Below are 115,343 nucleotides of genomic sequence, written 5' to 3'. Positions count from 1 at the left end.
CATTTCGATATTCGCAAGTCCGTAGTTCATCTTGTGAATTAATTTGCCATCTTTTATAACCGCTAGGGCTAATCCTGGAATATTATATTGTTGCTGAACCTCTTTTATGTACTTATCAATTTCGTTGTTCTTTAAATTTTGAGCAGATATATTAGTTAATGGAAACAGATGTATGAATGTGGCTAAGAAAAATAGATACTTCATCGATGTGATATTTTATTTTGATTTAACGATTTTAGTTGAAATTTTATCGACAATGCACCAGTTGCAATTTAGCTTCATGATGCAAAATAGTTTTTGAAGTTGTGAGAAGAAGGAAGATGAAAATGTTTTGTATTATAACTTTCGGCGCTTTTGTCATTTTTAAGATTATTGATAATAAGCGCAAATATCCCGAATGCAGATTGTTTCGAGGTTTTAATTTATAAGATAGAAGTTCAATTCTATAATATTGAACCTATTTTAAGGAGGATTTTTGATATTCTGCAGGAGTTAGTCCTGTAATTTTTTTAAACGCAGTAAAGAAGGAGGATTTTGAATTAAAACCACAATCATAGCCTAAACTTTCTATTGTATAGTTTTTCTCCGTTTCTAATAATTGTTTTGCTTTTTCAATTCGATATTCTTTAATGAGATTTGAGAAAGATTTTCCTAAAATTTCATTTACATACTGAGATAATAAATGCTTTGTTATTTTTAGTTCATTTGCTGCTTCTTCAAGCGTGAAATTTGAATTGAGAAACGCTTCCTTTTCAATTAAAATTGATAATTTTTGGCCTATTTCATCCAGCATCTTTTTGTCAATTTCCTTGTTTTGATATTTCTTCTTTTCATGAAAAAAAGTAGAGTCACTACTTTTTCTGAAAATTAAAAGCAAAACAATCAGATAAAGAATAAATGTAAATGACAACGCTCCAATTATATAAGATGTATATAATGCAAAATTGTAGGCTAACCAGATAAATGCAACACCTAAATAAATGCTTAAAAACCAAAAATCTAATTTCTGTAAACTCTCTTTCTTTTTGAGCTTGAGAATAACTGGCCAGAGGTATTTTAATGATAAAGCAATATAGATGAACCACTGAAAGTATATTGCATTTACAATCCATCTACTCCAAACTTCGTGATGTTCAACGTAAGGATAAAAAAATCCAATAATGGTTATAGCAGTCAAATAAGGGATTACATGTATTTTCCAATTTGGTTTTTCGTTTTCCATCACTGATTTGAGATATAAAAAAAGAAAAGGACCAATTAGAACACAGGCAGAAAGTCCAATCTGAATAAAGATATTGGATAAGTGCGGATTAAAATAGAAAAAAACCGATTTGACAATTCTAATACTTAAAACTAAAAGTAATAGGGATAAAAAATAGTTTGTAAATTTTTTATTTTTAGCATTTATGGCAAAATACAAGGAAAGCAAGAAACCATTAAAAGCCCCTAAAGCACTAAAAAAGAAAAGCAGTTGGTTAGATTGTATCATTTTTTATATTACTTGTCGCATAGAATCACTATGAATCAATTGTTAGGAGAAAATCCTCAGTTTATATTCGATAAATTTTGAAACCTTTTTTTAGGTTTACATTGTTTTACTGTGATAGTAACTAAACACAAAACTTAACAAAACTTCATATATGAATTGTTTTGGTATACATTTTCAAAAGTAACCAAAAAAGATTGCAAATCATTAACAACATATTGCTTACTAGTCTATGATTTGGAAAAGAATTCTCGATAGCTGTAATATGTAGACAATGATAGCGCAGATTTGCAATCTGAGTTTGCAATGAGAATTTAAAAAAAAAGCTTCAGATTTCTCTGAAGCTTTTTTACATGTAGCGGGAACAGGCCCCGAACCCGATCGGAATCTGTAGAGAAATTGTTGTCGAACCATAAAAAATATCGTCTAAAATCCGTTACAAGTGATTTGGGCATTAGGTTTAATTTAAATATAGTTTTGTACTTGAGAGAATTTTGTGAATCTGAAAAATAACGTTAATTTAGTCCCAACCCGTTTGTAGCATCAGAAAGTTAGCTGCAAGCCATAAAATTATATCCAAAAAGATGGCCTGGCAAGATTTAAAATTCTATAAACCTATCGACAAAACAGAGTTGAGCAATGCTAAAAAGTCAATTGAAAACATAATTGCTGAAAAATTGGCTCCTTTTGGATTTAAAAAGCTAGGACGAAAATTGATTCGAAAATCAAATGATATTATACATATTATTCATTTAGATTCCCGTGGTTCGTGGAGTGGTTCTTCAAATTCAATGCAAACAGAATTTGCTATTGTTTCGATTTATGATACTGATATTCTGGTGGAAAATTTTGAGCCAATTTCTAGTTCCTACATTCAACACTTGAAACCTGAATTAAAGAATTTTTATCAAATTACACAGGAATTTAATCTTTTCTCGGAATATTTAGGTCAAAAAATAGTAGAGATTATATTGCCATATTTTGATAGATATATGAGTTCTAAAGATGTTCTTGAAAAAAATATACAAATTGGTAAAACCAAGAATCTGAATCAACTTTGCATTTTATCGAATACTAAAAACCTCACTGAAGAAATTGAACAAGATTTGAATACTCGAAAAAGCATGGTATTAAAAAAATTGAAAATTACAGAACACTAGGCCAGTAATCAATTACCGTTAACCGCCCTATCGCCCTGGTATGTAGACAACAATAGCCCCGATCTCCGAAGAGTTCCTTATGAAAAGCTGCGCAAATGTCTCCGACTTTGCGCATTTTTTTTATGTGTTAGAAATTGTAAACGTTTTAAAAGTCTCCCGACTTTTGTCTGTTTCGTTTTAGAATAATTTTTAAGTAGGTAAAATAATTAAATTTATAAAAAACGAAATTATTAGCAATATAGAATAGAGATATTAAGATAAGGCCTAGTTTAAAGTCAGAGACTTTATAGATGTTTTCGTTTTTTTAATTGGATTTAAAAAATGGCGCAAAGTCAGAGACATTTGCGCAGCTGCACTAAAATCTAAATGACTAAAAAACAAAAAAGCTCCAGATTTCTCTGAAGCTTTTGTCTTAGTAGCGGGAACAGGACTCGAACCTGTGACCTTCGGGTTATGAGCCCGACGAGCTGCCTACTGCTCTATCCCGCGATGTTTCGGGTGCAAAGATACACAGTAAATACAGTTTTCCAAAGAAATTAGTGAAATATTTTTTATAAAACTGCTTTTCATCAGTAACTCTTTAAAATAAAGCTAACTACGTTTTATATTTCTAAAATTAGAACTTATAATTCAATAGTTCTAAGTATGGATTACCTTTCAAACCTAATAATTGAGCAAAAGCGGGCTCTGTTTTAAGACCATCTTTTTTTAATTTTATAATTTCCCTGCGGAAGTCATCTCCATTTTCTTCCAAAATCTGATGTTCGATTATCATATGTTTATAGCCATTCTGCTCTTTTGTTGGTACATTTTGTCCGAAGATTTCAATTTCGAAAGCAGAAGTCAAAAAACTTGCAATAACAGTTTCTTGCTGATTTATAATATTTTCCCAAATTTTGAAATCTTTTTTATTTCCAAAAGATTTTTGAATTTCAGAAATAAATTGAGTTTTATCGCTCCAAAAACAAATAATATCAAGATCACTATTCACAATATCAATATTAATCGGAATTGTACCAACAAGTAAAGGATCAAACTCCGAAAGAAGCTCCATAATTTTGTTTTCTTTTAGATCTTTATAAGCGAGAATTTGCTTAGGATTTCCGGATTTTAAATACATTATGTTGCTAAAATCTGTCATTACTCTTCATTGTAATTTGTTTCTTCTTTTATTTCTTGTTCTAAACGTTTATTAATATCGATTTTAGCGTTTGTAAAAACAAAAATTGTTGTTCTATATTCCCGGGCATATTTGTTTGTTATCTGTCCACCAATAAAAGCCGATTGAAAAAACGGACTTGTTTCAGCAAATTCATTGCTTTCCTCTTCATATTCTTTAATTCTTATTAGATTCTTGTAATGAATATTGAGGTTGAACCAATTCACATAATCGGCATTAAAAGAAACTGCTTTTATTCCTTTTCTTGTATAATAATTTATAGCTCCCGCCTGACCATAATTATCACAAAGTACCAAAGTATTTTCTGATTTAGGAAACAATGTATAAAGCGAATCTGTTTTTCTTGCAAGTTCCTGCCATCCAAGCATATCCGCAAAATCCTGAGGCAGTGCATGATCTTTCCCATCTTCCCAACGTAACATTCCGAATTTTTTATATTTTTCCGGATGTTTATAAATATATTCAGGACTCTTATTTGGAAAAGCCAAATTATACATCGGTATAAAAAACAATAATGGAATTAGAATAAAAATCGGTTTCAAATAACGTCTTGCGCCTGTTTCTAAAATTTTATCTAAAAAAGTAGCGCCGAAAGCAATATAAATTGGGTACAAACCAATCGCATAATACGCTTTGGCCTTAAAATAAATAAATACTAAAAGTGTAAAAACAAAAGATGCAAAAAAAAATTTGTATTTAGCAAAAGGTTTATAAAAAAGTAAAGCATAAAAAGACGCCAGAATAACAAAAAAAGCACCAATAAAAAATAGCAATTGCTCCTTTAAAAAACCAATACGATCAACATTGACCAATTGTGTTTCAGCCAATTCTTTCATGTGATGCACAATCGGAAAATTATTATTGTACTGCCAAAGTATATTTGGTAAAATCAATAACAACCCAAAAATTAAGGCTAAATACAGCTTTTTCTCTGCAAATAATCTTCTCTGTTGAGACAATACAAGTGCTGGTAAAAGACCTATCAACAAAAAAAGAATATTGTATTTGTTTAAAAATCCAAATGCAAACACAGCCGCCCCTATGTAGAGCCACTTCGGTTTTTCGGTAGTTATATATTGAACTACAACATAATAAAATGCTGTCCAACATAAAACATCTAACGAGTTTGGCTGGTACAACATATTGATTCTTAAAAGTGATGAGAAGATAATACAGATTGCTCCTAAAATCAAAGCATACAAATTTCCTTTTAGAACTTCGATAGTCTTCCATACAATAATCAAAGTTATTGCACCAAAAAGAGCTGGGAAAAATTTCACCCAGAAAACGGAATTCCCTAACAAATAAATAAGGTACGAAAACCATGATGTTACGGGCGGAACTGATAAATATCCCCAAGCCAAATGATGTGCCTGATCGAGATGCAAATACTCGTCACGCTGCAAATCATACTCCGAATCTATCAGAACACATTGCAAAATAAATTTTAGGAAAACGAACGCTATTAAAATAAATGTTTTTTTGTTCATGAAGATTTTGGGTTACTTAAGTTTCTTTTTGCCTGTTAATGTTTCTTGAATTAAATTGTGATTTTGTAGCTAAGATAGAATTTATTTTAATTTCTTAATCGCAGTACTAGTTTCAAAAAAAAAACATAAACAACACGTTATTAATTACTTACACAAAATCCATATTTATTGAATCAATATTTTTTTTACCTTTAATACATTGCAACAACTTAAAAAAAAAAGACTATGAAAAAAAGACTATTGATTGTAATGGTTTTATTAGGAACCATTTCTCTTGCAAGTGCACAAGGTGTAGGAGATATTACAAAAGCAGCCAGTAAGGCATCCAAGGTTGCTGTACCCTCGTTTGATGTTGCCAGTATTTCTAATCAGGTTATGGGATTACTGAATCCTAAGCTGAAATTAACCGATGCACAAAAACCTATAGTAAATTCATTGGTTAATGAAACTCTAAACAAAAAGAAAAATATTTTGCCAACAATGGCAACTGATAAATCTGGTTACACTTCAAAAATGACAGGCAATAGAGAATCTTTTATTGCTAAAATGAAAAAGAATATAAGTCCCACACAATTTACAGCGCTAACTGCTTTATTGCCAAAATCAGCGTCTGTCGCATCACCATTGGCACAAATGCTTTATTAAAATGCTAATAATAAAAAAAGCAAAATAGAATCTATTTTGCTTTTTTTATTATAAACTAATATAGTTTGAAAATCAAAGTGTTTTTATAGGCTTTCTTCTAAATATGCGGCATCAAACTCCATTGTATCCTCTACTTCGGTTGCTACTGGTCTAGAAGCTTTAAGCGCATTAAATCTTTCAAGCATCCCTGTTTCTCCTTCTTCTCCACTAAAATATGGAAAAACATCCATAATTGGTGATTCTGAAATAGCAGGAATTGAATATTCCCCCATTGTATTTTTCATAACATGAATCGTATTATCAAAAGCTTCTCTTACATCATTTGCCTGAACAAGCATATACATATTTGATTTTCTTTCTTTTCCACTTTCTTCATCATAAGCAATCAAAGATACCTTCGATTTAAACCAACGATCAGCATTCTCAAATGGATGAATCTCAGCATAATTAGCTACTTTTATATTGGTTATTTTGAATTCTTCACTAATATAAGCCGCCATTTCCTCATTGATTCTCTTTTCTGCTTCCGTATAAGATATTGCATCTACCAAATAAGGTTCTGTTAGAACTTTCTGTCCTCCAGTTTCGTCCGTTTTTCTATATTTTACTTTGCATTCGTACCAAATTGCGCTCATATTTTTTAATTTTTAAGGATGCCAAAGATAGATTTTACAATGAAAAAATGTCTTAAAATATGAAATAGATATTCACAATTTATAAAGCAAATTTGTAATGTTTTAGCATTGAAATACTTATAATTATTATTATAAAAACTAATTCTAAAGAAATTTACCTTGCCCTCTAATAACATACAAACTCAAAACTAGAGATTCAATTATCATTATTTCTTTATCTCAGTTATCAACCTACTATTTTAATTATTGATAATTTTAAATGATAATTTTAAATGATAATTATGAGTTATCATTAGTTATTTATGAAGCAAAAATGCAGATTAAAAATTTAGAATATTGTCTCGTCAAATTTTCGACTTTTAAGTAAAAAAAAACCTCGTTTAAAATACTTAAACAAGGTTTTAATTTTTGAAATACGAAGTGTATTATTTTTTTGATTCTTCGATAGAAACTTTTCTGAATTCTTTTAAAAGTTTTTCAATTTCTAAAGTAGCTTTTCTAGCTCTTGGTCCAGCAGCTTTGATTCCTTTTTCAGTTAAAGACTCAGCTTCTGCTCTAAATGTGTCAATTTCGGCGTTGATTTTTACTAATAGATCTTTCATGCTTATACTTGTTAAATTAAGTGGCAAAAATAAATGTTTGCCAGAAAGATAACGCACATTTAGTGTTAAAATTGTAACAGTTTAAGGCTACTCAGTTAATATAAAAACATCATTCAACATTGACTATTCATAATCAATGGATTACAAAATCAATATTACCTCTTTTTTTAAATTTACTTTTAATTTAATTTATAAATATGTGTCACAAAATACCTTATTTATAAGGTATTTCACAATATTACCTTATGATAAAGATAAAATCAACGATGCAATCAAAGGTATTTAGCGCTATTTATCTATAATTTTCAATGCAGTTTAACTTTTACTTTTTAATAATTTTCACTTCGATTTTATTTTCATGAGAATCAAAAACTCCAAATGCTTTAAAAGTTCAATTTCTAATCAATTAAAATTTGTCTAAAAACGGAATATCTAAAAACTGAAGCAAGTAATAGTAATCAAAAAAACAACTTAAAAAATTTATTGTATAAGTTAACAAAATGGTGCTTTAAAAAAACTCAGGAGTGCTCGTAAGGCGTTTGGAAGACAGTATAATTCGTTACAAAAAACCATAAAAAAAAGGATATAGATTTCTCAATATCCTTGTTATGTTTTTTTTAAAATCTAATACTATTATAGCGTTACATTAAAAAAAATAATGCCTTATAAAAATTATGAGACTGCATTTGAAGAATCGGTGCAGTAAAACCCACTTTTTCAATATTCTGCAATTTACATTCTGATTTTCCTGAAAGATGCATTTTTAATTCTTTAACAATCTCAACTCTCGTTTTTGAATCATCCAGTAAGATTAAACTATTAACTTCTTCTAAAAAAGACAAACCTCCATAAAGTTGTTTATTAAATAAGCAAACTAAAACATTATTTCCTTTCTTATCTAATTTTAAATATTCAATCATTTCAAATTTATCATAAACAACAAATATTGAACGATCGAAATATTTTGATTTATTTTCATCTGAAAGTATAAAAGAGCTTTCTGAAAAATCAAATTCATCTTTGAATCTTCTTTTAAACATTTTTAGAAAAATCCCTTTATTATCACTGTACCTATTGGCCCTGTTGGTCCTTGATCTCCCTGTGGTCCCGGAACTCCTTGTGGCCCTCTTATCTTTGTTATTTGTTCTGGAGTAAGATTATCAATATTAAAATCTTCGCTTTTGGCAATCCTTACCCATTTCCCATCCCAATAGTAAAACCCTGGGGTAACATCATTACTATTCGCTGTATTATATACCAATAAACTTGCTGCAGGAGCAGTAATAGGAGTCTGCTCGGTTGTTTTTACTAATGCAATTCTTGGTATTAGAAGACCTCTTCTATTCGAAGTGATATCCAATTGAGCAGAATTATCAGGATTTACAGTTCCAATTCCCGTTTGCGCATAAGTGAAGGCACTCAGCCCCACTGCAGCAAACGTCAATACCATTTTCTTTTTAAATTTCATTGTTATTGAATTTTATTAATACTCTCTAGTGTAACTTTATATCATCAAACACTTTTAATTTGAGACGCAAAGGTCTTTTTATTATATCTTCTCATTTACCTTTAAAAGTTTTTAAACTTATAAATTAAGACATACCCAAAACACTTAAGGTTTGCTTCTTACTTATAATTCTTTAGGAAAGAGAAATGATCATTCTTGATAAAAAAAGGGAGAAACATGCGCCTCTCCCTTTTTTATTGTTAAGAATATTCTAGAATTTAGATAATGTCTGCCATTTTAATGGAGAAACAGATTCTAAAATAATCTGATATGAATTTGACTGACCAATAGTCATTCTATTATCTGCTTCATCAATTGTTCCTGAAGTAACAACTGCTTTTACAAAAGCATCATCATTATTATCTATTCTCTTAATAGTAAACACTTTTCCAACAAATGACTCATCAGTAACCGTAGGCAATGTAAATGTTAAATTACCAGTAACAGTACTTGCATCAATAATTATCACATTATCAGTATTAACATCTAATGTATCATTTGAAGAAATTTTCTTAAGACTTAACTTATTACTTACTGGATTCTGCCATTCTACTTTACCAGCAGCATCAGTTGTTGTTAAAACCTGACCTTTAAGACCTCCGTTTATTTTAAGAGCAGCATCTGCATACAGTACGTCCGTACCTGCAGCTGCACCACCAATTGTAATAAGACCATCTTCAGAAGTTAAACTTCCTTTACCATTTGCATCATTATTAATCTTAACCCAGTTTGGAGATTTTTGTTCCCATTCAGTAGAACGTTCTGCAGCTGTTGTTTTTGTTCCAACATATGCGTATATATCACCGTTTGGATCTTTTATAATTGCATCAAGTGTAGTAATTGCACCTGGTGCCCCCGGTGCGCCTGTAGCTCCTGCAATTCCATTTGTACCGTTAAGGCCATTGATCTTCACCCAGTTTGGAGATTTTTGTTCCCATTCAGTAGAACGTTCTGCAGCTGTTGTTTTTGTTCCAACATATGCATATATATCACCGTTTGGATCTTTTATAATTGCATCAAGTGTAGTAATTGCACCTGGTGCACCTGGTGCGCCTGTAGCACCTGCAATTCCATTTGTACCGTTAAGGCCATTGATCTTAACCCAGTTTGGAGATTTTTGTTCCCATTCAGTAGAACGTTCTGCAGCTGTTGTTTTTGTTCCAACATATGCGTATATATCACCGTTTGGATCTTTTATAATTGCATCAAGTGTAGTAATTGCACCTGGTGTACCTGGTGCGCCTGTAGCACCTGCAATTCCATTTGTGCCGTCAACACCATTGATCTTGACCCAGTTTGGAGATTTTTGTTCCCATTCAGTAGAACGTTCTGCAGCTGTTGTTTTTGTTCCAACGTATGCATATATATCACCGTTTGGATCTTTTATAATTGCATCAAGTGTAGTAATTGCACCTGGTGTACCTGGTGCGCCTGTAGCACCTGCAATTCCATTTGTGCCGTTAAGGCCATTGATCTTCACCCAGTTTGGAGATTTTTGTTCCCATTCAGTAGAACGTTCTGCAGCTGTTGTTTTTGTTCCAACGTATGCGTATATATCACCATTTGGATCTTTTATAATTGCATCAAGTGTAGTAATTGCACCTGGTGTACCTGGTACGCCTGTAGCGCCTGCAATTCCATTTGTGCCGTCAACCCCATTGATCTTGACCCAGTTTGGAGATTTTTGTTCCCATTCAGTAGAACGTTCTGCAGTTGTTGTTTTTGTTCCAACGTATGCGTATATATCACCGTTCGGATCTTTTATAATTGCATCCAGTGTAGTAATTGCACCTGGTGCCCCCGGTTCGCCTGTAGCTCCTGCAATTCCATTTGTACCGTTAAGGCCATTGATCTTCACCCAGTTTGGAGATTTTTGTTCCCATTCAGTAGAACGTTCTGCAGCTGTTGTTTTTGTTCCAACGTATGCGTATATATCACCGTTTGGATCTTTTATAATTGCATCAAGTGTAGTAATTGCACCTGGTGTACCTGGTGCGCCTGTAGCACCTGCAATTCCATTGCCCCCAACATTCGCAATAGCCACTGACAGATCATTTGCATTTATAATTCTATTCCATTTTCTATCTACTGCTGTCCAATAGTAGTAACCTTCAGTTACATCAGATACATTTGCTGTATTATAAACTAATAAACTATTTGCGTCAGCATCTAAATTTTTAACTGTTGTTGCATCACTAGTACCAGTCAAAGCTACACTAGGTATTAAAATACCTTTATTATGTTTTCCCTCAAAAACTTGTAACTTTGATGCTTCGTGCGGATTTAATGTTCCTACACCGACTTGCGAATAAGCCGAATAACATCCTAAAACGAAAACCAAAGGGAGTAATCTATTTTTCATAAAATCTTAATTATTATATATTTATTTATTCTTAAGTATTTACAATTCAACATCTAAATTTGAAAGTGCAAAGTTCTTCCGGAAATCAATCTATTATTGTCCGTAAAAGTTTTTAAACTTATAGATTAAGGTATATATGAAAATGGGTGTTAATTTTTAAGGGAGAATCGTTACGTATTGAAGTTAACAATCTGAAAAAAAGGTTTAAAGCATCTAATTTTAAAAATATGGATACAAAAAAAGAGAAAGCAATATGCTTTCTCTTTTTTAATTATTCTACTATGTAGTACAGAGTAAAATAGCGATATTATATTTAAGTAGTATTACAAAAAAACTTTTTTTACTTAATTCCTTTTTTGAGCTTTTCTAAAGATTTATTTTCTAATATTTTAATTTGGTTCACTACAATTTGCGCAATTGTTTTAGCCCCCAATAGTGAAAGATGTGTATCATCAGCTTTGTCACTACTATAATAAGGATTCTCTCCTGTTTTAAAATGCAAATGAAGTTCTTTTGATTTGTCTGGACCATATGATTGTTCTAATAGTTCAGTATAATATTCTAAATCAATAAAAGGTACTTTAAATTCCTGCGCTACCAATCTTGTTTCTAAAGGATAATCTCCATGGGTCGGAACCAGAACGCCTTTGTCATTAAAATTGCGTCTTGCAATTGAGGTCAATAAGATTGGAGTCGCTCCCTTCGTTCGGGTTTCTTTTACAAAACGAATTAAATTATACCTATATACAGTATGCGGGTTCGTGTAACGAGTTGAATCTTCGATTTTTTCGTCATTATGTCCAAATTCGATAAATACGTAATCCCCTTTTTTTAATTTATTATAAACAGAATCCCATCGTTTTTCATTAATAAAACTTTTTGTACTTCGTCCATTTACCGCCTTATTTACCACAATAATGTTATCAGTAAAAAAAGGCTGCAATACCTGAGCCCAGCCATGTTCCGGATTATGCTCTGGATCCTTTTTATTAGCCATTGTGGAATCTCCAATACAATACACTGTAGTTTTTTGTGCAAAACACAAAGTGGTCATGAGCAATGCCAAGAAGATGTATTTTTTCATTTCGATTATTATTTTTAGCAGTATAGTTATTCCTTTTGGAAATAGTTTTCTGGATTCTCTTTGTGTAGACGCACTGCCGTGCGTCTCTACAGTCACAACGGGTAAAACTTTGCGCCTTTGAATATCAAAAGCCTAATGTTTAGAAACAGCCGAAGGCACCGTCGCTCTCTTGCCAATAAAAACATCTGTCATCAAAACATTTTCGGCATTTTCATTTGAAATCGCGTTTTTTGCTTCCTTAATCTCAATGGTGTTCAAACTGATATTTCGGATTTTTTTATCAGGAAATCCCTGGATTACAATTCCTGATGCTGTCGCTTTATTACAGGAAATATTAGAAAAATGAATATTTGAAATTTCTGATTGAAAGCCTTTTCCTTCTCCATGGTAATTAGCAGTTATATAAAGACAATCTTCTACTTCATCTAATTGAATGTTTCGAATAAAAACATTCTTAATATAACCTCCTCTATCAGCATTGGTTTTCAAATAAATTCCTCTTTTTAAATATCCGATAGTTTTACAATTTTCTACAAAGACATTTTGAACTCCAGCAGACATTTCACTTCCAATAACTACCCCGTGAAGCCCTTTAAAGTTACAGTTTCTTATAACTATATTTTCGCTTGGCGTTGCATTATTGGTTCTTCCTTCATGATCTCTTCCCGCTTTAATAGCTACATTATCATCACCATTATTAAAATTCACATTTTCAATTAAAACGTTTTTCGAATACTCCGGATCAATGCCGTCATTATTATGATTTAAGGATTTATAACTTATCCCTCTTATTGTAATACTTTCCGACTTTAATAAATGAAGACACCAAAACGGCGAATTTTCAATCCTGATATTTTCAACTAAAATATTCTTGCAATTAAAAAACTGAATCATTTGTGGACGCAAGAAATAGCTATCTCCAAATTTTCTATCTTTTAAAGGAATATTATTATGATTCATTTCACGGCTTAGATCTTTCCCTTTACCTTCTTTTTCTTTAAAACTTTTCCAGATTTTCCCTCCTTCTCCATCAATAATTCCTTCTCCCGTTATAGCAATATTTGAACATTCGTACGCATAAATTAGCGGACTGTAATTGTACAACATAGTGCCTTCCCAACTTGTTAAAACCATTGGCAAATAGTCTTCCGGTTTATCACTGAATTTTATTTTTGCCCCTTTTTCTAACTTAAGATTTACATTACTTACAAAATGAATTGGACCGTTTAGTTTATAAATACCTTTTGGTACGATAAGGGTTCCGCCGTTATTCTTTTTACATAAAGCCATCGCTTTATCAAAAGCAGGCTTGCTGTCTGAAATTGAATCTCCTTTTGCGCCAAGTTTTGCAACGTTTACCTGATAAGCAGGAATAACAGGCAACTGAATTCTCTTAACAATTGAATCTACTTTTGCAGATGGAAATTCACCATTTTGAGCAAAAGAAAACGTAGAAATCAATAAAAATAAAAAGTATCTCAAATTCATCATAATTACATTTTTAATCAGATTTTATTTTAAATACCAATCTAATAAATCGTCTTTCAAAATATTTTCCAATGTATATTTTTCAACTTGTTTCTTATTTAACTGATGCGACCATGAAACTCTTTTCGTAGGTTGAAATCCTTCACCAGTACAATTATATTCAGCATAAAAAGCTTTTTTTTCAGCTTCAGGTTTCGACCAATTTTCCCAACCTTCTGGTCTGATTTGTTTTCCTAATTCGCAATTTAAGAAAACCGTTTTAGCATAAATACGCCAAGGTCTTCCTAAAAAAACCGCATCTGCAGAAGCTTCTGCTGTCAATTTGCAGTTTTTAAATACAAAACCAAAAGGAGTTTCCTCAGGTGTTGAAGCCGCCGTGATGTAAGAGTTTTTTATACTATGAATTTCACAGTTCTCAAAAAAGGTAGTTGCACTTCCAAAAATAAAATCGGTTGTACCTTCAATATAACAATTTACAAAATATTGTTTGGCCTCTTTTCCGGAGAGATACAACGTATCTTGATTTCCTAATAAATTGCAATTTGAAACTTTAGCACGATTCGCCACAACTGAGAGCGCAATACCTTGTCCATTATCTCCTGATGTATTTGTGATCGTAAGATTTGATGCAGAAAAATCATCTCCTTCTACTAAAACTGTTGAAGTATAAAAAGTACTATTTCTACCTAAATTGATTTTCGAAAAGTTATCATCGAAAGTAATGATGGTTTTTTCTTTGCTTTCCCCTTTTAAAACAATCTTTGTATTCCATTCAGGTATTCTTACTTTTTCATTATAAATACCATTTTTAATTAAAATAGTAACTTTTTCGTATGGAAAAGCTGGTGAAGCATATATGGCATCTTGAATTTTAGTAAAATCTCCAGAACCGTCCTGCGCTACGGTAATTAATATATTTGGCCCGCCCTTATAATTATTTTGTGATTTTGCTACAAAACTAAAAGCAACAATAAAAAACAGTATTATTTTTTTTAATTGAACCATTTTATTTTTACAATAATTGTTTGTAATTCTTTTTCCTTTTCAAAATTATAAAATACTCTTTTTAGCTAAAAAAATCAGTTAAACTTCAGTGTCCTGTAAGAAAAAACATTTTAATATGATTTTTAACTTCAAACTTTAATGTAAGTATATTCAGGTATTAATTTTTAAAAACAATCTCTTAAAACCAAACTATAGAGGTTCTTTTTAAAAAAAAGAGAATGTTTTTTTTAAAAAGCTACTTTTTATTTTGTAATTCTAAACCAATCGACAGCAACATTGCCAGAATCATTTGTAATTTTTTCGCTTAAAGCGAAAAGGCCAACTTTGGCTCCAATCCATTTTCCTTCTTTTGCTGTAAAATCATTTCCAATTGTCTGATAATTTTTATCATCTAAACTATAAGAAAAAATACAAACGCCTCCTTTTTTAACTTTAACTCTTAAATAAATTGTATTATTAGAAATCAAAATCGGATTAGTTTCATTCTCTTCCTCTTTTTTATCGAAAGTTCCCGTTTTCTGATTTAAGTATAATTTGCCATTATCATTTTTAAGATTGAGATAACTGTAATCTAAACCCATGATGATTAAACCGGTTGTTTCGCCATTTAATCGGGTGTTGAAAGTCATTTTTGCAGTTGCAGTAAATTCTTCTGCCGGGAACTTTTGAAGCATTAGATTTGGAACTTCAAAGATTTTCTCGCTGTCTTTAATTGTCGGGAGACAATACAAATTAAAATACCCTAAACTTGTTGGAAACCCCCAATTATGCTGAGCGTTTGCCTGCCATTGCCATTGTAATCCAAGCTTTGGCAAATTAAACTCATCTGATTCTGCCGGCGTTTCGATTGGATATTTCTTGCCAACATTCGGTTTCTTGAAAGTAGTTACCGGTTCGCCTATTCCATTTTTATCGAAATCCTGTCCCATAACGGGCCAGTCATTTTCCCATTTCATGGGTTGTAAATGCACAATTCGACCATAAGCGCCTTTGTCCTGAAAATGTATAAACCAATCTTCACCCGTTTGCGTTTGCACCCAAGCGCCCTGATGAGGACCGTTTATCGCTGTTTTTCCTTGCTCCAATACTTTCCTCTTTTCGTAAGGACCAAAAACATTTTTTGATCTCAAAACCGTTTGCCAGCCTGTAGAAACTCCACCTGCAGGAGCAAAAATATAGTAATAATTATTTCTCTTATAAAACTTTGGACCTTCAATAGTTCCTTCTCCATCATGACCATCAATAACCATTACTTCATCATTGTTTGTAGCAGTACCTTCGGGATTCATGCTGCAAACGACTAATACACTTTTTATTTTGGCACGGCTTCCTGCAAAAGCGTGAACCAAATAAACCTTTCCATCATCATCCCATAACGGACTAGGGTCGATGAACCCACTGCCTGCTTTAACCAAAATTGGTTCGGACCAAGGACCTTCGGCTTTTTGGGCTTTTATCATGTAAATACCAAAATCCGGATCTGGATAGTAAATATAAAATTCGTTCTTGTGAAAAGTTATGCTCGGTGCCCAAACTCCATTTCCGTGTTGTACTTTATCAAATGTTTCTGTTGGAATTTGTTTGCTTAGTGCATGGCCTATTATTTTCCAGTTTACCAAATCTTTTGAATGCAAAATCGGTAATCCTGGAATGCAATTAAAAGAAGATGCCGTCATATAAAAATCATCTCCTGCCCTTACAACATCCGGATCTGAATAATCAGCATGAATGATTGGATTTGTATAAGTTCCGTCTCTGTTGTCCGGTACCCAAACTTGCGAAAAGTTATGCTGTACAGAAAACATCGACAATGCAAGAAAGAAGAATTTTATTTTTTTCATTTTAAAAAAAGTTAACTTTTCAAATTAAACCCGACAGGTTTTTAAAATCTGTCGGGTTTGCTAGCATTATAATTTATAATTGTCAATTATTTTTTATCTGTTTAATTCTAAAGCTGCCAAAATAAATGGCCCTGTTGCTTTTGGATCATTGTCTTTTCTTCTCTCATTTACATAGTATTCGTAAGAACCATCTCTGTATGGAGTTCCTCCTAATCCTGCAACCTGACAAGCCTGAATTAAAGTAATACCGCCATCAGCATCAACTTTTAATAATTTTGTCGTTAATCCGTCAAATGCTTTATTAGCCAGTTTTTTGTATTTTGCTGGCAAATAACCTTTGTTTGCTCCTTTTGCAAAAGCATAGGCAAACATTGATGATCCTGAAGCTTCTAAATAATTTCCTTCTTTTCCGCCTTTGTCAGTAACCTGATACCATAAACCTGATTTATCCTGAAACTTTTCTAAGCTAGCCGAAACATTATTCAGATATTTTACTAATTCTTTTTGTTTTGGATGATTTTTAGGAAAATAATCCAAGGCATCAACAAGTGCCATTGCATACCAACCCAACGCTCTTGACCAAAAATTTGGAGAATTTCCAGTTTCTTTATTTGCCCACGGCATCTTTTTACTTTCATCCCATCCATGATATAACAAACCCGTTTTTGGATCTGTGGCGTGTAACTGAATCTCTTCAAACTGTTTTGCTACATCGTCCAAAGCTTTTCCGTTTTCGAAAGTAACAGTATATTGCGCGTAAAATGGCTCGCCCATATATAAGCCGTCCAGCCACATTTGATTTGGGTAAATATTTTTATGCCAGAATCCGCCGCTTTGAGTTCTTGGTTGTTCTGCCAATTGTTTGCGCAAAAGCTGCATTGCTTTTAGATATTTTTCTTCTTTTGTAGTATCATAAATATTAAAAAGCAAACGTCCGGCAACAATCATATCAATGTTATACTTGTCCAGTTCGTATGTTTTTATCGTGCCATCATTCTGAACTAAGGCATCAACATATCCTTTTACATATGTTTGATATCTTGGATCTGGATTTTGCTTATATAATTCCTCAAAACCATGCAAAACCAAACCATGAACATAATCCCATTTTGGAGTTTTAGAATCATCAATCATATAGGCTTCCGGATGGCGTTTCATCAGTGTCAAAGCCATTTTATCAGACCATTTTAAATCTTTTGAAATGACTATCTCTTTCGCAGATGTTTCTTGTGAAATTGCCCTCGAGTTTGCAAAAAACATAAAAGCCATCAATGCCAATGTAAAAGATGAAAGTTTTCTATTGTTTTTCATTTTAAAATCTTTTTAAATTTTACCTTTTTTATTTAAAATTTCAAGTTTTTCATTGAGATACTTTACAAAATCTGCCTGAGATTTAATTCCGTTTACCTCTTGTTCCCAAGCTCCTAAAAGATAAAATGACGTTGCTTTTGTAGCTGGTTTAAACACCAATAAATAATCTAAATCTGTATCTGCAATATTTTCAACTGTATTAACTTCATAAAATAGTGCCATTCCTAATTTATCAGGAACCAACGACTGCTCACCATAAGTGGCCAGATAAGCCCATTTTTTATTTTTACTTTCTTTTTTAAGCAACTCCGTATTCTTTTGCTTTACAATTCCTGTACAGACTCCTTTAATTTCTTTTGAAGCCTGAAACGTATGTTTTGTGTAAAGGTCATTTGGTTTAATTGTTAAAACCGAAGTAAAATCAATTTTATCCGAAGCTGTTTTCCAGCCGTAATAATTTACTTTTACAGTCGATTCTTTTTCATTATTGGCAACAGTTGCAATTGTCGAATCTACTTCTCTAAAATGTAGTTTTTCATTATTCAGAAAACGATCAATAGAACCTATTCCGATTCCTTTTCCTGCCTTTAAAATATCAGCTCCCCAATCGCTCATTTCATGATACGAATCGAAATTATCCTGTCCAACTTTTGGCAATATAATCTCAGGTGTTTTCTTTCCGAAAATATCAATTGCATTTCTCCAATCTAAATACAAACGGTATCCAATTCGGTTATTTTCCCAACCTGGTCCTTCATAACGAATATCAAAAGAATGATCCGTATGTTCCGGAGCCAATTTTAATCGGTCTACATTTTTAAAAACTGTTCCGCCAATATATTTTCGTCCTTCCCATTTTCCATCTGTTTTTACGGATATTTCGGCATAGGTTTTTGCTGTTTTTAAATCTACTTTTTGAGCATTTGCAGTTGCCAAAGTCATTAAAAAGAAGGCGGTTATTTTTGTTATTGCTTTCATTCGTATGCTTATTATTTAAAAATTTTATCTAGAAATTGTACTATATAAACTGTCATTTCATCAAACCATGGTTGAAAAAACCAAAATGAATGAGGTGAATCCTTGATTATTTTTACTTCATTATAAATATTGTTTTCATTCAAAATCGAGATCATATCATCTCTTCCTGCATGAAACCTTTCAAAACTGCTGTTTATAAAAAGTATCGGCGGTGTATTTTTATCTGTATGATTTAATGCCGAAGCATTATTCCAATTCTCCGGATTTTCTTCATAACTCCCTTTTAGCCAAAATGAAGCCGCTTCACCTTCTGCCGACTCTACATGTTTAAAAGCCAGAATTCCATCGACATCAATAATTGTATTTACTTTTGAAGATGATTTGCTTTTAAAAACAGCATCTTCAAAAGCCGGATTTTCATTTGTTGTACCAATTAAAGCTGCCATCTGACCTCCAGAGGAGCATCCTAAAATGGCAATTTTATTTGGATCTACATGAAATTTTCCAGCATTGTCTTTTATAAATTTAATCGAATTCTTTACATCGTAAATTCCTTCGGGATATTTTGCTTCTAACGCTAATCGATATTCGATTGTAAAACATGAATACCCTTTTGAGGCAATTTCCTGTGCCAAAATCCGCATTTGATTTTTGTTTCCGGATTTCCATCCGCCACCATGAATCAATATAACTGCAGAGTTTGTTTTATTCTTTTTATAAACATAAGCATCTAAATGTAATGCTCTCTCTTTCTTTAGATCGTATTCAATGTCATTGAGTTGATCAATATTCTGATATTTTTTCTCTTTTACAATTGTAATAAAAGGATATTTTTTTAAAAGTTTATTATAAGTACTTTTTATGGTGTAAGATGTATCAACCTTAAAATTGCTTTGAGCATTTATCGCATTTGAAAACAGAAACAAAAACAACATTATCTTCTTCATAACTCGCTTTGCGTTTTTAGTTAAGAAAGGAGTTTGACAGGCATCAAACTCCTTTTTAACTAGTTCAAAAAACAATTGCTCAAAAACTATAAAAATTACTAATAACCAGGATTTTGAGGAAAATCTTTATTTTGATTTAAATCTAAAGCGCTTTGTGGTATTGGTCTTAAAATTTTAAGAGCACCTCCAACTCCAACGAAATTAGCTGCTTTAATTCTGTAATTATGAGCAGAAGCTCTAGCAACTAAAGTTCCTGTACGTTTCAAATCAAACCAACGTTTGTATTCACCAACTAATTCTCTTGCTCTTTCATCTAAAATGTATTCAATATTAAATTCTGCCGCAGTAGCATTTGCCACACCTGCTCTTCTTCTTACTTCATTTAAACGGTCTAATCCTGTTGCTGGATTACCTGCTTTCAAATACGCTTCAGCAGCTACTAAATAAGTTTCTCCAAGTCTTGCAACAATAATATCACGAGTACTTACAGGGCCTGTACTAGAAGGAGTCGTTAATTCCGGATCATCAAATTTCTTAACCGGAATAGTTTGATAATCGATGTTTTTTATCAAAGTATACGCAGCTTCATATTCTCCCCAAGGATGATATACAAATCCGGTTGCTAATTTTGCAGTAGCAAGATAATTTTCCTTATCAGCCGCTGTAAACCATTTTGGCTCGTAAAAATGCTTTACTTTCAAGTTTGTTTTATCGGCAACTCTAAAAAAGTCATAGTAGTTTTCATAAACTTCATTCATAAATGTAGCCGACCATCTTTTATCACCTTTTTCATATAATCCCAAAGCATATCCCGTTGGAAGTAAGTTATAACTTCTTAAAGGTGCTCCACCTTTAGTTTCACTTCCCCCCAAATAAGAACTAAAATAATAGAACTGATTATTTCCTAATTTTTGTGGGTCTGTACTTGTCGAATTTTTATCATACTGAACAGAAAAAATAGTTTCAGCATTTAAATCGTTTCCTGGTTTAAACAATTGATCGTAAGCTAAATTTAAAGCTTGTCCGCCAATTGCTGCATCTGCATAAGAAGCCGCTTTTGTAAAATCGGTCGCTGTTCCAAAAGTTTCGTAACCTCTAGTTAAATATACTTTAGCCAATAAATCATTTACAGCTCTTTTATTCACTCTTCCTGATGTGCCATAAGCCGAAGTCCCAACACTTGCAAGAGAAGCCTCCAAATCAGAAATAATCTGCGTATAAACTTCCTCTGCAGTATTTCTTTCAAACCATAAAACCGGAGACGTGATATTATCTAATACAATAGGAACCCCTCCATACGTCTGAACCAATAAGAAGTAAGCCTGAGCTCTTATAAATTTAGCTTCACCTACCAACACCGGTACATTTGCATTTTGCTCTGTTATTGTTGAGTAATAAACAGTTTTGTTTACTGCCTGAATAGCCTGATAGCAAGAATTATATAATTGTTCTACTCCCGTTGAGGAAGGTATTAACAATGTATATTGACTCAAACCTGCCGGTTCCGGAGTTCTTCCTTCTGCATACATATCTGTTCCTGCTTCAAACAACCATGGATCTCCTCCATAAATTCCTTTAAGCCATGCGTAATTTGTATTTACCAAAAGCTGAAATCCGGATGTCGTTTTGTATGTTGCATCAGCCGGAACATTTGATAAACTTTCTTCTTCAATAAAATCACTACATGAACTAAATGTTGTAATGATTATTCCTAAAATCAATATTATTTTTTTCATTGTTTCTTTATTAAAATTTAACACTTAATCCCAATTGTGTAGTAACAGATGCCGGACGGTTTACTCCAAAAGCCGCACCTGCCCATTCTGGATCATATCCATCAAATTTTGTAAATACAAATGGGTCTAGAACGTTTACATAAATTCTAAAATTGCTGATTTTTAATTTTTTAAGCAGCTCTGGCGTTAATGTATATCCTAAAGATATATTTTTGATTTTAGTGAAAGAAACATCTCTGTAATAAGCAAAACCAGATGTCCAATACGCTCCTGCACCTGTAGCTACAGGTCCTGGTCTTGGGTTTGTACTATTTGCATTTGCTTCAATACCTGTTCCGTTTGTTGGAATGAAATAATCCATTGCCAATTTCTGACGCCCTCTATCACTCACATCAGTGAAGTTTTGATGAAAAGAACTTAAAACTGTTTGTCCCTGACTTGTAAGTACTGAAAAGTTGAAATCAAACTGTCCAACATTTAATCTTGAATATAAACTTCCCTGCCATTCCGGATTTGGATTACCAATTACAGTTCTGTCATCCTGATTAAATTTCCCGTCTCCATTCAAATCTTTTGGTCTTGCCTGACCTGGTTTCTGATCGTAAGTTGCTGCCAATGCTGCTTCACTTTCTAACCAAACACCGTCATACACATAATTGTAAAAATTAAAGTTACTAGGGCTTAGCGGAGAACCAAGAATTAATTTGTTACCAATATCACTTACTTTATCCTGATTGTAAATAGATTCTAATTTATTTACGTTTTTAGTGAAAGTAAAAGTAGTTTCCCAAGTAACGAACTGTGTCTTAATGTTTTTAGTTGTCAATAAAGCTTCTATACCTTTGTTACTAACCGATCCTACGTTTGAGAAAGTATTTTTCCAACCTGTTTCTGGTGGTAATTCTTGTTTATAAATCAAATCATCAGATAATCTGTCATATACATCAACACTACCTGTAATTCTGTTTTTTAAGAAACCAAAATCAAGACCTAAGTTAAACTCTCTTGTTTTTTCCCAGCTAATTCTTTGGTTGGCTAAATTTTGAGACTGCCATCCCGGAACCACAACCGGACCATTTGCATAAAAAGTCTGCTGATTTAAAAGTGCCTGAGAAGTATAAGGCTGTACATTGTCATTTCCGGTATAACCGATACTTGCTCTTAATTTTAAATCTGAAACGGTATTGTTATTTGCTAAAAATGATTCTTTGCTGATTTTCCATCCTAAAGCTAATGATGGAAAACTTTCCCATTTTGCTCCTTCTGCTAAAACAGATGAACCATCCCATCTTGTAGACGCCGTTACTAAATATTTATCTTTAAATGTATAGTTTAAACGTACTGCATATGAACTTAAAGTATTTTTTGCATAAGCAGATTTCACCACATAACTGGACTGAACTCCTGATCCGATATTGTTGATATCTGTATCAAAAGGTTGTGTGTTTGAATACAAATAAGAACTTTTATCTACGTTTGAATACAAACTTTGTAATAACAATGCGCTAAAATCGTGCACCTCATTAAAAGTATGTTTCAAATCAATTTGATTGTCCCAAGTGTAATTAAAATTATTCAGGTTTTCTATAGAAGATGAATTCTTGTTATTCAAGGTAACACCTGCATTAGATTGTGCACCATATGCTTTACCATTTTCAATATCTGAAATTCCGGCTGCAAAAGTGGTTTTGAAGGAAAGCCATTTTATAGGTTGGTATTGAAAATAAACATTTCCAACAGTTTGCCAAGTATTTTCAGTTTGTGAAGAATTAGCAATTTCTACTAAAGGATTAACCGTACTCGTTTTATTAATTGCCCATGAACCGTCAGGATAAGTTAGTTTACCAGGTAAGAAAAACAACTCACCTACTTTTTCATTTCCATCAGCATCTACAGCCCAAGGAGACATTAAAGGGCTTAATCTAAAAGCGTCCTGCATAGCTAAATCACTACCTAATTCTGATTCAATTCTAGCAATTGTAATGTTTGCTCCTGTTGAAAATTTATCATTTATTTTATGATTCAACCCTAATTTAAAAGAATACTTATCTGTTGAGTCGTTTTCAATAAGACCTTTATCGCTTTGAATACCAAAACCTAAATTATAACTCAAGCCCGAATCTGAACGGCCTGAAACATTTAAGTAATTGTTTTGCGTCATTCCTGTTTTAAGTACTGCATCATACCAGTCAAAATCATAACCGTTATTTGCTCTCGAAACCAATAACGGACTTTGATTTCCTGCCAACGCCGCCAATTGCGCTGGTGTTTGCGTTAATGGAGTAGCGTTCATGTAAGCTACCTGATGAAATTTCCACCATTCTTCACCGCTCATCATTTTTGGTAATCTAGCAGCGGTTTTTGTTCCGTAAGAAGTATCAAAAGTTACGCTAATTCCTGATTTAGCGCTTAATCCACTTTTTGTTGTAACGATGATTACACCACTTGCACCTCTAGAACCATAAATTGCTGCCGAAGAAGCGTCTTTCAAAACGTCCATTCTTGCAATATCCTGCGGATTTAAAAAGTCGATTCCGTCAGTAGGAACTCCATCCACAATATACAACGGTGTTGATCCTGCAATTAATGAGTTGTTACCTCTGATTACTACATTATAACCATCACCTGAACGTCCTGTACTTGAGGTGATTTGAACTCCGGGAGTACTACCCTGAATCGCTTCTAAAGGGCTTATTGTATTTCTTTCCGTTATCGTAGCAGCATTAATTGTACTTACCGCACCGGTCAAATCTGTTTTCTTTACAGATCCATATCCAACCACCACAACTTCTGTAAGCGCATTTGATTGCTCTGAAAGACTAACGTTTACTTTAGATTTCCCTGCAATGCTTACTTCCTGAGTCTGAAATCCTAAATAGGTAATAACTAAAGTGGCTTTAGCATTGGTAACATTCATTTTAAAACTCCCTTCAAAATCTGTAGAAGTACCATTTTTCGTTCCTTTTTCCTGAATATTTACTCCAGGCAATGACAGTCCTGCAGCATCAGTAATTTTCCCTTCAATAACAGTAGACTGGGCACTAATAGTATTTACCCAAAGGAAATTCAGGAAAAACAAAAACACAAGATTGTATTTTATCTTTTTCTTTGATATTTTTTTAATGTTCATAATTTGGTATTGGTTTGGTTAATTGATAATTAATTAGTTTTAGTTTTTAATCGATTCTATTTTCTTTCCATTGATATAAGTATTTATAAAATTGACATTTTTTACGTTTTTAAGAGAGTAGACCGAATCTACTTTTGTTATTTCCACATCTTTAAATGTTATGTTCTCGATTGGAGATTCTTTGTACCCATCGGCCAGAATTCCAAATTTTCCACCATTTTTCACCTTAATATTTTCAAGATGAATATTTCGGATTGAAGGCATAAAATTGCCAGTTTGACTGCCGTACAAATCATAAAACATTGTCACTCTTAAAACACATTCCTTAACGGTTCCAACCTGAAGATTTCGAACGAATATATCTTCTGTAGTTCCGCCTCTTTTTGAGTTTGTTTTAATTCTGATCGCACGATCAAGTTCAGGACTGTCCATTACGCAATTTTCAACAAAAACATTATTTACTCCCGCACTAATTTCACTTCCCATCACCACTCCGCCATGACCGTCAACCATTTTACAATTTTGGACAATAATATTCTTACTCGGAATACCAACGCGGCGTCCATCGGCATCTCTACCCGATTTAATAGCGATACAATCATCGCCCGTATCGAAAGTGCAGTTTCGAATTATTACATTTTGAGAATATTCAGGATCACAACCATCATTATTAGGACCGTGGCTTTTTACAGTTACACCGTCAATGATGACATTGGTAGATTTTATTGGATGCAAAATCCAAAACGGCGCATTTATAATTTTTATATCTTTTACTAAAACAGTATTACATTCAAAAAATTCAATAAAATTTGGGCGCAAATAATGTCCTTCTCCAAAAACTCTCTCCTCAACCGGAACATCTTTTTCAGCCATTTCGACTAGATTATCACGATTAAGTTTATCATGTTGCGAAGGCTGACCTTTTTCCCAACCATACCCTTTATGCCCGCACCATGGCCACCAATTTGAATTATTGGCCTGACCATTTAAAATTCCTTTTCCAGTTATAGCAACATTAGTTTTTCCTTTTACATAAATCAACGGAGAGTGATTCATTAATTCTGTTCCTTCAAAAGAAGTATGAACTAAAAAATATTCTTTAGAATCAGTGCTGAAAAGAATTTCGGCCTGATCTTCTAAATGCAAATTAACATTACTCTCTAAATGAATTGGACCTGTCAGATATTTTCCATTTGGTACTAAAACTTTTCCACCTCCTTCTTCAGCACATTTCTTGATTGCTTTTACGAAAGCTGCTGTATTCGATGTTTTTCCATCAGCAACAGCTCCAAAATCTTTTACATTATATACAGCATCTTTAAAATGAGTTTCAGGAATACTTTTTATTATTAAATCCATTTTCTGCCAAGGATTAGCCTCCGAAGTAGCAGAAACTTGTTTTGCACATGATAAAAACATGAAGCAAAATAGAATTAAAAATGAAATTGCTTTTAGCGTTAAGTACTTACGTGTAATCATTTAAAGGCATTTTTTAAATTCAAATAGATAAAATGTCAAACACTTTGTAATCGATTACACGAAAGTATAAAATTTGTTTTTACTAACCAAATTAATTAAGAAAATAATTATGCATTTAATTTTTATTCACAATTATTTTTATAGTTAATGTAAAAAAACGCATAATTTTTTAATATTGTAGAACCGAAAACGCTGTAGTTACTAATTATGGTAATCGATAACAAAAAATATTGAATTCAGTAAAAAAAATGTATTTTTGTCTATAATTAATCTGAAAACCTTTTCGAATGAGCGAAAAAATAACCATTTATGATATTGCTAAAAAACTGAATATCACTGCTGCCACTGTTTCCAGAGCGTTAAATAACAATCCGAAAATAAAAGAGAGTACCCGCGACCTGGTTATTAAGACTGCTGCATCGATGAATTATAAGCAAAATAAATTAGCGCTGGCATTAAAAAGCGGACGAAGCAACAATATTGGTGTTATTGTACCGCGCATTGACAGTAATTTTTTCGCTTCTGTTATTAGAGGTATTGAAGAAGAATTACAACCACACGGTTATCAGGTTATCATTTGCCAAACACACGAAAGTGCTAAACGAGAAAATGAAAATCTATACACATTAATAGACGCTCAGGTTGACGGAATCATAATGTCGGTTACTGATGTTACTACCGAAAATGATGCTGCTTTTCAATATGTACTTGAAAAAAATGTACCGTTAATATTTTTTGACCGAAGCAAACATATCGATGGTGTAAGCTCTGTTACGATTAATGACTTCAAAGGTGGTTATATTGCTACCCAACATTTAATTAATGAAGGATGCAAAGCAATTGCACATTTTTCTGGTGACCAGTCTTTTGATATTTTCAAAAACAGGTTCTTAGGATACAAACAAGCTTTACTCGATCACGGAATAACTTTCAAAGAAGAATATGTTATCAATACCAAAAGTAACGTAGATGCCGGTAAAGAAGCTGTTAGTAAATTACTGGAACTGGAAACTCCGCCGGATGCGATTTTTTCTTCAAGTGATTTTGCCGCTCTGGGCGCCATTCAGGAACTAAAAGAGAGAAATATTAATATCCCAAAAGATTTTTGCGTAGCTGGTTTCAGTAATGAACCTTTCACAAAATTCATGGAGTTATCTATTACTTCCGTAGATCAGTCTTCTCTTGAAATGGGCAAAATGTCTGCAAAGGTTTTCTTAGAACAAGTAGACAAAACTGACACCATTAAAATCGAAAAAAAGGTAGTTCTTGCTCCAGAATTGCACGTCCGAAAATCATCTTCGAGAACAAACATTTAAACTTTTTTTTCACCATATAAGTTATGTAAGCAAATTAAAGTTTGTTTAAAAAAATCAGCAAAAAAGGCAACTCATAAAGAGCTGCCTTTTTTATTGTAAAGTATATCTAAAATGAACTTATATAACTTATATGGTAAAAAAAAGACGCACAGTTGTGCGTCTCTACATATAAAACTTTGTCACTTTTTATCTCTGTAACTTTGAGCCTAAAAAACTATAAAGAAACTCCTCTTTTCCAAGGAATAAATACATCTTGTTTCAACTGGTCTGCTTTTGTTTCCACGTTTCCGCTCGCCAATTCTATAATGTAATCTACTATTTCTGCTCCAACCTCGGTAATGGTTTTTTCACCAGTAATCACCGTTCCGGCATTTACATCGATAATATCAGACATTCTATTAATTAATGCCGTGTTCGAAGAAATTTTTACAACGGGTGCAATCGGATTTCCCATCGGATTTCCTAAACCTGTGGTAAATAAAACAACTGTTGCGCCCGATCCAACCAATCCTGTGGTACATTCTGCGTCATTTCCTGGCGTATTTAAAAGATTTAATCCTGGTTTTGAAATATATTCTCCGTAATCTAAAACATCTACAACAGGTGAAGTTCCACCTTTTTTAGCTGCGCCAGCAGATTTCATTGCATCTGTAATTAATCCGTCTTTGATGTTTCCCGGAGATGGATTCATATCAAACCCTGAACCTGCATCTACAACTGATTTTTCAAAAGCTTTCATTAAAGTTAAAAACTTATCTGCTTTTTCTTCGTCCACACATCTATTCATCAATTCTTGCTCAACGCCACATAATTCTGGAAACTCTGCCAAAATTGTTTTCCCTCCCAAAGCTGCAAAAATATCCGAAACAACTCCTAATGCCGGATTAGCGGAAATTCCTGAAAATCCGTCAGACCCTCCACATTCTAAACCAATACTCAGCTTTGAAAGAGGAGCAGGTTTGCGTTCAATTTTGTTGGCTCTTTTAATGGCTTCATAAGAATCTTTAATCACCATTTGAAACATTTGATCAGTAGTTCCAATTTGTTGTTGCTCATAGATCAAAATTTCTTTATCACTATTCGGACTCATTTCTTTCAATGCCTTTTTAAAAATATCAACTTGCAAATTTTGGCAGCCTAAACTTAAAACAGTTGCACCTGCAACATTTGGGTTGTTCACATATCCTGCAAGCAGTTTTGCCAACAATTCTGAATCTTGTCGAATCCCTCCACAACCACCTTGATGATTGATAAATTTTACTTCGACATTATCTAAAAGATTTTTATTTAAATTTTTATCCGAAACTTCTTCTACACTTTTTTCTTCAATTAAAGAACGCAACAAATTTTTATACGAAACTTCTTTTTTGGGCATTAATTCGTTTTCAAAAATATCTTTCAGTTTTTCGATATTTTTGTTTTCGCAAAAAACCAATGGAAAAAACAACCAAACGTTTTTGGTTCCAACTTGTCCATCAGTACGGTAGTATCCGTTGAAAGTTTTGTCTTTCCAACGATCTACATTTGGTGGAGTCCAACCTAAATTTCCGGTTTTACCAAAAACTTTTTCACTTTGATGTTTTACATTTTCGGTGGTAATTACTTCTCCTTTTTTTATAGGTTTAGCAGCTTTTCCAACCAAAACACCATACATTATAATATCATTACCAATTGAAAAATCTTTCTCTGCGATTTTATGTTTTGCTTTAACATCAGTTGTTGGTGAGACAGTGGTTCCTTCAAACATAATTTGTTCGTTTTGTATCAAATCGGTTAAAGCGACAATTACGTTATCTGCTGGATTGACTTTTATTAGTTTTTTTTGCGTTGCCATAACTATTGTATGTAATTCTTAATTTAATTGTTTTTGAAAATTGATGAAGCCTTGCTCCACGCCATTTGCATCAATTTCTTCTAAAGCTTTTGCAATTGATTCTGTAAGAGAAGGAATTTCAGTCAAATCTTCATCCCAGAAACTTTTATTCTGCAAAGTCAATCTCGCTATTTCAGTATAATCATCTGATGTCCAAAGCTCTTTAAAAAAAGAAACAATCTCTTCACTGTCATTAACTGGCAAACTTTCACCTTTCCAAGTACCTTTATAAAAGCGAATTAAAGCTGCGAAAGCAAAAGTTAAATGAGCCGGCAATTTATGATGAACATCAACATAACCAGTCAAACTCGGTAACACACGAACTTTGAATTTAGAAATTGAGTTCAATGCAATTGAAGACAATAAATGCTTGATAAACGGGTTTCTGAAACGGTCTAATATTTCTTCAGAAAAACTAGCCAGTTCTGCTTTATCCATATTTAAAGTTTCATTGATTTCGTCAAAAACTGCTTTATTTACAAATTCTCCCGTAAATGTATTATCAACTGTTTCTTTTACCGTTTCGTTTCCATAAAGCAATGAAAATGGAACCATTGCGGTGTGTGCACCATTCAGAATTCTAACTTTACGCGTACGGTACGGTTGCATATCAGCAACAATTTTCACATCTAAATCAGTCTTTTCAAACGGAAGTTTCGCTTTTAATTTATCATCACCTTCAATTACCCATAAAAAGAAACTTTCAGCACTTACAATCAAGTCGTCTTTGTAAGGAAGCTGACTATTGTATTCTTCGATTTGGTCTTTTGGATAACCCGGAACAATTCTGTCTACCAAAGTATTATGAAAAGAGCAATCCTCTGTTAACCATGATTTAAATGCTGCTTCCAAATTCCAATCATCACAATATTTCAAAACAATTTCCTTTAAAGCATCTGAGTTATAATTAATTAATTCACAAGGAATAATTGTCAAAGCTTTTGATTTATCGCCATTAAAATACTTAAATCTCTCATGCAAAAGCACAGTTAATTTTGCGGGAAACGAAACTGGAGGTTGCATTGAAGGTTTATCGGACTCGATGTATTCAATTCCGGCTTCTGTTGTATTAGAAATAATAAATTCTAATTCTTCTTCTTTGGCTAAAGCCAAAAATTCCTGAAAAGAAGCGTACGGATCTACCGCTTTTACGATATTGGTAATCAACTCTTTTTCCTGAATTTCCGCACCTTTTTTAACGCCTTTCATAAATAAAGTATACAAACCATCCTGATCATTGATCATGTTCACCAATCCTCTGTCAATAGGTTGCACAACAGCAATTCCAGCGTTGAAATCCGCTTTTTTATTTAATTCCTGAAATGCATATTCTACAAAAGCTCTCAAAAAATTTCCTTCTCCGAACTGCACTATTTTTATCGGAAGCCTTTGCGAAAACTCCGTATTTGATCTGTTTATTTTTTCCATTAGAAATTCTTTAAAGTGTTATAAATAACCCCATTTAAATACCTTATTCAATTTTTCCCGGCTTTATATTGCAAAAGAAACATTACACTTAAAAGCGTAAAACAAAACCTGCTGTGAGGAGTGACAAGATTTATTTTGCAAGCGTAATGTTCAATTACAACATCTAAAAACTCTAAAAAAACCGCATGCCAAATAAGGAATTGGTATGGTTATTCCCTATTTATTTTTTATATTTTTAATGATCTCCAAAACCTGGCTTACCTTAGTTTGTAAACCATCAAAATCTTGTTTATCTAGTATATCTTTTGAAATTAATTGTGATCCTAAACCAACACAAGTTGCTCCGGCATTTAACCAGGAACTAAGGCTTTCAACCGTTGGGTAAACACCGCCTGTAGGCATAATATTCGTCCACGGACATGGTCCTTTTATCGCTTTGATGAATTCTGGACCGTAAATATCAGCTGGAAATAATTTTACAATTTCACAACCCAATTCTTCTGCTCTTGCAATTTCAGTAAGCGTTCCGCAACCTGGTGACCACAATACTTTACGACGATTACAAGCAATTGCAATATCTTCTCTAAAAACCGGAGTTACAATAAAATTTGCACCTAAACTCATATAAAGTGAAGCCGAAGCTGCATCAGTTATTGAACCAACTCCTAACATCATTCCAGGCAATTCAGCCAAAGCATATTTGTTTAGTTCACCAAAAACTTCATGCGCAAAATCACCTCTGCTTGTAAACTCCATTAAACGCGAACCTCCATCATAACAAGCCTTTAAGACCTTTTTGCTTAATTCTATATCAGAATGAAAAAACAACGGAACCATACCGTTTTCTTTCATCATCTGAACCACTTCAATTCTTGAATATTTTGCCATTCTTATTTTTATCTTGATACTAATGCCGAACCATCGCCATCAATCCTATTTTCAACTTCTTTTAATGTTGCCAAGTTATAATCGCCTGCAATTGTATGTTTTAAGCAACAAGCTGCAACGGCAAAATCCAAAGTTCTTTGATTGTTATTTTGATATTGCAACAAGCCATAAATTAATCCGCCCATAAAAGCATCTCCGCTTCCTACACGGTCAACTACAGGCGTTACTTCCTTAACATCAGCACTGTAAATTACTTTTCCATCATATAAAATTCCTCCAATTCTTTGATGAGAAGCACTAACAGAATAACGCAGTGTCGTTGCAACCACTTTAAGGTTTGGAATCAATTCAAACAATTTATCATATTGGGCCGGAAGTGTTTTTTCGTCCTGATAATTAGGATTTACTTTTGGAATTCCCAACATAAAATACGCTGTATCAATATCTCCTAAAATAACATTGCTGTATTTCAACATCTCTGGCATTACCTCGCTTGGTGTTTTGCCATATTGCCACAATTTTGATCTGTAATTTAAATCGCAGGAAATTGTTATTCCTTTTTTGTGAGCAACTTTAATCGCTTCTAAACAAGCTTCGGCAGCACTTTCAGAAATCGCTGACGTTATTCCGCTCCAATGAAACCATTCCGCACCTTCTAGGACTATATCCCAATCAATATTTCCTTTTTGAATAGTTGCCATCGAACTTTGTGCACGGTCATAAACTACATTGCTTCCACGCATTCCTGCACCTGTTTCAAGAAAATAAATCCCTAAACGTTCTCCTCCAAAAATGATATTTTTAGAGTCCACGTTCATTTTTCGGATTTCTTGTAATGCAGAAAAACCAATCTCATTTTCCGGTAATCTTGTAACAAACTCTGCATTAATACCATAATTTGCTAAAGAAACAGATACATTAAATTCTCCGCCTCCATAAGTAGCACTAAATGCTGTCGATTGCGAAAAACGTAAATGTCTTTCCGTCGATAAACGCAACATAATTTCTCCAAATGCAACTACTCTACTCATACTATCTTTTTTAAATTTTACCATTAAGGCATTAAGAAAATTAAGCTTTACTTTATGTTCTCTTAGCGATTAAAGGTTAAGTTTATTAAGCGCACTCGCTTAATCATCTTTATTATTTAAGTAACTATTTATTAAACCAAAAACTTAATTTTCTTAATGCCTTAATGGTTAAAAAAATTAAAATTTGAAATATTCTTTAGCGTTGTTATATGAAATATCAGAAACTAATTTTCCAATCCATTCCATATCATTAGGAAGTTCTCCTCGTTTGATTTCATCTCCAAGAAGATTACATAAAATACGTCTGAAATATTCGTGTCTTGGGAATGATAAAAAACTTCTGGAATCTGTTAGCATTCCAACAAAACAGCTAATCAATCCCATGTTTGAAAGCGCATTTAACTGTTTAGTCATTCCGTCTTTCTGATCTAAAAACCACCATCCTGAACCAAATTGTACTTTTCCACGAACACTTCCGTCATTGAAGTTCCCAATCATAGTTGCCATTACTTCATTATCAGCAGGGTTTAGATTGTAGATAATCGTTTTTGTCAATTTATCTTTACTGTCTAAAGCATTTAAAAAGCTTGATAATTTTTGCGCCTGCGGATAATCCCCAATAGAATCCCAACCAGTATCTGGACCTAAAATCCTATGCATACGCGTATTATTGTTTCTTAAAGCACCTAAGTGAAACTGCTGCACCCATCCAAATTCATGATACATTTCAGACAAAAACAATAAAATAGCACTTTGGAATTTCAGTACTTCTTCTGAAGTTAATATTCTGTTTTCTCTTTTCTTTTTGAAAATAGTACTGATTTCATTTTCAGTGAAATTTTCAAAATAAATTTGATCAAGTCCGTGATCACTTAATTTGCAACCATTTGCATTAAAGAATTCAATTCTTTTTCTCAGTGCTGTGCGTAAATCAGTATAAGTTTCAATTGCAATACCAGACACTTCACCTAAAGTGTCAACATATGCATTATATCCTTCATTCGAAATTAAAATCGCTTTATCAGGTCTAAAAGCTGTACTCATTTTTGTTCCAATTGGATTCTGAGTCAGCTTTTTATGAAACTCTAAACTGTCAATTGGATCTTCAGTTGTACAAACCAATTCAGCATTTACTTTTTTAAGAAGATTTTGCGTGCTGTAGGCTGGAGAATTTATTTTTTCAGAAGTTTCGATATAAATTTTCTCAGCCGATTTTTCATTCAAAAGATCATAAATATCAAAATAGCGAGCCAATTCTAAATGCGTCCAGTGATACAAAGGATTACGCATGGTGTACGGAACCGTTTTCCCCCAGTTTAAGAACTTATCTTTATCAGAAGCTTTTCCGGTTACAAACTGCTCGTTGATTCCTAATGTACGCATGGCGCGCCATTTGTAATGATCACCATTTATCCAAACTTGAGTTATATTATCAAAGATTTTATCCTCAGCAATTAACTGTGGAATTAAGTGATTATGGTAATCAATTATTGGCTGGTTTTTAGAATAATTATGATATAATTCTTCAGCAAATTTATTTTCTAATAAAAAATTATCGTTTATGAATGTATTCGCGCTCATGCCTTTTTAAATAAAAATTGAGAATTATTCTTCGTTCGATGGTTTCCCGATTGTTGCCAAAATACCACCATCAACATATAAAATGTGACCGTTTACAAAATCACTGGCTTTTGAAGACAAAAATATCGCCGCTCCAGCTAAATCACTTGGATCACCCCATTTTGCGGCCGGAGTTCTGCTGATAATAAAATCATTAAACGGATGTCCATCAACTCTGATAGGTTTTGTTTGTTCAGTAGCAAAATATCCAGGTCCAATTCCGTTGATTTGAACATTGTATTTTGCCCATTCCGTTGCCATATTTTTAGTCAGCATTTTCAAACCTCCTTTTGCAGCAGCGTAAGCAGAAACCGTATTTCTTCCTAATTCACTCATCATGGAGCAAATATTGATGATTTTTCCTTGTCTTCTGGCGATCATGCCTTTTGCAACATGTTTCGAAACAATAAACGGACTTACTAAATCAATATCGATTACTTCTCTAAAATCAGCAACTTCCATTTCTAGAAGCGGAATTCTTTTAATGATTCCTGCGTTGTTGATTAATATAGCGATTGGACCAACTTCCTTTTCAATTTTTTGAACTGCTTCTGCAACTTCTTTTTCTTCGGTTACATTAAATTTATACCCAACAACATTTATTCCTTCGCTTTTTAATTCATTAACAGCGTTGTCGATTTTTTCTTGAGAAGAATTTCCGTTCACCACAATTGTCGCTCCCGCCTGTCCTAATCCTTTAGCCATCGCCAATCCAAGTCCATGCGTACTTCCTGTTATTAAAGCAACTTTTCCAGTTATATCAAATAAGTCTGTCATAATTCTTATCTTAAATCAGTGATTTTACAAACATCCATATCTCCATAATCTAAATTCTCACCTGCCATTCCCCAGATAAAAGTATAATTACTAGTTCCTGCGCCAGAGTGAATTGACCAAGGTGGAGAAATAACTGCCTGATGATTGTTCATCCAGATATGTCTTGTTTCTTGTGGCTGTCCCATAAAATGACAAACTGCCTGATTTTCCGGAATATCCAAATAGAAATACACTTCCATTCTGCGATCGTGTACGTGCGCTGGCATTGTATTCCAAACACTTCCTGGGTTTAATTCTGTCATTCCCATTTGCAATTGGCAAGTTGTTACCACGCTTCCAATAATCATCTGATTTACGGTACGGTGATTTGCAGTTTCTACTGAACCTAAGTTTAATTTGTTTGCTTCTGCCAAGCTTACTTTTACCGTTGGGTAACTGGTATGGGCTGGCGCCGAATTAATGTAAAATTTAGCCGGATTATTAGCATCGGTACTTTTGAAAATCACCTCTTTATTACCGCTACCGATGTACAATGCATCTTTAAAACCTAACTCATAAATAGTTCCTTCAACCACAACAGAACCACTTCCTCCAACATTGATAATACCTAATTCTCTTCTTTCTAAAAAATAAGGCGCTTTTAGCGGATCAATTGTTTCCAAAGCCAAATCACCTTTTACAGGAACTGCAGATCCGGCAATGTATCTGTCGTAGTGCGAATAAACCAATACTACTTCATCTTCCTGCATTAAATCATCAATTAAGAATTCTTCTCTCAATTGTTGTGTATCATATTTTTTTACAGCTTCGGGACTTGATGCGTATCTTGAACTATATTTTGTCATAATTTTTAATTTAATGTAATCGATTGCACAAAATTATATTTTTATATTTAAAAAGCATAATCAAAAATAAAATATTTCATTTTAAAGATAAAGATTTATATAGACATTACCTTTTATGAATAGCTATACACTCCAGATTATGAGGATATTCAGTAACTTATTCAATCTTCTTACAAATCTGTAATTGGGCAGTATTTTGGAACAAGCGTTTTCATTACAATCCAGCCAGTCAAATAACAGACTGCACAAATCGAAAATATGATGAAATATCCCGCCTCAATTCCTTTAAATCCCATAAAAACCATATTTGTCTCTTTACTGTAATCAAATAAAAGTCCGGAACCTTTATTAATCAAAGTTGATCCTACTCCACCAGCCAAACCACCAATTCCCGTAATGGTTGCAATTGCTTTTTTAGGAAACATATCTCCAACTGTAGTAAAAATATTTGCCGACCAGGATTGGTGTGCCGCTCCTGCAATTCCGATAATAATTACCGGAACCCAATAACTAATATACCCTAATGGCTGTGCAATCATGGCCAACAGCGGAAAAAAAGCAAAAATCAACATCGCTCTCATTCTTCCTTCATACGGATTCATTCCTTTCTTTTCTACAAAATAAGTTGGAAGCCAGCCGCCGATAATTGACAATAATGTAATCATATAAAGTACAAATAATGGTAATGCAGCTTCTGTAGAATCCATTCCATAGACAGAACTAAGGTATGCCGGAGTCCAGAATAAGAAAAACCACCAAACACCATCTGTCATAAATTTACCAAATGCAAAAGCCCACGTTTGTTTGTATTTAAAGCAATCCATTAATGAAACTTTCGAAGTCGTTTCCGGAACAAAACCAACTAATTTCCTGTCCGCTATATCATCTTGCTGAATATATGCTAATTCCTCACCTGTTACTTTCGAATGTTTTTCGGGTTTATCATACATGAACATCCAAAACCCCATCCATATAAACCCCAAAGCTCCAATGATAATAAATGACATTTCCCAGCCAAATGATTTTGCGATAAAAGGTATTGTAATTGGTGCTGCTAAAGCGCCAACAGTTGCTCCCGCATTAAAAATACTGGTTGCAAAAGCCCTGTCTTTTTTAGGAAAATATTCTGCAGTTGTTTTAATTGCTGCAGGAAAGTTTCCGGCTTCTCCAACCGCCAAAACAAAACGGGCAAAAATAAACAACGCAACACTTACATTAATTACCAAAGCTGTATTGCTTATTGTACCTATAATTTCTCTTGAACCAAGAAATCCTACAAACCATTGCCCTGTAATAATTCCGGAAGTTGCAATTCCGCAAAAAGCATGTAAGCAAGCACCAAAAGACCAAATTCCAATTGCCCACAGAAATCCTTTCTTAGTATCTAACCAATCGACAAATCTTCCTGCAAACAGTAATGAAACTGCATAAAAAATAGAAAATAAAGCGGTGATATTTCCATAATCATTATTTGTCCAGTGGAATTCCGGCGCAATAAAATCACTCCAGGTCAAAGAAAGAACCTGACGATCGAGATAATTAATTGTGGTAGCAAAAAAAAGTAATGCGCATATACTCCAACGATACTTTCCTTGCGTTTTTAAGGCTTGATTTACGCTAACGGCTTCTGATTGATTCATGGTTTAGGATATTCTTTTTTTTATTTAACTATTCTGACTCTTCTTAATTCTAAAAATTTTACTGCCAAATTTTAAAACTTTAAAAACAACAAAATGTAATCGATTGCACAAATATAGTTTTTAATCTTAATAAACCAAAAAAATTATATATAAAATTATTTTATTCATCCAAATAAACACATCATATAAAAATTTGCAATCAAAATTACATATTAAACAATATATTTGTTAAAACTAATAAACGATATATTCATCAATATTTGGTATCAAAATAGCTTTGAAAAATCAATGTAATTGGTCTTTTCAAATTACATTCTAATACTGTTTTTAAATTAAATTTGTAACTAAATCATTTTACAATTGAAAAATTCAAATAAAATACTTCTAATTCTCGCCTTCGGAATGATCAACTCACTAACCGCCCAAAATCAAATTATACCATTGTGGAATAAAATACCGGACGAAATACATTCGACCGATTATAAAGAGAAAGAAATCATAGAAAATGGAGCGGTTCAAAGCACAAGTTTGGTCACTATTCCAACTTTAAGCGTTTTTCTTCCTGACACACAGAAGCCAAACCAAACAGCAGTTATAATTTTCCCTGGCGGCGGTTATTCACATCTGGCAATTGAGAAAGAAGGCACAAAAGTTGCAAAGTGGCTAAATACTCTCGGAATTCCTGCTTTTGTCCTAAAATACAGATTACCAAGTGATCAGATAATGAAAAACAAAAACATAGGACCACTTCAGGATGCGCAAGAAGCTATGCGATATGTGAGAGAAAATGCAGCAAAATGGAATATTGATCCAAACAAAATAGGAACCATTGGATTTTCTGCCGGTGGACATTTGGCCTCCACTTTAGCAACACATTATAATGACAAAATATACGCAACTACTTCAACCGTAAGTGCTCGACCAGATTTCTCTCTTTTAATTTATCCTGTTATTTCCATGCAGAACGAAGTAACGCATAAAGGATCGCAGACTAATTTACTCGGAAACAATCCTTCGCAACAATTGATCGATTCCTTTTCTAACGAACAAAAAGTAACTGCTCAAACACCTCCAACTTTCCTGGTTCATGCAACAGATGATACTGCTGTAATTCCGGAAAACAGCATTAATTATTATTTAGCATTGAAAAAAAATGCAGTGAATTGTGAGTTGCATTTATATGAAACAGGTGGTCACGGTTTTGGTTTAGGAGTAGAAAAAACCAGTAAAAACTGGACAAAAGACTGTGAAGAATGGCTAAAAAGTCATAATTATTGATTCTTAAATAAAAAAGGGTTTTTAAACCGGGTTTATCCAACCCAATCTAAAAACCCTATAAAAATTAGACTTTATTGTATTCTTGCAAATTTATACAATGTACCCACGATCAAATGAATTAGTCAAATTTTCATCAACTTACTAGTTTCTCCAAAAACAGTAGTTACAGAAGTCTTGAAATATTTAAAAAGGCAAAAACATCCCAATTCTTAACTTCTGCGATGCAAATTTAAAATGCACATTGCACAAAACATTACGGTTTTCCTCATTCTAACAAAATCTTAGCATTAATTTAAAACACTAAAACCTACATTTACCCATAATTAATTGATTAACAGATTAGTTAAAACTTCAATAGTTGTACAAAAAAATTAAAAAAAACAGTAAACAAGCCAAAAATCGCAGTTCTTAATCATTTCTTATTCTAGATTAAGTCGGAAGATGTTTTTTACTTTTAAATTTGTTTAAAAATTGAGCCGTTATGAAAACTCTCGAATTCTTATTACTCGGAAAAAACGAAGCCATTTTAGCCATTTTATTGCGCCTTGTAAATGCAGATGAAAACTGGAATGCGGTTTCATTTAACAATGAAAAAGAAGCCCAGGAATACTTTCAAAACAACAAAATTGACATTGTTCTTTTGAGCTCCGGAATCGAAGATCATGTCGAAAAAGAATTCACTTCTTTCTGTTTAAAAAATCAGCCAGATGTTGAAGTAATTGAGCATTTTGGAGGTGGAAGCGGTTTATTAAAATCGGAAATTATGCATCGATTATATTTGAAGGGAAAACTTTAAATTTGTTGTTTAAAGTCTCAAATAATGAAAAAAACATATTCAGTTGTATTCTATTCTAAAGCGCTCGTTGAGCCTGTTAAAGAACTAAAAGATCGTTTAAGGATTAAAATTAAATGGTACAACAGCTGTAATTCTGAAGCACATATTACGATTTGCGAATTTGAAATTGATGAGTCGCAACTTGATGCAATCAAACAAAAACTTTCTCAAATTTCGGATACTTTTACACCCTTTCAAGTTGTTTTAAATCATTTTGATTCTTTCCCGAATGCTGGTGCTTTTTTTATTGGCGTAACCGAAGAATCGAAGAAGAATCTCGTGCCCATCATGAAAAAAACTCATGAAACATTCAAGTCTTTAAAGCATAAAAGTGATATTCCGCACTTATCAATTGGACGCCGATTAACTCCAGAAAATCTTAAAATAGCTTCCGAAATTTTTACTACAATTGATCTTCAATTTGAATGTAATGAAATTGTTCTAAGAGAATTTGATCCCAAAGTAAAACAGTTTTTTGTAATTGATTCTTTTCCTTTTGGAAGTAATCCAGAACCTGAACTTGTTCAGGGAAGTTTGTTTTAATTGTTCTGCCACGAAGGCACTAAGGCACAAAGTTTTTTAAGTAATTCCTCAAATGCGAAAAAACGCAGTCAATGGTTTCAACGATTGGAGTGCAAAACAAATCAAATTCCACAACAACATAAAAAACTTTGTGCCTTAGTGCCTTCGTGGCAAAAAACCAAATAACTTTTTTTCGTATATTTGAATTTCGCAATTCATTACGATATGAAATCCTTAGATTCATTTTACCAAGATATTACCGAAGGCTCAACTGTTGATCCTACTTCCTTATTACCAAATGACATTCAGAAAGAAATCGGGCATTTTAATGTTTTCGACATCAAAGAACTTCTGGAGCGTATGAAAGGAAAACCCGGAATGCCTTACGACAGAAGAGCTTATTATAAAATAAGTTTGATACGCGGCCACAATAAAGCCGAATATGCCGATAAAGTAATCGAAATCGAAAAACAAGGATTACTATTTGCTACACCAAAAATTCCTTACAACTATTTACCGCAAGACACCAATCAAGGTGGCCAATTTTGTGTTTTTACGAGCGAATTTTTATCCAAAAGCAAAAGCGGAATTGATCTGGACGAACTTCCTATTTTTGCTTCAGATGGCTATCCAATTTTTCAGCTTTCTGATGAAGAAGTTGAAGAAGTTGCTTTGATTTTCAAAAAGATACAAAAAGAAATTAATTCTGATTATATTTATAAATACGATTTAATTCGAAATTATGTGGCTGAGTTAATTCACTTTGGTCAAAAATTACAACCTATTACAGCTTTATATTCCAAACACAATTCGGCAGCGAGAGTTTCTTCTTTATTTGCCGAATTATTAGAAAGACAATTCCCAATAGAATCACCAAATCAAAGATTGGAATTGAGAACAGCCAAAGATTTTGCCGAAAGATTATCCGTTCATGTGAATCATTTAAACAAGGTCTTAAAGGAAAACACCGGAAAAACCACAACCGAATTAATTACAAACCGATTAACAAACGAAGCCAAAATACTTTTAAAACAAACCGACTGGAATATCTCAGAAATAGCCTACTCACTTGGTTTCGAAGAATTAGCGCATTTCTCTAATTTCTTTAAAAAACAAACTTCTTTTGCGCCGATTGCTTTCAGGAGTTAAATTTTGTTTCAAGTTTCAAGTTTCAGGTTTTACGAGCTGTAACCATACAGTTTGTCATCCCGAGGAACGAAGGATCTCCGCAAGAAGCTCCACAAAGTTTTGGAATTTGGAACTTTAAAAAAATTGAATTTAAATCATCATGATTTGAATTTCGCAAACATCTATTTGATATTTACAACTCCCCAACTCTACTTCGCTCCTACCTTTGTCTCATCAAATTAAAAGAACGAAAAGATGAATTTATCAAACAACAAAATTTTAATTACCGGCGGTGCAAGCGGTATCGGACTTGGGCTTGCCGAACGATTTATTCAGGAAAACAATACTGTAATTATTTGCGGTAGAAGAGAATCTGTTTTAAACGAAGTAAAAGCAAAATTTCCTTCTGTTATTACAAAAGTTTGTGACTTGTCTATAGAACAGGAACGAATCGCACTTTATGAATGGATAAAAGAGAATCATCCTGATTTAAACGTTTTGATCAATAATGCGGGAATTCAAAAATGGGTTTCGGTTACTGATGCAGATTTTTACGAAAGTATGAAAACTGAAATCAGCACCAATATTGAAGCTCCACTGCATTTAACTTCACTATTTATTCAGTTACCAGCTCTTAAAACCGTGATGAATGTAACTTCTGGGTTAGCCTTTTCTCCTTTCGCAAAAGTTCCGGTTTATTCGGCTACAAAAGCGTTTTTTAGATCGTTTACACTTTCGCTTCGTCATTTATTAAAAGCTAAAAATATTGAAGTAGTCGAAATTATTCCACCAGCCTTAAATACTGATTTAGGCGGAATTGGTCTTCACGACGCACATCCAAGCGTGAGCAGTTTTATCGAATCGATTTTCGAACAATTAAAAGACGGAAAACAAGAACTAACTTTCGGTACAAGCGAAACCAGATTAAATGCAAGCGCAGAAGATTTGAGAAATCATTTTAATGCAATGCACAATTAATTATTAATTGTAAATTATGAATTGTGAATTATAAAAAAACAAGAATTCGCATCTCATAATTTACAATTGAACATTTACAATTGAACATTCACAATTAACAATTCACAATTAATAACATGGCAGTAAATACAAAAATAGCTCTAGTTACAGGCGGTAGCAGAGGTTTAGGAAAAAATATGGCAATTGCAATTGCTAAAAAAGGACTTGATGTAATTATCACGTACAACAGCAAAAAAGAAGAAGCAGACGCTGTGGTTTCGGAAATTGAAAGTTTAGGTCAAAAAGCAGCTGCATTACAGCTTAATGTTGCAGAATCAGGAACTTTTGATGCTTTTTTTGAAAACGTAAAAACTGTTTTAAAAAACACATTCAAAACCGATAAATTTGACTTTTTAGTGAACAATGCCGGAATCGGAATTCACAATTCATTTATTGGAACAACTGAAGCCGAATTTGATCAGTTGACGAATATTCAATTCAAAGGTCCATTTTTCTTAACTCAAAAAGGATTAAACGTAATGAATGATGGCGGAGGAATTGTAAACATTTCTACTGGTTTAGCAAGATTTTCTTTTCCTGGTTACGCCGCTTATGCTTCAATGAAAGGCGCTATAGAAACTTTGACAAAATATCAGGCAAAAGAATTGGGTGCTAGAAAAATTAGAGCTAATGTAGTGGCTCCCGGCGCTATCGAAACTGATTTTGGCGGTGGCGTAGTTCGCGACAATGAGCAGATGAATCAGCAAATTGCTTCTGTAACGGCTTTAGGAAGAGTTGGTCTTCCTGATGATATTGGCGGTGTAGTGGCCTTTTTATGTACCGAAGATGCACAATGGATAAATGCACAAAGAATAGAAGTTTCTGGAGGAATGATGTTGTAAAAAATTTCAAGTTTCAAGTTTCAAGTTTCAAGTTTCAGGTTTCAGGTTTCAAGTTTGAACGTGAAACTTGAAACTTGAAACAAAAAAAATTAACTAAAAACAAAACCCGATAAGCCTTAAAAACTTATCGGGTTTGTCATTTCGAATATAGTTGAATTAGTAAGTAAGCTTGTTTTAATTTTTTTCTATTATGACATCAAATCCGCCATTTTTGTCAAATACAACATCATAAAATTTAGAATCTTTTGCGACACCAACTTCATAAGTAGTTTTACTTTTATCATCAACAACAATCGCTATTTCTTTAATCGCTTTTGGCGAATAATTTTGCTTCAAATAAGTCTGTGCTTTTAGCGGAAGCTGCTTTAAGGGAATTTGCAATTCAAATGCTTTCAAAACGCCTAGGTTATCATAAACCGCCAATGCTTTCTCGTTCTTTTCTGTGTTGAATTTTGCTTCATATCGAACTTCGTCATCATCATCACCTACATATTCCTCAGACCAAACTGCCGTTTTTTCCGGGTATTCTTTTTCAAAAGCAAATCGTACCTTTTCCGGAGGTGTTACTACTTTTTTCATGTTTGTTCCTTCCTGAGCAAAAAGAAAACTACTGCATAAAAAAAGAATAACTGGTAAAACATTTTTCATAATTCATCATTTTACAAATTAATACTCCCTAAAATAACGTATTAAAAGTACTACTTTTAAATGAAGAACAAATTAGTTTTTATATTTTTTTCTCTCAGTTCTCAGTCGCAATCTCAACATAAATAATAACTCACAATTAATAACTACTTCTTAAGTCGATCCGATAATTCTCTCTTATAGGTAATACCAATTGGAAGTTTTTCTTGTTTAATAACCACAAAATCTTTCTCCGTCTCTTCGATTTTATCCAGTGCAACAATGTAAGACTTGTGTATTCTCATAAAGTTTTTTTCGGGAAGGCATTTTTCCAGTTCAGTTGTGGTTATCGAAGCTAGATACGTTCTTTTTGCTGTGTGAAGTTTTACGTAATTCCCAAAACTCTGAGCAAACAAAAGTTGATCTAGTTCAATATCGATAAAATAGCCGTCCACTTTTACACTTACCGAATTTATAATTTCTTCTTCTTTGGCTTTAGTTGTATCCATTGAAAAGAAACGGTCGATCGCTTTTAAAAACCTTGGAAAATAAATAGGCTTCAGCAAATAATCAATTACACCATAATCGTAGCTTTCAAGAGCAAATTCTGAATAAGCAGTTGTCAAAATTGTTTTGGGAGGATTTGGTAAAATCTTAAGTAATTCCATTCCTGAAATCTCAGGCATATTAATATCGAGAAACATTAAGTCGACAGTATTTTCTCTTAGAAAATTCATCGCTTCAATGCCATTATAACCTTGAAAAACCAATTCCAACTGCGGATTTTGCTTGATGTAATTGGCTAAAACATAATGTGCAGCGGGTTCATCATCAATTATAATGCATCTCTTTGTGTCTCTCATCCTACAAACTTTTTAAGCTGTATTTCCAAATCTACAATATAATTTTGTTTATCATCTTTTACATCTAATTTATAGTCTTTTCCATAAATTAAATTCAGACGTTCAATTGTATTTTTCAAACCGATTTTGGTCGAAATAACATCGTTTTTCTTCGGAATTGAATTTGCAACATGAAGATGCAGGACTCCGTTTTCAACTGAAATTGTTATTTTGACAAAGCATTTTTCAATAGCACAAGTACCGTGTTTAAAAGCATTTTCAATAAATGCAATTAAAAGCATTGGCGAAATTTTGTACGCATTTTCGTTATCCACATTACTTTCAAAAGTGATATCACAACGATATCCAACACGCTCTTTTTCAAGCTGAACATAACTGTTTATAAACTCCAATTCATCTTCTAAAGACACGCATTGTTTACTGTTACTTTCTAATTGATAACGCATTAATTGCGAAACTTTCATAATTAAATCGGGTGTTCTGTCCGGAAATTGAAGACTGATTCCGTAAAGCGTATTAAATGTATTGAATAAAAAATGCGGATTTAATTGTCCTTTCAAAGAGTTCAACTGCATTTGATTAAACAATAAAGCCGCATCCGTTTGTTTTCTGTGAATACGATAAAACTTAAATACAATAATCGGACTCAGAATACAGACCAAAGTTCCTAAAACACTTGCCAATTGGTACGCATAACTTCTTTGATGTGAGTTTTGATACAAATGGCATTTTGCAAACATATCGAGCATTGTAATTTCATATAAAACAACAGAAAATACAAAAACCCCAAAGAGCGTTAAAATAATATAAGTGAAAGGTTTATTGGATTTGAATAAAATCGGAAGCAGAAAAAAACGGTTAAACTGCGCATGCATGTATAAAATGCAATAGAAAAATATACCCATTAAAATAGAAATGAACGAACTAAATAACATCCAATCATTTTTTAAGGTATAAATCGTAAAGGAAAAAAGGACAACGGCAACTTCCTGCCACCATTTGTTATCCAGTATATTATCAATTCTTTTGTTCATTCTTAATTTTGAAATAGTTTACAAAGTACGAACAAATATTTAATTATTTTTTTCAAAAAATGACCAATTCAATTGGTCATTTACTAGTGCAGTACATCACTTAACATGACTTTTATCAGTGTAAGAGAAATAAATTTGTTTCATCAAAAACATTTCATATCACACTTTGAGTTTATGTATTTCAAAAAAATTACCTTATTATTTTTCTTGATTTTTGCCTCAATCGGTTATGCTCAAACCCTGTCTTTAAAAGAAGCAATAAAAACAGGTCTTGAAAACTACGGTTCAATTAGGGCAAAAAACAATTACACCAATGCATCCAAAGAGACGCTGAAACAATCTCGCCGTGATTACTTGCCAAATTTAAATTTATCGGCACAGCAGGATTACGGAACCGTAAACGGACAAAACGGACCGCTTTACGGATTTGGAGGTTTAGGAGTTGCTTCATCAGGTCTTCCGTTGCCAGAACAAAACTGGAATTCGGCTTTTGGCGCACTTTATTTAGTCAACATGAACTGGGATTTTTTCACTTTCGGAAAAACACAGGAAAAAATCAATTTATCTAAAATTGATGTTCAGGCCAAAGAAAAAGATTTACAGCAGGAAAAATTCCAACAGGAAATCAAAATTTCCGCTGCTTATTTGAATTTATTGGCAAGCCAAAGATTGTTGATTTCGCAGCAGAAAAATCTGGATCGTGCCGAAGTTTTCAAAAAAACAGCCGTCGCGAGAGTTAAAAACGGATTATTGGCCGGAGTGGATTCTACATTGGCTACAGCCGAAGTTTCAAAAGCTAAAATAGCTTTAAACTTAGCCAGAAACTTCGTTAAGGAACAAAACAATAAATTAGTAGATTTAATGGGCGTTGCGCCCCAAGATTTTGTTACAGATACACTTTTTGTCACTCAGATTCCAAAAGAATTGGTAACAAAAGAAAGTGCACCGGATAGTCTTCACCCTTTATTACAATTCTATAAAACCAAAATCGATTACAGCAACCAACAGGTTAAATTGTACAAACGTTTCTATTATCCAACAATGAGTGCTTTTGGGGTTTTACAAACCAGAGCTTCTGGATTTGAGAATGGTTATGCGACAGACCAACATGCTTTTAGCAGAAATTACTGGGATGGTGTAAATCCCGATCGCAGCAATTATTTGGTTGGTGTTGGAATTACGTGGAATTTAACCACGCCTTTCCGCTCAAGCAAACAAGTAAGCGCTCAGAAATTTGTTTCTCAGGCGTTGCAGGAAGAGTACAATCAGGCTGACAGAGAATTGAAATCGCAGCTAACTTTTGCCGAAGATAAAATCAAAATTACTTTGGAAAATTATGCCGAAGCGCCAATTCAGGTTGATGCAGCAAAAAGAGCTTACATCCAGAAATCGACATTGTACAAAAATGGTTTAACCGATTTAACCGATTTGACTCAAACTATGTTTACGTTAAATCGCGCTGAAATCGATCGAGATATTGTCAATAATAATGTGTGGCAATCGTACTTATTGAAAGTCGCTGCAACAGGAAATTTTGACTTATTTATAAATGAATTTTAATTATAAATCCTAATGAATTTAATACGTTTTGCACTCCGCAAACCCATTTCCATTTTAGTATTGGTTGCGGGTCTATTTTTCTTCGGAATTGGTGCCATCAAAGACATTAAGGTAGACATTCTGCCAAAAATGAATTTGCCGGTTATTTATATTGCGCACCCATTTGGAGGTTATACGCCAGATCAGATGGAGGCTTATTTTGCCAAAAACTACGTAAACGTTTTACCTTTCTCAAACGGTATCAAATCGGTAGAAACCAAAAATATTCAGGGGTTAATGATTATGAAATTAACCTATTATGAAGGAACCAATATGGCTCAGGCTGCAGCCGAGTTAAGTGCGCTTTCAAACAGAATTCAAGCGGCTTTTCCTCCGGGAACACAGCCTCCGTTTATCATTCGTTTTGATGCTTCTTCACTTCCAATTGGTCAATTGGTTTTGAGCAGTAAAATACGTTCAAACAACGAATTACAGGATTTAGCCAACGTTTATGTTCGTGCTTCCTTTACTTCGATTCCTGGTTTATTATCTCCGGCTCCCTTTGGCGGAAGCCCAAGAACTATTGAGGTAAACGTAGATCCGGATTTATTGCGTTCGCACAATATGACACCGGATCAAATTGTTGAAGCCATTCGTTTGAACAACCAAACGGCTCCTTCAGGAAACGTTCGTATGGGCGATAAAAACTATATTACGCCAACCAACAATACAATTAAAGAAATTAAGGATTTTGAGCAGATTCCGTTATTCAAAGGCGGTGTTCAGAACTTAAAATTAGGCGATGTTGCATCAGTAAAAGATGGTGCCGATATTACTGCGGGTTATGCTTTGGTAAACGGAAAACGTTCGGTTTATATTAGTATCGCAAAAGCGGGAGACGCTTCGACTTGGGATGTGGTTCAGAAATTAAAATCGGAATTACCTAAAATTCAGAGTACACTTCCTGAAGATGTAAACATTACGTATGAATTTGACCAGTCGGTTTATGTAATCAACTCGGTTAAAAGTTTGATTACTGAAGGAATAATTGGTGCGGTTCTAACAGGATTAATGGTTTTATTATTCTTGGGTGACCGTCGTGCGGCTTTGATTGTAATTATGACTATTCCGATTTCGATTATTTCCGGAGTTTTCTTCCTGAAATTATTCGGGCAAACCATCAACTTAATGTCATTATCAGGATTGGCTTTGGCGATTGGTATTTTGGTGGATGAAAGTACGGTAACCATTGAAAATATTCACCAACATCTCGACATGGGAAAACCCAAGGCACTCGCCATTTGGGATGCCTGTCAGGAAATTGCTTTACCTAAATTATTGATCTTACTTTGTATTCTAGCCGTTTTTGCACCAGCATTTACAATGGTCGGAATTCCCGGTGCTTTGTTCTTGCCATTGGCTTTAGCAATTGGATTTTCGATGGTAATTTCATTCTTGCTTTCGCAGACATTTGTTCCTGTAATGGCCAACTGGATGATGAAAGGACACGCCAAACACGAACACGGACCGGAAATTACAGATGATGAAGCTGAATTTAATGACAGCGGTTTAACACCAGAATCGGAACAAAATCTGATTACACAGAAAAAAGATTATGTAGAAAGAGTAGATACCAATAACAACGGAAAAATTAGTGCTTTCGAACGCTTCAAGATTCGTTTCATGCGAACATTAGACCGTTTGTTTGTTCACAAAAAAATAACGACTATCGTATATCTTGTTTCTGCAACTGTTTTGGCAATCATCTTAATTAATTTTATCGGAAAAGACGTTTTCCCGAGAACCAATTCAAGTCAGTTTCAATTGAGAATGCGTGCTGTTGACGGAACACGTTTAGAAAGAACCGAAGAACAAGCGCGAATTGTTCTAAAAGAATTAGAGAAAAAAGTGGGTAAAGAACACATCGGAATTTCATCTGTATATGTTGGTCAGCACCCTTCGTTGTTCTCCATCAACCCAATTTATCTTTTCATGGCAGGTTCACACGAAGCCGTTTTTCAGGTGAGTTTGAAAGACTATCATGAAGACATGGATGATTTTAAAGACGATTTTAGAGCTAGACTTAAAAAAGCACTTCCTAATACCAAAATTTCTTTTGAACCAATCGAGTTGACCGACAAAGTTTTAAGTCAGGGCTCTCCTACTCCAATCGAAATTCGAGTGGCCGGAAAAGACAAAAAACGAAATGAATTGTTTGCGAATCAAATTGTAGAAAAACTGAAAGCGATTTCGTATTTCAGAGACGTTCAAATTGGTCAGCCGATTCATTATCCGGCAATGAATATTGATATTGACAGAACCCGTGCTGCCGAATTAGGAGTTGATATGAACGATATTTCACGTTCGCTTGTGGCTTCAACTTCATCTTCACGTTATACCGAAAAAAACAACTGGGTTGACGAAAAAGCAGGATTATCGTATTCTGTTCAGGTTCAGGTTCCGTTAAACAAAATGAAAAGTAAAACCGATATTGGAGAAATTCCGGTATTGAAAAACTCGCTTCGTCCTGTTTTAAGTGACGTTGCTAAAATTACACCCGGCTTTGTAAGTGGTGAAAACGACAATTTAGGGGCCATGCCATACATTACTGTTACTGCAAACATCTTCCAGACCGATTTGGGGACCGCTTCTAAAGATGTGAGCAAAACTATTAGTTCTCTTGGCGAATTACCACGTGGTTTGTTTATAACGCCAATTGGACTAAGTACTGTATTGACCGAGACATTAAGCAGTTTGCAAACTGGATTATTGGTTGCTATTTTTGTAATCTTCTTAATGTTGGCCGCTAATTTTCAGTCGTTCAAAGTTTCGTTAGTCATTTTAACGACAGTTCCTGCGGTAGTTTTAGGCGCTTTATTAATGCTTACGCTTACAGGTTCGACGCTAAACTTACAATCGTATATGGGAATTATCATGTCGGTTGGGGTTTCGATTGCCAACGCCGTTTTATTGGTGACGAATGCCGAACAGCTTCGAAAAATAAACGGAAATGCCTTAGAATCTGCGCGTGAAGCTGCTGCATTGCGTCTTCGTCCGATTATCATGACTTCGGTGGCGATGATTGCCGGAATGTTGCCAATGGCAATTGGTCATGGCGAAGGTGGCGATCAGGTTTCTCCGTTAGGAAGAGCGGTTATTGGCGGATTATTATTTTCTACTTTTGCCGTATTGCTTATTCTGCCTCAGATATTTGCCTGGGCACAAGAAAAAACATCGACACAATCTGTTTCTTTAGATCCTGAAGACGAAGAAAGTATCCATTATATCTCATCTTTAAAACCAAAAAATGAACACTAAAATTATAAAATATAGCGCGCTGGTTTTTTCAGCATTATTTTTCTTAAACAGCTGTAATTCTAAAAAAGAAGAAACAGTAACACAGGAAATTGAACCTAAAGTAGAAACTTTCCTTTTAGCGAAGGAAAAACTAACAACAGAATTGCGTTTACCAGCCGAATTAACCGGTTTTCAACAAGTTGATTTGTATGCAAAAGTGAGCAGTTTCGTAAAAACTCTTAAAGTTGACATTGGTTCGAAAGTAAAAAAAGGACAGCTTTTAATTGTTTTAGAAGCGCCTGAAATTAGTTCGCAAGTGGCTGCAGCCGAATCAAGATTGAAATCTATGGAAGCGATTTACGCTACCAGCAAAAGCACTTACAACCGTTTGTACGAAACGAGTAAAGTAGAAGGAACCATTTCTAAAAATGACTTAGAAATGGCAAGCGGAAAAAAGAATTCTGATTACGCACAATACCAAGCAGCAATTGCAGCTCATAAAGAAATTTCCATTATGAGAGGTTACTTAGAAATTCGTGCTCCGTTTGATGGTGTTGTAGCCGCAAGAAATGTGAATTTAGGAACATTTGTTGGACCGGCAGGAAAAGGCTCAGATTTGCCTTTATTAACGATTCAGGAGCAAAGTAAATTGCGTTTGGCGGTTTCTGTTCCGGAATTGTACACAGGATATTTACACCCAGGCGACGAAATGAGTTTTAATGTAAAATCGTTACCGGAAACTTTTACAGCTAAAATTACCAGAATGTCTGGTGCATTAGATTTGAAACTTCGTTCTGAAAGAGTTGAAATGGACGTTCACAACACCAAAGGAAATTTATTACCCGGAATGGTTGCCGAAGTTTTATTACCGCTTAACGCGAAAGACAGCACTTTTGTAGTACCAAAATCGGCAGTAGTAAGTTCTGCAGAAGGAATATATGTGGTGAAAGTAGTAAACCATAAAGCAACAAGAGTTGACATTAAAAAAGGAAGAGAAATCGAAGATAAAATCGAAATTTTCGGGGATTTGACTCCAAACGATAAACTGGTGAAAATTGCCAGCGAAGAAACTAAGGAAGGCGATGTCATAAACGAATAACCTGCGTTTTAGTCTTCTTTTTAGTAGATTACCCAAAAACTGTACGCATTCTTAGGAATGCAAATTTAAAAATTTGCTTAAAAGGGCAGTTCTTCTTTAATTGGAGGGACTGTCCTTTTTTTGCTTTCTTATATTTTTTCTTTATAATATTTAATATACACCTCTTATATTTTTTCAATAAAAGTATAAAACATGGTCAAAATCAATTATAATAAAAATAAATATATTTGACAAAAAAACTAGAATTTTGAAATATGACAAACACATCATTTGAATCATTAATTAATAATTTAAAACATTTAATATTTCTAGCTGTTCCATTATCTATAGCAATAACTTATATGGGAGTTTTTTCCTTTTATCTTAATTTTGATATAGATATTAGTACTTATTTAGGTTTTGAAGACTTAACTATAATCTATTCGAAGTATACAATTGCTTCATTAATTTACCTACTTATTTTGTACTTTGGAATTAAAAAAATGTTTCAAGAAAAAGACAACAGTTATTGGGATAAAACTATTTTTAAAACGTCATTAAAGAGAAGAATTATACCTATGACAATTGTAATAGGTATAATATTTTATATTATGTATAGCAATGAAACATTAAGGGTATTTATTGCTATAATCATTGTGTCTATTCTTATGCTAAGTTTTATTGAATTCTCAATTTATAATTTGTTTTTTGATTCCAAAAAATATAATAAGGTTGAAAATGAACAAAACTTGATTGGAATAATGATATCTCTATCATTTGTGGTTTTACTTATTCCTCTTTCTGTTGGATTTCATTGTAAAAAAATCATACAACGAGAAAGTGTTATTTTACATATCGATAATAACAAAACAATAGATGCACAAAAAACTTCTAATTTGAGATTTATTGGAAAAACTTCTTCATTCGTTTTCATTTTAGATTCAATTAACGATAAAACAATAGTTTTCCCTATCGATAAAATTAACGAAATTGAATATTGTAATGTAAAATAAACTATTATTCAAACCTTTATATATAATTTATAAAATGGAACTAAAAGAATTCATATCAGAGTCAATAAAGCAAATTACAGATGGTCTTATAGAGGGGCACAACTACATTAAACAAAAGTCTCCTACTTCAGAAGGTGTAGAAAATGGTTATAGAAAAATTCATTTTGATATTGGTGTTCAATCCAATGAAGGAAATAAAGATGATATTGGAGGTAAAATAACTGTTTCTCAAATTTTCCAAGTTGGAGGTAAAACTGAAAGTAGTTCATCTACAATAAATACGAATAGAATTCAATTCGATGTCCTTATCGCGATAAGCCATAAAAAATATATTTAATGTAAAAAAACCCCGCTAGCGCGAGCGTCTCGCTCGTGAACGCAAGAAATTCAAAATACCAATTGCATCTTGCCCGAGCGGGATGCTCGCGCTAACAAATAAACCAAGCAAATAGAACAATTTTCTACATAAATGACGTCTAAAGATCCATCGTTGAGGTTGTTTACCCCAATTTTTCGGTTCGGAGCCTCAAATTTGAGGTCCGGAACCTCAAAATATACGTTGGCTGACGTAAAATTTGACGTCATGAGCCTCAAATTTGGGGTTCCGGACCTCAAATTTGAGGCTCCGGACCTAAACAATGGAGTTCTGAACCTAAACGATGGGGTTCCGAACCTGAATGATGCATGAAAGAACGTAATCCGTGATTTAAATTATATATTGGACCCCGCTCCGCAAAGTCTCCCGACTTTGCGTTTTTTTTTGATGTTCTTAAAAATTCTAAACTAGATAAAGTCTCCTGACTTTTCCTTAAAATATCTCTGAATCGCCAATCTTTGCAGAGCTCCTTGCGAAGATTTCTCTCCCGAAGCCTCGGGATCGAAATAACAAACTACACGACTAAATCCATTTTTTTTTGTATAAAAAAAATCCCGTAATCCCAGCGGTTACCGGAATTACGAGAAAATTTAATTACAATTCAAAATATCAACTAATATCACATATAACTTAGAAATTTCGGTATCAAATTAATCTACCCGATTATAAACAAGAGACCCTACATTTCCGGAAACTGGTCCCGTAGAAGTCGCTGTGATTGATTTACCATCAGCACTCATTGTGATTGTGCCGTCAAAAGACCAGGTTACACCATCAATTTGGCCGTTTGTTGTGGTTAAATACAAGTCTTTACAATTCCATTTCCTGTCGTTTACTTTTACTATCTCTTTCATTTTTACGCTTCCAACATCTACGTAGCCTTTGTTTTTCGCAATTTCCCAATTCGGGCTGAAAGAATACAAAGTTCCATTATTACCGGCAATGATTATTCCAACGCCGGCTGAGTTTAACCATTTACCATCAAGACTTAAATTTATTACCACTGGAGGACTACTTGTAGTAAATGAAATCTCATTTCCGTAAAAAGTGCCATCACTATTCACGGCAAAAGCTCTTACATAATAAGTAGTATTAGGCAACAGGTTGCTTAAACTACTAGAAAAAGTATCGTTCCCATTACCTTCAATTGATTTTGTACTCAAGTTAGTCGTTGGATTTGTGTTGACATCCCAAACTACACCACGCTCTGTAATAACTGAACCTTCATTAACATCTATAATACCACCAGTTGTAGCTGAATTATGTGTAACTAAATCGGCTGCTGTTGTTGTAATTATTGGCAATTTAACTTCGGGAGTAAAATCTCCGGGGCAAGAAAATTCATATTCCCATTTCGTTCCACCCATTTCACAACCCGACACAACCACTTCAATTTCCTTTCCTAAACTTGGATCATAAGTAAAAAGAAATTCTCCTTTTTCGCCTACATAACCCAAAGCTTCAGTTGCGGCAGAACAATTTAAGGCTCTTCTTAATGTTGCTCTTTCCGTATTAGAACCTGTACCTCCTATCCAAATCCCATTCTGAAAAATATCTATTTTATCTTTTACGGTATACGTTTCGTAGCTTATTTTTACCTGACCGGCTGTTTCCGGCAATGTGAAAATAGTACTTGTTATTCCGTGACCGCCAGACACTTTTGTTTTACCGCAATTCTCTGGTTTTGTAATCGTTACATTAACTTCAGTAATAGCGCTGATTTTTCCACTCTTGTCATAAAATTTTAAAATCAAAACCAAATTATCTACTTCAACTACAGCAGGCAAACCAATAGGCAGCGAAATTAATCCGTTATTAATATCCGAATCAATGCTTACATCATAATAACTATTCGAGCCTTTTACTTGTACATAAGCCCCTTTTAAATTTGCTTTTAAGGGAGAATAAAAATCGGCTGCTAAAACAATTTTACTTCCCGAAGAATAGGAAATATTGGTATCTATATTGGTTATTAATGGTGCTTCTAAAATTGCTGAAGACAGAGGAATATTTTCTGATTTCACTAAAGTTGCATTCGGAATCACCAAGATTTCTGTTAGGTTATTTTCGTTCGGAGGTATTATTTCAGTAGGATCTTCATCAGGAGCTCCGTCGTTAGAACAGGAACTTAAAAACAATATCAATATTCCAATAAAGCTGACAAGTAGATTTTTTTTCATTTTTCAGATTTTAGAGCTGAGTTCTCGGGATGGTTAGTTATAAACAGATAATGGTCCATTTAATTAATTCACTCAAATATGCTTGCAAGTCTATTATTATGAGTAAACAAAACTAATTTTAAAATCATACTTAAAAAATACGCCAAAAGGAGTATTTTACAACTAAATACTTACTACTTATCAAGAGAAATTTACGTCAATACATAGGAAATTAGACAAACTTAAATTATATCAACAGACGCCAGTAAAACACTCGTCTAAGGAAGGAATTTAAGTTATATATTTGTTTTACAATGCTGTAATTACAAAAAAATGATTGATATAAAAACATTTGAGCAAGCAGAAGATTTACAAATTCCGAGACGTGTATTAAAATATGTGCTTCTATTTTGTACATCGGGCGAAATGATACTTTCTGTAGATGAAAACGAATATACGATTACCACAAATTCGGTCTTAACGATAACTTCCGGGCAAATTCATTTTATAAAAAACAGCAACAACGCAACCGGATTTGTTTTGGAATTTACTTATGATTTTTTCTGCAAAAATGATAATGATATCGAACTCATTTTTCATAATAGTTTGTTCTGTCATTTTGCAATGAACGAAGTAATTCAAGTTGACGACGACAAATTGGTTGTTGATTCACTACAACTTATTCAGCAAGAACTTATTGAAAAACCATATCAATACCTCATCTCTATTCATTCCAGAATTCAATTGATTTTAATAGAAATCAATCGTTCTAAAATAAAATTGGGCGAAGAAATCTACAAACCAGACGCTTTGTTTCTTCATTTTCTTGAAGCCATTCGGGGTAATTTTGACAAAAATCTTTCGGTTGCTGAAATTGCTAATATAATTGGCACTACCGAAGCCAAACTAAACGAACTTTCAAAACTACATTGCAATAAAACAGCTCAAAATATCATCTTCGGATTGATTATTTCTGAGGCAAAACGTTTGTTTACTTACGAGAAATTATCGGTAAAAGAAACGGCTTATGCTTTGGGTTTTAATGATCCATTTTATTTTTCGAATTTCTTTAAAAAACATACTAATATTTCTCCTAAATCTTATAAGGAAAAATTGGTTCAATTGTAGCGATTATTTTTTAAGATTTTCCCACAATACTGAAATTTGCCCATTTTATGTCATTTCTCCTTCGTCGAAATGACAAATAATACGTTTATAGTCAAAAGGCTTTATGACTTCAAGCATAATTACATGCTTTTTCCAAGATTCTCTATTCTTTAAGGAGAACCTCCGCCCGATCTTTGTATCTAATTAATTACTAACAAAATAGTATATGAAAAGTTATCAAGATTATGCAGTTTTTCTTTTGAGAATTGCTTTGTCCACAGGATTTACATCAGCCGTTTGTAGCCGATTGGGATTTTGGGGTAATCAATCTTCTGGCTGGGAAAATTTTCTGGCTTACGCCGAAAAAGTAAATTCTTTTGCTCCAAAAAGCTGTATTCCAGCTATTGCAATTACTACTACAGTTACTGAATCACTTTTGGCTATCCTCCTTCTCTTTGGCTACAAAACCAAATTTGCATCTATTGGCGCATCCATTTTAACCTTTTTGTTTGCGCTCGCCATGACGTATTCTTTTGGTGTAAAAGAACCGTTGGATTATTCTGTTTTTGTGTTTTCGATGGGCGCATTTCTTTTAGCAACAGTCGAAACATACAAATGGAGCTTAGATGAATTTCTTTCAAAAAATTAAACAATTTAAAATCAATTGAAATGGAAAAACAAATCACAAAAACAAGCGAATTAAACTGGAAACCTCTTATCGAAGAAGGCGTAAATACAGACGGCATTTTCTATAAAGTGTTATGCTTCGACGAAACCACCAACAGACCAAAGACTTTTTTATTAAAGTTTGAAGCCGGAGCTTCATACCCAAATCACCTTCATCCAGGAGGAGAAGAAATCTTTGTCCTTGAAGGTGAAGTCCGTTCTGCAAAAGACGAATTAAAAACAGGTGATTATTTATATATGCCACCTCAAAGTACTCACTCTGTTTTTTCTAAAAATGGCTGTACACTTTTGTTTATAGTACCGGAGGAAGTGGTTATTTTGAATTAAACAAACATTTCAAAAGAGCCAAAGGCTCAACCCATATTGTAGAGCTGGACTTTATTTTAGGATGCAATTTTAAAATAAAATTTTCAACGTTGATACAATTCAATTTAGACTGGACTGAAGTCCAGCCCTACAATATAAATCATTCCTTCGGAATTTTTGAAGTCTTTGAAAAACATTTATTCCTTTCATTTTTTACACTGTAGAAAATGCAAATCTTAAAAAGGATAATTGAAATAAATTATTGACATTAACATGAAAATTAGAGTTTTGTCTTAACTTTGTTTATTCACTTTAGTAAATGAAAATCATGCAAGCAATTAACATCACAGCATATACAGAAGATGCTTCTCAAATTGAAGCTGTAAAAGCTTTTATGAAAGCACTAAAGATCAAATTTGAGATAGCAAATGTAAAACCTTACGAATTATCTGAAGAACAACAACAAATTTTAAATGATCAGGTTACTTCAGATAAAAATCTTTACACTGATGCTGAATCTGTTTACACTGATTTAAAAAAGAAATATGAATTATAAGATTATCGTTTCTCCTGTTGCCATAAAAAACATTGAAGAAGCTATTGAATATTACATATTAAAAGCGAGCAAGAAAGTTGCCTTAGACTTTCTTAATGATTATAAAAAAGTTTATAAAGCCTTACAGACAAGTAATTTTTATCAATTTCACGATAATAACTATCGTTATCTTCCTTTTAAAAAATTTCCATACGTTGCATTTTTCATTGTTGATGAATTATCAAAAACAGTATTTCTAAATGCTGTTTTTCATACTTCTCAAAATCCTGAAAAATATCCTTTAAGATAAAAGAGCCAAAGGCTCGAACTATTTTGTAGAGCTGGACTTCAGTCCAGTTTCATAATACGAATAATCAATTTTTATCTTTTAATACTCGTAATGCAAATTCACATTTACTCTTAAAAATCCTTCAGTAAAGGATATACTTTTTTAAACTTGTTGAACGCCAATTCATAAACACTTTTATTTTCCGTATTAGGAAAATAGGTTTGTCCGGTTTTGTTATCATCTGTGATTTCCTCGCCTAGTGATCTTAAACCTATAAGAACAGCGCCCCAGGAAGATCCTTCGATAGTTTGTGAGGTTTCAACCTGCATCTGAAAAATATCAGCAACCATTTGAAGCCACAGTTCGCTTTTGCCAAATCCGCCGCTGGCCATAATTTTTGTTTCTTTTCTATGTTCAGGATTCGGAATTAAAATTTCTGTTATTTGAAACAATCCAAATAAAATTCCTTCTAAAGTGGCTCGTACCAAGTGTGCTTGCGTGTGCGTGATCTGCATTCCTAAAAGGGTTCCTTGAGCCGAGGCATCCCAGATTGGCGCGCGTTCTCCCAATAAATACGGTACAAAAAGCAGTCCATCAGAACCCGCAGGGATTTTTGCAGCTTCTTCAATAAGAACTTCTAAAGATAGGGACGTTTTCAGCAAAGTTTCTTTCAGCCATTGTAAAATTATCGCACCGTTATTGACAGCGCCTAAAGTAAGATATTGATTGTCTATTAAATGATAACACTGCGTGCGCATTTGGTCGTCAAGATACGGTTTGTCAATGGGCAGTCGAACTGCTCCGCTTGTGCCAATAGTTAAAGCAATACAATTTTTGTTCATGGCGCCTGTTCCTAGATTGGCCAGCGCACCGTCTCCACCGCCCATTACATAAAGAAAATCATCTGAGATTCCTTTACATTGATGTGTGACTTCGCAAACTTTAGATAGTTGATGTGGCTTTATGTTTAAGAAATCCAAAACTTCCTTATCCCAATCTAAAGTATGAATGTTTAACAATCCCGTTCCGGATGCCATTGAGGTGTCTGTGTAATATTCATTGGTCAAATGATGCCAGACATATTCTTTTATACTGATGAATTTATACGTTTTGGAAAATAGTTCAGTGTCAAACTCTTTAAACCAGGCAATTTTTGTGAAGGGAGAAAAAGGATGAATTGGTATTCCGGTTTTTTGATAAAAGTGTTTTCCTTGATCTGAATTTTTAAGTTTTTCAGCAATTTCCGTTGCTCTGTTATCTGCCCATAAAATAGCATCTGTCAGTGGTTTTCCATTTTCGTCAATTGCAATAACACTTTGCATCGCTGAGCTAAAACTGATAAATTGAGGCTGAATTCCGTTTGTAATCTCGTTAATACATTCCTTTACGGTTTGTAAAATTTCGTGTGGTTTTTGAACGCTCCATTCCGGCTTGGGATGATACATTTCGTACGACTTAGTAATTTGTCGGATCACATTTCCCTTTTTATCAAAACAAACGGCTTTTGTGGCTGTTGTTCCTATGTCAATGCCAATATACAATGCTTCCATATTATTTATTTGATCCATAAATTTAAAAGTAATACACCAATTAATCCCATTACTCCTATAATGGTTTCCATAATCGTCCAGGTTTTAAAAGTGTCTGACACGCTGATGCCAAAATATTCCTTAAACATCCAAAACCCGGTATCGTTTACATGCGAGCACATTAAACTTCCTGCGCCGATAGACAAAACCATTAATTCCGGACTCACACCAGATGCAATCACTAAAGGCTGAACAATTCCGGCTGCGGTTAATCCGGCGACTGTCGCAGATCCTAAAGCAATGCGAATAATAGTCGCAATCAGCCAGCCTAATAATAAAGGAGAAAGATAAGATTGTTCGAAAAAAGTACTTAAATCTGTTCCGATTCCGCTGTCAATTAATACTTGTTTAAAAGCGCCGCCGGCAGCAATTATTAAAATGATCATTGTAGCCGCACTTAAAGCACTACCCGATTTGTCCATGATATCCTGCATTTTTCTTCCGCGTAAAATGCCTAAGGTAAATACAGCAAAAAGTATCGCAATTAACATTGAAGTCAACGGATTTCCAATAAAAAGCAACACGGCACGTAACACACTTTCTTTGGGCAAAAGTAATTCACTGAACGTAGCTGTTGCCATTAAAAAAACTGGAACTAATGCCGTTATAATACTAATTGCAAAAGAAGGCATTTCTGATTCTGTGAAAGTTTTGCTGTCGAATAATCCTTTTGGGGGAAAAGCATTTATTTTTTTTATAAATTCAGGAAAGATGATTCCGGCCATGAAAAGTGCAGGAAGCGCAACTATAAGTCCGTAAAGAAGTGTTTTTCCGATATTGGCTTTAAAAATAACTGCAATTGCTGTTGGACCCGGATGTGGAGGCAAAAAACCATGCGTAATAGAAAGTGCCGATGCCATGGCAATTCCTAAATAAATGATAGGCTGTTTCGTGCTTTTGGCCACGGCAAAAACCATTGGAATCAAAATTATAAACCCTGCATTGTAGAACATCGAAATTCCGACAGAGAATCCAGTTATAACCATTGCCCATTTAATATGCTGAATGCCAAAAGACCGAATCATGACAGAACTGATTCGCTGTGCAGCGCCACTATCAGAAAGTAAATTTCCTAAAATAACGCCAAAGGCAATAATTAAAATTAAAGAACCTAACGTACTTCCTATTCCCTCTTGTATCGAATTTATTAAATCCGGAAAAGACATCTGCTTGAAAATGCCGACAAAGAAAGCGGCAATAATTAGGGAAATAAAGGCATTGAGTTTTACAACGGAAATCAGAATCAATAATAAGAGAATCCCTGCAATAAGAATTAGTAGCGACATAATTTATTGATTAAGTGTTTTTGAATTTGTCTCGTAAAAATATTACTTTCTACACGTAAAAAGTCGCCATTTAAAATTTAATATGTTAAATAAATTCATTTAGAGTTGCTTAGGAAAATTATGAAAAAGATACTTTCTCGTCTAGCCCCTCCCGATAGCTATCGGGAGAAACGGCATCCTTTTATGGTGGTCCCGAGGCTTCGGGATCACCATAAAAGATATAGTGAAGAGCGGGACAAATGTTGATAAAAACCGAAAAAATTCTGCTTCTAAAAAAATCAGAAAACAAAAACATCAATAAAATAAAGCCTTAACAGAGATTTCTGCATAAATCTATAATACGATAAGAAAATATTATGATAAAAATATTTCATTATTAGAAAAACCGTCATACATTTGCCTAACAGTGTTAAACGATTTAATACTCGAATATAATGGCTAGCAAAGATCGAATTTTAAGACAAAAAGAAGAGACAAGGAACAACATCCTTGGCGCTGCTTATGATATCGTAAAAGAAGAAGGCTGGAATGGTTTGAGTATGCGTAAAATTGCCGACAGAATTGAATATACTGCTCCTATTATTTATGAATATTTCTCGAATAAGGAAGCCATATTAGAAGAACTGACCGGCAAAGGTTTTATCAAACTGACTAAAGAACTGCAGATTGCAATCGACAAGTTTGAGAAACCCGAAGATCAATTAGAAGCCATGTGGATGACGTATTGGGACTTCGCTTTTACTAATACTGAAATGTATCAGTTAATGTTTGGTGTTCAAATGACCTGCTGCGCACAGCGATGTTCGGCTCAAGAGGGACCTTACAAATTATTCACTCAGGTAATTGCTGAAGTAATGAAAGACAGCAATCCGAGTCAGGATATTATTAAACAAAAGTATTTTACTTTCTTTTCTGTTATTCATGGTTTAATCGCCATCAACATCATTAACAAAAGTGATATTTTAGAAACAATAAATGCCCAAATTTTGAAAGATGCCATTGGTGGTATCATCAAATCTATACAATAAAAAAATTTTCAATTTTACTTAACAGTGTAAAATGATTTAAACAGGATAACATAAAATCCTTTTTTTTATAACTTTCGCTTAACACTGTTAGAAAATTTAATAAAGGTAATAAAAGCTTTTTTTTAGACTTTTACTTAACACTGTTAAATATTTTAATACTGGTTTAAAACAGAATTGAAAAGGCTTACGTATGGAGATTTGCACACTTATACTTAACAACGTTAGATAATTTAATTCAATTAAATATGAATCCCGAGAATGCCAGAATGCCCAAAGAATTAATCCGAGAAAATGTTCAACCAATTAAAACCACAATGACAATGAAAAATGTAATAATAACCAGTTTTATTCTGGCCCTAGTATTAAGCAGCTGTGCGGATAAAAATCAGGCGCCTACTGCTCCACCTCCACCAGTTTTACCAGTTTTGGCTATCACAAGTGCAAATACAACTACTGACGCTGAATATCCTGCCGCTATACAAGGAACTGTTGATGTTGAGATCCGCCCACAAGTTAGCGGAAACCTAGAAAGAGTTTATGTTGACGAAGGTTCGTATGTAAGCAAAGGACAAACTTTATTTAAAATAAACGAACGTCCGTTCCGTGAGCAGTTAAACAATGCTTTAGCAAGTCTTCACGCTGCAGAAGCAGCTTTGATCAACGCAAATTTAGAGGTTGATAAATTGACGCCGCTAGTACAAAACAAAGTAGTTTCTGATTATCAGTTAAAAACAGCTAAAGCTTCTCAAAAAATTGCTGCTGCCAATATCGAACAAGCAAAAGCAATGGTTGGTTCTGCTAAAATTAATTTAGGATATACTAATGTTACGGCTCCAGTTAGCGGATACATTGGAAGACTGCCTAAAAAACAAGGAAGTTTAGTTTCTGCGACAGATGTTGAAGCTCTTACAACTTTATCTGATGTTCACGAAGTATTTGCTTATTTCTCTTTAGGAGAAACGGATTTCATCAACTTTAAAGCACAATATGCTGGAAGTTCTCTAGGAGACAAAATCAAAAAACTACCTCCCGTTACTTTGATCTTAGCTGATAACAATGCTTATCCTCAAACTGGAAAAATCGATATGGTTGACGGTCAGTTTGATAAAACTACCGGAGCCATCACGATTAGAGCAACTTTTCCAAATGCAAACGGAACATTACGTTCTGGAAATACAGGAAGAATCCGTTTAGGATTAAATCACGATGATGCGATTTTAGTTCCACAAGCTGCGACAGTTGAAATGCAAGATAAAGTATTTGTTTTCACTGTAGGTAAAGATAACAAAGTGACTAAAATGCCTATTACAGTTGTAGGTAAAAGCGGTACCAATTATTTAATTAAAGAAGGTGTAAAAACGGGTGACCAAATCGTGTTAAGCGGTATTGACAAACTTCAGGATGGACAAGCGATTCAGCCTGAAAAATCAACTAAAGTTGCCGAAGTAACTAATCAAAAATAATTATAAAAGACAATGTTCAAAATATTTATACAAAGACCTGTACTGGCAACCGTAATTTCCATTTTATTGGTAATTCTGGGGGTATTGGGTTTAACTAAACTGCCTTTACAACAGTTTCCTGATATTGCGCCTCCATCGGTTTTGGTAACGGCGGTATATCCGGGAGCCAACGCAGAAACGGTTTTACGTTCTGTGGCACCTTCTATCGAAGAATCTATAAACGGTGTAGAAAACATGACGTACATGAGTTCTACAGCGAGTAACGACGGTACTTTGGCTATTACAGTTTTCTTTAAACTGGGAACTGATGCCGACCAAGCTGCTGTAAACGTTCAAAACAGAGTTGCTCAAGCGACAAGTCAATTGCCTGCGGAGGTTGTACAGCAAGGTATTGTTACGGCGAAACAACAAAACAGTTTCATCATGGCAATTGGTATGTACACCGATGATGAAGCAAAATACGATCAGACGTTTGTTGCCAACTATGCACAGATTAATATTATTCCGGAACTAAAACGTATTCCGGGTGTAGGTTCTGCCAGTATTTTTGGTGGTGTAAAAGATTACTCTATGCGTGTTTGGTTAAATCCAACACAAATGTCAACTTATAAAGTAACGCCAAGCGAAGTTATGGGTGCGATTCAAGACAAAAGTTTGGAAGCGGCACCAGGGAAATTTGGAGAGCGAAGCAAAGAAGTTTTTGAATACGTTATTAAATACAAAGGGAAATTAACCAAACCTGAAGATTATCAAAATATTGCCATTCGCTCTAATCCTGATGGTTCAGTACTTCGCTTAAAAGATGTAGCGAGAGTTGAACTTGGTGCTTATTCTTATAACAGTTTAACGCGTTTAAATGGTAAAAAAGGAATTGTAATTGGGGTAATTCAGTTGGCTGGATCGAACTCAAATGATATTCAGATTGCCATTAACAAAATGATGGAAAAGGCTTCTAAAGATTTTCCAAAAGGCATAAAACACAATATTTTCTATAGTACAAAAGTATCTCTAGACCAATCTATCGAACAAGTTGAGCATACATTATTAGAAGCTTTTATACTGGTATTTATTGTGGTATTTATCTTCTTGCAAGATTTTAGATCAACATTAATCCCGGCTATTGCTGTACCTGTAGCAATTTTAGGAACGTTCTTCTTCATGCAGTTATTCGGATTTTCGATCAACCTTTTAACGCTTTTCGCATTAATTCTGGCGATTGGTATTGTGGTCGATGATGCCATTGTGGTAGTCGAAGCGGTACATGCGAAAATGGAGCACAAACGTTTGTCTCCAAAAATCGCAACCCATGAAGCAATGCACGAAATAACGGGTGCTATTATCTCGATTACGCTGGTAATGGCTGCTGTATTCCTGCCGGTTGGTTTTATGGAAGGCTCAACAGGAGTTTTCTATCGTCAGTTTGCCTTTACGATGGCGATTGCAATTGTAATTTCGGCAGTAAATGCCTTAACATTGAGTCCGGCGCTTGCAGCATTATTCTTAAAAGATAATCACGGAGCTCATGATCATGATGCACCTTATCAGAAAAAAGGATTTAAAGAGAAATTCTTTACCGCTTTCAACAGCAGTTTTGAATCATTGACAAACCGTTATGTTGGCGGACTTAAATTCTTAATCAGAAGAAAATGGTTGAGTATGGGCGGATTAGCATTAATTGTTGTAGCAACTGTTGTAATGGTTAAAACAACTCCTGCAGGGTTTATTCCAACAGAAGATCAAGGATTTATTGCGATTGCAGTAAATACGCCATCTGGAACATCATTAGACGGAACTCAGAAAGTAATGACGGAAGCTGAAAATACTTTAAGAGGTTTAGATGCTTCAAGATTCGTTACAGCGATTTCAGGTTTCAACTTATTGACAAATTCGACGAGTCCATCATCAGCAGTTGTATTCGTATTGCTTAAACCAAACGAAGAACGTGGTGATGTTAAAAATATTGACGAAATCATGAACCAGGTTCGTGGAAAACTAGGTTCAATTTCTGGCGGAAGTTTCTTCGTGTTCAGTTTCCCAACTGTTCCTGGATTTAGTAACGTTGAGGCTTTAGATTTGGTTCTACAAGATAAAACTGGAGGAAAACTGGATAAATTCAGTGGAATTTCTCAAAACTTTATCGGCGAATTAATGAAACGTCCAGAAATTGCAGTTGCCTTTACCTCTTTCAAAGCTGATTATCCACAATTGCAATTGGAAGTTAATGACGAAAAAGCGAATCAATTGGGCGTTAATGTAAAAGACATTTTACAAACCATGCAGGCTTATTTCGGTAGTGCGCAAGCATCTGATTTCAACAGATTTGGTAAATATTACCGAGTTGTAGTTCAGGCTGATATCGAAGACAGAGCAGATCCAACAGCAATTGATAGAGTTTTTGTAAAAAACAAAACAGGCGAAATGGTGCCAATAAATACTTTAGTAAAACTAACTCGTATTTACGGTTCTGAAACCGCTTCTAGATATAATTTATTTAACTCAATTTCTATTAATGCGATTCCGAAACCAGGATTTAGTTCCGGAGATGCCATTAAAGCAATTGAAGAAGTAGCAGCACAACAATTACCTGCAGGTTACGGGTTTGAATTCTCGGGCCAAACTCGTGAGGAGATTTCTTCCGGAGGGCAATCGGCAACTATATTCTTACTGTGTTTGATATTCGTTTATTTCCTACTTGCTGCACAGTACGAAAGTTACATTTTGCCTTTGGCGGTAATCTTATCAATCCCTGCAGGTATTTTTGGAGTATTTGTGGCAATCGGCTTGACCGGAATTGAAAATAACATTTATGTACAAGTTGCATTGGTAATGTTAATTGGTCTGCTCGCCAAAAATGCCATTCTGATCGTCGAATTTGCCGTCCAGAAACGAAAATCGGGACAAGCGTTAATTCGAGCTTCAATCGATGCTGCCAAATTACGTTTACGACCAATTATCATGACGTCACTAGCCTTTATCGTAGGTTTAATACCAATGATGAGTGCCACAGGACCATCAGCTCAAGGTAACCACTCTATTAGTATTGGTGCCGCCGGAGGTATGATTTCAGGAGTAATTCTAGGTTTGTTCATCATCCCTGTCTTATTCATCATCTTCCAACATTTACAAGAAAAGGTTTCTGGAAAACCAGTTGCCGTAATTCATAACGAAGAAAAATAACAAATGGAAAACTATATCACAACCATTCTTGTTGCCATCATATTTGGCATCGGATATATATCGTACAGAATCTCAAAAGATCTTGAAACTAGAAAAGATACTTGTACAGAAATTTAACCCTTTGGAAAAAAAAATATTTTAACACATAGAGACATACATTTCTTATTTCGAAAAAAGAGAATAAAAGAAACTAGTTTCAACACATACAAAACTATGTGTATCTAAAATAAGTGAAACGCCTTTTTTAAATCCTCAAAAAACTATGTTTCTATGTGTTTAAAAACTATACCCAACGGATAAAGAAAATTAATAAAAAGACTAAATGAAAAATCATATAACCAAAATCGTGACCTTCGCCATTCTGATCACGACTTTAATATCCTGTAAAGTTTCGAAGGATATTGAAACTCCAAAAGATGCACTTCCTGAGAATTTCAGGAATGCATCGGTTTCGAGTGATACTGCAAGCATTGGCGATTTGGAATGGAAAAACTACTATACTGAAAAAGATATAGTAAAACTGATCGACAGCGCTATTGCGAGAAATAACGATTTGCAGATTGCAACAAAAAATATCGAAATCGCTCAATACCGATTTACTCAGTCAAAATGGGGAAATGTACCGCAAGTAAACTTGTTTGTAAATGCAAGTTCAAGCAATCCGTCTGACAATAGTTTTACAGGAATGAATCTGAATCAGGCTTTAGGTCAAAAACATATTGATGATTATTCTGCCGGCGCTACACTTTCTTGGGAAGCTGATATTTGGGGAAAAATCAAAAATCAGAAAAAAGGCGCTTTTGCAGAATATCTTCAGTCGGCTGAAGTAAAAAAAGCTTTGCAGACTAATATTGTAGCCAATGTTTCAAGCGGTTATTATAACCTTTTAATGCTTGATGCTCAATTGGATATTGCCAGACAAAATCTTCGCTTAAATGATAGTACAACCAATATTATCAAATTAAAATATGATGCTGGTCAGGCTACTTCATTGGCGATTCAACAATCTGAGGCACAAAAATTAAACTCAGCGCAACTGATTCCGTTATTAGAACAAAATATTGCGATTCAGGAAAATGCTTTGAGTGTTTTGACAGGTTCTTTTCCGAGTTCGAAAGAAAGAACGACAACATTAAGTGCCATTGAAATTAAAAACAATGCTAGTGTCGGAATTCCGTCTTCATTAGTAAGCAGAAGACCTGATGTTAAAAGCGCCGAATTAGAGTTGAAAATTGCCAATGCCAATGTTGGAATTACAAAAGCAGATTTATATCCTGCGCTTCGAATTACAGCGCAAGGCGGCGTGAATTCTTTTGAAACAAGTTCTTGGTTCAACATTCCAGCTTCATTGTTTGGAACGGTTGCTGGCGGTTTAACACAGCCTTTATTGAACAATAAAAAACTGAAAACACAATACAATATTGCTGTTGCTGAAAGAGAAAAAGCAGTTTTAAATTTTAGACAATCGGTTTTGATTGCAGTTAGCGAAGTTGCAAATGCTTTAGTGGTTACTGAGAAATTACAACAACAGGAAACTTTTCTTCAGGAAAAAGTAAAAACATTACAGCAGGCAATCAAAAATGCCAACTTGTTATTCAAAAACGGTATGGCAGAATATCTTGAAGTTTTAACAGCGCAAGCGAATTTATTACAAAGCGAACTTGAACTGGCAGACATTAAAAGACAACAACTTACAGCTAACACTGAATTGTACCGCGCTCTAGGCGGAGGCTGGAAATAATACCCAATACCCGTTAATTATTTATTTTTTGAGATGAAAACGCTGTGCGACCTTTGGGTTTCATGGCGTTTTTTAGTTTTTTGCCACGAAGGCGCTAGGACCCGAAGTTTTTTTAAGTCTCTCGCAGATTTTGCAGATTGAACAGATTTTTTATGCCACTGATTACACAGATTCAGAGGATTTTTTTATCTGTGTAATCTGCGAGAGCTTTTTTATTCTCACTTTGTGTCAGGCTGAGCGTCCCGAGGCTTCGGGAGAAGCCCACGCAATTAAAATCGACAATCTTTGCGGAACTTCTATGCGGTCCTTCTCCCGAAGCCTCGGGACGCTCAGGATGACAAACCGTTTAATAGGCACCAAAATTCACAATTCACAATTCACAATTAAAATAAATCTTGTCTCAAATGCCCCTAAAATAGTCGTAAATACGTATTTCTTACAAAAACTAGAATTGTACATTTGTAATACATTAACTAATAACTATTTAAAATTAAACCACATGAAAAAAGCAAAAATTATTTTTTGGACGACCACAATTATTATTTTCTTATTTGAAGGCGTTATGCCGGCTTTGACTTCGCAGACAGAATTAGCCAAAGAAGGAATTAGGCATTTGGGTTATCCGGAGTATTTCGGAAATGCACTTGTTGTTTTCAAAATTCTTGGAGTTTTGATTTTGGTTATTCCACAAATTCCTAAAAATGTAAAAGAATGGGCTTACGCCGGATTTGGATTCGATTTTATATTTGCCTCAATTAGTCATTTTGTTGTTGATGGCGTTGGTTTTCAGAGCTTTTTTCCACTAATCATTTTCTTGATTTTGGCAATTTCTTATATCTACTATCATAAAATTGAGCGTTACAAAAACATCGCGCTCTAAACAAACAAAAAAATGATAGAAGTTTTCAAAACAAATGTTCAGGAAGTCGGTCAATCAGTAATGATTGTAGAAAAACTTCTTGAACATTTTCCTAACAGTTCCATAAACTTCGATCTTGAAGATTGCGACAAGATTCTTCGTATTCATTCTTCTCACATCTGCAATAACAGTATAATTGAACTCGTAAACTCGTATGGCTTTCATTGTGAAGTGTTACCCTAAAAAGTCATTCAACTGATTAACAGAATATTAAAAATTAAAATTGTAATTTTAGAATACTAAATATTAAAATCTTACAAAATGAATATTCCTGCAGAACACCAAACAATAATGCCTTATTTAATTTTAAAGGGCGCATCAAAATTTATAGATTTTACAAAAAATGTTTTTGGAGCTTCAGAAACCAATACGAAATCTATTCGCGATGACGGAAGCATTATGCATGCCGAAATTACTTTGAACGGCAGCACAATAATGATTACGGATGAAATAACCGATTGGGGAAAACAAACCGCAAATTTATTTGTATATGTACCCAATGCCGATGAAACCTATAAAAAAGCCATCGAACACGGAGCCAGTTCTTTAATGGGTTTAAGCGATCAGGATTATGGAAGAACCTGTGGTGTAACAGATCCCTTTGGAAATGTCTGGTGGATTACTTCGGTGCAAGAATAAACTTTTAAATACACACTATGAAAGCTGAAACTCGAAAAAATATTGTTGACACTTTCGAAGAATTATATAAAATAATTTCTTCTTTTTCTGATGCTGAATTAAATACGATTCCTTTTCAGGGAAGCTGGACTGGCGGACAAACTGCACAACATATCATAATGGCTTGTTCCGGTTATCCTAAACTTTTTTCAGGCAATACTGAAGAAACAAAACGAAAACCAGATGAAAAAGTTAAGGAAATTGATGATCTCTTTTTGAACTTCAATATTAAAATGAATGCTCCCGAATTTTTGTTGCCTGACAATAAAGAGTACAATAAAAACAATCAGATTTCAAAATTACTTCAGGTCGAAAATGAATTACTGGAATCGGCAGAAAAATACGATTTAACACGAACTTGTTTGGACTTTCAGGTTCCCGGTTTTGATAAATTTACAATTTACGAATGGATCAATTTTGCTCTTGTTCATACGCAAAGACATACAAATCAACTAAATAACATTCATAAATACTTAAATAAATCGTAAATTTATATTTTTAAAATTGCCCTTAAACAAAAAAGTAGCGTATGAAATCAAAAGGCGGTGCAGTATTTTTATCAGGATTAGTAGCGGGAACGATGGATATTGTTGCTGCATTTACTGTTTATGCTTTTATTCTTCATAAAACAACGCCCACTAAAATTTTACGCTCTATTGCAAGCGCTATTTTTAAAAAAGATGCTTATACGGGAAATTTTTCAATGGTATTCTTCGGATTAGGTATGCATTATTTCATCGCCTTTAGCTTTGCGTGGTTTTATTTTGTCATCTATCCCTATTTTCCTTTTCTTAAAAAAAATGCTGCCCTTTCAGGTCTTTTTTATGGGATTTTTGTTTGGTTGATAATGAATTTAATAATCTTACCTATTTTCTTTCCTGGAATTCCAGAAAATCATTTGGATTTTCCTTTCCTTATTTCCATCGTCATTTTAATTCTTTGTGTTGGTTTTCCAATTTCTTTTATAACCAAAAAATATTATTCCTTCCGATAAAGTAATTTTCAAAATCTATTGAAAATTAAAGCTTTGTGCTGGTTTTTATTATTCCGTTTTTAAGCTTACAGAATTCCCACTTAAAAGTTTTTGAGTTAATTTTTTGATTGATTGGAGCAATTATCGCTTGATTATCAAACTAATTTTAACCTAAATATGATTAGTGATATGGAAGCAGCTATAAAACATGCCGTAATTTTAGAGAAAACTGGAAGAAATTTCGAAGAATTATTCGTTGCAAATCCTGCTATTTATCAAGATGGAAATAATATTCGAATGTACTATCGTGCTGCCAAAAAAAGAAATTATACGCTGACAGCAACAATTAAGAAAAATTTATATGTTTGGAATAAAAATGTAGTTTTTTTTCCGAAAAAAATTAACGGAAAATTTATAGCTTTACATAGATTATTTTCCTCAATTCAGATAGTCTCTTTCGAAAAAAAAGCCGAACTTACAAAGGCTTTTTGGAAAGCGCATTTAAAGAACCTACCCGATCATATTATCATTAAACCAAAATATGATCACAAAACGGATATTAATTATCCTGTAAAAGCAATTACAAGACTACCAAAACCACTAATTGCGCCAGCTGAATATTACGAACGACCCGGTTACGTAAATTATGTTGTTTCCTCAACAGGAACAGCTATTTTCGATGACCTTCTCTATATATATTATGGTACCGCCGATAATAAAATTTGCGGCTGCCCCGGTAAACTTAAACGACTTATTAACTGAACTTAAACAGAATCCCAATGAAGACGATATCAAATAAATCAAAAATAGTTTTTCTTTCTACTTTCCCGCCAACACAATGCGGAATAGCAACTTATACTCAGGACACAATTAAAGGGATTACTGATGTTTTTGGCAAATCTATTAGCTGCGAAATTTGTGATTTGGTCGATAAACCAAAAACAAATTCGGAACAAGCCTATGTTTTGAACACAAAAAACCGCGAAGAATATGCTAAAGTTGCGCATCAAATCAATAAAGATGAAAATGTAAAACTAGTTCATATTCAACATGAATTTGGATTGTTTGGTGGTCCTTACGGAAACTATTTACTTAACTTTTTAAATGAGATCAAAAAGCCGGTAACTTTTACTTTTCATAGCGTTATTCCAAATCCTAACGAAGAACTAAAATCATTCGTGCAACTTCTAATGAGTTATAGCAATTCTGCTTTTGTAATGACAAATCAGTCAAAAGAAATTCTAATTAACGATTATAATATTCCGGCTGAAGCTATTACAATGGTATCTCACGGAACGCATATTGTTATCTATGAAACTCCAGAGCAGGCTAAAGCAAGATTTGGTATCAAGAACAAAATTGTACTTTCTACATTTGGTCTTTTAGGTGAAGGAAAAAATATCGAAACAGGTCTACAAGCATTAGCAGAAATTATCAAAACAGAACCGGATGTTTTGTATCAGATTATAGGCAGAACACATCCAAACCTGATTATTGATGGTGTCGATGCATACCGAAACAAACTTGAAGCGCTTGTAGAAGAATTAAATTTACACAATAATGTTCGTTTTATAAATGAATACCTCAATACAGATGAGCTTTTAAACTATCTGAAAGCCACAGATATTTATCTGTTTACATCCAAGGATCCAAATCAGGCCGTAAGCGGCACTTTTGCTTATGCCATGAGTTGTGCCTGTCCAATGGTAGCTTCTAAAATTCCGCATACAAGAGAAGTTTTAACTGAGGATTGCGGAATACTTGCTGATATTGGTAATGTGGATCAGTTTGCAAAATCGACCTTAAAATTAATTTCCGATGAAAATTTAAGAAATGAAATGGGAATAAATGCTTTCACAAAAATGAGAGCTTCCTCTTGGGAAAATGCTGCTATAACACACATGAATACTTATAAAAAAATAATTGAATCCTCTTCTGAGATTAAATATAGCTATCCGGAGATCCAATTGCTGCATATCAAAAAATTAACTACCGAACTCGGAATTATCCAGTTTAGCAAAATTTCTGTTCCGGATCTTGAATCGGGATATACTTTAGATGATAATGCACGTGCGTTGATTGCATTTTGTATGCATTACAAATTAACACGCGACAGAGATGATCTTCCGTACATTTTGATCTATCTCGATTTTATCGAAAGATGTCAAAAACCAAAAGGCAATTTTATCAATTATGTTGATCAGGAAAATCGTGAACACATCGAACAAAATGCCGAAGTAAATCTTGAAGATTCAAATGCAAGAGCCATTTGGGCATTAGGTACCGTAATTTCTAATATGGATATACTTCCTGAAAACATTTCTAAAAAGGCAGAAAAATGTTTGCTTAGCGCCTTGAAATGGGCAGAAAATATTCAATCTCCTCGTTCTATTGGTTTTGCTACAAAAGGTTTATATTTATATCATAGCGCGATTCCGAATTTATATGTTGCGGCGATTATCAATAAACTGAATAGTAAATTGTTGGGCAATTACGAAGATCATGCTTCAGAAAACTGGAAATGGTTTGAAAATTACCTGACATATGCGAATGGTATTTTACCAGAATCGATGCTTTATGCTTATTTAGTTACCAATAAACCAGTTTATAAAAAAGTGGCCATGGATTCACTTGAGTTTTTAATGTCAAAAATGTTTACAAACAAAGAATTCAAAGTGATTTCAAATCAAGGCTGGCATCATCGAGATTCAGAACCAGAACAATACGGAGAACAACCAATTGATGTATCGTACACCATTCAGACTTTAAATGCTTTTTACACGGCATTTGATATTCCGGAATACAAAAATAAAATGAAAGCCGCTTTTAACTGGTTTTTAGGTAAAAACCATCTGAACCAAATCATGTATAATCCTGTAAGTGGTGGTGGTTATGACGGACTTGAAAAAGAAAATGTCAATTTAAATCAGGGTGCAGAATCGACTATATGTTATTTAACTGCACGATTGATAATGGAGAATTTCAAATTAGGTCAATGCAAAGTCATTCCGCTAATAAAAACCCGAACAGGCGTAGCTATAAATTCTTAAAAGCAAAAGCTGACCAAAATCCTTTTAAACCCTTAAAATCCCTTTCTCAATGAAAGGGATTTTTTGTTTTGGCAAACCGCTAACGTATGTTTTAATCTTTTATTGTTTTTGAATGTAAATTATATAATCATGCAAAAAAGTTGTGTAAAAGATTTTAACAAGTATTAGGGTAACTTTCACTTATAATTCAAAAAGCAATTCAAACTGTTAAAAAATTGATTTTGAGTATTTAATAACTCCAAAAATAAGAAATTTTGATTCTCAGCTTAAAAAATACATTCGCAGAAATTGGAGATGCAACCTTGTTTGCAAAGCGGTTTTTTAAGGAGGTTTTTATCCCTCCTTATGAGACAAAAGAGTTTTTGAAACAATGTTATTACATCGGATACAAATCTTTTCCATTGGTAGCTATCACCGGTTTTATAATGGGACTGGTTCTTACTTTGCAATCAAGACCAACGTTAGTTGAATTTGGAGCAGAAAGCTGGCTTCCGGGAATGGTAGCGCTTTCGCTGATTAGGGAAATTGCGCCGGTAATTACAGCGTTGATCTGTGCCGGAAAAATTTCTTCAGGAATTGGCGCCGAACTCGGTTCCATGAAAGTGACTGAACAAATTGACGCTATGGAAGTTTCGGCCATTAATCCTTATAATTATTTGGTTGTTACACGAATTTTAGCCTGCACATTGATGGTGCCTATTTTGGTCTTTTTTGCGGATGCAATTGGTATTATTGGAGGTTATGTCGGAATCAATATTCATGGTGATGTCAATTTTTATCGCTATTTGTCACAGATTATTCAGTCACTTGAATTTTTGGACGTAATTCCGGCAACAATCAAAACTTTCTTTTTTGGATTTTTTATAGGAATGATAGGCTGTTATAAAGGATTTACCGCAGCCAATGGAACAGAAAGTGTAGGCCGCGCAGCAAATTCAGCTGTTGTAACTGCTTCCTTAACCATATTCATTATTGACATGGTTGCCGTTCAAATAACCGATTTATTTTTTTAAGATGATTAAAGAAAAAGAAAATACAGACGAAACTAAATCAAAAGAGAAAAAGCAAGCTCCAATTATTGAAATTAAGGACCTGCATAAAACTTTTGGCGGCGACAACAAAGTTTTAAAAGGCGTAAACCTTACTGTAAATAAAGGCGAAGATTTAGTGATTTTAGGACGTTCCGGTTCTGGAAAATCAGTTACTATAAAATGTATTGTAGGACTTATAGAACCTGACAAAGGCGAAATAAAAGTATTTGGTGAAAATGTATTGAATCTGGACAAAAACGAACTCAATAAAATGAGGGTTCGCATTGGATTTTTATTCCAAAGTGCCGCTTTGTATGATTCGATGTCGGTTAGAGAAAATCTCGCTTTTACGCTCGCAGCACATAAAAGAGATTTAAGTGCTGAAGAAATCGAAAATGAGGTAATGGAAGCGCTGGAAAATGTTGGATTGCAAGATGCCGTAGACAAAATGCCGGCGGAATTATCCGGCGGAATGAGAAAGCGAATCGGCTTAGCCAGAACATTAATTTTAAAACCTGAAATTATATTATACGATGAGCCAACCACAGGATTAGATACCATTACTTCCAGAGAAATTAGTGAACTGATTCTGGATATTAAACACAAACAAAAAACCTCATCGATAATTATTACACATGATATGGCTTGCGCCAAATTGACTGCCGACCGCATTATGGTGCTAAAAGAAGGCGTCATTCATGCTGAAGGAACATACGAAGAACTAGAAAAAGACGAAGACGAATGGGTACGCTCATTTTTTGAATAAAGCAAAATATAGAAATCATGGAGAAGCAATCTGGATATACCTGGAAATTAGGAATGTTTGTAACAATTGGTTTGTTACTTTTTATAATGGCCATTTATTTTATTGGAAAACAAAAAAATCTATTTGGATCAACCTTTCACATTACCTCACAATTTAAAACTGTTAGCGGTTTAGAAGTTGGGAACAATGTTCGTTTCTCCGGTATTAATATCGGAACTGTAGAAGAAATCAGACTTATTAATGATTCGTCGGTTGTGGTTTCGATGGTTATAAAAGATGAAGTGCGAAAGTTTATAAAAACTGACGCTCGCGCTGCAATTGGTTCTGACGGACTTATGGGCGACAAAGTACTAACCATAACTCCAGGAGTAAAATCTACAAAAGTCATAGAAAACAATGGCGCAATTGCTTCTATTAACGGAATAGAAATGAATGATATCATGAAAAGCGTTAAAAAAAGTGTTGACAATGTAGGCGTGATTTCTGAGGAACTTGCGGTTTTTAGCCAAAGCATGAATAATGGAAACGGCGCGCTGGCCAGATTGGTACGAGATGATAAAATGGCAAATAGTGTTTCGAATACGCTTTCGAATCTTGAAAGCGGTACAAAAGGTTTTAGCGAAAATATGGAAGCTGCCAAAAGCAATTTTCTTTTTAGAGGTTATTTCAAGAAAAAAGAGAAAGAAAAAGAAAAACAGCAGGAAGAAATAAAAGATAAAAAAGAAGAAAAGAAGGAAAAGGCAGCTAAAGAAAAAGAGGAAAAAGAGAAAGAGAAGCAAGAAAAACTAGAAAAAGAGAAGCAAGAGAAATTAGAGAAAGAAAAGCAAGAAAAAGCTAAAGAAGAAGATGCGAAAAAAGTGCAGTCGGATAAAACAAAATAAAAATAAATGCCATGAAATCGTCTAAAAATATAAGCCTAAAAATCCTTAAATGGACGGGAATAGTAATAGCAGGAATACTGCTATTACTATTTTTGCTTCCATTACTATTCCCCGGAAAAATTGCCTCGGAAGTCAAAAAAATTGCCAATGAAAGACTCGATACCAAATTGGATTTTTCTAAATCTAAACTTTCCTTTTTTACACATTTCCCTTCGCTGACAGTTTCATTAGATGATTTGTCTATGACTGGTTCGGCACCTTTCAGCAATGATACTTTATTAAAAGCCGATCAGGTTGCTTTTGGAATAAATCTCAAAAGATTGATTTTTGACAATGAAGTTAAAATCAATAAATTATACGTATCTGATGCGTTGATAAATGTAATGGTAAACGAAAAAGGACAAGCCAATTACAACATTTATATCGCGCCGGAAGATCGAAAAAACGAAAAAAATGATCCTAATGCGCCCGAAGAAGGAACTGCAATCCGATTGGAAAGAATTGACCTTAAAAACTGTCATGTTAAGTACAATGACCGTTCGGCAAAAATTCTAATTGACGCCAACGGTTTAAATTATGTCGGAAAAGGAAATCTTAGTGATGATATTTTTGATTTAAATACAAATGCAAAAATTGACAATCTGGATTTCTATTATGATCGCACCGGTTATTTAAGAAGAAAAAAAGTGAGTGCCGACTTAATTACACGAATCAATACGCATGCGCTTTCTTTTATTTTACAAAAAAACGAACTGCAGATTAATAAACTTCCTTTAAAATTTACCGGTCTTTTCACCATTCTTCGTGACGGTTACAAAATCAATATCAAAGCGGCATCTGAAAATACTACAGTCAAAGATTTATTATCTGTCATGCCTCCCGAATATTTAACCTGGCTCGAAAAAACAGAAATTTCCGGAAGAAGTGATTTAGTGCTTAGTTTTAAAGGAAATTATAATGTTGCCAAAAAGCAAAAACCCAATTTGGCTTTTAATTTGAAAGTGGGCAATGGTGCAGTAAATTACAAAAACGCGCCCGTTCCTTTAAAAGATTTTCAAATGGATTTAAATGCCCTTTTGCCTTCATTAGATCCCGAAAAATTATTGGTAAACCTAAGAACGCTTCAATTTAAAGTGGGCGAAAAAGATTATTTCAATGCTTATTTACGCAGCAAAGGTTTGAGCGAAATGAATATTGATGCTAGTGTAAAAGGTGCTCTGGATCTCGCCGTTGTCGATGCCGCTTTGGGTTTGAATAGTCTTGAACTAAAAGGAATATTAAAAACCAACATTCAGGCAAAAGGATTATTTAGTACTTCAAAAAAACTGTTTCCAAAAACAATTGGCGGAATTTCGCTTCGAAATGGCTGGTTAAAAACTGACTCCTATCCTAACCCAATTACCGATATTACTTTTGTCGCCAATGTGCTTAACAAAGCCGGAACCTATCAGGATTTGATTGTTGCTGTTGCGCCGGCATCTTTTGTTTTCGAAGGAAATCCTATGTACATCAATGCGACTTTATCCGATTTTAATGATTTGGCTTATAATGCAAAAATCAAAGGAGAATTGAATGTTGGCCGAATTTATCAGGTATTTTCAAGAAAAGGTGTTGATGTTACGGGTTATGCAAAAGCAGATCTTTCGCTGAAAGGAAAACAAAGTTATGCGACAAACGGGCAATACGACAAATTGGATAATCGCGGAACAATTTTGCTTAAAAACATTAAAGCAACTTCCGAATTATTTCCGAAAGCCTTTTTTATAAAACAAGGAAATTTCCGTTTTCAAAATGAAAAAATGTGGTTTGAGAAGTTCAATGCTACTTATGGAAAATCAGATTTTGATATCAACGGTTATCTCTTAAATACAATCAATTATTTTCTTGAATCGCACGGAACACTGAGCGGAAACTTCAACATGAAATCGAAACTGATTAATGTTGATGAATTTATGGCTTTGGAAAAGGGTGAAAATAAAGACCGAAATCTTCAGGTAGAATACGCCAAAGAAGATCATCCGAAAATGAGCGGCGTAGTAATTGTTCCTAAAAATCTAAATGTTGCTTTGACTGCAAATGCAGATAAAGTAGAATACAACGGATTAGTTTTAAACAAACTTTCAGGAAAAGTGGGTATTGCAAAAGGAGGCTTTTTCCTTGAAAATACGACTTTCAATATCATTGACTGCATTTTAGGAATTGACGCTGCATACAAAGACGAATCTCCAACCGCAGCGCGATTTGATGCTCATTTCACAGCAAAAGACTTTAGTGTACAACGCGCTTACAAAGAAATTCCGATGTTTCATGATATGGTAACCGTTGCTGAAAAAGCACAGGGAATTATTTCTGTTGATTATAAAATCAAAGGCGATCTAAACGGAAATATGGGACCAATTTACGAATCTCTTGAAGGAGCAGGAACCATAAATCTTCGCGACGTCAAAATAAAAGGTTTGAAATTATTTGATGGAATCAGTTCGCAAACTGGACAAAAAGGATTGGATGATCCTAATTTGAAAGGGATCGAGATCAAATCTAATATTGATAATAACTTAATTCATATTGAACCTTTTACGTTTTCAGTTGCTAGTTTCAAACCAACTATAAAAGGTACCAGCAGCTTTGACGGTCTTCTGGATTTGCGAATGCGTCTTGGACTTCCTCCTTTTGGGATAGTTGGTTTTCCAATCGTAATTACGGGAACACATGAAGCGCCTAAAATAAAAATTTTCAGTAAAACAGGTCAAAAAATTGACGATGCTGTTTACGACGAAAAAAACAATAAAGTAATAAAAGAAGAAAAGGTTAGCAAAGCAAAAAAATCAAAATCAGATGAAAACAAAAAAACAAAATAACAGCAATGCTTTTGAAAAGTTTGCTACCAATGTTTCAAAAGCAGCCGGAAGCACCACTGCTTTTATAGGCGCTTTTCTGATTGTAGTGGCTTGGGCGGTTTCGGGTCCAATTTTCGATTATTCAGAAACCTGGCAACTGGTTATTAATACCGGTACTACGATTATTACCTTTTTGATGGTTTTCTTAATTCAGAAAGCACAAAACAAGGATTCACTTGCTATTCAGCTTAAGCTGAATGAATTGGTGGCGTCAAGCGAATATTCCAGTAATAGTTTAGTTGATATTGAAAATCTGACAGAAGAAGAAATGGTCATTATTCAGAAATATTACCGAAGACTGGGTGAACTAGCCAAAAAGGATGAATCGATCAGGACGTCACATTCTATTGCCGAAGCGCACGATCAACATGAGCGAAAAGATAAAAACAGAAGCAGTAAAAAGAATAGTAAAAAACCGACTTCAACAGCCCGAAATACCGCAAAAAAATGAAACTACGATCAACAGAACCTTTTTGGCCTTTAAAGAATCCGATGAATACGAGTTATCCTTCTATCGATGAAGACTGTAATGCCGCAATTTTAATTATTGGTGCAGGTATTACCGGCGCTTTGATTGCCTACAAGTTAATTAATGAAGGAAGAAAAATAATTCTGGTTGACCGCCGGGATGTCTGCAACGGAAGTACGGCTGCAAGCACTGCTTTATTGCAATACGAAGTTGATATTCCGCTTCATGAACTTATTAAACTAAGAGGCAAAGAATGCGCTGTTGATAGTTATATGAACGGAAAAAAAGCAATATTCGATTTAAGGAAAATCTCAGATGACATAAAAAGTGACTGCGGATTTGAATTTAAAAAAAGTATCTATTACAGTGCTGTTCAGAAAGATTTACCCTATTTGAAAAATGAATTTAAAAGCCGAAAAGAAAACGGTTTTGATGTCAATTGGTTGTCCAAATATGATTTAAAAAAACTGGGACTAAACGCACTTGCTGCAATAGAATCTAAAACTGCAGCTGTTATGGATCCGTATAAACTGGCCCAGGATTTACTGCAATACTGCCAAAAAAAAGGCGCACAGATTTTCGACCGAACCAACATTACTTCTATTCAATATACAAAAGACAAATGCGTAGCGCATACTGAAAACAAATTCACTATTACGGCTGATCATATAATTCATTGTACGGGTTATGAAAGCACCGAATCTCTGACTGAAAAAGTAGTTGATCTTAAAAGTACTTACGCCATCGCATCTGAAAGTGTTCCGAATTTGCCTGCTGCTTTTAAAAATGCTATTTTTTGGGATACCTCATCTCCTTACTTTTATTTTAGAACAACAGACGACAACCGAATAATTATGGGCGGTGGAGACGAAGAATTTACAGATCCAAAAAGACGCGACAAATTAATTCCCAAAAAAGAAATCTTTCTTTTAAAACAGTTTAAAAAAAGGTTCCCCGATTTCAATTTCAAACTGGACTATTCCTGGGCGGGAACTTTTGGTGAAACCAAAGATGGTTTGCCTTATTTTGGAAAACCCGATCCCAATAAAAATGAACATTATGTATTAGGTTTCGGAGGAAACGGAATCACATTCAGCGCAATCGGAATGAATTCTATTCTCGATTCCATAAACAATAAACCCAATCTGGATTTAGAGTATTATCGATTTGGAAGGTGAGTTTTTTTTTTAGGGACAAAGGGACAAAGTTGCAAAGTTTTTTAATCCTTTGTCCCTTTGTAACTTTGTAACTTTGCAACTTTGTCCCTTTTAAAGAACCAACTCCATCTGAATATTACATCGTTTATAAGGTGTTTCTAAGCCAAAGACTTTTTCAAAACCCATTTTGTAATATAAGTTTATAGCCGGTTTTAGGATCGTGTTGCTTTCCAGATATATCTTTTTTGCGCCGAGATCTTTTGCGGTTTTAATGATTTCTTGTCCCAATAACCATCCAATGTTTTTTCCTTGTGCTTTTGGCGAAACGGCCATTTTTGCCATTTCAAAACCATATTCCGGGTTATTTGTTTTTATTAGGGCACAAACACCTACAGGTTCATCGTCATATAAGGCAACGAGAATTTTTCCTCCTTTATTTAAAATATACTCTTCCGGATTGTCAAGCGCTTTATAATCGGCAGGTTCCATTTCAAAATAAGTAGAAATCCATTCTACATTTAATGCTTTAAAAGCTTCTTTATACTTCGGTTCAAAGGCTACAATTTTGACATTTTGGCTTTCGCGGATTTTCTTCTGATCGCTCACTCTTTTAAACATTGACTTTTGTGCCAATAAAAATTCCCATTCTTCAAGCGCGGCCCAAAGATTATGTTTGGATTCAGAAATTAAACCATCGACAGCTACATCAATATCTTTCAATTGCTGCTTAATTTTCTGCGAAAGCGAAAGTCCTTTCTCAGTCAAAACCACATTATTCTTTCTCTTGTCTTCTGTTTTCAAACTTTCTTTGATGATTCCTGCACTAATCATTTCCTGAATAATCTTACTTACAGATGGCTGTGAATGTCCAATTTCATTAGCAATTTCCGTAATAGTCAGTTCTCTGTCCTCTGTAAGCGTATAAAATACAGGAAACCACTTTGGCACAAAATCTACACCATAAAGCTCATAAATTTTTGAAGCATCATCTGTAATAATTGCCGTCATTAAACGCAAACGACTTCCTATAGCCGCTTTGCCTACTTTATCAAAAAATTCCATATTATAATTAATTATATAACCAGTTATGCAAATGTATAAAAAAAATCTTTTTTGCAAAAGATTTTTTTTAGTTGCTAAGATTCTGAGATACTAAGTTTTATTTTCTTAGTCTTACTATTTCTGGCCTTGTCAACTTATATATTGAAGCTTTAGTAGCTAACGACATTCTTGAAATAATTTAAGATTCTGTAAACAAAAAACTAAGAGTCTCAGAATCTCAGAATCTTAGAATCTTAGAAACTTAGAAACTTCCTTTAAGCTGTTATCGCAAACGGATTCAAATTAAATTTATATTCCTTTGGGCTGCAGTTGAACTTTTGTTTGAAGATTTTAGAGAAGTAACTTCTGCTTGTAAAACCAATGCAGTACACAATTTCTGAGATATTTAAATCGGAAGTTCTGATTAAGATTTCTGCTTTTAAGACACGCATATGTGTGATGTAATCATTTACAGTTCTATTGTGAATCATTTTAAAACCTTCCTGAAGTTTATTTGGAGATAATCCTGATTTTTTACTCAGCGATTTTATAGTAAAAGCTTCTTCCGGATTTGCTTTTATAGCTTCCGAAAGCTCTTTTATTTCTTCCATTTCGCGTAAGGTCAGACAGTTTGTTTCTTTCGAAAATGCGTTCAAATCGTCTGTATGTTGCTGAATTTCCATCGCAAGAATAATTCTCAAAATACCTTCTTTGAGTAAACTTCTAACGATTCCGGTTTGTGTAATGGCATTTAGTTGTTCGATCTTCTCGGCAATCTTCAAATTGTACGAACCGGCATAGAAAAATTCTTCTTCCATACTTTCCTGAAGAAATGTTTCTCGCACCATTTGGCTCAATGAATTCGTTTGTTGTTTTTCAGCTTCCTGCCCAACAATTATGATTGTAAATTTTGTGTTTTTATCCTTTTCAAAAAACAATATATTATCCTTGTTCATTTTTGAAGTCAGAATTGCCGTTTGATACCTTTCTACTTTTCTCTCGTTTCCTGTTCCGAAACTGTGCGTCAGATTTCCTTTGGAACAATAGGCAAAATATATTGGTGACGTATTTCCGTTTTTAACTTCCAATCGCAGGTCTGATGAAAAAGTCATATCAAACTGAACATATGAAATATTGTCGTTTATAGAAGCGCCTACAATAGAACCTTTTGCAAAATTAGTATTGACTTCGAGTGAATATTCGTCGATATCAAAATTTACTTTTCCGTCGAAGTTGGTGTTCAATTCCTCAAATATATTTTTAATTTTCTCTGAATGTATAGTAACGATTTTCATGGTATGTAAATTTTAATTCGATAATTTTATAATTCTGTTTCAGTTATTAAAAGTAGAAAAGCACTGAAAAAGCGAGATTTCAAAGTTCGTTCAATCACAGACCAAAAATGTTATATAATTTTCGTCATTTGTTTTATAATTACTTATAAATGATATTTTTAACTCAAAAAGACAAATTCTTAATTCAAAAAAAAATGAAAAGTGTTTCTTTTGCCCCAATAAGTGCATCCAATTCTACCATATTGATTTTAGGTACAATGCCTGGTACAAAATCCTTAGAACTCAATCAATATTATGGACACAATCAGAATAACTTTTGGAAATTTCTTTTCAATATCTTCAACGAAACCTTTTCAACCGATTATGAAACCAGAAAAAAGCTTTTATTAAAAAACAAAATAGCATTATGGGACGTACTCGAATATTGCGACAGAATTGGAAGTTTAGACAGCGCTATTAAAAACGAAATCGCTAATGATTTTGAAACCTTTCTTTTGCAACATCCTAATATCAAAACAATATTATTTAACGGACAAAAGGCGGCAGCTTTTTTTAAAAAATATGTAACCGTAAACCCATCTTATAAACTGATAACACTACCATCTACAAGTCCTGCAAACGCCAGTAAAAGCTTTCAGTTCAAACTTGAAGAATGGGAAATTATCAAAACTTTGTAACTACAATTTTTCCGAAGTTTTCTACTCATATTGGAATCCTATAACATTTGATTGAAAAAATATAACACAACAGCGGTGCTTCTGTTATAATTTTACATCAAGAAATTAAAGCCATTACAACACTGAGTAATGATGAGAGAAGGCTTTTTGCAAATGAGATTACTAATTAAACTTGAGCAAGTTTACATTATAAAAGAAACATTGGTTATGTTAGTTTATTTTTGAGAAAAAAAGCTATTCTAATTATTTAGGGTAGCTTTCTTTTTTTTTAACTTTATGCAAACTTCTCCATATGAAAATTCAAACATACTACAACCATATTCGGTTTTACATTCCCCACCATTTTATTTTCTATCCGGTTTTATCTTTATTGCTTGCAACCAGCATTTATTTTGCCTTTACAACCGAGGATGCGCTCATTTGGACTTTTATAAGTCTATGTTTCATTTTTCTGTTTTTTACAGCTTATATGTTGCGCCAGCATTATGCATTGACTTTACAAAACCGAATCATTCGCTTAGAACTTCGTTACCGCTATTTTACATTGACCGGAAAAAGACTCGAAGAATTTGAATACAAACTTACAGACGATCAAATTTTTGCGTTGCGATTTGCGCCCGACAATGAATTATTGCCCTTGATTGAAGATGCGCTAAAAAACAATCTAAATGGAGATTCCATCAAAAAAGCAATCGTACACTGGAAAGCAGATTATAATAGAGTTTGATTTTTAATTGTAAATTATGAATTGTGAATTGTGAATTTTTTCGCATGTTCTTCAGGCAACAGTTTTCAAAATCTAAAATCTAGAATTTAAAATCATTTGGGCGTGCCACCATCCCAATAAGAGGGCAAATTACTACACACTTATACGCCCTCTTATCGGGATGCTGTCGTGCTATCCGCGCTGCTTCGGCAGCCTGCTCCTATCACTCACGCAGTTCCGTTTTCATTAGAAATTTCAGGATCTTCAAATTCACCACAAAACATATCAAACTGATAATCAAAGAAATTGAGCAAATAATAATTGGCAAAAATTTAAATGAATGATTTTTTTTGTTAACTTTAAGTGTTAAAAAAATATCAAAAACTTTAAAATTAAATCCGATGAAAAATTTGTTTTGTTTTATGATAGTTTATTTCTCTTGGCTGTCTGTTCAGGCTCAAACTGTAGCAGAAATTCCAAAAGAAACCTTACCCGCCCTGCAAAATGATTCTGAAGAACTTCAGAATTACGATCCTGAGGATTTACCCTGGCATGCAAGACGATTCAAATTCACCGCCGGTGCATTTTTTCCCGTAAACAACACACAAGTTGAAGTCGGAAGCAATAATGGTGATTTTGGAAATATGATTGATTTTGAAAAAGATCTCGGATTTAATAAAAGTAGTGAATCATTTACTGCTGCTTTTGAATGGCGTATTTCACGAAGATCAAGACTTGGAACCGAATATTTTTATTTGAATAGAAATTCAACAAAAGTCCTTCAAAAAGAGATCGAATTTGGTGATCATACTTATCCAGTAGATGCAAGAGTATCAGCATTTCTAGACAATCAGATTATTAGAATATATTACGGTTACGCTTTTGTATCGAAACCAAAGTATGAAATTGGTGCCTTAATAGGTGCACACGTTATGCTAGTAGATGTAGGTTTAAGTCTTGAAGGGCAAACCCAACAGCTTTCCTATAATGATGACTTTGGCGTAACTGCGCCACTTCCGGATCTTGGAATATGGGGAGAATTTGTATTAGGAAAAAAAGTGGGACTTTATGCTAACTTCAATTACTTCGCCATAAAAGTAAATGATATCGACGGACGTATCTTGAGTTACAACTTGTCTGTGTTATATAATTTGTATAAAAATTTCAGTATAACAGCTGGATATACGGGTTTAAACATCAGAGTAGATGCTCAAAAAGAAAGACTAAACGGCTTCTTTAAATGGGGTTACAATGGACCAACAATTGCTTTGACTTATTCTTTTGGAAAACACATTCAGCTTCATAAATAAAGTTGCTAAGACACTAAGATGCTATCCCGAGGCTTCGGGACTAAGTTTTTTTTAACCACAAAGCACGCAAAGAATTACGCAAAGTTCGCAAAGTTTTTACACAAAGCCTTGCGAACTTTGTGTTTATGAGCGTAATCTTGACAAAAAAACTTTGCTCCCGATAGCTATCGGGATTGCGGTTAAACATTAAACTTTAAACCTGAAACTTTAAACAAAAAACAAGCCCGAAATCTTTAAAAAGAAATCGGGCTCATTCAACTCAAACTTAACTTAACTCAAAATAATTTTTACTTATTTCTCAATTGGAGAAAATTTTATAGCTGTTCCTCCTCCAGCACCCAATTTGATATTTATTATCGATTTATTGTTTACTTTTTGTTTTGATATTGTTACAGGATATGGATTATTCTTATAATTTGCTCCTTCTCCGTCGGCATAAATTTCGGCCTCGTATTCTTTTCCTGCATCCAGAAAAGATAATGGAACTTTAAGATCTCTGGCTTCTCTATTGGTAATAGAACCCAAATACCAGTTTTTCTCATCCCAATCTTTACGGACAATTGTTGTGTATTCTCCAATTTTTGAATCCAAAACTTTAGTATCAGACCATGTACACGGAACATCTTTTATAAATTGAAATTCCGGTTTGCCAACATAATTTTCAGGCAAATCTGAAGCCATTTGAAGCGGACTGAAAATAATAACATACAACGCCAACTGATTCGCCAAAGTAGTCTGAACTTTCGCTCCCGAAGGTGTTTTATAATCAAAATTGAAATTCCCCGGTGTATAATCAAACGGACCAGAAAGCATTCTTGTAAACGGTAAAGTCGTCAAATGCTCCGGAGTATTTCCGCCATCTGCAGACCAAGCGTTGTACTCTTGCCCTCTTCCGCCCTCTTGTGACATAAAATTAGGATAAGTACGCTGTATACCCGTTCCTTTCATTGGTTCATGATTATCAATCATTATGTGATATTTGGCAGCAGTTTCGATTACTTTTCTGTAATGACGCGCTCCATATTGACTATCATGCCATTCTTTTTTATCCAGATATTTATTTACATATCCAGTTTTCACAGAATTAACACCCATTTTTTGATACAGTCTAAAAGCATCTTCCAACTGACTTTCATAATGTTTTGAAGCACCAGCCGTTTCATGATGACCAATTAAACGAACATTTTTCATGGCAGCATACTTCGTGATTTCTTCCAAATTAAAATCAGGATATGCTTTTACGAAACTAAAGGCAGTTCCGTCAGCCGTCCAGTCGCCGTCCCAACCTTCGTTCCAGCCTTCTACCAGAACACCGTCAAAATTGTTTTTCGCAGCAAAATCTATGTACTCTTTTGTGTTTTTAGTGGTTGCGCCATGCTTTGGTCCTTGGCCCCAAGTGAATTTCTCTAAATGCATTCCCCACCAAATTCCAATATATTTTGAAGGTGTAATCCAGGAAAGATCTTCAATTTTTGATGGATCATTTAGATTCAGCATAATCGTTGAAGTAGCCACTTCACCAGGTGTTTTTCCAACTACAATCGTTCTCCATGGCGTCTGAAAAGGTGTTTCAGCATAGACTTTTACACCATCAGCCCAAGGCACAAGGTCACTTTTGTACTGTTTATCAGTCGTTTTTAAAAGTGTCATTGAGGCAAAATCGGTTAGGTTGGCTTCGTGAATGGCAACATACAATTTCTCTTTTGTTTCAAAAGTTGCCGGAGTATTAATTGTATCTGTTTTACTAATTGCCGTTTTGCGATACGTACTTTCGTAATAGCTGTTTTCTCGGTGCACCGGAATCCACCAAACATCATTATCCGATTTAAACGTGAACTGTGTAATCTCATTCGAAATTTTCACTTTACCTAAATGAGGCTGTTTTGGAAAGAAATATCTAAAACCAACTCCATCATCAAAAACCCTGAAAATAATATCAACCAGACGCTCATCGCCTTTTGATTCTTTCAAATGAACAATCAGTTCGTTGTGATGATCTCTGACTTTTTTGAATTCACCCCAAGGTTGTTCCCAGGTTTCATCAGCCGTTTTTTCTTCCGTGGAAACGACTTCAAAACCTTCTGTCATTTTTTGGATTCCCTGAAATTCAAATCCCAACAAAGAAGGCTCAATTACCGATTTTCCATTCGAAGTAAAACTATATTGAGGCTGTCCGGAAGCTGTTAAATCAAAAACCAATTCGGTATTTTTTCCCGGAGAACTGATTTTGTATGTTTTTTTAGTACTACAGGCGCAAAGCAATAGCGAAGCAAAAGCAATCAGGCAGTATCTATATTTTATGTTTTTCATTATTTAATTGTATTAATTACAACTCTTATTTTATTTCGTTTATTAATTGTTTTGCTTTTGCCGGTTGCATAGAAACAAAATAATTAAAAGCCTGATCCAGTTTATTCTGAACAGCGGCATCGCCTTTCTTTTCTACTCTCAGATTGTATAATTTGCTTATTTCCGGAAAAACACTTTCGGTATTTTTTACACCGGCAAATGTTTTTACTTTTTCAATAAAACTATATCCAAATTCTACTGTTGGTTCAAACATTGTTCCTTCTCCAAAGTCATTCCATGTAATAAGCTGTAGATAACTCAGATTTGCATTTTTAGCCAGAGTAAGTGTTTCATCGAGTGTTGCACCATTGTTATGATCAATGGTCCATCCAATCGCTGCTCCTCCGCCTCCTTCGGCATAAAAATCTTTAAAACCAGGATAAGCACTTCCCATCGCTACAGCAAGTTTTGGCTTTGTATTGGTATAGAAATTAGTCAGATAAGTGCTGTTTTTATATACCCAGGCATATTCTCCGGAAGCATTTTCTCCAGCTTCTACAGATTGATCCCAAAGCGTTAAAAAAGCAGGTTTTGTGGTTAAAGTATTAAAAACGCTAGTCCATTCGGCTGGAGTTTGCAATACAATTGGTCCAAAATTAAGAAGGAGCGGTTTTCCGTTTACTTTGATATAATTGGCATCAGAAAAACAATTGGTTTGCAGGTAAGCCAAATCTGTTTTTGCAGCGCTTGTTACCGAAATAGCTTTTCCGGCATCTACTACATTTTTGGTCACTCTGTCTTCATATACAATTGCATATTCTAAACCTACTTTATCCAGCATAGCAATAAGCTGTTCTGTGTTTTCTTTTACCATTCTATAATCGTTGACATCGTACGTGCCGTACCAATCGATCAAGACGCCATCAATTCCTGAATATTTCATCAATAACAAATGATTTTCGATCACATTTTTATCTCCCGAATGATAAGGGCCAATAAGCGGGTAATAATAAGATGCAATCTCCCTGCGGTTATTTGCTCCTATAGTGTTTGGATTTTTGTTTGCCATCGTCCAATGGTATCCCCATTTTTTATCGGCACTGCTTTCATTGGTTTCAAACCAAGGCATATAATGAACGTAAATTTTAGTACTGTTTGTTTTTTCAATTGCAACAGGTACAAGCACTTCTGGTTCTACAGGTTTTTCCGGAGTTTTGTCATCGCTACTGCATCCAGAAACGACTACAATATTCATTATCCCAAAAAACAATAATGTGATATATCTTTTCATATTGATGTTTGTTTTTTTATTTTCATTAAAATTGAAGCCATTCAGATATTCTCATTTTATAAATATGTCAGCCTTCCACGACTAACCAACATGGAAGACTGACATTCAGAAACCTAATTTACAGGATATCCCGGATTCTGTTTCAAATTTGCATTTGTCGATAAAACTGTACTTGGAATAGGGAAAATTGCTCTGTATTTCTCCGTATCACCTTTTTCCCACCATGGCAGGAAGAATGTACCAAAACGAATATTGTCTGTTCTTCTTCTTCCTTCAAAAGTAAACTCACGAAGTAACTCCTGATCTATAAAATGCAAATCAATTGTTGCTGGCAGTTCTGCACCGGCGCGTGAAGTTACTTGTTGTAAAAATGGTTTTGCTAAATCTGGAGATCCAAGGCGAACATAACATTCTGCTTGCATCATTAAAATTTCAGCATAACGAATTACTACTAAATCATGATCACGTTCCCAGGTTTCTCCTTCTTTCATTTCGTATTTGCCTAAACGAACACCTTCATTTTCTTTAGCATCAGTAACACTATTAACATGCTCAGTATAAGTCAGTTTTTCACCGTTATCCATAATAATAACCTGTCCTGTAGCTAGATTGATCTGATCTCCGGCAACCATACATTTTTTTCTTTTATCTGTGTCAGCAAAAGCAGAGTAAACTCCAGGCTGTGCACACATTCCGTTTGCACTCCAAGGATAATCTGCAGTTGCAGAAACGGTTAATTTATGCAAGTAATGACAAGACATTGAATTCATGTAATTTCCAACAGTTCCTGCTTTTGAATCGTAAGGAATTGCGAAAATAATTTCTGGTGATTTTTGATTTTCAGTAGCGAAATTTGCAAAGAAATCTGGCGCTAATGAATAACCTGAAATTTTTTGACACATGTCTAAACAATCCTGCCAACGTGCTGTACCAATAAAAGCTTCAGAGTTTAGATATAACCTTGCCAATAAAGAGTAAGCGACATTTTTTGTCATTTTAGAATACACCACATTTGCATTTAAATGTGGAATAGCGTCTGTAAGTTCTTTTTCAACAAAATCATACACTTGTTTTCTTGTAGAATTTGATGGAAGTGATGTGTCTTCGAAATCAGTTACGATTGGCACATTTCCAAATAAATCCAAAAGATTGTAATAATAATACGCTCTTAACGCTTTTAATTCAGCATAAATTGGTGCTTTTGAAGTGTCCGACAAAGATGATTTATCGATTTGATAAATGATCGAATTGATCTTTGCAATTCCGGTATAATTGTAACGCCAAGCCGAAAGAATCATACGATTATCTGCTTTCCAGTGATGTGTTTGCGCATCCTGATATTGTCCTCCATCGTACCAGTTTGAACCTCTTGTTGGAATAGTCGCTTCATCAGAAACGGTTTCATTTAAAAAGAATACATATTCACAAGTTGGATAATTGTTTGATATTCCGTCAGCAAATCCTCTTAAAGAAGAATAAGCTCCTCCAACTAATGCATCAACTTCTTTGGAAGTATTTCCAAAATTTCCATCCTCTACTTTATCATATAAATCTTCACTTAAATCTGTACATGATATCGTAAAAAGCATGCTCATCAATATTGCTGCTGTTATTTTGATTTTCATTTGTTTTATTTTTGAGTTAATCGCTTATTTATTCAGCGTAAAGTTTAATCCAACCGAAATTGTTGTTGGTCTAGGATAGTTGTTATATCTGTCAATTCCTGGAGATGCTAAACCTGTTTGATCAATAACACCATTTACTCCATTTTGTGCATTTAAACCAATCTCCGGATCAACCCCTTTATAACTTGTAACTACAAAAAGATTTTCTCCCATTAAATAAAGTCTAAGTTTAGAATCTTTCAAGTTTAATGGTAAAGTATACCCAACTGTAAGCGTTTGTAATCTAAAGAAAGAAGCATCTTCAATCCAGTAATCAGAATATTTAGGAGCTGATGTAATGCCGCTTCCTAAGAAATCATCCGGAACATTATAAGCTGGTAATCTGTTTGGATCGTTAAGCATCATGTTTGTTGCATTTAATGCTTTTTGTCCAAACATTCCGTAACCACTGAATCCTAGATCGAAGTTTCCGTATGAAAAGTTCATTCCGATACCTAATGTCAAATCTGGCTGAATATTTCCTAAATCTGTTTTATCAGCATCAACTAAAGCACTTTCCGGAACAATAGTTCCTGCTGCGTTGTAATATTGAATTTTTCCAGTTGAATCAAGTCCTGCATTTTTGAAACCCCAGAAAGTTCCAACAGGATAACCCTCAGCAATAATTTGAGAATATTGTCCAGACATACCTGCTAAACCGTGCAATGAACCGCTGTAAATAACATCTGTTTTATAGGTTGGATTCGAAAGTTTTTCAATTTTTTGAACGTTGTGACCAAGAGTCAAATTAGCATTCCAATTGAATTTTTCTCCTTTGATGATATCAGCATTCAAAGTAAGCTCAACTCCTTTGTTTGACATTTCACCAACGTTTGCCAACATAGTTCCAACTAAATAAGGTGGCTGCGGCACTTCGTAAGTGTATAATAAATCCTCTGTGTTTTTAGAATACCACTCAAATGAACCAGAAATTCTGTTGAAAAGCGTAAAATCAAAACCAATGTTTAATTGTTTAGTAGATTCCCATTTCAAATCAGGGTTTGGGTTTTGTTGTGGCGAATAAGCCAAACTCCAAGTTCCTGTAACTGGATCGTAATAACTGTCGTTTCCAACTCCTAAAATAGAAAGCGATTTGTACTCTCCAATTCCGTCTTGATTACCCGTTACACCATAACCAACTCTCAATTTTAAATTATCAAGCCAGCCTTTTGTCGAATCCATAAATCCTTCATTTGAAATTTTCCAAGCCACAGAAGCTGACGGGAAAGTTCCCCATTTGTTGTTTTCTCCAAAACGGCTAGAACCGTCTCTTCTTACTGTTGCAGTCAGCAAATATTTTCCGTCATATGAATAATTTGCACGAGCATAAAATGAAACCAAATTTGATTTTCCTTTATACGAATACACATCACCTAAACGATATTTGTAACCTGCACCTAAATTATTGTAGCTAAAAGCATCTGTTACAAAACCACTTCTTTGCGCTCCAAAACCTTCGTAAATATTTTCTAAATAAGAATATCCTCCAAGGGCGCTGATAGTATGTTTGTCGATTACTTTATTGTAATTCACATAAAGTTCGCCTTGCGCATTTGTGTATTCAGCATATGTTCTTTGAGCATAACCGCCTTCTGTAGCTCCTTCCAGAACTGCATAACTTGGTTTATAAGTACCTCCCTTAACTGCATTATGTTCTAAAGAAATATTAGCAACAGCTAGGAAATCATTCAAAAATTTAACTTCCGTTTTAAAATAACCTAAAAGTCTGTGTCTTTCATTATCAACCGTTCTGTTTGTTAAAAGTTCAACTGGATTGAAGTACTGATTAAGCGCTACAGATGAAAATTCTCCACTTGGCGTATAAACCGGAATTGTTGGATTCAGGTTGTAAGCATATTCAAAAATCCTGTAATCAATTGGATGCCATTTATCGATATTAGCAAATAATCCCATATCAAATTTCACATCTTTATTATCTCCAAGATATTGATATGCATTAATGTTTCCGCTAAGTCTTTCTAAACCAGAATTTTTAATAACTCCTTCATTGTTTAAGTATGAAAGTGAAGTTCTAAAACCGCTGTCCGCTTTACCAGAATTGATTGTCAAAGTATGTGATTGCGAAATTGCTGTTTGCTCGATTGCTTTTTGCCAATCTGTATTTGCACCATAATCAATTGCATCTTTGTTTCCCGTTTGGCGAACATAATTTCTCCATTGATTTGCTGACAAAAGATCTAAATTATCGTTTACATACCCAATACTTGATAAGCCGCTATACGTAACAGAAACACCTTTTGTACCTGATTTTGTTGTAATAATAATAACTCCGTTTGCTCCTCTAGAACCGTAAATTGCAGTTGCTGAAGCATCTTTTAAAACGTCAACCGTTTTAATATCTGAAGGCTGCACAATGTTGATATCAACACCTGCAATTCCGTCAACTACGATTAAAGGGTTGTTGCTTGCTGTTAACGAAGTTCCTCCACGAAGTCTCAAAGTAGAACCCGCCGCTGGATCACCAGAAGGACGAATAACATTTAAACCTGCTACTTTTCCTTGTAAAACTTGCTCTGTAGAAGAAATTGTTCCTTTTACCAAATCATCAGCTTTTACAGTTGAAATTGCTCCTGTTAAATCTGATTTCTTTTGAGTTCCGTAACCAACCGCTACAACCTGTACTTCAGCCAATTGATATCCATCATTTTGCATGCGAACATCAATATTTTTTGATGCTGAAGTGATTTGAACTTTTTGAGTTGCTGATCCAATAAAAGAAACTTCAATAGAACCTCCTACGGCTACCGTCAAAGTAAATTTCCCGTCAAAATCTGTTGTGGTCGCATTTTTTGTTCCCACCTCAATTACCGATGCTCCCGGCAATACAGTGCCTGTATTGTCATACACAGTACCTGAGATCTGCTTTTTATCTTGAGCAAACATTCCTGCCGAAAGAAAAAGCATGAAAATCATGAATACTGCAGTTTTAGTAGTCCACATTTGATGCAGGACTATTTTTTTATTTTTACTATTCATTAGAATTGATGTTTTAATTTGATAGTGAATTATTTGTCTAAAGTTTTAAGAGGAATGTTGGTATCAGAGATTGTTTTGTCTTTGTTGTCTTTTACCAAAACATGAATCTCTGTAAGACCTTGAACACCATTTAGCTCTGAAACTAAATTGACAAATCCTTTTATCTCCGCTGTTCCTCCTGAAAATTCGCCAGATATTATTTTGCTTCCTGCCGTAATGGTATAAAGAAGTTTGTTTACCCCCGCTTCATTGTTTTTTCTAGACATTCCAAGGAAATCTTTTTGACTGATAACCGTTGGAAAAAAACTGAAACTTGGCGGTGGCGGCGGAATAAATTCTCCTGCATAAATAATTTGATCTCCAGAATTTGCGGTCCAATTCTCTGCAACCATTAAAAAATTCATGTTTTCCATGATGAAATCGTCCGGTGCATTGAAGTATTCTTTAGGGATAAGATCCATTTTATAAAAACCGTTTCCTAAATCTTTTAATTTTGTTTTAGCCGCAATCTCTGGTTTCGCAGCCTCATACATTTGCTGAATAGCCCAGTTATTTAAACCTGCATGCATATGCACACTTGGAGTACCTGCAAATGCTGGAATAAGATTCGAATTGAATACTATACTCAATGGTTTATCGATTAAAGGTTTTGTTGGATAAGGTCTGAATAATTCTCCTGAAGTATAAAAAGAAGAGAAATCAGTGTAAGGCATATTTGCAACATCACTTTGTTTTGATCCGTTTTTATTTTTCAAACGAAACCAAAATCCTGCACTTGCAGCAATTTCTTCCGGAGTTTTAGAAAAATAAAGAGTTGGCGTTAAAGTGAAACTCCAGATTTTATTTCCTTCATATTTAAGTTTAGCAAAATCCGACGAATTTTCCCAGTTGCCCGCATCCGGTTCAGATGGCGACCAAATCCAGATATACAGATCTTCTGTCTCTGCAAAAGTCGTTGCATTTAAATCAAAATACCAGGTCACCTGTTCATCATATTTGTAAACTACAGGATAAGATGACATACTGCCTACAGCTCCAGCGGCTTCCTGTGCCTGAATAAAATTTGGAGCCAATAAAAGGGCTAGTAAAATTGTATATATAAATTTTTTCATAATACTTTTAGTTAAGAGCATTTAATTTAAACACATAAGACACAAATGGAGAACCACCAGATGAATGAATTAGCTGAAATTCTAATTCCTCATTGCTTCCTGGAACTGATGATAATTTTAGCTCATCTGTTTTTTGTGTTTTTTGAGCATCACTATACAAATAGATTTTTGTCTCGCCCAAATTAGTAGGCTGGAAGTCTGAACTTAAAGCCCAGTAGCCTTTTGGCGCAAATAAAGGAGGAACATCTCCTGTAACCTCATAACTTGATGGTTGGTTCTTTTCATCTACGTTGAATTTAATTTTAAAATCCTCGTAATTGAAGTACGTACTCAAGTTTTCTTCGTTTGGTTCGATCTTGTTTGCTTTCGCAACTTCATCAACCATTTTCAAGTTTGTTAATCCCCAGTTTCCATTTAGTTTTTCATAAAGGGTAATTGGAGCAACATAGCTTCCGTCGTCGGTATTATCACAGCCAAGGGCCATTAGACACATAACAACAGCTAACCAATAAATACTTTTACATTTCATAAATTTGTGGTTTGTTTGTTAGTTTTTTTGTCTCATTAAAGACAGAACGAAACTAGACGTTAAATAAATCTTAAAAAAAATATCTGAGAAAAATCAAGATTAAATACAACGTTGTAGTTGTGTAATCAATTGATTATAAATAAATTAAACTTTTGATGAAATTCAAAAAATCAAGGTGTTGTTTAGATGAAAAATAGTCAATAAATAATGGTAAATATGACAATATGTAAATTAAACTGGATATTTTTTTTACTATGCATATATATAAGTGGTTTTTATTGTATAATTGCAAATTATTAAACCACTTTTAACATTTAAGTCTTATTTTTGAGCAACTTAACGAAGTTTGAACAATTTTAACATTTAAAAATTCGAACAGCCTTAAGCAATCTCAAGCAACAATTTTCAAGCATACCCGAAATAAAAAACGAATTAACTCAAATAAACCAAAACAATTTTTTTACCCTAAACCAAAACCAAACATGCGAAGAATATTCATTCTATGTTTTTTCATTGCAGGTTTTTCTCTTACTGCGAAAGAGACGAATCCTGTTTTAGAGGAATTAGATAAAGTCCTCCTTAGAAAAGATATTTACTTGAAACAGAAATATCGAAAAATAGAAGCTTTAAAAAAAAATGTATCAAAATTTACGGTTAGTCAGAATAATGAGCAGCTGTATAATACCTATATGTCGTTGTTTGATGAATATAAATCCTTCAAATATGACTCCGCTTACTATTATCTGGAAGAAGCCAAAATCAAAGCTATTGATCTAAAAAACCCAACTTATCTGTCCAAAAGTCGTATTAAGGAAGGTTTTGTATTGCTTTCATCAGGTTTATTTAAAGAAGCAATTGATACTTTAGATATCATTAATGATCAAAAACTGGATCAAAAAAACAAGTTCGAATATTACTCAATAAAAGCCCGTGCCTATTACGATTTAGCCGATTACAATAAGGATCAGCGTTTTAACATTCATTATGTGCAGCAAGGAAATCATTTTCTGAAAAAAGCTTTAGAATTAATTGGAACCAACACAAATGAATATTGGGCAGCCGAAAGCTTAAAAAGATTAAAACAACAAGATTGGCGCGGTGCAGAATTTGCCTTCAGTTATTGGATCAACAATTATAAACTGCCAGCCGACTATTATGGAATCGCAACCTCAAGTCTTGGTTATATTTATTCGGAAAGAGGTTATACTAAAAAGGCCATTCAATATCTTGCGCTTGCGGCTATTGCCGATGTAAAAAACGCTACCAAAGAAACTGTTGCATTGCGAAATCTAGCCACAGAACTCTTTAAAATGGGTTATTTGGATAAAGCCAATGAATATATAAATATTGCAATGGATGATGCTACTTTCTATAATGCAAGACATCGAAAAATCGAAATTTCATCCATTTTACCTATTATAGAGAAAGCACAATTAAACAATGTAAAAGAGAAAAATGACAAACTCGAGCGAATTATTATTCTTCTTACCATACTTACGTTCATTATTATTTTGTTTTCGATTATCATTTTCAAACAATTAAAAGAAAAAAATAAGGCCCGAAAAATTATGGCTTCGTCTTATGCACAACTTCAGGAAATGAATATTAGCTTGAGCGAGGCAAATGCAATTAAAGAAGAATACATTACTTATTTTATAAAGGCTACTTCGGCGTTCATCAACAAAATAGATCATATTCAGAAAAGTACACTTCATAAAATCATTACTAAAAAAACAGATGAAGTAATAGCGAGTTTAAAGCGCTATAATGTGAAGGAAGAACGCGAAAATCTCTTCCATCAATTTGACGAGATTTTCCTTAAACTGTTCCCTACTTTCGTAACGGACTTCAATAATTTATTTCCGAATGATCATAAATGCATTGTCAAGAAAGGTGAACTTTTAAATACCGAATTAAGAATTTTTGCACTCTACCGCTTGGGAATTCAGGATAGTAGTCAAATGGCCGAATTCCTGGAACTTTCTGTAGCTACCATCTATACGTACAAAACCAGAATTAAAAGCAAATCTGATTTTAAAGATACTTTTGAAGAAAAGATTATGGCAATTAAAACTATTTAAGTATAGGACTCCTGCAAGGTTTTCAAAACCTTGTAGGTGTTTATATTCAAAATTATACCTACAAGGTTTTGAAAACCTTGCAGGAAAAAAAAGCGACATCCAAAGTGTCGCTTTTCTTTTGTCTTTGCTCTACTATTATTCCACGGTTTCCAACTGCAAAATCGTATTTTGATATAATTTACTAAGTGAAAACAACTGCTCTGCAAAAATCATTATCGCAAGCGGAACAAAGAAAAATATCATCAAATTTTCTTCGTATAAAAAGAAAGTTGTTATCATAAAAATGCGGGCATACTCGAGATAATAAATCCATTTTCGTTGTTCTAGTAAAGCACCACAATTGATTAAGGTTATTATAATGAGCGACAAAACAAAAATTTTGTCATACATATCCAGTAAATCAAAATAATAAGTAAAAGCTGTCAAAATTAAAGTGCAGATTCCGAGTTGAATGTAAAGATAATTTCGAAACCTCAAACGTTGATGCGGATTGCTTTTATCCTGCAGAAAGCGCTTTTCTAATGTTGGTCGAATATCCTGATCCATATGCGCAGGGCTTCCAAAAACGGCTTTCCACCTTGCTTTAAAACCTTTTGAACGTTTCCATAATTCATATATCTCGAAATAATAATGAAAGTGCTGCCAAAGAAAACTATAACTTTTTAATGGATGCGTTAAACCGTATTTCGGTTTTTCTTCTTCTTCCTGGAAAGTTCCAAAAAGGCGATCCCAAAACGTAAACATATCGCCATAGTTTTTATCCAGATATTTTTCGTCAGAAGCGTGATGTACACCGTGAACAGAAGGCGTTACAAAAACATATTCCAACCACTTTATTCGGCCAATTACCTGCGTATGTGTAAAAAAGGAATATGCACCGTGAACAATCAACATCGTAATTACCATTGTTGGGTGAAAACCTATAAAAGGAAGTATGCACCAAAACCCAGTTCTAATTATAGCCTGAAAAGTAGTTATTCTGGCTGCTGCTGTAAAATTAAATTCCTCACTATGATGGTGCACAATATGTGCGGCCCAGAAAAAATTGACTTCATGTCCTAATCTATGGTACCAATACCATACAAAATCGGTTGCGAGAATAAGTGCAAACCAAACAAATATATTACTTGGAATATCAAAAAGTCTGTAATTATTATATATAAAATAATACAGCTGATAAAAACTTGCTGCAATAAATAAATTAATTAAACGCTCTGCGATACCAATGCTAATATTTGAAACCGAGCTTTCGTAGTTAAAAATTTCCGGTTTCTTTTTGTGTTGAACCAGCTTATATTCCAAAAACAAAAACAGAAAAAAAGCAGGCATTGCAAAAGCAAGAAAATTAATGTGTTCCATTTTTTAAATTTCTTTTTATTCTTAAAAAACTAAAATACAATTCGTTATACAACTAAATACAAAACATTTCTAAAAGTCAATTCATTTTTATATTTCAAAATGATATCAACTTTCAGAAATGATTTTTTTAAAACTCATTTCTAATTTTGCTTAAATTTTGGCTCATCAATAGCTACTTCTTTTACAGATTGCGTTTCGGCAACCTTTTGCAAAGCGAGAATATAAGCTGCGATTCTAGGCGTTACATTGTGTTTTAAAGCCGTTCTGAAAACTGTTTCAAAACCTTTTTCCAAAATATCTTCAAGACGCGTATTGATTTGATGGATTCTCCATGATTCTAAAAGCGAATTCTGAAGCCATTCAAAATATGAAACAGTAACTCCACCCGCATTTGCCAAAATATCCGGAACAACTAAAACATTGTTTTCATGCAAAATTTTATCCGCATCAGATGAAACAGGTCCGTTTGCACCTTCTACAATTATTTTAGCGCGAATTTCTGCCGCATTTTTCTGTGTAATTACATCTTCTTTTGCAGCCGGAATCAAAACATCAACATCTAAAAGCAACAATTCTTCGTGTTTAATTGCAACCGAATTTGGATAACCTTTTATGCTTTTGTTATTCAGATTATAATATAAAATCAACTCCGGAATATTAATTCCATCTGGATTATAAAACGCTTCAGAAACATCACTTACTGCAACCACTTTTAGCCCTTTTTCGAATAAAAACAAAGCCGAATGCATTCCAACATTTCCAAAACCCTGAATCGCAACAGTTGATCTCGCTGGTCGCAATTTTAATTTTTGAAGTGCTAATAACGTAATAATGCTCACGCCTCTTCCTGTTGCTTCTACCCTTCCTAAAGATCCGCCTGAATGCAAGTGTTTTCCGGTTACAACGGCATGAATTGTTTTGCCGTGAACAATTGAAAACTCATCCATCAACCAGCCCATTTCATCTGGTCCTGTTCCCATGTCTGGAGCCGGAACATCTTTTTCCGGTCCAAAAATATCGGATAATGCTTTTGTATACGCTCTTGTAATTCTTTCTAATTCGGTTTTAGAAAGTGTTCTTGGGTCGCAGATAATTCCACCCTTTGCTCCTCCAAAAGGGATTCCGGTAACGGCTGATTTCCAGGTCATCCACGCAGCAAGCGCTTTAACTTCATCTAGATTTACCGCAGTATCATATCTAATTCCTCCTTTTGACGGACCTAATGCCGTATTGTGAATTACGCGGTATCCTTCAAAATTCTGTTCTTTTCCATTATCTAATGTGATCGAAAAATTGACCGTAATTTGTTTTTCAGGGCGCTGTAGTTTGAGCCTTATTGATTCATCTAAATTAAGAATATCGGCTGCTATATTAAAACGATCAATCATCGATTGAAACGGATTCTGTTTTATAATTTCTGAACTCATCTTTTTAAGTTTTAATTTTTTAGTTATCTGATTTGGGAAATCCTATTATAAACTCGTGAAATAAAATCGGCAGTAACTGCACGTACAACACGGAATTTTCATCAGACAGCAATGCATCATACTATTTGTATTTCTATTTGATCTCATATCTTAGATTATTAAGAGTTCTCAAAAAAAAGCCTTTCATTGGTGCATGAAAGGCTAAAAAAAAAAAATAACTAACAAGTACTTTCTCTATTAACGCCATTTCATCGCATTGTCAAACATGCAGCACATCGTCAAGCTGCACATAAACGGGATGATATTTAGAACATAGTTTTTCATTGTTAGGACAAATTTATAAATATATTTTATAAATTCTATCGAATTAGTAGAGTTTATTTTAAAAACTTTTTAAATTCTAACAAAACAAACTGTAAACTAAGGCGTTAAGAGATTAAAAAAAATTAGTTTAATTGTGAAAAAACAATAAAAACAATAGCTATAAGCGCTAAAAAGATTCCAATGAAGTTAATTTTGGATAGTTTTTCCTTGAAAAAAAGTAAGCCAACAAGACTTCCTAAAACAATAACACCAATGTTCATTCCGGCAAAAACGGTTGATGGATTTTCAGAAAATGCTTTGTGGGCTTTTAAATAAAATAATATATTTCCGAAGTTAAAGATGCCGACCAAAGCGCCAAATAACACGTTTTTTAAGTCAAGTTTTGTTTTCTTTTGGACAACATCATAAATCACAAGTACTAAAGAAACTGCCAGTGCAATATCAAAAACCACAAATAAAGAAGTTGTATAGGGCAAAACCGTATAAAGCGCAATTTGCTTAAAAAGTATATCAATAATTCCAAAACCTAAAAAAACAACGAACGGATAAATCCATTTGTTTTGATCGTTTCCTGTCTGCTTTTTTAAAATGAATAAAAGCGCTATAAATCCTATTATTAGACCAATAACTTTATACGAATTGAATTCTTCCTTAAAAATAAGCCAAGCTGCAATTATCGGAATAAAAAGTGATAATCGTTGTGCCGCATCTGTTTTTACGATTCCCATATGTTTTATAGACGAAAACAAAAACAGAAAAACAATTGGAAGTAAAACACCAACTGCTATATAAATATTCCAAGGTGCGTCGGAATGAACTGCAGTAATATCTGGACTAAAAGTAAAATAGCATAGTATTAATGCCATTACATAATTGAAAGTAATAATCTGAACAGGATCAGCGTTATATTTTCGGGTTATTTTAAAAATTACGCCAACGGTAACACTGCAAAGAATACTTAAAATAAGGAATAACATAAAATTGAATTTTGAATTACAAAAATAGTATTTATACGCTCTTACTTTTAATTTTCACTTCTTTTATTCCAGCCTTTTTTAGTTCCAACTGTATAACTTTTCCTTTTTTATTTTTAATGAATTCAATCGTAGTATTGTTATTATCTGCGCGGAAAAATTTTGTTTGTGACTCCGGCAACAACTCAATATCATAATCAAGATAATACAGTTTATTATCTTTCTTTAAAATTTTAATATTTTCATACTCCCCTACATATTCATTATAAACTTTTGTATCAATTGCTGTTTGAATATGTTTATATGGAAGTTCAACTTCTTTTCCAAAACAAATTCCCGCAAGTCCATATGCGATATAATAAGATTTTGACTGATTATTAGACAAAACAGTAATCAATATATTATCGTTTGTATATTTATTGAATGAAGTCATTGCTCCAAAAAAACCGCCATCGTGTGCAATTAATTGATGATTTTGACTGTAGAACGGATTTACCAAAACTCCGTAACCAAAATTTTGATCGTTGTAAGAAGTAAACATCTTTTTCTTTGATTCTTCTGATAAAAGAATTTGACTATCAAATAATGCTTTATTCCATAAGTACAAATCATCAATAGTCGAATAAACTCCGTCATGACCAATATTAAAATCCCAATTGATATATGGATTTTTTTCTAATTTGTTATCTTTCAGATAATACGTTTTAGTCATTTTGCTAACTATTGTATTATTTGTCGAAACACCAGAATTGTACATTTTGGCACGATCAAATACATTCTGTTTTAAATATGCCGCATAAGATTGTTCCGAAACTTTCTCTATAATTCTTGCTAACAAATAGTAACCAATATTACTGTAAGCTGTACTTGCGCCAGGCTCAAAAAGTAAAGGCTTTTTTATAATGTAATGATAAACCGAATCTTTTTCCAGATTTGTTTTTGACAAATACAATTCATCAAAATCCATTTGTAAACCAGCATTATGACTTAACAACATTTTTATGGTTATTTTTTCTCCATTTGGAAAATCTGCAAAATACTTATTTATAGAATCATCTAAGGACAGCTTTTTACTCTCCGCCAATTGCAAAATTGCAACAGCCGTAAACTGCTTTGAAACCGAGGCTAAACTAAATTTTGAGTCGATTATATTTTCAACCTTCCATTCATAATCAGCAAAACCATAGACTTTTTTCAATAATATTGAGTCGTTCTTGCAAATAAAAACAGCGCCACTAAAATCATTAATCGCAAACTGCGCATCCATATACTTTTCAAGTTTACTGCTCAATTCTTTTTGTGAATAACCAAAAGTAAACACCATCAACATTACTAGGATTAACTTTGATTTCATATCAATTATTTTTTACAGTTTTGAATTATTTTATGAAGCGTTTGGTCCAATAATGCAATTTCATTTAATGATAATCCATGCAAAGCTTTTTCCCGATTATGTTGAACAACAGGTTCAATTAATTTAATAGTTTTCAATCCCTTTTCAGTTACTACAAGATTGAACTTTCTTCTATCTTCAGAATGTATTGTTCGGGTTAAATAATCATTTTTTACCATTAATTCTATCATTCTGGTGATGGAAGCATTGTCTTTAAAAACAAGATTTGCCAATTCGTTTTGAGATATATTTTGATTTTGTTCCAGTATAATAAGCACCAAACATTGATCTACTGTAATATCTTTTACCACTTTAGCGATATTTTTTTGCGCCAGTTTTCGATATTCTTTAATTGCCTTTTCTATAGAATAAAGAGCCGTTCCAGTTGGGTTTTCAATTTTCATGTCTATTTTATTTGATACAAATATAATTGATATATCAATATAAATAGTCAAAAATCTTAAATAGCCACTCTTAATTTAAAAATGGCTAATTTTTAATCACTCTTTAGCCAGCCGGTAATACTCATTCGGGTATTTTGCGTAACTAAAACTTCGTGAACCAATTCATTACTTTTAAAGAAAACCGTTTTACCCTGAATTGGCGAAATTTTCTCCTGACTGTTGTTTTGATGAATCATTAATTCGCCGCCGTCACTTTCTTTCCAATTACTATTTAGATAGCTAATCATAGAGTATTTACGGCTTGAATTATTTTTGAATTGATCGAGATGTTTTAAATAAAAATCACCTTTTTCATACAAAGAATAATGAAATTCGTACCCCGTAATTCCGGCAAAACAACTTTCGTTTAAATAGAGTACAAAAGCATCGATTATGTCAAAAAACTCATTTTCGAAAACATTATTATGTTTTTTATCAAGCCAATAAATCACGTCCTTTCTAATGGTTCCGTCCAGAGCAAACTTCTCCGAATTCCCTATTCCCGCTGTCAGCAAAAGACTTTCAGCATTTAAATTGATTAAATTTTGCTTGAGATTATCTGCTAAAGCATCACTCATAAAACGTTCTGATATTCCAATTTTATTCTCTATATAACTTGCTATCAAGTCTTCGAAGCTATCTACCATTTCTTTTTTGGGAAAGCTGCGAATACAGCCAACGTAGCAAGGTAGACTAATTAAAATTGGTAACATCACTTCTTTAAATAATAAACCCGACAGATTTTAAAAAAGCCTGTCGGGTTTAATGAGTACACAATCAATTAATAAATTTATAGTTCTCTACAATTTACTAATATAACTTCCGTACATATCTTTGAACTGGTGTCCGGTTGCAAAACGATCTTTGCTAAGTTTTTTATATTCTACTAAAGCCCATAAAATAAACTCTTTCACAAAGTATTGATCTTTTTTATCCAATTGTGGTTGGTATTTTTTCAATAGTATTTCCAAAGGTGCAATTTCATCCAGAATAGCTTTATATTCTGCATCAGACGCATCGTCTAATAGTTCAAAACCGCTTTCTGCAAAAAACCATTCAATTAAATCAGAATAAGGTGTTTTTTCTCCTTGTTTTTCAAGCTTTTCAATTTTAGGAAAATAGGTTGGAAATAAAGTTCTAATTGCTGAGCCAATTAAATACTGTGCTACAACCGCTGCTCCCTCCTGCTCGCCTTCATAAACTAATTCCACTTTACCAGTAATTGCCGGAATGATTCCCATAAAATCTGAAAGTCTTAAAATGGTTTTATCAACTCCCGATTTTAATGCTCGGCGTTCTGCCGTACTTATTAAATTTTCAAAAGCAGTAATACTCATTCTGGCACTTACACCGCTTTTATTATCAATATATTCACTTTCGCGAGCCTCAAAGCTAATTTGCTCTAAAATATCTCTCGCTAAACCTGGCACATAAACAATATCACTTTGGTTTTCATCCAGTTTTGCTTCCTGCTCTGTAATAGTTCTGGCAATAGCAACATTTTCAGGATAATGCGTCAAAATCTGCGAACCAATTCTATCTTTAAGAGGCGTTACAATACTTCCTCTATTTGTATAATCTTCTGGGTTTGCTGTAAAAATAAACTGCATATCAAGAGGCATTCTCAATTTAAATCCGCGGATTTGAATGTCTCCCTCTTGCAAAATATTGAAAAGTGCCACCTGAATTCTGGCCTGTAAATCTGGTAATTCATTTATAACAAAAATGCTACGATTTGCTCTCGGAATCATTCCAAAATGAATTACACGATCATCAGCATAGGATAATTTTAAATTCGCTGCTTTTATAGGGTCAACATCACCAATTAAATCGGCCACGGTAACATCTGGAGTTGCCAGTTTTTCAAAGAAACGCTCGTTTCTGTGCAGCCACGAAATTGGCGTTTCATCACCTTTTTCATCAATTAAATCTTTAGCAAAACGCGAAATGGGATTCAGCGGATCGTCATTAATTTCTGAACCGGAAACATACGGAATGTATTCATCTAACAATTCTACCATTTTACGCGCCAAACGTGTTTTAGCCTGTCCGCGAAGTCCCAATAAATTGATGTTATGACGAGAAAGAATCGCACGTTCTAATTCGGGAATTACGGTGTTTTCGAATCCGTGAACGCCTTCAAAAACAGGTTTTCCTGATTTTATTTTTTCACGAAGATTATTTCGTAATTCATCTTTTATACTTAGGCTTTTATATCCTGCGGCTTTTAATTGTCCTAATGTTTTTATAGTAGTTATTTCCATTGTATTGAAATATCGAATTTGTATTTTTTTATTTTTTTAGATGATTAGCGTTGTGTCATTCCAGTGCTAGACGCAATAAATTGCGTTTCTACCGCACGCGTTTTTTTCTATTCGTTTCATAATCTTCAAAAATCATTTCACCAAGACCTTTTAATCCTGTATAAAATGCTTTTCCTTGATTTGCTTCTGTAAAATGATTCACAAACCGCTGCAAATAAGGATCATTTGCAATCATAAAAGTCGTAATCGGAATATGTAGTTTTCTTGCTTGTTGTGCTTGCGTGTAGCATTTATCAACAATATACTCATCAAGACCATTGCTATTCATATAATAAGAACCGTCACGCTCACGAACACAGCTTGGCTTTCCGTCGGTAATCATGAAAATCTGTTTGTTGGTATTCCGTTTTCTTCTCAAAATATCCATTGCTAACTGAAGTCCCGCAACCGTATTAGTATGGTAAGGGCCTACTTGTAAATAAGGCAAATCTTTAATTGGAATCGTCCAGGCGTCATTTCCGAAAACGAGAATATCAAGTGTATCTTTTGGATAACGCGTTGTGATTAATTCCGCCAAAGCCATTGCCACTTTTTTAGCCGGAGTGATTCGGTCTTCTCCATACAAAATCATACTGTGACTAATATCGATCATCAAAACAGTACTCATTTGCGCTTTGTACTGTGTTTCTTCAACAACCAAATCATTTTCTGTCAGCATGAAACTTTCTACTCCGTTATTGATTTGAGCATTTCGAAGACTTTCTGTTAATGAAATTCTTTCTAAACCATCTCCAAAATTAAATTCACGAAATTCTCCTGTATGTTCATCGCCATTTCCGGCGTGTTTTGTTTTGTGATTTCCGTTTCCGGAACGTTTCAGATTTCCAAAAATCTGGTCTAAAGCTTGCTGACGAATTGCTCTTTCTGTCTTGGCTGTTATTCCAAAACCATTTGAACCATCTTCTTTTACTTCGTCTTTTATGTAACCTTTCTTTTTTAAATCTTCGATAAAATCATCGATTGTGTAGTTTTCGTCGGTCAATTTATATTCTTTGTCTAACTCCCGAAGCCAGCTGATTGCTTCATCAAAATCACCCGAAGTATGGGTGATTAACTCTTTGAAAATGCCAAATAGTTTCTCAAACGGAGACTGAAATGGGGCTTCGTACGACTTAAAATAAAAACCTTTTTTAAATTCGTTTTTCATAATTTTAAAATTACGGTTTTTTAGAATTACGAAAAACGAATCGTTTACTAATTTTTAGTTAAAATATTCAACCAAAATCAATAGCTAACAGCGTTAGATATTGTAATTATTCAAACTTTCCATCAACATAATACCATGCGCCATTTTCGAGTTCAAAAGTCGAAAATTCATAATGTGTCTGAGGTTTTAGATTTGCATCTAAAAAGTACGCTTTGAACTCTACTGTGTTCTCAGTAAAACTGAGAATTTCCAGTTTCTGCCATTTATTGGTAGTTGCCCATTTTAAAATTTCAGCTTTCGAATAATATTTTCGTTCTGAAATATGAGTCGTTTCCAAAAGATAATCGGCATTATGTGTTGCATATGCTGAATATCTCGAACGCATTAAAGCTAAAGCGGTTGGAGCTTTTTCATTTTTCTGAAGATATAATCCACAGCAATTTTCAAACATTAATCCTGTATCGCAGTAACATTTATGCGTTGCCATCAACTTCTTCTTCTCCGTTAATTTTTACATGAAGCTGATTCAATAAAACCTGATATCGGCTAATTTCTCTCACCTCTTCATCTTCTTCAGCAAAATCAATCATTTCGTCTAATGTTTCACTAACTTCAAGGAGTTTATTATTTGCTTCTCTGTCGTTTTTTGCAGCAATCAAATCAATAATTTCCTGAACGTCTGCTTTTAAAGTTTCAAATTTATTATTCATTGTTTATTTTGTTTCAGGTTTCAAGTTTCAAGTTTCAAGTTTTCGTTCCAACAACTTGAAACGTTCAACTTGAAACTTGAAACTATATTTATTACTCTTCGTTTTTACTTTCGTTGAATTTCTTCACAATTTCTTTCAGCTTTTCTTTGCGCGAAACTTCGGCTTGTTTTTTCTTAGCCTGGGCTTTATGCAATTTATCATTGTGCTTTTTGATATTCCTTTCGTTATTGCGTCCCATTATATTTCTCTTTTAATTTCTTCTAAACTTTTCTCCGTAAAAATCAATTCGGTGATAATCTGTTTTCTTAAATCATTGATATCATCATAATCAAAATATTTTGCCCACGAAGTCAATTGTTGCAGATTTCTGACTTGTTTTAGACGCTTTGCAGTTTCAAAACTCGTTCTCAAAACCGCTTTTCCATCAAACTCCGGATTGTTTTTATGCTGATAATTAGCAAGGTTTTTATCAAAATCAGCTTCAATATAATAAAGCTTTTCTTCTGCATTATCTGGATAAAAGGCACTCCATTTAGCAAAACCAATCTTCGTTTTTGAATCCGTTTCCGGATCACGGGCAATTAGGCGCCATTTACTGTTTGCTAATCTTCCCCAGTGGTTAGAAACGCGATACATCCCTTCCTCAGTATAATAATAAGCACTACCAGCTTTACTTTCGAATTGTTTTTTTAAACCTTCAATTTTTTCAGGAAGCACTTCATGAAAAATACAAAACGTGTTTTTAAAAGAATTTGGATGTGGTTTAAAATTTTTCTGCATATGCAAATATACTCAGATTGTGACGAACTCCCTAAAACAAACTAAATTGATTAACTTTGCAATTCAATTTTAAAACAAAAAACCATGTCTAAAGGATCGAATGAAAAAATGCCGCAAAAAGGAGTTTTTACCGGTATTATCGAAAAAGATGAAAACAATAATTATTTCTGCGGTGTATATCTTTTAGATTATAAAATGGTTCAGGCCAATTTTAAAGAAGGAGATTGGATCACTATCAAATCTATTATTGAAAACCCTAGCGACATTAGTTACGATAAATACCCTAAGAAATCAAGAAACTTTGATAAGGCAAATCATAAGCCGGAATAAATTTATTTGTTTCAAGTTTCAAGTTTTAGGTTTCAGGTTTTGTTGAAACGGATGTTTTTTTAACGCAAAGAACGCTAAGGTTAATTTTGCTGACTATTATTCATTGAGAATATTAAGTTCTTAAAGCTTTGTATTGACAAAGCTTTAAGAACTTAATATTCTCAATGAATAAAAGAATCTTTTTGTTCTTTGCTTTAAAAAACCATAGAACCATCCGGTTAACGATTTAATAAACCAACTTTCATGAATATTTTTTCTATCAAAACAGAAAAGTTAAAAAAAAGTGTACCTTTGCAAAAAATTTGTCGATTTGAACTAATTAATATCGATTTCAAACTAATAGACAAGTAGTTACCTTTTATTTATGAAAAAAATAGTTGAATACCGTAAGTTACTAAACGTAGAGAAAACTGCAGAGTTAAAAGATTTAAAAACAATCTATCGTAATGCGATGAAAGAATCTCATCCTGATAAATTTGTTGGAAATGAAGCTGGTTTAAAAGAGGCAGAAGAGAAAAGTAAAACAATTATCGAAGCTTACCACTTTTTAGTAAGTATTCATCCTGATACTATTAAACTTAATTTACCAGAATACACAGAAACAATTTCAACTTGTACCATTACAGATTACAAATTTGTAGAAGGGCGTTTGATTATTGATTTTTCTAACGGAAGTGTTTACGAATACATTAGTGTTCCTAAAGCTACTTACGTGAAAATGGTAAACGCTGATTCACCGGGAAGATTTGCAAAAAGACATATTTTGAACTCTTTCACTTGGAGAAAGAAGACAAATCAAGAGTAAACTTTACACCCAAATATAATTAAAAGCATTCTGGCAACAGAGTGCTTTTTTTATGCTTACTAATTGAGAATTTAATTGTTTTTTATCAAATAAAAAATGCTTTTCATAGTTTTTACATGATTAAAACAGTCGAATACCTTGAAAATAGGGACTTTAGCTAAATAAAAACTATAACAAAATTTTAGGTTCCAAAATTCTGTATGTTTTATAATTTTAGATACTTTTGTTGCACAAATCAATTAACTAATTAATATTTATAATGAAAAAAATATTTTTTTTACTTACCGCTACTGCAGCGATTATTTCTTGCAGCAAAGTTAAAGACGGAGAATACCTAATTACAGGAACTGCTACAGGAATTGAAAACGGTAAAACTATCATTCTTCAAGGAACTGATCCAACAACTAAAATGACAGTTGCACTTGATACAGTAAAAGTTGAAAATGGAAAATTTGAAATTAAAGGAAAAGTAACTGAGCCATCTTTCCATACTTTAATTGTTCAGGACGCAAAAGGACCACTTCCTTTTATCCTTGAAACTGGAGAAATTGCTATTTCAATTGATAAAGATAGTATCCACAAATCAAAAATTAGCGGTACTTACAATAACGACGAATACGTAAAATTCAATGACGAACTTACAAAAGCTCAAAAAAGCTTAGTAGATTTTCAGAAAAAGAATACACAAAAAATGCAACAAGCTCAACAAGCTCAAGATACAGCAACTATCAACAGTTTGATGAAACAGTTTATGGCACTTCAAACAGAAGTTCAGGCAAACTCTAAAAAGAAATACATTACTTACGCAGAAACTCATCCAAAATCTTTTATTTCTGCTTTAATCGTAAAAGGAATGTCTGAAGATCCTACTGCAGATGCTAAAAAAGTAGAAAGTTTATACAACTCTTTAGATGAGTCTTTAAAAAACACTACTCCTGGTAAAGACGCGAAAACTAGAATTGGTCAGGCAAAAATGCCATCAGTTGGTGCATCAGCTCCTCCTGTAGGCAGCGCTAAATGAAGAGCAGATTTTTCAGCTCCTAATCCAGAAGGAAAAGTAGTTTCTCTAAAAGAAAGTTTAGGTAAAGTTACTATTGTAGACTTTTGGGCTTCATGGTGTGGTCCTTGTAGAAAAGAAAACCCTAATGTGGTTGCGATTTACAAAGAATTACATTCGAAAGGATTAAATATAATTGGAGTTTCTTTAGATAAAGAAGCTGGCGCGTGGAAAGAAGCTATCGCAAAAGATGGTCTAACTTGGACGCATGTTTCAAATTTAAAATTTTGGGACGAACCAATTGCTAAACAATACAATGTAGAATCGATTCCGGCAACTTTTATTCTTGACGCATCAGGAAAAGTAGTTGCACAAGACTTAAGAGGTCCTGAATTGAGAGCAAAAATATTAGAGCTTTTAGCTAAATAATGCTTCGGAATTCCGAATGAAAAAAAAATCTCCCTAGTGGAGATTTTTTTTGCTTTACACCAAAATCATAATTCAGAACAAAACACGTCTTAAAAAGAACTAAAACATCGTGAAAAGAATAATTATTGACATGATATATAAAACCAGTTAAGCATTTAAACTTTTAAAACAAACCTATAATCTTTTGGTGCAATAAAAACTGAATGTTGTTTCTTCCAAAAACATCATTATAATTCAACAATTGTATAGGTTAACGGCTCTCTAAATCCAAAATTGAACACAAAAACCACACGATCCATCAAAAGAATTATCCTACTTTTAAAAATTTATCAAAAAAAAGCACACAGTAGCTATTTTTATTTTATTCAATTCCAATGAATTAAAAAATAACTTTAAAATAACTTAAAATTAAGTGCTTTTTTTGTTTGTAAATGTAGAAAACGTTCCTATATTTGCAACCGCTTAGAACAACAAAGCGCAACAAAGCTGAGATCGGGGAGATACTCAAGCGGCCAACGAGGGCAGACTGTAAATCTGCTGTGTGAACTTCGCAGGTTCGAATCCTGCTCTCCCCACGGAAAAAGTAAAACCTGTAAATCTAGATTTACAGGTTTTTTTATTTAAGTCCGTTTTTTATTTTATTATAAAACCAATCAAAATCTTATTGACAAAATATCGACACTTTTAGATTGGAATTATCTTCACATTTGCCATTATTTAAGCGCCTATCGAAATAATAATTTATTTGTATTTATGATTCAAATCACTACTGATAAACATTTCATTATTTTCTTCTGAAATAATCTCCAGAAATCTTTCATAATGCTTTAAAACATCTGAAATAAGTTCAATTTTCGTAAATAACTGAACGTCATAACCCTCTCTGTCATCACCAAAATAAGATTTCGGAAAATACGTAACATTATCATTTACTTCCGGAAGATTTTCGTCTGTCAATAGATAATCGGAAATAATCCTCGATTCATTTTTAACACCGTAAAGGAAATTGTTTACAATATTGTGCTTTATTTCAATTTCTATCCTCAGAGGGTTTTCATAGGAATTAATTTTGGCCTGGATATTACTTTTTGCAAATTCGGATTCTAATTCTATAAATGCTTCATGTATACTGGTATTGATAAATTCATCAACAGATAATTTATCATGAAAAGAAACAATTTGCTTTAGACGCTCTTTCCAAGACGCTCCCGACCAAGGAACCGTAGTACGGGAAAAATCTTTTTCATAATACTTTCTATCTATAGAAAGAGCTTTCATAAGACTTACTATAAAGAGCAACATTATTATTGAAAATGGAAGTGCAGTAATCAAAGTCATACTCTGAAGTGCTGCTAATCCACCGGCATTAAGAAGCATCAATGCGAGCACTGCCAACAGAATTCCCCAGCTTATCGTCTGCCATTTAGGAGAATTTTCAGCGTTTTTGGTTGCAATGCTATTCATTACAAAAATTCCACTGTCTGCTGAAGTTACAAAGAAAATAATAATGATCGAAATTACAATAAAACTCAACGCTCTTGTCAGAGGAAGATACTCCAAAAAACTAAACATCAAAGCATCAGGATTACCCGCTAACGCACTCAGTGCACCGTTGGCTGTATGCAAATCAAACCAAATGGCGCTTCCACCAAAAACAGACATCCAGATAAAATTAAACAAGGTCGGCAATATCAAAACAGCTCCAACAAACTCTCTAATAGTTCTGCCCTTCGAAATTTTAGCAATAAAAAGTCCAACGTAAGGCGACCACGAAATCCACCAAGCCCAGTAAAGAATGGTCCAGTTATAGAACCAAGGCTGGGTATTCTCTTCGTAAATGTGCGTATTAAAAGTAAGACTAAAAAAACTATTGATATAAGTCCCAATTCCTTCGGTAAAACTACCAATAAGATAAACCGTCGGACCCAGAATCAATACAAAAAGAAGCAAAAGTATTACACTTATAATATTGATTCCGCTGAGAATTTTAACTCCTTTATCCAAACCACTCACCGCCGAAAAAATAGACAAAGAAACCAATACAGCAACAATCATAACCTGATAAACAAAACTGCTTTCAGGCACAACATTCAATATCTGTAACCCTGAGTTGATCTGTACTACCCCAAAACCAAGCGTTGTAGTAATTCCAAAAAATGTACTGCAAAGTGCAAAAACATCAATTATATTTCCCCACCTGCCTTTAATTTTATCTTTCAATAAAGGATAAAAGCAACTCCTAAGCGAGAGCGGCAATCTGTATCGATACGTAAAATAAGCTAAAGAAAGCCCCACTACTCCATAAATTGCCCAAGCATGAATTCCCCAATGAAAAAAGGTATAAAGTTGCGCATTCTGAGCTCTTTGAACAACAGTTTTTTCAGCAAAAATTTCATTGGAATAATGCTGCATCGGTTCCGCAACGCTAAAATACATCAAACCTATTCCCATTCCTGCAGCAAAAAGCATTGAAATCCACGAGAAAAAAGAATAATCTGGTTTACTATTATTCCTTCCAAGCCGGATATTTCCGTATTTACTTACCATTAAATAAATCAAGAACAAAACAAAAATGGTAACTGACCAAACGTATACCCAGTTCAGATTAACAAAAATGAAATTTTTCACGACATTGAGAAGATCTTCAGTAAAGTCTGGAGAAATAGCCGACAGCACACAAATTCCTATAATAAAAACCAAACTTGGCACCGTAACACCCATACTAAGTGTTGTTCTTCTTTTGTGAAATTGCTGCATATAATTTTCAATAATTAGGTTAAATGAAAAATAATCAGAAAAATCCGGTATTCACTTTAAGTTCCAAAGAAATACAAAACTAAATGCAAAGCTGTTATAAACGAAGTTTTAATGAAGGAAATAACAGAACTACTAACAAATATAAAAAAAATTACATCAAAAAGAGGACTTCAGAAAAACTGGAGAAAGACAAAGTAGAATTACCAACAAATTTACCTCAAAAAGCTAAGATGGTTTTTGAGAAAAACACAAAAGAAAAGACTAACAATTTATTTATTTTTTGACTCCTACCTCTAAAATTAAAAGAAAAATACGTTCAGGTAGCCCATCCGCTCAATATAAACAAAGATAAGCTGTAACACCGGAAAAACTTTTGCAAAGAAGCAATATCGGCAACTAACTTTAAATTATCCCACCCATATACATTTGAAGCGAAAACCGTGATGCAAAACCATCTGAATTCTATCACAACAACGAAATTCAAAAAAGCAATAAAATCTTCTCATAATACACGTTTTCAGTTTTCAAAACAGCCACAAACGGTTTTCAAGCTAAAGATTGCCTACAGTTGCATCGTCGGGTCGTAACAAGGAAAGAAGATATGCTTTCCCAAACATTTGTAAAACGAAAAAATCCCCATCAATTGAATGATGAGGATTCTCAAAAGAAAGGCGACGACATACTCTCCCACATAACTGCAGTACCATCTGCGCAGGCGGGCTTAACTACTCTGTTCGGGATGGGAAGAGGTGAGCCCCGCCGCAATAACCACCTTAAGGTCATTGTTGGCGGTTGTTGGTTTATGGTTGTTGGTGTTTCCATCAACTACCAGCCTTCAACTGTCAACTGCAGCTTCGCTGCAAATATTTTAACATACTGAGATAAAGAAAAGTAAGTTTTAGTTTTAGAAAGTTTCCTCCCGATCCGCCTGGGCGGATCGGGAAAAGGGTGTACATAAGCTTACGGATTATTAGTACTACTCGACTATGACATTACTGCCTTTACATCTATAGCCTATCAACGTGGTCATCTTC

97 protein-coding genes, 2 tRNA genes, 1 rRNA gene and 1 pseudogene (1 of these 101 running past the window's edge) are annotated in these 115,343 nt (G+C 33.8%); 45 read left to right on the top strand and 56 right to left on the bottom strand.

Going from position 1 to position 115,343, the window contains the following annotated elements; all coding sequences use genetic code 11:
• Both BD847_RS15225 and BD847_RS15220 read right to left on the bottom strand, forming a co-directional pair.
• Positions 1-204: the 5' end (the start) of a serine hydrolase domain-containing protein gene (locus BD847_RS15225; protein ID WP_115889122.1), read on the bottom strand. Its footprint begins 852 nt before the window's first position; only the first 204 of its 1,056 coding nucleotides appear in the window; it begins with the start codon at positions 202-204; its stop codon lies off the left edge, out of view.
• A gap of 253 nt (positions 205-457) precedes the next feature.
• Positions 458-1,489: a helix-turn-helix domain-containing protein gene (locus BD847_RS15220; RefSeq protein WP_115889121.1), complete on the bottom strand. Its 1,032-nt coding sequence runs from the start codon at positions 1,487-1,489 to the stop codon at positions 458-460.
• Positions 1,490-2,070: 581 nt separating this feature from the next.
• Here BD847_RS15220 and BD847_RS15215 point away from each other — a divergent pair.
• A complete protein-coding gene (locus BD847_RS15215) occupies positions 2,071-2,646 on the top strand; it encodes a hypothetical protein (RefSeq protein ID WP_115889120.1) in 576 nt (191 codons plus the stop codon).
• A gap of 416 nt (positions 2,647-3,062) precedes the next feature.
• On the opposite strand, the gene BD847_RS15210 is transcribed toward BD847_RS15215, so the two are convergent.
• The 3 genes from BD847_RS15210 to BD847_RS15200 all read right to left on the bottom strand — a co-directional run bounded on the left by BD847_RS15210 (position 3,063) and on the right by BD847_RS15200 (position 5,316).
• A tRNA-Met gene (locus tag BD847_RS15210) sits at positions 3,063-3,135 on the bottom strand.
• Positions 3,136-3,262: 127 nt separating this feature from the next.
• Positions 3,263-3,787, bottom strand: a complete 525-nt coding sequence (locus BD847_RS15205) for a DUF4269 domain-containing protein (protein WP_115889119.1) — start codon at positions 3,785-3,787, stop codon at positions 3,263-3,265.
• The gene (locus tag BD847_RS15200; protein WP_115889118.1) at positions 3,787-5,316 is read right to left on the bottom strand and encodes a glycosyltransferase family 39 protein; all 1,530 of its coding nucleotides are present in this window, start codon (positions 5,314-5,316) and stop codon (positions 3,787-3,789) included. Before BD847_RS15200 ends, BD847_RS15205 begins: the two co-directional genes overlap by 1 nt.
• Positions 5,317-5,541: 225 nt before the next feature.
• Here BD847_RS15200 and BD847_RS15195 point away from each other — a divergent pair, with 225 nt between their 5' ends.
• Positions 5,542-5,961, top strand: a complete 420-nt coding sequence (locus BD847_RS15195) for a hypothetical protein (protein ID WP_115889117.1) — start codon at positions 5,542-5,544, stop codon at positions 5,959-5,961.
• 83 nt (positions 5,962-6,044) lie between these two features.
• Here BD847_RS15195 and BD847_RS15190 read toward each other — a convergent pair whose 3' ends face one another.
• The 15 genes from BD847_RS15190 to BD847_RS15120 all read right to left on the bottom strand — a co-directional run bounded on the left by BD847_RS15190 (position 6,045) and on the right by BD847_RS15120 (position 26,066).
• A complete protein-coding gene (locus tag BD847_RS15190; protein WP_115889116.1) occupies positions 6,045-6,596 on the bottom strand; it encodes a DUF4494 domain-containing protein in 552 nt (183 codons plus the stop codon).
• A gap of 425 nt (positions 6,597-7,021) precedes the next feature.
• Entirely contained in the window at positions 7,022-7,198 is a 177-nt protein-coding gene (locus BD847_RS15185) for a histone H1 (protein WP_035688967.1), read from the bottom strand.
• Between the two features lie 641 nt (positions 7,199-7,839).
• A complete protein-coding gene (locus BD847_RS15180) occupies positions 7,840-8,238 on the bottom strand; it encodes a hypothetical protein (RefSeq protein ID WP_115889115.1) in 399 nt (132 codons plus the stop codon).
• Between the two features lie 2 nt (positions 8,239-8,240).
• Positions 8,241-8,666 (bottom strand): hypothetical protein, encoded by a 426-nt coding sequence (locus tag BD847_RS15175; RefSeq protein ID WP_115889114.1) that lies wholly within the window; start codon positions 8,664-8,666, stop codon positions 8,241-8,243.
• 250 nt (positions 8,667-8,916) lie between these two features.
• Positions 8,917-11,067 carry a hypothetical protein gene (locus BD847_RS15170; protein ID WP_115889113.1) on the bottom strand — a complete coding sequence of 717 codons (2,151 nt, stop codon included), beginning with the start codon at positions 11,065-11,067 and terminating at the stop codon, positions 8,917-8,919.
• Between the two features lie 340 nt (positions 11,068-11,407).
• Positions 11,408-12,151: a rhamnogalacturonan acetylesterase gene (locus BD847_RS15165; protein WP_115889373.1), complete on the bottom strand. Its 744-nt coding sequence runs from the start codon at positions 12,149-12,151 to the stop codon at positions 11,408-11,410.
• A gap of 132 nt (positions 12,152-12,283) precedes the next feature.
• Complete coding sequence (locus BD847_RS15160) at positions 12,284-13,642, bottom strand: glycoside hydrolase family 28 protein (protein WP_244201615.1); 1,359 nt, start codon at positions 13,640-13,642, stop codon at positions 12,284-12,286.
• Positions 13,643-13,663: 21 nt separating this feature from the next.
• Complete coding sequence (locus BD847_RS15155) at positions 13,664-14,644, bottom strand: pectinesterase family protein (RefSeq protein WP_115889111.1); 981 nt, start codon at positions 14,642-14,644, stop codon at positions 13,664-13,666.
• A 242-nt stretch (positions 14,645-14,886) separates the two neighbouring features.
• Positions 14,887-16,485, bottom strand: coding sequence for a glycoside hydrolase family 43 protein (locus tag BD847_RS15150; RefSeq protein WP_115889110.1), 1,599 nt, complete (start codon positions 16,483-16,485; stop codon positions 14,887-14,889).
• Positions 16,486-16,578: 93 nt separating this feature from the next.
• The gene (locus BD847_RS15145) at positions 16,579-17,796 is read right to left on the bottom strand and encodes a glycoside hydrolase family 88/105 protein (protein WP_115889109.1); all 1,218 of its coding nucleotides are present in this window, start codon (positions 17,794-17,796) and stop codon (positions 16,579-16,581) included.
• A gap of 12 nt (positions 17,797-17,808) precedes the next feature.
• Positions 17,809-18,774: a DUF4861 family protein gene (locus BD847_RS15140; RefSeq protein WP_115889108.1), complete on the bottom strand. Its 966-nt coding sequence runs from the start codon at positions 18,772-18,774 to the stop codon at positions 17,809-17,811.
• A gap of 11 nt (positions 18,775-18,785) precedes the next feature.
• The gene (locus BD847_RS15135) at positions 18,786-19,721 is read right to left on the bottom strand and encodes an alpha/beta hydrolase (RefSeq protein WP_115889372.1); all 936 of its coding nucleotides are present in this window, start codon (positions 19,719-19,721) and stop codon (positions 18,786-18,788) included.
• Positions 19,722-19,819: 98 nt separating this feature from the next.
• The gene (locus tag BD847_RS15130) at positions 19,820-21,457 is read right to left on the bottom strand and encodes a RagB/SusD family nutrient uptake outer membrane protein (RefSeq protein WP_115889371.1); all 1,638 of its coding nucleotides are present in this window, start codon (positions 21,455-21,457) and stop codon (positions 19,820-19,822) included.
• A gap of 10 nt (positions 21,458-21,467) precedes the next feature.
• Positions 21,468-24,587: a SusC/RagA family TonB-linked outer membrane protein gene (locus BD847_RS15125; RefSeq protein ID WP_115889107.1), complete on the bottom strand. Its 3,120-nt coding sequence runs from the start codon at positions 24,585-24,587 to the stop codon at positions 21,468-21,470.
• Between the two features lie 39 nt (positions 24,588-24,626).
• The gene (locus BD847_RS15120; protein WP_115889106.1) at positions 24,627-26,066 is read right to left on the bottom strand and encodes a glycoside hydrolase family 28 protein; all 1,440 of its coding nucleotides are present in this window, start codon (positions 26,064-26,066) and stop codon (positions 24,627-24,629) included.
• Between the two features lie 287 nt (positions 26,067-26,353).
• Here BD847_RS15120 and BD847_RS15115 point away from each other — a divergent pair, with 287 nt between their 5' ends.
• Positions 26,354-27,382: a LacI family DNA-binding transcriptional regulator gene (locus BD847_RS15115; protein WP_115889105.1), complete on the top strand. Its 1,029-nt coding sequence runs from the start codon at positions 26,354-26,356 to the stop codon at positions 27,380-27,382.
• 214 nt (positions 27,383-27,596) lie between these two features.
• Here the strand turns inward: BD847_RS15115 and BD847_RS15110 are convergent, their stop codons facing one another.
• The 8 genes from BD847_RS15110 to BD847_RS15075 form a co-directional block, all read right to left on the bottom strand.
• Positions 27,597-29,216: a UxaA family hydrolase gene (locus BD847_RS15110; RefSeq protein WP_115889104.1), complete on the bottom strand. Its 1,620-nt coding sequence runs from the start codon at positions 29,214-29,216 to the stop codon at positions 27,597-27,599.
• Positions 29,217-29,234: 18 nt separating this feature from the next.
• Complete coding sequence (locus BD847_RS15105) at positions 29,235-30,683, bottom strand: tagaturonate reductase (RefSeq protein ID WP_115889103.1); 1,449 nt, start codon at positions 30,681-30,683, stop codon at positions 29,235-29,237.
• A 216-nt stretch (positions 30,684-30,899) separates the two neighbouring features.
• Positions 30,900-31,571 carry a bifunctional 4-hydroxy-2-oxoglutarate aldolase/2-dehydro-3-deoxy-phosphogluconate aldolase gene (locus BD847_RS15100; protein WP_115889102.1) on the bottom strand — a complete coding sequence of 224 codons (672 nt, stop codon included), beginning with the start codon at positions 31,569-31,571 and terminating at the stop codon, positions 30,900-30,902.
• 8 nt (positions 31,572-31,579) lie between these two features.
• Positions 31,580-32,602 carry a sugar kinase gene (locus tag BD847_RS15095; RefSeq protein WP_115889370.1) on the bottom strand — a complete coding sequence of 341 codons (1,023 nt, stop codon included), beginning with the start codon at positions 32,600-32,602 and terminating at the stop codon, positions 31,580-31,582.
• A gap of 177 nt (positions 32,603-32,779) precedes the next feature.
• The gene (uxaC, locus tag BD847_RS15090) at positions 32,780-34,183 is read right to left on the bottom strand and encodes a glucuronate isomerase (protein ID WP_115889101.1); all 1,404 of its coding nucleotides are present in this window, start codon (positions 34,181-34,183) and stop codon (positions 32,780-32,782) included.
• Positions 34,184-34,207: 24 nt separating this feature from the next.
• On the bottom strand, positions 34,208-34,999 hold the full coding sequence (locus tag BD847_RS15085; protein ID WP_115889100.1) for a gluconate 5-dehydrogenase: 792 nt from the start codon (positions 34,997-34,999) through the stop codon (positions 34,208-34,210).
• Between the two features lie 5 nt (positions 35,000-35,004).
• On the bottom strand, positions 35,005-35,844 hold the full coding sequence (kduI, locus tag BD847_RS15080) for a 5-dehydro-4-deoxy-D-glucuronate isomerase (RefSeq protein WP_115889099.1): 840 nt from the start codon (positions 35,842-35,844) through the stop codon (positions 35,005-35,007).
• Between the two features lie 170 nt (positions 35,845-36,014).
• A complete protein-coding gene (locus tag BD847_RS15075; RefSeq protein WP_115889098.1) occupies positions 36,015-37,484 on the bottom strand; it encodes an MFS transporter in 1,470 nt (489 codons plus the stop codon).
• Positions 37,485-37,886: 402 nt separating this feature from the next.
• On the opposite strand from BD847_RS15075, the gene BD847_RS15070 reads away from it, so the two are divergent.
• From BD847_RS15070 to BD847_RS15045, 6 genes are all read left to right on the top strand, one after another.
• Positions 37,887-38,762, top strand: a complete 876-nt coding sequence (locus BD847_RS15070; protein ID WP_115889369.1) for an alpha/beta hydrolase — start codon at positions 37,887-37,889, stop codon at positions 38,760-38,762.
• A gap of 481 nt (positions 38,763-39,243) precedes the next feature.
• The gene (locus BD847_RS15065; protein WP_115889097.1) at positions 39,244-39,558 is read left to right on the top strand and encodes a hypothetical protein; all 315 of its coding nucleotides are present in this window, start codon (positions 39,244-39,246) and stop codon (positions 39,556-39,558) included.
• Positions 39,559-39,582: 24 nt separating this feature from the next.
• Positions 39,583-40,140 (top strand): 2'-5' RNA ligase family protein, encoded by a 558-nt coding sequence (locus BD847_RS15060; protein WP_115889096.1) that lies wholly within the window; start codon positions 39,583-39,585, stop codon positions 40,138-40,140.
• Positions 40,141-40,344: 204 nt separating this feature from the next.
• Positions 40,345-41,268 (top strand): helix-turn-helix domain-containing protein, encoded by a 924-nt coding sequence (locus BD847_RS15055; RefSeq protein WP_115889095.1) that lies wholly within the window; start codon positions 40,345-40,347, stop codon positions 41,266-41,268.
• Between the two features lie 234 nt (positions 41,269-41,502).
• Positions 41,503-42,225, top strand: coding sequence for an SDR family oxidoreductase (locus tag BD847_RS15050; RefSeq protein WP_115889094.1), 723 nt, complete (start codon positions 41,503-41,505; stop codon positions 42,223-42,225).
• A 116-nt stretch (positions 42,226-42,341) separates the two neighbouring features.
• The gene (locus BD847_RS15045; RefSeq protein ID WP_115889093.1) at positions 42,342-43,106 is read left to right on the top strand and encodes an SDR family NAD(P)-dependent oxidoreductase; all 765 of its coding nucleotides are present in this window, start codon (positions 42,342-42,344) and stop codon (positions 43,104-43,106) included.
• A 174-nt stretch (positions 43,107-43,280) separates the two neighbouring features.
• Here the strand turns inward: BD847_RS15045 and BD847_RS15040 are convergent, their stop codons facing one another.
• From BD847_RS15040 to BD847_RS15030, 3 genes are all read right to left on the bottom strand, one after another.
• A complete protein-coding gene (locus BD847_RS15040) occupies positions 43,281-43,754 on the bottom strand; it encodes a hypothetical protein (protein ID WP_115889092.1) in 474 nt (157 codons plus the stop codon).
• Positions 43,755-43,897: 143 nt separating this feature from the next.
• Positions 43,898-44,593, bottom strand: a complete 696-nt coding sequence (locus BD847_RS15035; protein ID WP_115889091.1) for a LytR/AlgR family response regulator transcription factor — start codon at positions 44,591-44,593, stop codon at positions 43,898-43,900.
• Complete coding sequence (locus BD847_RS15030) at positions 44,590-45,627, bottom strand: sensor histidine kinase (protein WP_115889090.1); 1,038 nt, start codon at positions 45,625-45,627, stop codon at positions 44,590-44,592. The genes BD847_RS15035 and BD847_RS15030 overlap by 4 nt, the downstream gene beginning before the upstream one ends.
• A 174-nt stretch (positions 45,628-45,801) precedes the next feature.
• Here BD847_RS15030 and BD847_RS15025 point away from each other — a divergent pair, with 174 nt between their 5' ends.
• From BD847_RS15025 to BD847_RS15005, 5 genes are all read left to right on the top strand, one after another.
• A complete protein-coding gene (locus BD847_RS15025) occupies positions 45,802-47,187 on the top strand; it encodes a TolC family protein (RefSeq protein ID WP_115889089.1) in 1,386 nt (461 codons plus the stop codon).
• Positions 47,188-47,199: 12 nt separating this feature from the next.
• Positions 47,200-50,484: an efflux RND transporter permease subunit gene (locus BD847_RS15020; protein ID WP_115889088.1), complete on the top strand. Its 3,285-nt coding sequence runs from the start codon at positions 47,200-47,202 to the stop codon at positions 50,482-50,484.
• Positions 50,474-51,562 (top strand): efflux RND transporter periplasmic adaptor subunit, encoded by a 1,089-nt coding sequence (locus BD847_RS15015; RefSeq protein WP_115889087.1) that lies wholly within the window; start codon positions 50,474-50,476, stop codon positions 51,560-51,562. Before BD847_RS15020 ends, BD847_RS15015 begins: the two co-directional genes overlap by 11 nt.
• 254 nt (positions 51,563-51,816) lie before the next feature.
• A complete protein-coding gene (locus BD847_RS15010; RefSeq protein ID WP_115889086.1) occupies positions 51,817-52,554 on the top strand; it encodes a hypothetical protein in 738 nt (245 codons plus the stop codon).
• Positions 52,555-52,588: 34 nt separating this feature from the next.
• Positions 52,589-52,891 carry a hypothetical protein gene (locus tag BD847_RS15005; RefSeq protein WP_115889085.1) on the top strand — a complete coding sequence of 101 codons (303 nt, stop codon included), beginning with the start codon at positions 52,589-52,591 and terminating at the stop codon, positions 52,889-52,891.
• 689 nt (positions 52,892-53,580) lie between these two features.
• On the opposite strand, the gene BD847_RS15000 is transcribed toward BD847_RS15005, so the two are convergent.
• A complete protein-coding gene (locus BD847_RS15000; protein WP_115889084.1) occupies positions 53,581-55,110 on the bottom strand; it encodes a hypothetical protein in 1,530 nt (509 codons plus the stop codon).
• Positions 55,111-55,422: 312 nt separating this feature from the next.
• On the opposite strand from BD847_RS15000, the gene BD847_RS14995 reads away from it, so the two are divergent.
• The 5 genes from BD847_RS14995 to BD847_RS14975 all read left to right on the top strand — a co-directional run bounded on the left by BD847_RS14995 (position 55,423) and on the right by BD847_RS14975 (position 58,034).
• Positions 55,423-56,217, top strand: a complete 795-nt coding sequence (locus BD847_RS14995; protein ID WP_115889083.1) for a helix-turn-helix domain-containing protein — start codon at positions 55,423-55,425, stop codon at positions 56,215-56,217.
• A 205-nt stretch (positions 56,218-56,422) separates the two neighbouring features.
• A complete protein-coding gene (locus tag BD847_RS14990; protein ID WP_115889082.1) occupies positions 56,423-56,845 on the top strand; it encodes a DoxX family protein in 423 nt (140 codons plus the stop codon).
• Between the two features lie 20 nt (positions 56,846-56,865).
• Positions 56,866-57,210, top strand: coding sequence for a cupin domain-containing protein (locus BD847_RS14985; protein ID WP_115889081.1), 345 nt, complete (start codon positions 56,866-56,868; stop codon positions 57,208-57,210).
• Positions 57,211-57,517: 307 nt separating this feature from the next.
• Positions 57,518-57,745 carry a DUF2683 family protein gene (locus tag BD847_RS14980; protein WP_115889368.1) on the top strand — a complete coding sequence of 76 codons (228 nt, stop codon included), beginning with the start codon at positions 57,518-57,520 and terminating at the stop codon, positions 57,743-57,745.
• Entirely contained in the window at positions 57,735-58,034 is a 300-nt protein-coding gene (locus tag BD847_RS14975; RefSeq protein WP_115889080.1) for a type II toxin-antitoxin system RelE/ParE family toxin, read from the top strand. The genes BD847_RS14980 and BD847_RS14975 overlap by 11 nt, the downstream gene beginning before the upstream one ends.
• Before the next feature lie 110 nt (positions 58,035-58,144).
• On the opposite strand, the gene BD847_RS14970 is transcribed toward BD847_RS14975, so the two are convergent.
• A complete protein-coding gene (locus BD847_RS14970) occupies positions 58,145-59,581 on the bottom strand; it encodes a gluconokinase (protein WP_115889079.1) in 1,437 nt (478 codons plus the stop codon).
• On the bottom strand, positions 59,569-60,888 hold the full coding sequence (locus tag BD847_RS14965; RefSeq protein WP_115889078.1) for a gluconate:H+ symporter: 1,320 nt from the start codon (positions 60,886-60,888) through the stop codon (positions 59,569-59,571). The genes BD847_RS14970 and BD847_RS14965 overlap by 13 nt, the downstream gene beginning before the upstream one ends.
• A 434-nt stretch (positions 60,889-61,322) precedes the next feature.
• Here BD847_RS14965 and BD847_RS14960 point away from each other — a divergent pair, with 434 nt between their 5' ends.
• The 17 genes from BD847_RS14960 (at position 61,323) to BD847_RS14880 (ending at position 81,139) form a co-directional block, all read left to right on the top strand.
• The gene (locus BD847_RS14960; RefSeq protein ID WP_068842436.1) at positions 61,323-61,916 is read left to right on the top strand and encodes a TetR/AcrR family transcriptional regulator; all 594 of its coding nucleotides are present in this window, start codon (positions 61,323-61,325) and stop codon (positions 61,914-61,916) included.
• Between the two features lie 245 nt (positions 61,917-62,161).
• Positions 62,162-63,379, top strand: coding sequence for an efflux RND transporter periplasmic adaptor subunit (locus BD847_RS14955; RefSeq protein WP_115889077.1), 1,218 nt, complete (start codon positions 62,162-62,164; stop codon positions 63,377-63,379).
• A 12-nt stretch (positions 63,380-63,391) separates the two neighbouring features.
• Complete coding sequence (locus BD847_RS14950; protein ID WP_115889076.1) at positions 63,392-66,556, top strand: efflux RND transporter permease subunit; 3,165 nt, start codon at positions 63,392-63,394, stop codon at positions 66,554-66,556.
• Positions 66,557-66,878: 322 nt separating this feature from the next.
• Complete coding sequence (locus BD847_RS14945) at positions 66,879-68,297, top strand: TolC family protein (protein ID WP_115889075.1); 1,419 nt, start codon at positions 66,879-66,881, stop codon at positions 68,295-68,297.
• A 499-nt stretch (positions 68,298-68,796) separates the two neighbouring features.
• Positions 68,797-69,177, top strand: a complete 381-nt coding sequence (locus BD847_RS14940; protein ID WP_115889074.1) for a DoxX family protein — start codon at positions 68,797-68,799, stop codon at positions 69,175-69,177.
• Between the two features lie 12 nt (positions 69,178-69,189).
• On the top strand, positions 69,190-69,399 hold the full coding sequence (locus BD847_RS14935; protein ID WP_115889073.1) for a hypothetical protein: 210 nt from the start codon (positions 69,190-69,192) through the stop codon (positions 69,397-69,399).
• 78 nt (positions 69,400-69,477) lie between these two features.
• The gene (locus BD847_RS14930) at positions 69,478-69,855 is read left to right on the top strand and encodes a VOC family protein (protein WP_115889072.1); all 378 of its coding nucleotides are present in this window, start codon (positions 69,478-69,480) and stop codon (positions 69,853-69,855) included.
• Between the two features lie 17 nt (positions 69,856-69,872).
• Positions 69,873-70,382, top strand: coding sequence for a DinB family protein (locus BD847_RS14925; protein WP_115889071.1), 510 nt, complete (start codon positions 69,873-69,875; stop codon positions 70,380-70,382).
• Positions 70,383-70,423: 41 nt separating this feature from the next.
• Positions 70,424-70,888 carry a DUF1440 domain-containing protein gene (locus BD847_RS14920; protein ID WP_115889070.1) on the top strand — a complete coding sequence of 155 codons (465 nt, stop codon included), beginning with the start codon at positions 70,424-70,426 and terminating at the stop codon, positions 70,886-70,888.
• A 168-nt stretch (positions 70,889-71,056) separates the two neighbouring features.
• On the top strand, positions 71,057-71,629 hold the full coding sequence (locus tag BD847_RS14915) for a glycoside hydrolase family 130 protein (protein ID WP_244201613.1): 573 nt from the start codon (positions 71,057-71,059) through the stop codon (positions 71,627-71,629).
• Positions 71,630-71,646: 17 nt separating this feature from the next.
• On the top strand, positions 71,647-73,917 hold the full coding sequence (locus BD847_RS14910; protein WP_115889069.1) for a glycosyltransferase: 2,271 nt from the start codon (positions 71,647-71,649) through the stop codon (positions 73,915-73,917).
• Between the two features lie 254 nt (positions 73,918-74,171).
• Positions 74,172-74,930 carry an MlaE family ABC transporter permease gene (locus tag BD847_RS14905; RefSeq protein WP_115889068.1) on the top strand — a complete coding sequence of 253 codons (759 nt, stop codon included), beginning with the start codon at positions 74,172-74,174 and terminating at the stop codon, positions 74,928-74,930.
• Position 74,931: 1 nt separating this feature from the next.
• Positions 74,932-75,714 carry an ABC transporter ATP-binding protein gene (locus BD847_RS14900; protein ID WP_115889067.1) on the top strand — a complete coding sequence of 261 codons (783 nt, stop codon included), beginning with the start codon at positions 74,932-74,934 and terminating at the stop codon, positions 75,712-75,714.
• 17 nt (positions 75,715-75,731) lie between these two features.
• Positions 75,732-76,595 carry an MlaD family protein gene (locus BD847_RS14895; protein WP_115889066.1) on the top strand — a complete coding sequence of 288 codons (864 nt, stop codon included), beginning with the start codon at positions 75,732-75,734 and terminating at the stop codon, positions 76,593-76,595.
• A gap of 11 nt (positions 76,596-76,606) precedes the next feature.
• Positions 76,607-79,453, top strand: a complete 2,847-nt coding sequence (locus tag BD847_RS14890; RefSeq protein WP_115889065.1) for an AsmA-like C-terminal region-containing protein — start codon at positions 76,607-76,609, stop codon at positions 79,451-79,453.
• Positions 79,431-79,943 (top strand): low affinity iron permease family protein, encoded by a 513-nt coding sequence (locus BD847_RS14885; protein WP_115889064.1) that lies wholly within the window; start codon positions 79,431-79,433, stop codon positions 79,941-79,943. Before BD847_RS14890 ends, BD847_RS14885 begins: the two co-directional genes overlap by 23 nt.
• Positions 79,940-81,139 (top strand): NAD(P)/FAD-dependent oxidoreductase, encoded by a 1,200-nt coding sequence (locus tag BD847_RS14880; protein ID WP_115889063.1) that lies wholly within the window; start codon positions 79,940-79,942, stop codon positions 81,137-81,139. Before BD847_RS14885 ends, BD847_RS14880 begins: the two co-directional genes overlap by 4 nt.
• 90 nt (positions 81,140-81,229) lie before the next feature.
• On the opposite strand, the gene BD847_RS14875 is transcribed toward BD847_RS14880, so the two are convergent.
• Positions 81,230-82,180, bottom strand: a complete 951-nt coding sequence (locus tag BD847_RS14875) for a bifunctional helix-turn-helix transcriptional regulator/GNAT family N-acetyltransferase (protein WP_115889062.1) — start codon at positions 82,178-82,180, stop codon at positions 81,230-81,232.
• Between the two features lie 254 nt (positions 82,181-82,434).
• The gene (locus tag BD847_RS14870; protein WP_115889061.1) at positions 82,435-83,454 is read right to left on the bottom strand and encodes a helix-turn-helix domain-containing protein; all 1,020 of its coding nucleotides are present in this window, start codon (positions 83,452-83,454) and stop codon (positions 82,435-82,437) included.
• A 194-nt stretch (positions 83,455-83,648) separates the two neighbouring features.
• Between BD847_RS14870 and BD847_RS14865 the strand changes: the two genes are divergently transcribed.
• The 3 genes from BD847_RS14865 (at position 83,649) to BD847_RS14855 (ending at position 86,147) form a co-directional block, all read left to right on the top strand.
• Positions 83,649-84,131 (top strand): DNA-deoxyinosine glycosylase, encoded by a 483-nt coding sequence (locus BD847_RS14865; RefSeq protein WP_115889367.1) that lies wholly within the window; start codon positions 83,649-83,651, stop codon positions 84,129-84,131.
• Positions 84,132-84,423: 292 nt separating this feature from the next.
• Positions 84,424-84,858: a DUF6526 family protein gene (locus BD847_RS14860; RefSeq protein WP_115889060.1), complete on the top strand. Its 435-nt coding sequence runs from the start codon at positions 84,424-84,426 to the stop codon at positions 84,856-84,858.
• A 380-nt stretch (positions 84,859-85,238) separates the two neighbouring features.
• The gene (locus BD847_RS14855; RefSeq protein WP_115889366.1) at positions 85,239-86,147 is read left to right on the top strand and encodes a hypothetical protein; all 909 of its coding nucleotides are present in this window, start codon (positions 85,239-85,241) and stop codon (positions 86,145-86,147) included.
• A 291-nt stretch (positions 86,148-86,438) separates the two neighbouring features.
• Here the strand turns inward: BD847_RS14855 and BD847_RS14850 are convergent, their stop codons facing one another.
• From BD847_RS14850 to BD847_RS14825, 6 genes are all read right to left on the bottom strand, one after another.
• On the bottom strand, positions 86,439-88,457 hold the full coding sequence (locus BD847_RS14850; protein ID WP_115889059.1) for a glycoside hydrolase family 97 protein: 2,019 nt from the start codon (positions 88,455-88,457) through the stop codon (positions 86,439-86,441).
• A gap of 25 nt (positions 88,458-88,482) precedes the next feature.
• A complete protein-coding gene (locus BD847_RS14845) occupies positions 88,483-89,727 on the bottom strand; it encodes a glycoside hydrolase family 71/99-like protein (protein WP_115889058.1) in 1,245 nt (414 codons plus the stop codon).
• 113 nt (positions 89,728-89,840) lie between these two features.
• On the bottom strand, positions 89,841-91,352 hold the full coding sequence (locus BD847_RS14840; protein ID WP_115889057.1) for a RagB/SusD family nutrient uptake outer membrane protein: 1,512 nt from the start codon (positions 91,350-91,352) through the stop codon (positions 89,841-89,843).
• Between the two features lie 24 nt (positions 91,353-91,376).
• Positions 91,377-94,388, bottom strand: a complete 3,012-nt coding sequence (locus tag BD847_RS14835; protein ID WP_115889056.1) for a SusC/RagA family TonB-linked outer membrane protein — start codon at positions 94,386-94,388, stop codon at positions 91,377-91,379.
• Between the two features lie 29 nt (positions 94,389-94,417).
• Positions 94,418-95,500 carry a hypothetical protein gene (locus BD847_RS14830; RefSeq protein ID WP_115889365.1) on the bottom strand — a complete coding sequence of 361 codons (1,083 nt, stop codon included), beginning with the start codon at positions 95,498-95,500 and terminating at the stop codon, positions 94,418-94,420.
• A gap of 7 nt (positions 95,501-95,507) precedes the next feature.
• On the bottom strand, positions 95,508-96,029 hold the full coding sequence (locus BD847_RS14825; RefSeq protein ID WP_115889055.1) for a DUF5004 domain-containing protein: 522 nt from the start codon (positions 96,027-96,029) through the stop codon (positions 95,508-95,510).
• Positions 96,030-96,511: 482 nt separating this feature from the next.
• Here BD847_RS14825 and BD847_RS14820 point away from each other — a divergent pair, with 482 nt between their 5' ends.
• Positions 96,512-98,110, top strand: coding sequence for a DUF6377 domain-containing protein (locus BD847_RS14820; protein WP_115889054.1), 1,599 nt, complete (start codon positions 96,512-96,514; stop codon positions 98,108-98,110).
• A gap of 135 nt (positions 98,111-98,245) precedes the next feature.
• Here BD847_RS14820 and BD847_RS14815 read toward each other — a convergent pair whose 3' ends face one another.
• The 12 genes from BD847_RS14815 to BD847_RS14765 form a co-directional block, all read right to left on the bottom strand.
• On the bottom strand, positions 98,246-99,469 hold the full coding sequence (locus tag BD847_RS14815) for a sterol desaturase family protein (RefSeq protein WP_115889053.1): 1,224 nt from the start codon (positions 99,467-99,469) through the stop codon (positions 98,246-98,248).
• A gap of 140 nt (positions 99,470-99,609) precedes the next feature.
• Positions 99,610-100,896 (bottom strand): Glu/Leu/Phe/Val family dehydrogenase, encoded by a 1,287-nt coding sequence (locus BD847_RS14810; protein WP_244201612.1) that lies wholly within the window; start codon positions 100,894-100,896, stop codon positions 99,610-99,612.
• 446 nt (positions 100,897-101,342) lie between these two features.
• Positions 101,343-102,197: a DMT family transporter gene (locus tag BD847_RS14805; RefSeq protein ID WP_115889052.1), complete on the bottom strand. Its 855-nt coding sequence runs from the start codon at positions 102,195-102,197 to the stop codon at positions 101,343-101,345.
• Positions 102,198-102,228: 31 nt separating this feature from the next.
• Positions 102,229-103,548, bottom strand: coding sequence for a serine hydrolase (locus BD847_RS14800; protein WP_115889051.1), 1,320 nt, complete (start codon positions 103,546-103,548; stop codon positions 102,229-102,231).
• 5 nt (positions 103,549-103,553) lie between these two features.
• Positions 103,554-103,991 (bottom strand): MarR family winged helix-turn-helix transcriptional regulator, encoded by a 438-nt coding sequence (locus BD847_RS14795; RefSeq protein ID WP_115889050.1) that lies wholly within the window; start codon positions 103,989-103,991, stop codon positions 103,554-103,556.
• A gap of 92 nt (positions 103,992-104,083) precedes the next feature.
• A complete protein-coding gene (locus BD847_RS14790; RefSeq protein ID WP_115889363.1) occupies positions 104,084-104,677 on the bottom strand; it encodes a 2OG-Fe(II) oxygenase in 594 nt (197 codons plus the stop codon).
• Positions 104,678-104,830: 153 nt separating this feature from the next.
• Positions 104,831-106,294: an AAA family ATPase gene (locus BD847_RS14785; protein WP_115889049.1), complete on the bottom strand. Its 1,464-nt coding sequence runs from the start codon at positions 106,292-106,294 to the stop codon at positions 104,831-104,833.
• 88 nt (positions 106,295-106,382) lie between these two features.
• Positions 106,383-107,501, bottom strand: a complete 1,119-nt coding sequence (locus BD847_RS14780) for a vWA domain-containing protein (RefSeq protein WP_115889048.1) — start codon at positions 107,499-107,501, stop codon at positions 106,383-106,385.
• Positions 107,502-107,607: 106 nt separating this feature from the next.
• Positions 107,608-107,988, bottom strand: a complete 381-nt coding sequence (locus tag BD847_RS14775; protein ID WP_115889047.1) for a YchJ family protein — start codon at positions 107,986-107,988, stop codon at positions 107,608-107,610.
• Positions 107,975-108,211, bottom strand: a complete 237-nt coding sequence (locus BD847_RS14770; protein ID WP_115889046.1) for a hypothetical protein — start codon at positions 108,209-108,211, stop codon at positions 107,975-107,977. Before BD847_RS14770 ends, BD847_RS14775 begins: the two co-directional genes overlap by 14 nt.
• A 91-nt stretch (positions 108,212-108,302) precedes the next feature.
• The gene (locus tag BD847_RS20860; RefSeq protein ID WP_167443869.1) at positions 108,303-108,449 is read right to left on the bottom strand and encodes a hypothetical protein; all 147 of its coding nucleotides are present in this window, start codon (positions 108,447-108,449) and stop codon (positions 108,303-108,305) included.
• Positions 108,449-108,991: a hypothetical protein gene (locus BD847_RS14765; RefSeq protein ID WP_115889045.1), complete on the bottom strand. Its 543-nt coding sequence runs from the start codon at positions 108,989-108,991 to the stop codon at positions 108,449-108,451. The genes BD847_RS20860 and BD847_RS14765 overlap by 1 nt, the downstream gene beginning before the upstream one ends.
• Before the next feature lie 84 nt (positions 108,992-109,075).
• Here BD847_RS14765 and BD847_RS14760 point away from each other — a divergent pair, with 84 nt between their 5' ends.
• The 5 genes and pseudogenes from BD847_RS14760 to BD847_RS14740 all read left to right on the top strand — a co-directional run bounded on the left by BD847_RS14760 (position 109,076) and on the right by BD847_RS14740 (position 112,127).
• Positions 109,076-109,321, top strand: a complete 246-nt coding sequence (locus BD847_RS14760; RefSeq protein WP_115889044.1) for a hypothetical protein — start codon at positions 109,076-109,078, stop codon at positions 109,319-109,321.
• A gap of 364 nt (positions 109,322-109,685) precedes the next feature.
• On the top strand, positions 109,686-110,126 hold the full coding sequence (locus tag BD847_RS14755) for a KTSC domain-containing protein (RefSeq protein WP_035650904.1): 441 nt from the start codon (positions 109,686-109,688) through the stop codon (positions 110,124-110,126).
• A gap of 259 nt (positions 110,127-110,385) precedes the next feature.
• A complete protein-coding gene (locus tag BD847_RS14750; RefSeq protein ID WP_115889043.1) occupies positions 110,386-111,147 on the top strand; it encodes a DUF4369 domain-containing protein in 762 nt (253 codons plus the stop codon).
• Between the two features lie 18 nt (positions 111,148-111,165).
• Positions 111,166-111,552 (top strand): annotated as a pseudogene (locus BD847_RS14745) (peroxiredoxin family protein); the annotation flags it as partial.
• A 494-nt stretch (positions 111,553-112,046) separates the two neighbouring features.
• Positions 112,047-112,127, top strand: a tRNA-Tyr gene (locus tag BD847_RS14740).
• A gap of 166 nt (positions 112,128-112,293) precedes the next feature.
• Here BD847_RS14740 and BD847_RS14735 read toward each other — a convergent pair.
• Together BD847_RS14735 and rrf are read right to left on the bottom strand one after the other, a co-directional pair.
• Complete coding sequence (locus tag BD847_RS14735) at positions 112,294-114,309, bottom strand: BCCT family transporter (protein WP_115889041.1); 2,016 nt, start codon at positions 114,307-114,309, stop codon at positions 112,294-112,296.
• A 666-nt stretch (positions 114,310-114,975) separates the two neighbouring features.
• Positions 114,976-115,085, bottom strand: a 5S ribosomal RNA gene (gene rrf / locus BD847_RS14725).
• Positions 115,086-115,343 lie beyond the last annotated feature (258 nt).

Origin of the sequence: Flavobacterium cutihirudinis (assembly GCF_003385895.1) — a bacterium.
Taxonomy (GTDB): domain Bacteria; phylum Bacteroidota; class Bacteroidia; order Flavobacteriales; family Flavobacteriaceae; genus Flavobacterium; species Flavobacterium cutihirudinis.
Note: the sequence above shows the minus strand (reverse complement) of the source record. Positions and strands in the feature narration are given on the sequence as shown.

Excerpts from the sequence above, each read along its gene's own strand:
- BD847_RS14760 (WP_115889044.1), top strand. The coding sequence starts at position 109,076 with ATGTCTAAAGGATCGAATGAAAAAATGCCGCAAAAAGGAGTTTTTACC.
- BD847_RS14735 (WP_115889041.1), bottom strand. The coding sequence starts at position 114,309 with ATGCAGCAATTTCACAAAAGAAGAACAACACTTAGTATGGGTGTTACG.
- BD847_RS14985 (WP_115889081.1), top strand. The coding sequence starts at position 56,866 with ATGGAAAAACAAATCACAAAAACAAGCGAATTAAACTGGAAACCTCTT.
- BD847_RS15025 (WP_115889089.1), top strand. The coding sequence starts at position 45,802 with ATGTATTTCAAAAAAATTACCTTATTATTTTTCTTGATTTTTGCCTCA.
- BD847_RS15070 (WP_115889369.1), top strand. The coding sequence starts at position 37,887 with ATGATCAACTCACTAACCGCCCAAAATCAAATTATACCATTGTGGAAT.
- BD847_RS14915 (WP_244201613.1), top strand. The coding sequence starts at position 71,057 with ATGGAAGCAGCTATAAAACATGCCGTAATTTTAGAGAAAACTGGAAGA.
- BD847_RS14800 (WP_115889051.1), bottom strand. The coding sequence starts at position 103,548 with ATGAAATCAAAGTTAATCCTAGTAATGTTGATGGTGTTTACTTTTGGT.
- BD847_RS15220 (WP_115889121.1), bottom strand. The coding sequence starts at position 1,489 with ATGATACAATCTAACCAACTGCTTTTCTTTTTTAGTGCTTTAGGGGCT.
- BD847_RS14935 (WP_115889073.1), top strand. The coding sequence starts at position 69,190 with ATGATAGAAGTTTTCAAAACAAATGTTCAGGAAGTCGGTCAATCAGTA.
- BD847_RS15000 (WP_115889084.1), bottom strand. The coding sequence starts at position 55,110 with ATGAAAAAAAATCTACTTGTCAGCTTTATTGGAATATTGATATTGTTT.
- BD847_RS14750 (WP_115889043.1), top strand. The coding sequence starts at position 110,386 with ATGAAAAAAATATTTTTTTTACTTACCGCTACTGCAGCGATTATTTCT.
- BD847_RS15195 (WP_115889117.1), top strand. The coding sequence starts at position 5,542 with ATGAAAAAAAGACTATTGATTGTAATGGTTTTATTAGGAACCATTTCT.
- BD847_RS14830 (WP_115889365.1), bottom strand. The coding sequence starts at position 95,500 with ATGAAAAAATTTATATATACAATTTTACTAGCCCTTTTATTGGCTCCA.
- BD847_RS15015 (WP_115889087.1), top strand. The coding sequence starts at position 50,474 with ATGAACACTAAAATTATAAAATATAGCGCGCTGGTTTTTTCAGCATTA.
- BD847_RS14790 (WP_115889363.1), bottom strand. The coding sequence starts at position 104,677 with ATGGTAGATAGCTTCGAAGACTTGATAGCAAGTTATATAGAGAATAAA.
- BD847_RS14945 (WP_115889075.1), top strand. The coding sequence starts at position 66,879 with ATGAAAAATCATATAACCAAAATCGTGACCTTCGCCATTCTGATCACG.
- BD847_RS14895 (WP_115889066.1), top strand. The coding sequence starts at position 75,732 with ATGGAGAAGCAATCTGGATATACCTGGAAATTAGGAATGTTTGTAACA.
- BD847_RS14960 (WP_068842436.1), top strand. The coding sequence starts at position 61,323 with ATGGCTAGCAAAGATCGAATTTTAAGACAAAAAGAAGAGACAAGGAAC.
- BD847_RS14890 (WP_115889065.1), top strand. The coding sequence starts at position 76,607 with ATGAAATCGTCTAAAAATATAAGCCTAAAAATCCTTAAATGGACGGGA.
- BD847_RS15005 (WP_115889085.1), top strand. The coding sequence starts at position 52,589 with ATGGAACTAAAAGAATTCATATCAGAGTCAATAAAGCAAATTACAGAT.
- BD847_RS14850 (WP_115889059.1), bottom strand. The coding sequence starts at position 88,457 with ATGAAAAACATAAAATATAGATACTGCCTGATTGCTTTTGCTTCGCTA.
- BD847_RS14805 (WP_115889052.1), bottom strand. The coding sequence starts at position 102,197 with ATGTTATTCCTTATTTTAAGTATTCTTTGCAGTGTTACCGTTGGCGTA.
- BD847_RS15040 (WP_115889092.1), bottom strand. The coding sequence starts at position 43,754 with ATGAAAAATGTTTTACCAGTTATTCTTTTTTTATGCAGTAGTTTTCTT.
- BD847_RS15045 (WP_115889093.1), top strand. The coding sequence starts at position 42,342 with ATGGCAGTAAATACAAAAATAGCTCTAGTTACAGGCGGTAGCAGAGGT.
- BD847_RS15180 (WP_115889115.1), bottom strand. The coding sequence starts at position 8,238 with ATGTTTAAAAGAAGATTCAAAGATGAATTTGATTTTTCAGAAAGCTCT.
- BD847_RS14795 (WP_115889050.1), bottom strand. The coding sequence starts at position 103,991 with ATGAAAATTGAAAACCCAACTGGAACGGCTCTTTATTCTATAGAAAAG.
- BD847_RS14860 (WP_115889060.1), top strand. The coding sequence starts at position 84,424 with ATGAAAATTCAAACATACTACAACCATATTCGGTTTTACATTCCCCAC.
- BD847_RS15010 (WP_115889086.1), top strand. The coding sequence starts at position 51,817 with ATGACAAACACATCATTTGAATCATTAATTAATAATTTAAAACATTTA.
- BD847_RS15200 (WP_115889118.1), bottom strand. The coding sequence starts at position 5,316 with ATGAACAAAAAAACATTTATTTTAATAGCGTTCGTTTTCCTAAAATTT.
- BD847_RS15160 (WP_244201615.1), bottom strand. The coding sequence starts at position 13,642 with ATGATGAATTTGAGATACTTTTTATTTTTATTGATTTCTACGTTTTCT.
- BD847_RS14775 (WP_115889047.1), bottom strand. The coding sequence starts at position 107,988 with ATGGCAACGCATAAATGTTACTGCGATACAGGATTAATGTTTGAAAAT.
- BD847_RS14930 (WP_115889072.1), top strand. The coding sequence starts at position 69,478 with ATGAATATTCCTGCAGAACACCAAACAATAATGCCTTATTTAATTTTA.
- BD847_RS15075 (WP_115889098.1), bottom strand. The coding sequence starts at position 37,484 with ATGAATCAATCAGAAGCCGTTAGCGTAAATCAAGCCTTAAAAACGCAA.
- BD847_RS15110 (WP_115889104.1), bottom strand. The coding sequence starts at position 29,216 with ATGGCAACGCAAAAAAAACTAATAAAAGTCAATCCAGCAGATAACGTA.
- BD847_RS14980 (WP_115889368.1), top strand. The coding sequence starts at position 57,518 with ATGCAAGCAATTAACATCACAGCATATACAGAAGATGCTTCTCAAATT.
- BD847_RS14975 (WP_115889080.1), top strand. The coding sequence starts at position 57,735 with ATGAATTATAAGATTATCGTTTCTCCTGTTGCCATAAAAAACATTGAA.
- BD847_RS15170 (WP_115889113.1), bottom strand. The coding sequence starts at position 11,067 with ATGAAAAATAGATTACTCCCTTTGGTTTTCGTTTTAGGATGTTATTCG.
- BD847_RS15065 (WP_115889097.1), top strand. The coding sequence starts at position 39,244 with ATGAAAACTCTCGAATTCTTATTACTCGGAAAAAACGAAGCCATTTTA.
- BD847_RS15165 (WP_115889373.1), bottom strand. The coding sequence starts at position 12,151 with ATGAAAAAATACATCTTCTTGGCATTGCTCATGACCACTTTGTGTTTT.
- BD847_RS14875 (WP_115889062.1), bottom strand. The coding sequence starts at position 82,180 with ATGGAATTTTTTGATAAAGTAGGCAAAGCGGCTATAGGAAGTCGTTTG.
- BD847_RS14755 (WP_035650904.1), top strand. The coding sequence starts at position 109,686 with ATGAAAAAAATAGTTGAATACCGTAAGTTACTAAACGTAGAGAAAACT.
- BD847_RS14865 (WP_115889367.1), top strand. The coding sequence starts at position 83,649 with ATGAAAAGTGTTTCTTTTGCCCCAATAAGTGCATCCAATTCTACCATA.
- BD847_RS14845 (WP_115889058.1), bottom strand. The coding sequence starts at position 89,727 with ATGAAAAGATATATCACATTATTGTTTTTTGGGATAATGAATATTGTA.
- BD847_RS15095 (WP_115889370.1), bottom strand. The coding sequence starts at position 32,602 with ATGAGTAGAGTAGTTGCATTTGGAGAAATTATGTTGCGTTTATCGACG.
- BD847_RS14785 (WP_115889049.1), bottom strand. The coding sequence starts at position 106,294 with ATGGAAATAACTACTATAAAAACATTAGGACAATTAAAAGCCGCAGGA.
- BD847_RS14840 (WP_115889057.1), bottom strand. The coding sequence starts at position 91,352 with ATGAAAATCAAAATAACAGCAGCAATATTGATGAGCATGCTTTTTACG.
- BD847_RS15150 (WP_115889110.1), bottom strand. The coding sequence starts at position 16,485 with ATGAAAAAAATAAAATTCTTCTTTCTTGCATTGTCGATGTTTTCTGTA.
- BD847_RS15115 (WP_115889105.1), top strand. The coding sequence starts at position 26,354 with ATGAGCGAAAAAATAACCATTTATGATATTGCTAAAAAACTGAATATC.
- BD847_RS15135 (WP_115889372.1), bottom strand. The coding sequence starts at position 19,721 with ATGAAGAAGATAATGTTGTTTTTGTTTCTGTTTTCAAATGCGATAAAT.
- BD847_RS15085 (WP_115889100.1), bottom strand. The coding sequence starts at position 34,999 with ATGACAGACTTATTTGATATAACTGGAAAAGTTGCTTTAATAACAGGA.
- BD847_RS15105 (WP_115889103.1), bottom strand. The coding sequence starts at position 30,683 with ATGGAAAAAATAAACAGATCAAATACGGAGTTTTCGCAAAGGCTTCCG.
- BD847_RS14920 (WP_115889070.1), top strand. The coding sequence starts at position 70,424 with ATGAAATCAAAAGGCGGTGCAGTATTTTTATCAGGATTAGTAGCGGGA.
- kduI (WP_115889099.1), bottom strand. The coding sequence starts at position 35,844 with ATGACAAAATATAGTTCAAGATACGCATCAAGTCCCGAAGCTGTAAAA.
- BD847_RS14880 (WP_115889063.1), top strand. The coding sequence starts at position 79,940 with ATGAAACTACGATCAACAGAACCTTTTTGGCCTTTAAAGAATCCGATG.
- BD847_RS15140 (WP_115889108.1), bottom strand. The coding sequence starts at position 18,774 with ATGAAAGCAATAACAAAAATAACCGCCTTCTTTTTAATGACTTTGGCA.
- BD847_RS15100 (WP_115889102.1), bottom strand. The coding sequence starts at position 31,571 with ATGGCAAAATATTCAAGAATTGAAGTGGTTCAGATGATGAAAGAAAAC.
- BD847_RS14970 (WP_115889079.1), bottom strand. The coding sequence starts at position 59,581 with ATGGATCAAATAAATAATATGGAAGCATTGTATATTGGCATTGACATA.
- BD847_RS14925 (WP_115889071.1), top strand. The coding sequence starts at position 69,873 with ATGAAAGCTGAAACTCGAAAAAATATTGTTGACACTTTCGAAGAATTA.
- BD847_RS15020 (WP_115889088.1), top strand. The coding sequence starts at position 47,200 with ATGAATTTAATACGTTTTGCACTCCGCAAACCCATTTCCATTTTAGTA.
- BD847_RS14995 (WP_115889083.1), top strand. The coding sequence starts at position 55,423 with ATGATTGATATAAAAACATTTGAGCAAGCAGAAGATTTACAAATTCCG.
- BD847_RS14855 (WP_115889366.1), top strand. The coding sequence starts at position 85,239 with ATGAAAAATTTGTTTTGTTTTATGATAGTTTATTTCTCTTGGCTGTCT.
- BD847_RS14770 (WP_115889046.1), bottom strand. The coding sequence starts at position 108,211 with ATGAATAATAAATTTGAAACTTTAAAAGCAGACGTTCAGGAAATTATT.
- BD847_RS15120 (WP_115889106.1), bottom strand. The coding sequence starts at position 26,066 with ATGATTACACGTAAGTACTTAACGCTAAAAGCAATTTCATTTTTAATT.
- BD847_RS15185 (WP_035688967.1), bottom strand. The coding sequence starts at position 7,198 with ATGAAAGATCTATTAGTAAAAATCAACGCCGAAATTGACACATTTAGA.
- BD847_RS15035 (WP_115889091.1), bottom strand. The coding sequence starts at position 44,593 with ATGAGAGACACAAAGAGATGCATTATAATTGATGATGAACCCGCTGCA.
- BD847_RS14885 (WP_115889064.1), top strand. The coding sequence starts at position 79,431 with ATGAAAACAAAAAAACAAAATAACAGCAATGCTTTTGAAAAGTTTGCT.
- BD847_RS14950 (WP_115889076.1), top strand. The coding sequence starts at position 63,392 with ATGTTCAAAATATTTATACAAAGACCTGTACTGGCAACCGTAATTTCC.
- BD847_RS15215 (WP_115889120.1), top strand. The coding sequence starts at position 2,071 with ATGGCCTGGCAAGATTTAAAATTCTATAAACCTATCGACAAAACAGAG.
- BD847_RS15055 (WP_115889095.1), top strand. The coding sequence starts at position 40,345 with ATGAAATCCTTAGATTCATTTTACCAAGATATTACCGAAGGCTCAACT.
- BD847_RS14990 (WP_115889082.1), top strand. The coding sequence starts at position 56,423 with ATGAAAAGTTATCAAGATTATGCAGTTTTTCTTTTGAGAATTGCTTTG.
- BD847_RS15190 (WP_115889116.1), bottom strand. The coding sequence starts at position 6,596 with ATGAGCGCAATTTGGTACGAATGCAAAGTAAAATATAGAAAAACGGAC.
- BD847_RS15175 (WP_115889114.1), bottom strand. The coding sequence starts at position 8,666 with ATGAAATTTAAAAAGAAAATGGTATTGACGTTTGCTGCAGTGGGGCTG.
- BD847_RS15125 (WP_115889107.1), bottom strand. The coding sequence starts at position 24,587 with ATGAACATTAAAAAAATATCAAAGAAAAAGATAAAATACAATCTTGTG.
- BD847_RS15205 (WP_115889119.1), bottom strand. The coding sequence starts at position 3,787 with ATGACAGATTTTAGCAACATAATGTATTTAAAATCCGGAAATCCTAAG.
- BD847_RS14810 (WP_244201612.1), bottom strand. The coding sequence starts at position 100,896 with ATGAGTTCAGAAATTATAAAACAGAATCCGTTTCAATCGATGATTGAT.
- uxaC (WP_115889101.1), bottom strand. The coding sequence starts at position 34,183 with ATGAGCGCGAATACATTCATAAACGATAATTTTTTATTAGAAAATAAA.
- BD847_RS15145 (WP_115889109.1), bottom strand. The coding sequence starts at position 17,796 with ATGAAAAACAATAGAAAACTTTCATCTTTTACATTGGCATTGATGGCT.
- BD847_RS14780 (WP_115889048.1), bottom strand. The coding sequence starts at position 107,501 with ATGAAAAACGAATTTAAAAAAGGTTTTTATTTTAAGTCGTACGAAGCC.
- BD847_RS14815 (WP_115889053.1), bottom strand. The coding sequence starts at position 99,469 with ATGGAACACATTAATTTTCTTGCTTTTGCAATGCCTGCTTTTTTTCTG.
- BD847_RS14910 (WP_115889069.1), top strand. The coding sequence starts at position 71,647 with ATGAAGACGATATCAAATAAATCAAAAATAGTTTTTCTTTCTACTTTC.
- BD847_RS14765 (WP_115889045.1), bottom strand. The coding sequence starts at position 108,991 with ATGCAGAAAAATTTTAAACCACATCCAAATTCTTTTAAAAACACGTTT.
- BD847_RS14820 (WP_115889054.1), top strand. The coding sequence starts at position 96,512 with ATGCGAAGAATATTCATTCTATGTTTTTTCATTGCAGGTTTTTCTCTT.
- BD847_RS14870 (WP_115889061.1), bottom strand. The coding sequence starts at position 83,454 with ATGAAAATCGTTACTATACATTCAGAGAAAATTAAAAATATATTTGAG.
- BD847_RS15050 (WP_115889094.1), top strand. The coding sequence starts at position 41,503 with ATGAATTTATCAAACAACAAAATTTTAATTACCGGCGGTGCAAGCGGT.
- BD847_RS15155 (WP_115889111.1), bottom strand. The coding sequence starts at position 14,644 with ATGGTTCAATTAAAAAAAATAATACTGTTTTTTATTGTTGCTTTTAGT.
- BD847_RS15060 (WP_115889096.1), top strand. The coding sequence starts at position 39,583 with ATGAAAAAAACATATTCAGTTGTATTCTATTCTAAAGCGCTCGTTGAG.
- BD847_RS14955 (WP_115889077.1), top strand. The coding sequence starts at position 62,162 with ATGAATCCCGAGAATGCCAGAATGCCCAAAGAATTAATCCGAGAAAAT.
- BD847_RS14825 (WP_115889055.1), bottom strand. The coding sequence starts at position 96,029 with ATGAAATGTAAAAGTATTTATTGGTTAGCTGTTGTTATGTGTCTAATG.
- BD847_RS14900 (WP_115889067.1), top strand. The coding sequence starts at position 74,932 with ATGATTAAAGAAAAAGAAAATACAGACGAAACTAAATCAAAAGAGAAA.
- BD847_RS15030 (WP_115889090.1), bottom strand. The coding sequence starts at position 45,627 with ATGAACAAAAGAATTGATAATATACTGGATAACAAATGGTGGCAGGAA.
- BD847_RS14965 (WP_115889078.1), bottom strand. The coding sequence starts at position 60,888 with ATGTCGCTACTAATTCTTATTGCAGGGATTCTCTTATTATTGATTCTG.
- BD847_RS14835 (WP_115889056.1), bottom strand. The coding sequence starts at position 94,388 with ATGAATAGTAAAAATAAAAAAATAGTCCTGCATCAAATGTGGACTACT.
- BD847_RS20860 (WP_167443869.1), bottom strand. The coding sequence starts at position 108,449 with ATGGGACGCAATAACGAAAGGAATATCAAAAAGCACAATGATAAATTG.
- BD847_RS14940 (WP_115889074.1), top strand. The coding sequence starts at position 68,797 with ATGAAAAAAGCAAAAATTATTTTTTGGACGACCACAATTATTATTTTC.
- BD847_RS15130 (WP_115889371.1), bottom strand. The coding sequence starts at position 21,457 with ATGAAAAAAATAATATTGATTTTAGGAATAATCATTACAACATTTAGT.